We start from the raw sequence: 112,172 nt of genomic DNA, 5'->3' as shown, positions 1-112,172 counted from the left end.
TCCTCCGGGGCGTGGAACGTCACCAACTGGCCCAGCACGGCCCGCGTCAGGTCGAGCACCGGCTCCCGGTCGCCGCGCACCGCGATCCGGCCGAACGCCCGCAGCGACAGTGCGGTGGGCAGCTCCGGCACGCTGGAGTGGGCGCGGACGAACCGGCGCAGCGCGATCGCGCTCATCGGTTCCAGGTCCTCCACCGGCTTGGTCTCCGGCGGCACGATCTCCACCGCCAGCCGCTGCGGGCCGAGCGCGATGCGCACCTCGCCGAAGTCGTCCTCGGTGGGCCGCCGCTCCCACCGCCGGCGGGAGGCGGCGATCGACCAGAGCGCGTCCGGCTCCGGGTGCCGCCAGGTCATCGCGGCGCGCTGCTGCTCGGCCGCCCGCCGGGTGCGCTTGCGCATCTGGGCCAGGTAACGCATGTAGTCGCGGCGCTGGGCGTTCAGCTCGGCCCTGTCGTTGCCGCCGGTGCCGAGCGTGCCGAGCGCCATGCCCAACATGGACACGCCGAACAGGCCACCGGCCACGTACGTCATCATGCCGCCGCCACGGCCGGCGTAGAGGAAGGCCATCGCGCCGACGCCGCAGAGCATCGGCAGGATCATCAGCACCTGCCCCATGCCCTTGGCCTGCGGCTCCGGCAGCTCGGGCGGGGACTCCAGCAGCACCTCACCGCGCGGCATCGCCGGCCCCGGTTGACGCGGTGGCCGGCGGAACACCACCGTACCCACGGCTCTCCCCTCCCCCGCAGGTCCGCCACCGCCGCGAGCCTCGGGTGGGCGACCTGTGCGACCGCCATCGTAGGTAATCTCCCGGAGGCGTCGTGGACCCGTGGGGACGACGTCGACGGCCGGGGCGGATCGTAGGCGAGCACGAGGAGGCCACTGTGGCGACGAAGGCGGCGACCGGCGGGCTGAGCCGGATCACCATCGTGGCGCCGCGGACCCGGATGGACCTGGCCCTGCCCTCCGACGTTCCCCTGGCCGACCTGCTGCCGACGCTGCTGCGCTACGCCGGCGAGGAGCTCGCCGACGAGGGCGTGGGGCACGGCGGGTGGAGCCTGTCCCGACTCGGCGGGCCGCCGCTCGACGGCGGGCGTACCGCCGCGCAGCTCGACGTCCGCGACGGCGAGGTGCTCTACTTCAACCCGCGCGCCGCGACCGCGCCCGAGATCGTCTTCGACGACGTGGTGGACGCCGTCGCCACCTCCACCACCCAACGGGCCGGCGCCTGGCAGGTGGGCACCACCCGGGCGTACGCGGTGCTGCTCGCCTCCTCGGCGCTGGCCGCCGGCGCGGTCGCGACGCTGCTCGCCGGGCCGCCGCAGCTACCCGGCGCGGTGGCCACCCTGGTGGTCGCGGTGGCCCTGCTGGTCGGTGCCGCGGTGCTGTCCCGGGCGGCCGGCGACAGCCGCACCGGCGCGGTGCTGGCCCTGGTCGGGGTCGGCCACGCGGGCGTCGGCGGCCTGCTGGTGCTCGCCGGGGACCGCCCGCTGGCCGAACTGGCCAGCCCGCACGTGCTGCTCGCCGGCACCGCCGTGGTGCTCTTCGGCGCGCTCGCCGCGCTCGCCGTCGGGGACCGGACGCCGTGGTTCCTCGGCACGGTGGGCGTGGGCGCGGCGGTCGGCTTCGGCGCGGTGCTCAGCCTGGCCTTCGGCATCGACGCCGCCGCCTCGGCGGCGGTGGTGTCGGCCGTGGCGTTCGGCGCGCTGCCGGCGCTGCCGATGCTCGCCTACCGGCTCGCCCGGCTGCCGGTGCCGTCCATCCCGACCGGTCCGGAGGACCTGAAGACCGACACCGAGTCGGTGGACGGGCCGTCCGTGCTGCGCGACAGCGAACGGGCCGACGGGTTCCTCACCGGTCTGCTGTGGACCGTCGCGCTGCTGGTGCTCGGCGGTGAGCTGGTGCTGGCCGTCGACGGTCGACTCCCGGCGGTCCTGCTCTGCCTGGTGCTCGCGCTGCTGTCGCTGCTGCGGGCCCGCCCGTTCCTCGGCCGCGACCAACGCACCCCGGTGCTGCTCGCCGGCACGCTCGGCCTCGGGCTGGTCGCCGCGGCGGTCTTCGACGCGGGCTCGCTGCCGGTGCGGCTCGGCCTGATCCTCGGCGGGCTGACCGTGGTGGCCGTGATCAGCCTGGTCTACGGGCTCACCGTGGCCGGCAAGCGGATCTCCCCGGTCTGGGGCCGGGTCCTGGACATCGTCGAGATCCTGCTGATCGTCGCGCTGGTGCCGCTGGCCGTCTGGGTCTGCGGCGCGTACGGCTGGATCGTCAACCTTCGACCGTGACGGTGCCCATCGCGGTGCCCACCGGCGCGGTGGCGTAGACGCCCGGCCCGTGCTGGCCGTCCAGCGGGCGGGCCGGCACCCCGGCCCGTCGGGCCATCTCCCGGACGGCCTTCACCAGCGCCTCGGCGTGCCCGTCCATGGCCGCCACCCGCAGCAGCGGGGGGAGCCGCCGGCCACCGGGGAGCACCACCGCCGCGACCGTGTGCGAGGGCGCGGAGGTGGCGGTGACCGCGTCCACCAGCGCGCCCAGCGAGCCGTGGGGACGGACCCGCAGCGCCAGGCAGCGTTGCGTCCAGCCGCCCCCGCGCAGGCCGGTCCAGGTCTCGGCCGGGGAGTCCGGCGCCAGGTCCAGCCCGGCCCCGGAGACCACCGCCGCGTGCAGCTCGTCGCGACCCAGCACGCGGTGCCCGAGCCCGGCGGCGTGCAACGCCTTGCCGAGCCGACCCACGCCGGCCGCCACCGTCCGGTGCACGCCGCGCAGGCCGCCGCCGCGGCTCACCGTCTCGGCCCGGGCGTCACCCACGGCCAGCCGCAGCGCCACCCACACGGTGCGGTGCGCGGCGGGGGCCGCCCCCGGCGCGGGGTACCAGACCAGGGTGTGCGAGACCACCTGGGTCTGGGTGACCGGGCCGGCGAAGTCGGCGAGCACCGCGAGGGCACGGTCCACGGTCGCCGCCTCGATCGACCCGGCGGGCGCACCGGGCCGACCGGTCAGCGCCACCGCCGCGAACCAGCCCCGGTCGTCCTGACCGATGCCGAGCCGGGTGCCGCGCTCGGTCAGCTCCACCACGGTCAGCTCGGGCGCGAGCGCGGCCAACCGGGGGTCACCGGCCGGCAGCGCGCCCCGGGCCCGGTCCCGACGACGGCGCAGCCGACGGCGGAGCATCAGGTCCTCGTACCACCATCGGCCGCCCCGCCGGGCGAACGCGGCCACCACGGACAGCAGCGCGAGCAGCGCCACGGTGGCGAGCAGCCAGGCCGGGCCGGCGGTGGCGAACCAGACGGCGAGCGCGGCGCACTCGGCCACCACGAGCTGACCGACGACGACCGGGCCCAGGCGGCCCCGGCGTCGCCTGTCCGCCGGCGTGACCGGCCGGTCCGCCGGGGCGGGGGCGGTCGCCGTACGACCGGGTGGCGCCTGGAGCTGCGTCATCGGTGAGCGTCCCTTCTGGACCTGTGGGCACCTGCCGGCCGAGGCGTGCACCGGGCGGCGGACGGGGTCCGGCGCACCCCCGACGGCCCCTTATCGTAGGGAAGCCCGCGGCGCCGTTCGGCCCTGATCGTCGCGGGCCCACCCGGCCCGGAGGTTAGTCATGCGGACCCGCCGCGATCAGGTGCAGGCGTACCGCTTCGTCACCCGCCGCATCGTCTCGGCGCTGCTCTCCGGTGACCCGGAGACCAACGACCTGCCGATGCGCCGGCTCGGCCTGGCGGTGTTCGGCAGCGTCATCGCCGCGGCGGTGGTCCTCGGCGGCGTGGGCGCGTACGGGCAACTGACCAGCAACTCCGCCCCGCTCGAACCGAACACCGTGGTGATCGAACGGGAGACCGGCGCCACCTACTGGTTCGGTGACGACCGGGTGCTGCACCCGACGCTCAACTACGCCTCGGCCCGGCTCGTCGTCGACGACCCGTCGGCGACGGTGCGCACCGTGTCGCAGGCGTCGATCCGGGACCGGCCCCGCGGCCGGATGGTGGGCATCGTCGGTGCGCCGGACGACCTGCCCGACCGGGGGTCGCTGGTCGGGCTCCCCTGGTCGGTCTGCGACGTGCCGGACCCGAACGATCCGCGCCGTTCGACCACCCGGCTGCTGATCGACCGGCCGTTGTCCGGCGGCACCCCGCTCACCGACCGGGCCGTCCTGGTCCGCACCGGCGACGCCCGCTGGCTGCTGACCGGCGGCGCCCGGCTGCGCGTGGTCGGCGACGAGCAGGCGCTGGTGGCGTTGCGGATGGCCGGCGCGGCCAACCTCACCGTCGGCCCGCAACTGCTCAACGCGGTGCCGGTGGGCCCGGCGCTGCGCCGGCCCACGATCGGCGGGGACGGCGGCCCGAGCGGGCTGACGGTGGCCGACCGGCCGGCCCGGGTCGGTCAGGTCTACCAGGCCGCCGGCCAGTTCTACGTCCTCACCCGGCAGGGCCTGGCGGCGGTCGGCGAGGTCACCGCCCGGCTGCTGCTCGGTGGCGGCGGCGGGATCACCGAGATCACCCCGGACGAGGCCGGCCGGCTCTACACCGACCAGCGGCTGGAGGCGGACGGGCTGCCGGCCCGGATGCCCACGCTGCACGAGGTGCGCCCCGGCCGTACCGTGCTCTGCGCCACCTACCGGTCCGGTCCGGCCGGCCAGCCGCCGGCCACCACGCTGGAGGTCTTCGACGCCCCGCCGGCGGAGCTGACCGCGGCGACCGCGCTGCCGGCGCGGCAGGGCGCCCGGGACGCGGTCCGCACCGCCGAGAGCGTGCTGCTGCCCGGCGGCAAGGGCGCGTTGGTGCAGGCCACCGCCGGGGAGAGCGGCAAGCCGGCGGCCGGCGCCACGGTCTACCTGATCACCGCGCAGGGGATCCGTTACCCGCTCGGCACCGCCGCCGGGGACGCGCGGAGCGCCCTCGGCTACGGCGACGTGAGCCCGGTGGCGGTGCCCGCCTCGCTGTTGGCGCTGGTGCCGACCGGGCCGACCCTGGCCCGTGCGGACGCCATGGCGTACTTCGACGCGACGGCGCTGCCGGAGCGCGCCGCGACGCCCGTGCCGGCCCCGCCGGACGGTGCGACGGCCCAGGTCGGAGGCGGCTGACCGACCGATGAGGAGCATCACGTCCAGGGGTCACCCGGTGGGCGCGATTCGACTAATCTGAGCACGGCCACCGGCTCTCGACGAGGACAACGGGGATTCCGCCATGACCGGGCGCACCACAGTCGACGTTCTCTCTCTGGAGGATTTCCACAAGCGGCTCGAACGGCGTCTGCACGAGGCCGAGTCGGTGTTGCGCACGCTCAACACCGAGATGCAGTGCCGGCCCCCCGCACTGGGCACGTTCACCGACGCGACCGACAACTCACGCCGGTACGCCGAGACGCACCAGAGCTACGTCGACCACGTCGACCGGCTGCGCCGGGCGATCCTGGCCGCCCGCGAGGCCACCGCGACGATCATGAAGAACTACCGGACCGCCGAGGCCCGCAACGCCGCCGCCGCGGCCGACATCGCGGCTGCCCTCGCCGGGCTGAACGAGGCGATGACGCAGCCGAGGGAGGATCCCCGTGTCTGAATACACCCGGCGCTACGAGCACGTCAGCCACGAGGAGCTCTACCAGGGCGTCAACGCCGGCGACCCGGCGCAGATCGACGGGCTGAGCGCGCGCTGGACCTCCCTCAAGGGCACGCTCGACGACCTGTCCCGCGACCTCACCGCCGACCTGGACGCGTTGGCCAAATCCTGGACCGGGGACGCGAGCCGCGAGTTCCAGCGCCGGCTCACCATGGTCGCCGGCTACTCCGGCGACCTGGCCGAGGGCATGACCGGCATCCGGCAGGCGCTGGACATGATGGCCGGCGACCTGCGCGCCGCCCAGGCCGAGGCGGAGAGCCCGGAGAAGACCGACGACCACGACAAGCTGCTCTCCGGCGCCGGCAAGGGCTTCCTGCTCGGCGGCGGTCCGGGCGCGGTGATCGGTGGCATCATCGGTCACCAGCAGGACGAGGCCGAGCAGGAGAAGGCGCACCAGCGGATGGTGCGGGTGGTGGCGAAGCTGGCCGAGGGTTACGACTTCTCGGCGTACGGCCGGGTCGTCGCGCCGGAGCCGCCCGGGAGCGAACTGCCCGGCCACCACGCTCCACGGGATCCGACGCTGCACGACGGCCCGTCGGTGAAGACGCCGTCGTCCGGCCCGAGCCTGGGCAGCTTCGGCCCGGGGGCGCACGGGACCGCGACCACCTCGGGCGTGCACCATCCGGCCCCGACCAGCGGCACGCCGGGCGACGGCACACCCGACGGCCACCCGGGCGGCCACCCCGGCGCGGGCGCCCCGGGCTCGGTCCCGGCCGGCGGCACGCTCGACCCGAGCGGCACGTCGCTGGCCGGCGCCGGCCCGCTGACCACCGTTCCCGGCGGCCCGGCGATCGGCGGCGGCCCGGGTTTCGGCCCCGGCGGCCAGCCGACCGGGCCGGCCGGCGGGGGCGGGCTCTTCGGCGGTCCCGGCGTGCTGAGCACCGGCTCGCTCGCCGGCAGCGCCAACGCCGCCGCCACGGGCCGGTTCGGCGGCGTGCCCGGCGCGGAGAGCCGCTCGGCGGCCGGCACCGGCCGGCTCACCTCCGGCCGGAGCCTCGCCGTCGACACGGAGGGCAGGTCGACCGGCCGCAACGGGCGGCCCGCGACGGCCGGCCGCAACGGGGTGCTGGGCGCACGCGGCCACTCCGACGACGAGTCCGACGGCCGGCTGACCTGGCTCACCGAGGACGACATGGTCTGGGGGGACGGCCGGGCCGCCCCGCCGCCGGTCATCGACGGTCACTGACGTCGCCCGGCTGACGGCGCGGCACCCACCGTGGGTGCCGCGCCGTTCGGCGTCGGGGCGGCGTGCCTCCCCGGAGTGGGCCGGGCCGTCAGCAGAACGCGCCGGCGGGGGCGCCGCCGTCCTGCCGGGTGGTGCGGAAGTCGCAGCGGTCGTAGCCGTTGTCGGTGAGCACGGCCTGCACGTCGGCGAGCTGCGCCGCGTCCAGCGCGGGCTGGCGGGACAGCACGAAACCGCTGCTGCGGTCCGGGTCGCCGACGACCGCCCAGCGGTACTCCGGGTCCAGCCCGATCACGACGTAGTTGGGGCCGCCCAGGTAGATCCACCGGTCGCCGAGCCGGAGGAAGGAGACGGTGAGCGCCGAGTCGGCGGGCGGGTTCTCGCTCCGGGCCCGGCCGGTGACCGTGCTCGTGGTGCCGAGGATCGTCCGGCAGGTGTTGCGGACGCCGACGGTCCCGTCGGGCTGAACGTCGTACCGGGCCTTGACGTTCTTGAAGCACTGGATCTCGAACCACTGCGGGATGGCGGCGACCTGGTACCAGTCGCCCGCGTACCGGTTGACGTCGACCGCGGCCACCGGTCGCAGCGGCCCGGTGTCGACCGAGGTGGTCGCGGCGTGAGCCGGGGTGGCGGCCAGGACGGTGACGGCGGTCAGCGCGGCGACCAGCGCGGTGGTGGTGCGGCGTACGCCCATGGTTTCTCCTCGCGGTGGGGGGTCGTCCGCGCCAGTGTGCCCCGCCCGACCGGCCGAAAACTGTCGACAATCTCATCGTCGTCGATGCATCCGTCGACCTGGTCCGAAGCGAATAACAGGGTCCGTCCACACCGATCCGTGGGCCGGCTCACGTAACCGGGAAGATCGTCGAGCTGCGTGGGCCGGCATCAACCGATAGGTTGAGGGGGTGCTGCCCGTAGCGTTCGCCTCGTCCGCCTGGACGGCGATGCTGCGCCGGATCGCCCGCACGGCCGTGACCACCCTGGCGCTGGTCGCCGGCCTCCAGGGCATCACCGCCGCCTCCGCCGACGCCGCCTCGGTGACGCGTCCCGCCGTCGTCACGGTGACCGACACCCGTGTGTCGTCGACCGTCGACGCCGGCCGCGAGGCCGCGTCGACCACGTCGGTCGCCGGGCCGGGCACCGCCGCTGCCGCGGCGTGGGCGGTCACCCACTCGGCCACCGGCCCGTCCGTCGCCGACCGGTTCGACGACGCGTCCGTCGCGCCGGTCCCGGCCGTCGACGTCACGGTCACCGACGACCCGGGCCGGGCGACCATCGCCCGCCGCGGGCCGCCGCGCGCCTGACGGGCCACCTCTCCCGGTACGCCCCGGCGCGGCCCACCGCGGCCCGCCCCGCCCGCGTACCCCGTCGCGCGCCGACGCGCACTCCGCCCGATGCCCGGGCCCACCCGTTGATCGTGAACAGTTCCACCGCGAGGTGCTGGTATGCAGACCGTCTTCTCCACCGTCCTGCCGGACGTCCCCGCCGCCGCCGTGATCTGGCTGGCCCTGCTCGCCCTGGCGGCGGTCGTGGTCGCCGCGCTTGTCGTCCGCCCCACCCGGTTCCGTGCGGTGTTCGGCGAGCGGATCAGCGACGCCGCCCGGCCGAGCAGCATCGACCGGGCCGAACAGGACCGTGAGCGGACCCGCGAACGGGCCCGGTACGCGGACGAGGTGTCGGTGGCCGCGTCCCGCGCGACGGTGACCGCCGAGCGGCGTCGGGCCGAGTGGCTGGCCGCCCAGGACGAGGCCGAAGCGGCGTGGCTCGCCTGCCAGGCGGCGGAGGAGGACGTCCGCCGGCTGGCCGCCGCCGCGGCCCTGCCGCTGCCCCGGACCGCCCGCACCCCGGCCGAGTACGCGGACCGGGAGCGCTGGCTGCACCGGGCGGCGCTGGACGCCCAGTGGCGCAAGGAGATCAGCGTGCAGCAGCTCAGCGACATCCTCGGCGGGCGCGGCTGGGACCCGAGCCGGCACCCGGTGGAGCAGGAACTGCTGCTGCGCCGGCTGGTACGGGACAATCTGCTCGCCCGGCAGCGTGCCGCGTCGGAGCGGGAACAGGCCGCCTGGCGGGCCGCCGAGACGGCCGCCGCGGCGGCGCGGAGCCTGCGCGAGGAGGCGTTCACGGCGCTGCACCCGGTCGTCGAGCCGCAGGCGGCACTCTCCATCGTGGGCTTCGCCGGCCCGGAGAGCACGCGCGAGTTGCCGACCGCGACGCCGGTCGCGGAGACCACCCGGGAGCTGACGCCGGTGGCCCGGGGCCGGGCGGCCGTGCCGGCGTACTGAGCGTCCGGGCGGTGGCGGCCCGGCTCCGCTAGCGTGGTGTCGTGTCCCGTGAAACGTGGGTGCTCGTTGTCGTCGCCGCCGTCGTCGCTGCCGCGACGCTGGTCGGCGCGGTGCTGCTCGCGATCCGGGTGGTCCGCACCCGTCGCATGCTGGGCGCGCTCGGCGCCGGCGGCAAGGTCGCCTTCTACGGCGCGCTGATCTACACGATCCTGCCGGTGGACCTGCTCCCCGACCCGATCTACCTGGACGACATGGGCGTGCTGGCCGGCGCGCTGTTCTATCTGGGCCGGCTGGCGGCCAAGCACCGGGCCGCGCAACGCGCGACGCGTGACGCCCCGGCCACGTCATTGCCCGCCGCCCCGCCACGCCGCCCCTGACCGGCGCCGCCCCGCACAGGGCGGAGGGGCGCCGGTCCGGGCCTCGTCCGGTCGGTCCTACTCGCCGTCCATCCGCATGCTCGGCCACCAGCCGTAGACGCCCGAGCCGACCCGCCAGGACCCGAACGGCACGTTGAACCCGCCGGTCGGCGTCGAGGTGAACGTGTGCAGGCCCAGCCCGTTGTCCGGGTACTTGTAGAGCACGGCCAGGTCGTCCCGCCGGTCGCCGTTGTAGTCGCCGCCGACCAGCTTGATGCTGGTGAACTGCCCGAAGATCGACGACGACCACGACTCGACCGGGTCGGTGAAGTTGCCGTCGGGCCTGCCGGTCCAGGTCAGCAGGCGCAGCTTGTTGTCCTTGGTCTGGAGGGCGGCCACGTCGGCCCGCCCGTCACCGGTGAAGTCGCCGTCGACGATCTTCAGGGTGGAGAGGGCGCCGGGCGCCTTGTCCGCCGCGACGGACCACGAGGTGTAGCCGGCGCCGAACTTCCCGTCCGCCTGCCCCGGCCAGGTGATGGCCGCCATCGAGCCGTTGGCGTACGCGTAGAAGAGGCTGGCGTCGGCCCGCCCGTCGCCCGTCACGTCACCGGCGAAGACGGTGGTGCTGGCCCAGTTACCGAAGTTCGACGCCCGCCACGCCTCGATCGGCGCATCGAACCCGCCGTCGGGCCGGGCGAGCCAGTTGATCCACGCCTCGTCGCCGCTGGCGTACCCGTAGAAGGCGGTGAGGTCGGCCCGGCCGTCGCCGTTGATGTCGCCCGACGCCATCTTCATGCTGGTCAGGTGCCCGAAGTTGGGCGAGGTCCAGGAGCGGACCGGTGCGCCGTGGGTGCCGTCCGGGCGGGTCACGAACGTGTCCAGCGCGAACGCGTTCGCAGTGGTGGTGGACATGACCGCGAGGTCGTCGACGCCGTCGCCGTCGAAGTCGTCGTTGAACACCTTGACCCGGTCCGTGGCGTACGCGCCGGCGCCGCCCCGCCAGACGCCGAGCGGGCTGCCGAACCCGCCGGTCGACGTGGCCGGGAACGTCTGCGGCGCGATGTCGCCGTTGGCGTAGACGTAGAGGAAGTTGATGTCGCCGTACGGGTCGGTGGCCGGCCCCTGCGGCATGGTGGCGGTGAGCCACGGGCCGAGGTCGTCGACCCGGGTGTCCACCGCGTCCCGGCGGGTCTCCGTCTCGGCGAGGCAGCCGCCCTGCCAGGAGGAGTGGTGCAGGCCGACCAGCCGGGGCGTGCCGCCGGTCGTGCGGACGGTCGGGCCGCCCAGGTCACCCCGGCAGATGCCGGCCGTGCCGGTGCCGAGAATGCCGGTCGTGCCGGCGCTGACGCTCTGCACCTCGAACGGCCCGGTGTGCAGTTGGTCCGGCACCCAGGTGGTGGCCGTGCGGCCGAAGCCGGCGGCGGTGAGCTGCTCGCCCGCGACCGGCGCGGTGCCGAGCGCCACCGGCGTGACGTCCACGCGGCGGGTCAGCCGCACCAGCGCGACGTCGCGGTCGGGGTGCGGCACGACCCGGAAGGCCGACGACGTGGCACCCGTCGAGGTGGTCAGGTCGGAGCGCCCGACGGTGACCGTGGTGGGCCGCGCCGGCTTGCCGTCGACGACGGGCTGACCGTCGAAGCTGAAGCAGCTCTTGGCGGTGAGCACCCACCACGGGTCGACGAGCGCGCCGCTGCACGAGCGGTCGGCCGGACCGATCGAGATCTTGGCGGCGAAGGCGTAGGAGCCGTCGGTCACGGCGGCACCGCCGGTGACGGCTTGCACGGGTGTGGCGGCGGCCCCGGCCAGCAGGACCATGGCTAGTAGGCCGGCGCCGCGAACGGCGACACGGCGGTACGACAGTGACACGACGATTCCCCCGATTCGAACGGCGCCCACCGCTACGGTGGGCACACGGGGTCACCTTATGAAGCGTTCGGTACACCCACTGTCCACCTAGGCGTGAAGAAGAGCACACCTGGAAGCCTTGCTGTGGACATCGGGCATGGCGTATGTCTCGTCGTCCGGCGCGCCGCCGCTTCGGCGTGTGATGATCGGGCTCAGTGACGAGTGAGGAGACGGCATGGCCGGGCGGCACGGGTTGGATCCGCACGACGGGCGGGTCGCGCGCTTCTTCGCCGACCGGCACCTCGCCACGTTGACCACGTTGCGCGCCGACGGCACGCCGCACGTCGTACCGGTCGGGGTGACCTTCGACCCGGACGCCGGCCTGGCCCGCGTGATCACCTCGGGTGGTTCGGCGAAGGCGCGGCACGTGGCGGGCGCGGGCCCGGCGGGCACGCCGGTCGCGGTGTGCCAGGTCGACGGCCGCTGGTGGTTGACCGTGGAGGGCCGGGCCGTGGTGCGTCGTGACCCGGAGTCGGTGGCCGAGGCCGAGCGCCGGTATGCCGAGCGCTACCGCACCCCGCGCCCGAACCCCGACCGGGTGGTGCTGGAGATCGCGGTGACCCGCCTGCTGGGCAGCTTGCCCGACTGAGCGGCCCGCCCGGCTCCCGCCGCCGACGGGTCCCGCTGTCCGGAACACGCCCCGGACACACCGGATCCCGGGCACCCGCTTCGGGGTGGCCCGGGATCCGTCGCCCGGATGCTCAGCGGCCGGTGTCGCCCTCGCCGGTGCGCTGCTGCGCCATGTCGACGCCCTTGTCGATCTGCTGGTCGTACTTGCCGCCGGTGCGCTTGTCGGCCATGTCGCCGGCCTTCTCGATGCCCTGGTCGACCTGCTTGTCGTGCTTGTCGGCGAAGTCCTGGGCCTTGTCCATGAAGTCACTCATGTCGCATCTCCCTTCGGTACCTTGAAAGCCTTCCCCGGGGCCGGGGTGGCAAACACCGGACGGGCGATGACGGGCCGGGTGTCGGATTCCGTCGGGTCGGGTACCAACGGCCACGATCGAGGAGGCGACGTGGACGACGACGCTGGTACGCCCGACCCGGCACGCCCCGCCGGGGCCCGGTTCGACCCGACCCGTTCCGAGCCGGCCCGTGCCGCGCCGGAGCATGCCGAGCCGGCGCGGGTCGGGCCCCGGCAGACGTGGGCGGGGCTGCCCTGGCCGGTGCGCACGGCGGTCACCTGGAGCCTCTGCCTCCTGGTGGTGGCCGCCGGGCTGTGGCTGCTCGGGCAGATCGCGGTGCTGCTGGCGCCGCTTGCCGTGGCGTTGGCCGGCACGCTGTTCCTCACCGCGCTGCTCGACCCGGTGCTGGTGCGGCTGCGCCGGCTCCGGGTGCCGGCCGCGCCGGCCGCGCTGCTCACCGTCCTGCTGCTGCTCGGGGTGCTGGCCGGCGCCGGCGTCCTGGTCTGGAACCTCACCGCCAGCCAGTTCGGGGAGCTGAGCCAGCAACTCGACGAGGGCCTGCAACGCAGCCGCGACTTCGTCACGTCCACGCTGCCGGTCAGCGACCAGCAGCTCGACAAGCTCGTCGAGCAGATCCGGCAGGGCGTCAGCGCCGGCGCCCCCGACCCGGTCGCGGGCGCGCAGAAGGTCGCCGAGGTGGCCGGCGCGCTGCTGCTCGGCCTGGTCCTCCTCTTCTTCCTGCTCAAGGACGGCCGGTCGATGTGGCACTGGGTGCTGCGCCGGCTGACCGGGCCGCGTCGGGACGTGACCGCCGAGGCCGGCCGGGCCGGCTGGCGGACGCTCGGCGCGTACAGCCGGGGCACGATGATCATCGCGGCGATCGACGCCATCGGCATCGGGCTGGCGCTTGTCGTGCTGCGCGTCCCGCTCGCGCTGCCGCTCGCCCTGATCACGTTCCTCGGCGGGTTCGTGCCGATCATCGGCGCCACCGTGGCCGGCGCGGTGGCCGTGCTCGTCGCGCTGGCCGCGAACGGCCCGACCACCGCCCTGCTCACGCTGGCGGCGGTGATCGCGGTGCAGCAGATCGAGGGCAACCTGCTGGAGCCGCTCGTGATGCGTCGGCAGGTGCAACTGCATCCGGCGGTCATCCTGGTGGTGGTCACCGCCGGCACGCTCGTCGCCGGCGTCGCCGGCGCGTTCGTCTCGGTGCCGATCGCCGCGGTGCTCTGGCGGGTGCTGGACACCGTGCAGCGGCACCGGTCCGGCGGGACCGCGCGAGCCGCCGACGCCACCGGCTGACCCGCCGACGACCGGCAGGCCGGGCGTCGCTCGGCTCAGGCCGGATGCGGGTGGCGCAGGTGGGCGACGAACCAGGCGCCGGCCTGGTCGGCCACCTGTTCCAGCGTGCCGGGCTCCTCGAAGAGGTGGGTGGCGCCCGGCACGATCCGCAGTTCCGCCACCTCGCCCAGCGCGTCCCGCGCCTGCTCGTTGAGCGTGATCACTTGCTCGTCCAGCCCGCCGACGAGCAGCAGCGTGGGTGCGCGTACCGCGGTCAGTGAGCTGCCGGCCAGGTCCGGCCGGCCGCCCCGGGAGACCACCGCGCCCACCCGGTCCGGCCGGGCTGCGGCGGCGACCAGGGCGGCGGCTGCGCCGGTGCTGGCGCCGAACAGCCCGAACGGCAGGCGTCCCAGCTCCGGGTCGGCGCTCATCCAGTCGACGATGCCGGCCAGCCGCTCGGCGAGCATCCCGATGTCGAAACGCAGCTCGGCGGTGACCTCGTCCCGGGCCTCCTCGTCGACGGTCAACAGGTCGACGAGCACGGTGGCCAGTCCGCGCGTGTGGAGCGCCCGACCCACCGCCACGTTGCGCGGGCTGTGCCGGGAACTGCCGCTCCCGTGGGCGAACAGCACCGCCCCGCCGGCCCCGGACGGAACGGAGACGTCCCCGGTGAGCCCACCCTCCACCACCGGCACCGAAACCTCACGCACACCCCTCACCTCCGTCCCCGGCATACCCCGCCCCCCGCCGATCATGATGTTGACGACGGGGAGAGCGCTCCCCCAACCCGCCAACTTCATGATCACCGAGAAGATCCGGAGGAGCGGGGAGGGACGGGAGCGCGTGGGTTGCCTTGACGTCGGCGGCAAGGTTTAGCGTCGGCGGGGCGAGGGACGGACGGCGGGCGGGGGCACGGATGCGGATCGGGGAGCTGGCGGAACGGGCCGGTACGAGCGCCCGCACGCTGCGCTACTACGAGAGCCAGGGGCTGGTCCGGCCACGCCGGTCCGCCAACGGCTACCGGATGTACGACGAGGCGGAGCTGCGTGTCGTGCACGAGATCCGGTCCCTGCTGGCGATCGGCTTCGGGCTGGACGACATCCGCCCGTTCGTCGCCTGCCTGCGCGCCGGGCACGACTCCGGCGACGTCTGCCCCGACTCGGTGGCGGTGCTGCGACGCAAGCTCGCCGAGGTGGACGACTACCTCGACCGGCTCGGCGCGGTCCGCCGCCGCCTGCACGACCAACTCGCCCACGCGATCGCCCAACGGGAGGAAACATGCCTCAGGACACGCAGACCGGCCGACTGACCGCGGTCACCGACGCCACGTTCGCGGCGACCGTGCTGGCCGCCGACCGACCGGTGGTGGTCGACTTCTGGGCCGAGTGGTGCCCGCCCTGCCGGGTGGTCTCGACGCACCTGGCCGAGTTGGCCGAGGAGTTCGGCGACGCGCTGCGCTTCGTCACCCTGAACATCGACGAGAACCCGGCCGCCGCGCGGGCCCACCGGGTGATGTCCGCGCCGACCATGCTGGTCTTCCGCGACGGCGAGGTGGTCGGCTCGATCGTCGGTTCCCGGCCGAAGAACCACCTGCGCCAGAGCTTCGCCAGTCACCTGGACGGTTGAGCCCGGCCCGGGCGGGAACGCGTGGCGTGACCACGGACCCCGACCGATCGCGAGGATCTCCGATGGCGAAACAGGACCGGGAGCGAGACCAGGAACTCGCCGACCAGAAGCGGCGCGAACAGGAGCTGGAGGGCTCGCCGGAGTGGGCCGACCGGGCCGCGTCGGCGCGTACCCCCGAGGACCCGCGGGCGGTGGCGCCGCGCGACGCCGGCGGGCGTCCGTCGAACGGCCGCCAGTTCTGAGGTACGCGGACCGCGCGGTCCCGCCCTCCGGGGCGGGACCGCGCGGCCTCAGCCGGCGTGTTCCGGCAGGTGCATCAGCGGCGCCCGACCCGGCGGCTGCTCCGGCTGCGACCCGGACGGGTGCGCCGGCGGCACCGGAACGGTGACCGGCCGGGCGGAGGTGACCCGCAACGGCTCGCCGTGGTGCAGCAGGTCCAGCACCGTGTCCGGCCCACCGTTGCGCAGCGAGTACGTGGTCTGGTGCGGTCGGACGTCGACCCGCAGCCGCATCGACCGCCACTGCAACGAGAACTCCAGGCGGCTCAGCCGACTGGAGAGCCGGGGCGTGAAGGACAGCGTCCCGTCGTGGTCGCGCAGCCCGCCGAAGCCGGAGACCAACGCGATCCAGGCGCCGGCCAGGGACGCCATGTGCACGCCGTCGCGGGTGTTCTCGTTCAGGTCGTGCAGGTCCATCAGCGCGGCCTCGCGCAGGTAGCGGTGAGCCAGCTCGGGGAAGCCCACCTCGGCCGCCAGCACCGCCTGCGTGCAGGCGCTCAGCGACGAGTCCCGGACGGTGCGGCGCTCGTAGTAGGTGAAGTTGCGCAGCTTCTCGGCGGCGCTGAACGCGTCGCCCCGCCAGTGCATGGCCAGCACCAGGTCGGCCTGCTTCACCACCTGCTTGCGGTACAGGTCGAAGTACGGATAGTGCAGCAGCAGCGGGTACTTCTCCGGCGGCGTGTGCTCGAAGTCCCACTCCTGCAACCGGGTGAAACCCTCCACCTGCTCGTGCACGTCGATGTCCGAGTCGTACGGGACGTGCATGTCGTTCGCGGCGTCCCGCCAGGCGGCTGCCTCCTCCTCGGTGACGCCGAGGTCCATGGCCTGGTCGCGGTAGCGCATCGCGCAGTCGGCGGCGGTGAGCAGGTTCCGCTGCGCCATCAGGTTGGTGTAGACGTTGTCGTTCTTCACCGCGGTGTACTCGTCCGGGCCGGTCACCCCGTCGATGTGGAACCGGCCGGCCCGGTCGTGGTGGCCGAGCGAGCGCCACAGCCGCGCGGTCTCGACGAGCAGTTCCAGCCCGATCTCCCGCTCCAGCGCGTCGTCGCCGGTGACCAGCACGTAGCGGCGCAGCGCGTCGGCGACGTCGGCGGCGATGTGGAACGCGGCGGTCCCGGCCGGCCAGTACGCCGACGACTCCGGCCCCTCGATGGTGCGCCACGGGAACGCCGCGCCTTCGAGGTTCAACGTGCGGGCCCGCTCCTGCGCCTGGGCCAGCGTGTCGTAGCGCCACTGCAACGCGTGCTTCACCGCGCCCGGCTGGGTGTAGGTGAGCACCGGCAGCACGAACATCTCGGTGTCCCAGAACGCGTGACCGTCGTACCCGGGACCGGTGAGGCCCTTGGCCGAGATGGGCCGCCGTTCCGCGCGGGCGCCGGCCTGGAGCACGTGGAAGAGGCCGAAGCGGACCGCCTGCTGCACCTCCGGGTCGCCCTCGACCCGGACGTCGGCGGCGTCCCAGAACTGGTCCAGGTATTCCCGCTGCGCCCGGCGCAGCCCGTCCCAGCCGTCGAGGCGGGCCGCGGCCAACGCGGCGCCGACCTGGTCGCGCAGCGCCGGCAGGGACCGTCGGCTGGACCAGCCGTACGTGAGGTACTTGATCACCCGCAGCTTCTCGCCGGGCTTGAGCACGCAGCCGACGGTGGTGCGGACCCAGTCCTCGTACCCCTCGGACTCGACGGTGGTGCGTTCCGGGCCGTGCACGTCGTGGCCCATGGCGGCGGCGACCCGCAGGCCGCTGACCTTGGTGCGGTGGATGAGCAGGCCGCCGTCGTCGGTGGTCAGCTCCTCCTCCGCCTGCAACGGCGACTCCAGCACGGCGGCCACCCGGGGGTCCCGGCTCTGCGGCGGCAGCGACTCGTTGGCCACCAGCTCGGACTGGAGGATCAGCCGCAGCGGCCCGTCGACCGCCTCCACCTCGTAGCTGATCGCGGCCACCGAACGCTGGGTGAACGACACCAGCCGGGTGCTGCGGACCTTGACCTCGCGGCCGGCCGGGGACCGCCAGTGCACCTCCCGCTGGAGCGTGCCGGCGCGCAGGTCGAGGACCCGCTCGTGGTCGATCAGCTCGCCGTAGCGGACGTCGAGCGGTTCGTCGTCGACGAGCAGCCGGATCAGCTTGCCGTTGGTGACGTTGACGATGGTCTGCCCGGACTCGGGGAAGCCGAAGCCGGCCTCCGCGTACGGCAGCGGACGCAGCTCGTAGAACGAGTTCAGGTACGTGCCGGGCAGGCCGTGCGGTTCGCCCTCGTCGAGGTTGCCGCGCAGCCCGATGTGGCCGTTGGAGAGCGCGAGGACGGACTCGGACTGGGCCAGCACGTCCATGTCGAGGCGGACCTCGCGGACGTGCCAGGGCTCGACCGGGTACGCCCGCTCCCGGATCACGGGGCCGACTCCGTGGTCAGCAGCTCGGCGAGGTCGGTGACCACCACGTCGGCGCCGTGCGCGCGCAACTCGTCGGCCTGGCCGACCCGGTCCACGCCGATCACGTACCCGAAGCCGCCGGCCCGTCCGGCGGCCACCCCGGCGAGCGCGTCCTCGAAGACGGCGGCCTGCGCCGGCTCGACGCCGAGCATCCGCGCGCCCTCCAGGAACGTGTCCGGGTGCGGTTTGCCCTGGAGACCGCGTTGCCGGGCGACCACGCCGTCGACCCGTGCCTCCAGCCACCGGTCCAGCCCGGTGGCGTGCACCACGGCCTCGCAGTTGGCGCTGGCCGAGACGACCGCCCGGCGCAGCCCGGCGGTGGTGGCGGCCTCCAGGTAGCGCACCGAGCCGTCGTAGACGTCGACGCCGTCGTGCGCGATGCGCTGGAGCAGGACGACGTTCTTGCGGTTGCCGACACCGTTGACGGTGTCCGCGTCCGGCGGGTCGTCGGGGGTGCCCTCGGGCAGCGTGATGCCACGGGAGGCCAGGAACGATCGCACTCCGTCGGCACGCGGTTTTCCGTCCACGTACCGGTTGTAGTCCGGCCCGGGGTCGAATGGGCGGAACGGCTCGCCGGTCTCGGCGGACCGGCGTCGCAGGAGCGCGTCGAACGTCTCGGCCCAGGCGGCGTTGTGCACCTTGGCGGTCTGCGTCAGCACCCCGTCGAGATCGAAGAGACACGCGGTCACGTGCGCGGGTAGGCCCAGCATTGCCTGAATCTATCCAGGCGGCTCACCGGGCAAACCCGCTTCGCGGGTCAGCGGTTCGGGCGCAGCGTCCAGGTCACGGTGAGCGCCGAGGTGACGGTGCCGTCCTCGGTGCCGATCTCGACCTCGACCGGGAACTCGGGCCGCTGCCCGGCGTCCAGCTCGGCCAGCACGTCGGCCGGCGGACGGCCGAGCCGCGCCGTCGCCAGCACCGCGCCCATCGCCACCTTGCGGTAGCCGATGGTGGCGGTCACGGCGAGCGGTACGGCCCGGTCGAGCACCTGCCCGAACGCGGCGAGCACCACCGCGCCGGAGGCGGTCTCGCCGAGCGTGAACATGGCGCCGGCGTGCGGGCCGCCCACGTGGTTGTGGTGCGCCGGGTCGTCGGGGAGCCGGACCACGGCGCGGACCCCGCCGTCGGCCTCGGGCGCCACCTCGACGATCTCGATGCCGAGCGTACGGGCGAACGGCACGGCTTCGAGGAGACCGGCCGCCACCTGGCGAGAGTCGATGGTCATACCCGAACGCTACTCGTCGGTAACTTTCCGGGCAAGCGGCAACCCGGCCCGGTTCAGCCCGCGCTGAGGTCGGTTCGGCGCACGATCCACCAGACGGTCAGCAGCGCCGCCACGGCCAGGCCCAGGTAGCCGCTGGCGACGATCAGGTGGAACACGGGGATCCGGCTGCCCGGCTGGTAGAGCAGGTGCTGCTCCAGACCGTGCTCGGTGAAGCAGGCGAGCGTCCGGCCGCTGCCGTTGTCCGGCGGGCAGAGGCGTTGCAGCTCGACGCCGGTCAGCTCGCGTCCGGAGGCGTCGTACGCGCCGGACGGACCGTCGATCCCGTAGTCGATCATGCCGCCGTCGACGACCAGGGCGTTGTCGCGCAGCACGTCGAGGTTCGGCCCGCCGATGGGACGGTGGGCGGACAACGGCGTCATCAGCGTGGGATAGCGCCACTGGACGAGGTAGTTCAGTCCGACGAAGCCCACGATCACGCCGAACACGGCGGGGAGCGTGCGCCTGAGCACCGCGCCGAGGGCGACCCCGATCGCGAACCAGCAGAGGCTGATCACGACCGGCACCATCGCGGTGTTCAGGAACGGCCCGTACTCGAACAGGCTCACCGGCGCGACCCGCGCCTGGAGTCGTTCAAGATGGTCACTGACGCCGCCGACGGCCGAGGTCACGGCGGCCACGAACAGGCCGAGCACCGCCAGTTTGCTCCACAGCCACCGCTGCGGGGAGACGTCCTGGCTCCAGGCCAGCAGCAGGGTGCGCTGCTCGTGCTCCCGGGTCAGCACCGGAACGCCGACGAACACGCCGATCAGCAGCGGCATCCACTGCACCACCTGGGACAGGGCCGCCATGGTCAGGACCAGGGGCGAGGACCCGCCGAGCCGTCGGCCCGGCGGGGAGTCCTCCGGGCAGAACGTCTCGTGGCACTGGTGCCACAGGCTCGTCAGCTCCACGGACAGGTAGGTCATCCCACCCACCAGGGCCGCGGCCAGGACCAGCGTGCCGATCAGGGTCCACCGGTGCTGACGCCAGGTCAGCCAGAGCAGACCGGGTACGCCCCCGGCGTACCCGAGGTCGTCCCGGCGGTTGGGGTGGGCGGACACGTCGGTGACCAGGCTCATGCGGCTGCCTTCCGCTCGTGCGACGCCCTGGACGACGCCTTGAGATGGGTCAGGATCAACTCGTCGAGGGTGATGGGCTGGGCGGTCCAGCCGGGGGCCACGACGGCGTGCGCCGTCGGTGGCGCCGCCTGCCGGACGACGAAGGTGGACTGGCGTTCGGTGTGCTGGGCCTGGACGATCGCGCCCGGGCCGGGTGGTTGGTCCGCCCGGGGCCCGGTCAGCCGGACGTGGCTGTCGAGCAACTCCTCGACGTCGCCGGCGAGGACGGCCCGACCCGCGTCGAGCAGCAGCAGGTGGTCACCGACGCCACTCAGTTCGGCGATGATGTGGGTCGACAGCACCACCGTCATGTCGGCGTCGGCGGCCTCCGCCATGAGTTCGCCGGTCACCTCCGTACGGGCCACCGGGTCCAGGTTGGCGAGCGGTTCGTCCAGCAGCAGCACGGCCGGGCGGGAGCCCAGCGCGACCGCCAGCGCGACCTGGGCCCGCTGCCCGCCGGATAGCCGGCCGCAGCGACGGTCCAGCGGGATGTCGAAGCGCCGCAGCCACGACAGCGCGCGCTGCTGGTCCCACACGCGGTTCGTCGACCGGCCGAAGCGGAGCATCTCCGACACGGTGAAGTCGCGGTAGAGCGGCTTGTCCTGGGCCAGGATCGCGACCCTGCTCCCGCCGTCGGTGGCACCGCCCCGGGTCACCGGCCGGCCGTGCACCAGCAGCGTGCCGCTGGTGGCCGCCAGCGTGCCGGCGATGATGCTCAGCAGCGTCGACTTGCCCGCGCCGTTCGCGCCGACCAACGCGACGATGCGGTTCGCCGGCAACTGGAAGGCGCACTCCCGCAGCGCCCACACGCTGCCGTAGCGCCGGCTCAGGTCGCGTGCCTCGACGGCGACGGGTTGCCCGCTCACGCGGCACCCTCCCGCTTCTGGCGCGTGGAGTTCTCCACGATGACGGAGGCGAGCAGCGCCTGGACGTCCTCGTCCTCCAGGCCGGCCTCCCGGGCCTGGCCGAGCCACCGGGCGAGGCTGCTCCGCAGGCGGGCCATCACGTGGGGGTCGGCGGAGCCGAGCGTCCCGCTGACGAAGGTGCCCGCTCCCTGCCGCGCCTCCACCAGACCGGACAGCTCCAGCTCACGGTAGGCCTTGAGCACGGTGGTCGGGTTGACCGTGCACGCGGTCACCACGCTGCGCACGGTGGGGAGTTGGTCCCCCGGTTGCAGCGTCCCGAGCCGCAGCCCTTCGCGGACCTGCCGCACCAGTTGGGCGTAGGCGGGGACGCTGCTGGACCGGTCGACATGAAAGTTGATCACCTGGTGAGCCCCTCTACGATTGTTATGGTTAAGTAGAACACCAGTCAATCGGCATGGCAAGAAGCCTCCGGCGTTTCACCGGCCACCGGCTCCGGGTAGCCAGTGGCGCATGAACCGCGATCTCGCCAGAGGACTGACGGTGGCCTGGGGGCTGCCGGAGTTCCGCGACGGGCTGCGCCACCTCGTCGACCTCGACGAGGTGACAGTGCTGCTGGCCGCGCTGTCCGGCCCGGACCGGGACGGCGAGGTCGAGCGGAGCCTGCTGGGTCTGCTGCGGTCCGGCCTGGCGACGACCGAGGTCCGGGAGGCGGTGTTGCTGCTGCTGGAGCGCGACACGGTCCGCCGGCCGCTGGTCGCCGCGGCGGTGGAGCCGCTCGCGGACCGACCGGCCCGGGCCACCGCCATCACCTCGGCGACCGAGGACCCCGCGGTACGCCGCGAGGTGCGCACGATGCTGGACAGCGCGGACGTGCGCGAGCTGATCTGGCAGGCGGTCGACCGCCAGGTGAGCGACGACCGGTTCGGCCTGATCCGCCGGGCGGCGGTGCTGTTCGTCCGACACCCGAGCGCCCGGCGCCTCGCGTGGGCGCTCCGCCGGCACGGCGTGCTCCGCGAACTACGCCGCCAGGCGTGACCATTGGGCGTGGCGATGACGAGGCGACTGACGCTGTTCCTGACCGTGGGGCTCCCCTGCACCGGCAAGACCACCGCCGCTCGGCGCATCGAACGGGAGCGGCAGGCGCTTCGTCTCACCAAGGACGAGTGGGTGAAGGCACTCTACGGGCCCGAGAACCCGTCATCGGCTCAGGACGTGATCGAGGGACGCCTCATCCAGATCGGCCTGCGCGCGCTCGAACTCGGCACCAACGTCGTGCTCGACTTCGGGCTCTGGAGTCGGGACGAACGCTCCGCGCTACGACAGGCCGCAGCGGACCTCGGCGCGACGGTGGAGCTGCACTACTTCGCACTCACCGCCGTCGAGCAGCGCCGGCGACGCGATCAGCGGCAGGCCGAAGCGCCGCACACGACGTGGCCCATGACCGACGAGGAACTCGCCGGGTGGGCCGCCACCATCGAGATCCCCACGCCTGGCGAACTCGACGGCAGCGAGCCGGTCGACGCCCCACCGGCCGGGTTCGCGAGCTGGGACGAGTGGCGTAACCACCGCTGGCCGCAGTCGATCTCTTGACGCGCCGCGACGGCTCATTGTCTCTTAATAAGAGACAATGAGCTCCCCTGGAGGTAGCCTTGTCTCTTATTAAGAGACAATAGGACATGAGATGATCTACACTACGCCGGAACTCGACGACTACGACCGGGTCGTCCTGGCCGAGATCCACGACATGCGACACACGCTCGCGGACGTCCTGCGCACCCCTCGCCGCTGGACCGGTGGGCTGCGGCGAACCATGCTGGCCCGGGCGATTCTGGGCTCCAACAGCATCGAGGGCTACGTCGTCGCCGAGGACGACGCCGCTGCCGCACTCGACGGCGAGGAGCCACTGAGCGCCGACGATCGCACCTTCGCAGAGATCCGAGGGTATCGGCAGGCCCTGGGCTACGTGCTACAAACCGCCGGGGATCCGTACTTCCGCTTCGAGACGTCGACGATCCGCAGCATGCATTACATGATGCTCTCGCACGACCTGGCGAAGAGCCCCGGGCAGTACCGGAAAGGGCCGATCTACGTCCACGACGAGCGAACCGACCGGCGGGTGTACGAAGGCGCGGACTTCGACGACGTACCGCACCTCATGGAGGAACTGGCCGAGGACCTGCGGTCGGATGCCACCACCTCTCCGCTCGTCAAGGCGGCGATGGCACACCTGAACCTCGTGATGATCCATCCTTTCCGCGATGGCAACGGGCGGATGGCGCGCGCGCTCCAGACACTGGTGCTGTCGCGGCGGGCCATCGTGGAGCCTGCGTTCTCCAGCATTGAGGAGTGGTTGGGGAGCAACACCGAGGACTACTACCGGGTGCTGGCCGCCACCGGCCGGGGGCACTGGAATCCCGAGGGGTCGGCACACCTCTGGGTGGCGTTCAACCTGCGCGCTCATCACATGCAGGCACAAACCGTGGCTCGCCGGTTTCGGGAGGCCTCCGGGATCTGGTCGGAGTTGGATTCGATCGTGGCCGAGCGACGGCTCCCCGAACGAGTCACCGACCTGCTCTACGAGGCGGTTCTGGGATACCGCGTCCGCCGTTCCGGATACGTCAAGCTCGCCGACGTCGAGGAGCGGACGGCGACACGCGACCTGACCAGCCTTGCCGAGCAAGGGCTGTTGGAAGCGCGCGGCGAACGGCGAGGAAGGCACTACGTCGCTGGCCCTCCGCTGGCGGAGGTGCGAGAGCGGGCCCGCATCGGGCGCGCACCGATCAGGGATCCTTACCCAGATATGCCGGTCGTGCTCGCGACCGAGACCGCCACACCGGCCGAGCCCACGTAGCGCGAGCGGCCTGACCGATGCCGGCGCCGGCAACGGTCAGGCACTCCGCTCCGTCCACCACCGGCGAGCGCCTGCGGCGGGCTGGTCAGGCGCGCTTGGTGTGGGCGACGAACGCCGCCCAGCTCACCGGCGTGAACGTCAGCGCCGGCCCCTGCCGGTCCTTGCTGTCGCGGACCCCGACCACGCCGGGCAGATTGTCCGCCACCTCGACGCAGTTGCCGGAATTGCCGCTGCTGCGGGTGCTCGTGCGCCAGGTCGCGCCGGTCAGCTCCATCGGTTCGCCGCCTCCGAGATAGCCGCCAGGGTCGCCCCGTGCGGCATCGCCTCCGCGCGGACGGACTCCCAGGTCTGGCGCAGGGAGTTCACGTCCGCCGTCCGTTCCACGATTGTGCCGTGCAACTGGTTGTCGAGATAGCCCACGTCGTCGCCGTCGGCCGGGGTGGCGAGCACGAACGCGCCGTTGAGCCCCGGATGGGCGCCGACCGTCTCCGGCACCACGTGCAGGTGCACCCGGGCCCGGCGGCCCATCTCGACCAGGTGCGCCAACTGCTCCCGCATCACCTTCGGACCGCCGACCGGGCGGGTCAGCACCGAGTGGTCGAACACGGCCACGAACTGCGGCGGCGCGGGCTGATCCAGCACCACCTGCCGGGCCAGCCGCGCGGCCACCTGCTGCTCCAGCGCCTCACCGACAAGCGGGCTCGCGCCCTCGTGCAGCGCGCGGGCGTACTCCTCGGTCTGCAACAGGCCCGGGATGACCAGCGGTTCGTAATTGCGCAGCGCGGTCGCCTCCTGCTCGATGCCCACCCACTCGCGGAACCACGGCAACAGCGACTCCTGCACCAGCGCGGCCCGGATGCGGACCAGCAGGCCACCGGCGTCGAGCACCTCGTCGCAGCGCTCGGTGAACTCGGCACGCGGCGCGCGGCGGCACTGCTCGACGGCGGCCACCAGCGACGCCGAATAGCTCACCCGCTCGCCCAACGCCTCCTGGGTCAGCCCGGCCTCGGAACGGAGCCGGCGCAGCTCACCGGCGAACAACTCCCATAACGCCATACGGATCATCTGCACACCTCTGCACACGGCTGCACACGGAAGACGGCCGGTCGGACGGCCCGGACGGTGGGGGTGGAACGCCTTCCGACCCTAGCGACGCGGTGACGACACTGTCACGCAGCGGAGCCGAACTCGTCCGTTACCCGCTACCGACAGGAGCGCCCGTGACCAACCAACGCCCGTACCCCCGGCATGCCGCGCCGCACACACCACTGCGTCCGATGTGGTGCTGCCGGGCGTGCGGCCAGCAGTGGCCCTGCCCGACCGCCCGCCTGCTGCTCAAGAACGAGTACGCGGACAACAACGTCAGCCTGTCGCTCTACCTGTGCGGGCTGTTCTACGAGGCGACCCGCGACCTCTACCGGCTGAACCCGGCCGGCGCACCGGACCCCGTCGAGATGTTCGCCCGCTTCGTCGCCTGGGGGCGTCAGGCGTGACCCCTTGAGCTGAAGCCGGGTTGACGTTCTACGTTCGGCCCATGACGACGCCGCAGTCGACCGACGCCGAACTGGCGGGCCAGCCCGCCGCCTACTGGACCGGCGTGGCCTACGAGTCACTCATCGCCTTCACCCGCGCCCGGCACGCCGAACTCGGCTTTACGCAGCCGCAGTTCTGGCTGCTGCGCAACCTCTCCCCGAACGACCTGCTGCCGCCGGGCGGCGGACTGACCGTCGCCGAGCTACGGCAGGCGATGCGCTCCTACCTGCGGGCCGAGGACGACCTGGACGCCGAGTCGCGGGTGCTGCTGGAGCGCGGTTGGCTGGCCCGCGACGAGGACGGACGGCTGTCGATCACCGAGGCCGGCGAGGCCGCCCGCCTCGACCTCAGGCGGCACGCGCCGGCGATCCGGGCCCGCATCCACGAGGGCATCGACGACGCGGACTACGTCACCGCCCTGAAGGTGCTCCACCGAATGATCAGGAACACCGGCGGCTCGATCCCGCTCTGAGGCGCGCGCCGAGCAGTGGCGCGTTGAGCGGGGCCCCCTGCTGTGCAGAATGCGTTAACCGGGGGCCCCTCCTTTCAGCGCCAGCCGACGTCGATGCGGTCGCCGCGCTCGTCGAAGAAGTGCAGCGCGTCCATCCGCACCTGCACCGCCAGCGAATGTCCCGCCGACACCTGCGGGTACGGGGCCAGCCGTACCGCCAGTTCCGCCGGGCGGCGGTGGTGCCGGCCCGGGTCGGGCAGCACGCTGGTGCGGTTGCCGCCGCCGTTCGGGGCCGACGTCGGCGGGGCGGCCTCCGCGGACCGGCCGGTGAGCCGCTGCACCACCTGGCCGAACCGGCGCAGGCCGCGCTGGCCGGGAGCGGTCCGCTCGACCGGGGTGCCCATCTCGTCGACCACGATCGCGGTCGCGCCGATGTCGAGGAAGGCCAGCGACTCGTGGCCGTGGTGCTCCAGGTAGCGGATCCGGCCGTGCAGCACGTCGCCGGGGGTGTCCGGGGCGACCGGGGTGAGCGCCTCGGCGCGCAACCCGACCACGATCCGCTCGCCGTGGTAGTGCGCCACCGCGCGACTGCGGATGTCGTCCCAGGGCAGGTAGAGCGCCTGGTCGCCGAAGCTCAGCGTGACGTACCGGTCGAGGTGGACGTAGACGGACGCCTCCAGCAGGTTCATCCGCGGGCTGCCCAGGAACGCGGCGACGTAGAGCGTGGCCGGTCGCCCGTACACCTGGGTGGGGGTGCCGACGTCCTGGAGCACGCCCTTGCGCATGATGGCCACCCGGTCGGCCATGGTGAGCGCCTCGGCCTGGTCGTGGGTGACGTAGATGGTGGTGACGCCCAGCTCCCTGGTCAGCGCGGAGATCTCGGCCCGCAGCTCGGCGCGCAGTCCGCTGTCCAGGTTCGACAGCGGCTCGTCCATCAGGAACAGGCCGGGCCGCCGGACGATCGCCCGGCCCATCGCCACCCGCTGCCGCTGGCCGCCGGAGAGCTGGCTGGGCTTGCGCGCGAGCACGTCGCCGATGCCGAGCGCGCCCGCCACGTCCTGGATCCGCTCGCCGCGTGTCCCGGGCTCGATGCCGGAGAGCCGCAGCGGGAAGCCGATGTTGTCACCGACGGTCATGTGCGGATAGAGCGCGAAGTCCTGGAAGACCATGGCGATCTTCCGGTCCCGGGGCGGCAGGTCGTTGGCCAGCTCGCCGCCGAGCATGACCGCGCCCGAGGTCGGATCCTCCAGGCCGGCCACCATCCGCAGCACGGTCGACTTGCCGCAGCCCGACGGGCCCAGCAGCACCATGAACTCGCCGTCGTTGACGTCCAGATTGATGTTGTCGACCGCGATCGTTCCGTCCTGGAACACCTTGGTGACATCCTTGAGCGCGACGGTGGTCACCGTCACCTCCCCAGTCGCTCGCCCGGAACCCGGGAATGACTGTGACCAGGATCATCCGGTTCGCACATCGGGTAAACGTGCCATGTTCGGCTCGTGACAGTCCTATTACGTGGATGTGCCGAGGAACACGCGCCGGACCACCCGATCCGCGGCGTGCCCGTCCTCCAGCGGGCAGAACCGGGCCCGGAACGCCGCCCGCGCCCGCTCGGCCGCCCCACCGTTCACCGCGCCGGACCGGAAGGCGTCCAGCAGCCCGGGGAAGTCCGTCGCGACCGCGCCCGGCGGCTCGGCCAGCAGGTCGAAGTAGACGCCCCGAGCCACCCGGTACGCGTCCCAGTCCGGCGCGTAGACCACGATCGGCCGGTCCAGCACGGCGTAGTCGAACATCGCCGACGAATAGTCGGTGACCAGCACGTCGGCGGCCAGGTAGAGATCCTCCACCCGCTCGTGGGCGCTGACGTCCAGCACCCCGCCGGCGGCCGGCCCACGCGGCCGTCGCTCCCGGTCGTGGAAGTAGTGGCTACGCATCAGCAGCCGCCCGGCCGGGCCGAGCACCTCACGCATCCGGTCCGGGTCGAACGGCGGACGCCAGCCGGGCAGGTGCTCGCGGTGCGTCGGCGCGTAGAGCACCACGTACTCGTCCGCGCCGATGCCCAGCGCGGCGCGGACCTGGCGGCACTCGTCGGCGGTCGCCCGCGCCAGCCGGTCGTTGCGCGGGTAGCCGACCTCCAGCGTGGTGTAGTCGGCCGGGTACGCCCGCTCCCACATCTGGGTGGAGAAGGCGTTCGCGGAGACGCTGTAGTCCCAGCGGTCCACCCGGCGCAGCAGGCCGGCGAAGTTCATGCCCATCGCGCCCACCGGGTAGCGCTGCTGGTCCAGGCCCATCACCTTGACCGGCGTGCCGTGATGGGTCTGCACGTGCACCGAGCCGGGACGCTTGCGGACGAAGTCCGGGAAGTTGACGTTGTTGACCAGCCAGTGGGCGCGGGCCAGCACCCGGTGGTACTCCGGGGTGCCGGCGACCACGTACTCCACGCCCGGCGGCAGCGTGGCGACCCGGTCCCGCCGGACGATCCAGACGCCGCGCACCTGCGGGGCGAGCCGACGGGCGGCCTCGTAGACGGCGGCCGGGTTGCACGCGTACCCCCGGTACCAGTAGGCCGCGTAGACGGCCAGCGTCGGGTCGATCGGACGGCGCAGCTCGGCCCGGTAGTACTCGTGCAGCGCGGTGTCGCGGGCCCGCCGGGCGGTCCGCCGCACCACCGGCGTCACCCGCCGCCGGGTCCGGTCGGCCGTCCGCCGGGCGGCCTCCCCGACCTGGTGGGCCCCGCGCAGCGCGCTGAACGTCCGCCACCGGCCGGCCGCCACCAGCCGGTGCTTCAGCCCCTCCACGCCGGGCGGCACCGGGTAGCCCTCCGGCGGCCGGAAGCGCCTGTAGTCCTCGTGCATCTGGGCGAAGAACGGCGCCCGCAGCTCCGGCGCGATCCGCTGCCCGTTGCCGAGCACGGTCAGGTAGTGCCAGATCATCCGCTCGAAGACCGCCGGCCTGAGCCCGTCCACCGCCGGCGCCCACCGGTCCATCAGCCGGAACACGCGGTGCCACTGGGCGAACACCTCGAAGTGCCGGTCGCCCCGGGTCCGGGTGATCGCGCCGGTGCGGCGTTGCCGGTAGTTGAGGCAGACCCGGTCCAGCACGCCGATCCGGCCGGCGGCCATCAGCGCGGGATAGCTGAACGAGACGTCCTCGTACCAGCCGGGCGCGAAGCGCAGCCCACGCTCGACCAGGAACTCGCGGCGGACCAGCCGGTTCCAGGCGGTGTGCAGCAGCCGCAGCGTCTCCGGCCGCTCCCCCAGCGTGAACGTGGCCGGGCCCGGCGACTCGGGGAAGACGTCCCGCATGGCGCTGCGCGTGCCGACGAAGTTCCAGTGCGCCCGGACGTGGTCCACGACCAGCACGTCCGGGCGGGTGTCGCGGAGCCGGTCGGCGACGTGCGGCAGGCAGCCGGGCACCAGCCAGTCGTCCCCGTCGACGAACCACACGTACTCGCCGGTGGCCCGGTCCAGCCCGGCGTTGCGGGCCGGACCGAGCCCGACGTTGTCGACGAGGCGCACCGGGTGGACCCGGGGGTCGCGGGCCGCGTACTCGGCCAGGATCTCGCCGCCGGCGTCCGGGGAGGCGTCGTCCACCCCGATCACCTCAAGGTCACCGAACGGCTGGTCGAGGATCGAGTCGAGACACTCCCGCAGGTAGCCCTGCACCCGGTAGGCCGGCACGACGAAACTGATCAGGGTCATGCCGGCCCGCCCTCCGTCAGCCCGGCGAGCGCACACCCCCACGGGCGCGGGCCGGCAGGACCACCCAGGCGAGGACCACGCTCACGACGAAAACCACGAAAAGGTACGCACCCAGTGTAGCCAGAGCGATACTCGCCATTCCGGCGATCAGCGCGATTGCCAGCACCGCCGAGCGCCCCTCCCAGCCCAGCGTGGCGACGTGCAGCGGCGGGGCCGACTGCCGCTTCTCCAGCCGGGCGGTCAGGTCGTAGTGGTGCAGTGTGAGCACCAGGACGTACCCGAAGATCAACCAGGCGGGTGCGCGCCCGGCCACGCCGACCGCGATGGCGAACAGGTACTCGGCGGCCCGCAACGCGGCCGGCACCAGCCAGTCCAGCGCCCCGGCGTGCGGCGTCCGCGCGCCCTGCGCCGCGCCCAGCAGCAGCACCAGCGCGAGGACCGGCGCCCAGATCGGCAGGTCTCCCCCGCCGTGCACGGTGCGCAGCGCCCACACCAGCATCCCGGCCGCGCCGAGCGCGCCGAGCACCGCCAGCAGCAGCGGCCCCCGCGCCGGGGGCAGCGTCCGCACCAGCGGGCCGTCGTCGCGGTGCAGGCCGGTGTCGACGGTGGTCAGCACCGGCACCCGCATCCACCGCGCCCGCAGCGTCCGCAACGCCCCGGTGTACGCGAACGCCAACGTGCCCCAGACCAGCACCGCGCAGAGCGCCACCAGCGGCCCGAACAGCGCGGCGGCCAGCGCGATCAGCGCCCACCGCTCCCCGATCGGAAACACCACGGTCCGCTTCAGCCAGTACGACACCGAGCCGGTGTCCGCCTGCACCCGCGTCGACGCGGCGTTCAGCTTCCCGCCGATGCCGCCCGCGTCCCCGGACACCACCTTCGGCCGCCGGGCCGCCTCGTCGTGCAGCACGCCGTACCAGGTGTCGGTCATGTGTCGCACGGTCTGCAACGTCATCGCGGCCAGCGCCAGCGCCCAGCCGTAGCGGAACCCGGCGTGCGTGGCGCCGAAACCGAGACCGGCGTAGACGACATATTCCTTGAACCGGTCGGCCATCGTGTCCAGCCAGCCGCCCCAGGCGCTGAAGTGCCGGGTGTAGCGGGCCAACTGCCCGTCCACGCAGTCCAGCACGAACCCCAGGTAGAGCAGGACCGCGCCGGCCACCAGCGCGGGCCGGCCACCGACGCCGAACAGCACCGCCGCGGCCACCGCGAACGCCACCGAGACCATGGTGACGCCGGTCGGGCCGATCCCGATCCGGGCCGCCGCCTTCGTCACGTACGGCGACCAGGTGCTGACAAAGAACGTGGTGAAGAAGTCGTCCCGCTCCTTCACCGACAGCTTCAGCTCGGCCCGGTCCTCGTCGACGGCCGCCACCTGCGCCTCGGCCGCCGCCCGCTGCGTCGCGTCGCCGACCCGGTGCGCTACGAGCAGGCGTACCCGATGGGCGAAGATCAGGGTGTCCCGGGCGGCGAGCCCGGCCACCAGCCGGTCCACCGCGCCGAGCGGCCCGGCCGGCTCGGTCGCCGGCCCGGCCGGCTCGACGCCGGACACCGCCGGCCCGGCCGGCTCGACGCCGGACACCGCCGGCCCGGCCGGCTCGACGCCGGACACCGCCGGCCCGGCCGGCTCGATGCCGGACACCGCCGGCCCGGCCGGCTCGACGCCGGACGCCGCGGGCGCGGCGGGGGCGGTCGCGGAGGCCGCGCGGGCCGCGTCGACGAGCGCCGGCAGGTCGGCCGCGCCGACCCGCAGCGCGCCGCCGAACACGCCCGTCGTGTCCGCCGCGTCGCCGACCGCGACCACCTGGCCGCGCTCCTCGCGCACCACCGCCTGCCCGGCGGCCGGCGGGTCGGTGAGCACCAACGCCACCGTCGGCCCGACCGGGCTGGTCGCGAGATGCCGGAGTACGGCCGTGTGCGCCACCAGATCGACGCCGCTGACCAGCACCGGGCCGGTCGCGCCGGCCACCAGGTCGGCCAGCTCGCCCAGGTCGGCGGCCACCCGCACCTGCTCCGCCCCGGCCCGCCGCCACTGCGCGGCCAGCCGGTCGGCCGGCGGCTCCGCGCCCTCGGTGGCTCCGCCCGCCGCCGGCCCGGCGGCGAGCACGATCGCGAGCGTCACCGCTGCGCCGCGTCGGCGTAGGCCGCCAGCGCCTCGTCGATCGTCCCGTCGACGACCAGCCGTCCGACGTCGAGGTAGAGCCCCCGACGGCAGAACCGGGTGAGGTCCTTGTCGTTGTGTGACACCAGCACCAACGTGCGTCCTTCCGCGAGAAGTCGCTCGATGGTCGCATAGCACTTCGCGCGGAACTCCGCGTCCCCGACCGCGGTCACCTCGTCCACCAACAACACCGGGTGCGGCAGGTGCGCGATCACCGCGAAGCCCAGTCGCACCTTCATCCCCGACGAGTAGTGCCGCACCGACGTGTCGATGGCGCGTTCCACCTGTTCACCGGCGAACGAGACGATCTCGTCGAAGTGCCGCCGCAGGTACGCCGGGGAGAGCCCGTGCAGCCCGCCCACCAGGTACAGGTTCTCCCGGCCGGTCAGGTCGCCGGAGAACCCGGCGGACAACTCCAGCAGCGGCGCCACCCGGCCGTGCACCGTTATCGTGCCCTCGTCCGGGATGAGCACCCCGGCGATCAACCGCAGCAGCGTGCTCTTGCCGGTGCCGTTGCGCCCCACCACCCCGACCGTCTCACCCGGCTCGATCCGGAACGACAGGTCCCGCAGCGGCCAGAACCGGCCGGCGTCCGGGTCCCGCGCGCCCCGGTGCACGATCAGCTCCCGCAGGCGCAACTGCCGACGCCGGTTACGCACGAACCGGATGCCCAGCCCGTCCGCCTCGATGATCGGCGGCACTCAGAGTTCCTTCAGCACGGCCGGTTCCAGGCGGCGGAACGCCCACCAGCCGAACACCAGCACCAGCACGCTGCCCGCCACCGTCACGGTGAGCAGCCGGGCGTCCGGGAACTCGTCCGGGTACCAGACCGCGTGGTGCAACTGGAAGATCCCGACCAGCGGGTTCAGCTCGTACGCGAGCTTCAGCCAGCCCGGCATGCCGGAGTCCCGGACCAGGTTGAACGGATAGATGATCGGGGTGGCGTAGAACAGCAGCCGGATGACCAGCCGCATGGTCCGCTCGATGTCGCGCATCAGCACGTTGCCCGCCGACAGCAGCAGCGCCAGACCTGCCAGCAGCACGAACTGCACGGCCACCGCCAGCGGCAGGGCGAGCAGGCTCCACCCGGGGTGGATCTTCCCGTGGACGGCGTAGAGCGCCGCGATGGCGACCAGGATCGGCAGGCCGGCGAGGTACTCGGCGAAGCGGCCGGCGACCCGGCCGAGCGGGAAGATCGGCCGGGGCAGGTTCATCGTGGTGATCAACCGGGCCTGCCCGGTCAGCGCGCCGGCCGCCTCGGTCAGCGCCGAACTGGCCCACATCCAGGCGAAGATCCCGGTGATCAGGAACAGCGGGTACGAGCCGGCCGCCTCGCCCAGGTGCCGCCGGGTCGCGCCGGAGTAGAGCACGCCGAAGACGAACCAGTAGATCAGCCCCATGCCGAGCGGCTCGATGAGCGACCAGAGGTAGCCGAGCACCGACTGCTGGTACTTCACCGCGAGATCCCGCCGGACCAGGATGCGCAGCGAGGTGCGGGCGGACCAGAGCGCCGCGACGCCGGACGTCACCGCACCATCGTCGCGCTGTTTCTCGCGGCCTTTCCCGGCTCGGGCGCCAGGTCACCCCAACGGGGTCAGCACTCGATCACGTTGACCGCGAGCCCGCCCCGCGCCGTCTCCTTGTACTTGACCTTCATGTCCGCGCCGGTCTCCCGCATGGTCTTGATGACCTTGTCCAGTGACACGTGGTGCACGCCGTCGCCGCGCAGCGCCAGCCGGGCCGCGGTGATCGCCTTGATGCTGGCCACCGCGTTGCGCTCGATGCATGGGATCTGCACCAGCCCGCCCACCGGGTCGCAGGTCAACCCCAGGTTGTGCTCCATGCCGATCTCGGCGGCGTTCTCCACCTGCTCCGGCGTGCCGCCCAGCGCCTCGGCCAGCCCGGCCGCCGCCATCGAGCACGCCGACCCGACCTCGCCCTGGCAGCCCACCTCCGCGCCGGAGATCGAGGCGTTCTCCTTGAACAGCACGCCGATCGCGCCGGCCGCCAGCAGGAACCGGACCACGCCCTCGTCGGAGGCGCCGGGCACGAAGCGGGTGTAGTAGTGCAGCACGGCCGGGATGATCCCGGCGGCGCCGTTCGTCGGCGCGGTCACCACCCGCCCGCCGGCCGCGTTCTCCTCGTTGACCGCCAGCGCGAACAGGGTCACCCAGTCCATCGCGCGCAGCGGGTCGTCCGCGCCGGTCTCCGCCTCCAGGCCGCGCCGCAGCTCGGCGGCGCGGCGACGGACCTTCAACCCACCCGGGAGTACGCCGTCGCGAGTGCAGCCGCTCTCCACGCACTCCCGCATCACCCGCCAGATGTCCAGCAGCCCGGCGCGGACGTCCGCCTCGCTGCGCCAGGACACCTCGTTGGCGAGCATCACCTCGCTGATCGACAGGCCGGTCCGGGTGGTGACGTCGAGCAGTTCCGCCCCGGTGAGAAACGGGTGACGCACCCGGGTGGTGTCCGGCTTGATCCGGTCCGCCCCGGCCGCCGCCTCGTCCACCACGAACCCGCCGCCCACCGAGTAGTAGGTGCGCGCCCGCACCTCGCGCCCGGCCGCGTCGTACGCCGCGAACGTCATCCCGTTCGGGTGGTACGGCAGTGAGCGCCGGCGGTGCAGCACCAGGTCCCGGTCCGGGTCGAAGTCGATCTCCTGGCTGCCCAGCAGGCGCAGCCGCCGCGCGTCCCGGATCCGCGTGATCCGCTCGCCCACGGTGTCGGTGTCGACCGTCTCCGGGGCCTCGCCCTCCAGCCCGAGCAGCACCGCCCGGTCGCTGCCGTGGCCGTGGCCGGTCGCGCCGAGCGAGCCGAACAGGTCCGCCTGCACCCGGGTCACGTCGGCGAGCAGCCCGTCGGCCTTCAGGCCACCCACGAACGTCCGGGCGGCCCGCATCGGCCCGACGGTGTGCGAGCTGGACGGCCCGATACCGACGCTGAAGAGGTCGAAAACACTGATCATGGCTGCGCTTTCCTCGCCGTCGTCCCCGTTGTGCGGTTCCGAACCGGTGCGATGCCGCGCCCCCGCTGTCCGGGGGTGAGCGACCGGCGCCAGGGGTGGAGGCGCCCGACCGACGACCCTACCCGCCCCAGCTCAATACCCGTCCCCACCCCGCCACACTCCCCACCCCGCCACCCTTCCCACCCCGCCACCCCCACCCCCGGCATGCGCAGATTCACGGAAAGAGTGGCCATCCGAGCGTCGATGGCCACTCTTTCCGTGAATCTGCAACTGCGCGGGGGCGCGGCGGGGTGCGGCGGGCGCGGGCGGGGTGCGGCGGCCGCGGGCGGGGCGCGGCGGCCGCGGGCGGGGCGCGGCGGCCGCGGGCGGGGCGCGGCGGGCGCGGCGGGGCGCGGCGCGGCGGGGCGCGGCGGGCGCGGCGGGGTGCGTCGGGCGCGGGCGGGGTGCGTCGGGAGGGGGGCGCGGGGGTATGTACCTACGGGTGCCCGGGTCGCCGATCCTCCTCGGGGCCGAGGGCGCGACGCGCACCCCGATTTAGCGTGGAATCAGCGCGGCGGATCGCCGCAGAAGTGGGAGACGACGATGAGTCGCAAACTGGTCCGGCCCCGCGAGGGGCGCATGATCGCCGGTGTCTGCGCCGGCCTGGGACGGCGGTTCGGCATGTCGGCCGGCATGGTCCGGCTGCTGTTCCTGCTGTCGCTGCTGCTGCCCGGCACCCAGGTGATCGTCTACCTGATCCTGTGGGTGCTGATGCCGAACGAGGACCGCTACCTCGCCACCCGCTGACCCGCACACGACGACGCGCCCGCCTCGGGAGGGCGGGCGCGTCGCGCGAGGTCAGGGGGCCGTGTAGGTGACTGTCACCTTCTCGTAGCCGAGGGAGCGCAGCAGCCCCTCCAGCATCTTGCGGGTGTTCTCCTGCGCCCGGGCGGCGAGCCCGCTGTCCCGGGCCGCCGCGGTGATCCGGTCCTCGGCCAGCTTGTAGACCTGCTGCTGCCGGTTGGGGTCCCCGGCCACCAGGTCGTTGAGCCGGTTGATCAGGCCGCGCTCCTCGGCGAAGACGTAGCTCTTGTCCATGTCCAGGTCGGTCTCGCCGAGCTGCGGCGCGGGCAGTTTGATCTCGACGGACTTGCCGTCGTCCGAGGCCACCACCGCCCCGTCGGCGATCTTGGCGAAGTCGACGTACGCCTCGACCCGGCCCGCCCCGACGAAGAGCGTGCGCTCGTTGAGCAGGAAGTCCGGCACGTTGCGCCGGTCCTTCTGCACGTCGACCACCACCTGGAAGTTGCCCTCCGCCGCGACGTAACGGCTCAGGTCACGGATCGACTTGAGCAGCGGCGGCTGACTGCGGTCGGTCTGCTCCTTGGCGAACGGGTTGCGGAAGTCCGGCAGCAGGCCGGACGCCTGCACGCCGAGCAGCACCACCACCGCCAGCGCCGCCGCACCGAGCACCCAGAGCAGGCCGCGGGCGGCCCCGCCGACCGAGGGCCGGGCGCCCGGTCCGGGCTCGGGCGGGCCGTCCGGCCGGTCGGGCCGGGACTCACTGGTCGGGTATTCCGGGAACTCCCTGGTGGGCTGCTGGGTGTCACCGTCGCGGGCCATCGCCCTCACCGTCCTCGTCCGACACATCGACTGACAATGACGGTACGGGGACCGTGCGACACTCGCTCGTCGAGTGCCCCGATCGGGTGAAACCGCAGGTCAGGCGAAGGCGGAGAGCCCGGTCAGCCGCTGGCCGATGACGAGCTGGTGGATCTCCGAGGTGCCCTCGTAGGTGAGCACGCTCTCCAGGTTGGCGGCGTGCCGCATGATCGGGTACTCCCCGGAGACGCCGTTCGCGCCGAGGATGGTGCGGCACTGCCGGGCGATGGCCAACGCCTCCCGGACGTTGTTCAGCTTGCCCACGCTCACCTGCTCGGGCCGCAGCTTCCCGGCGTCGGCGAGCCGGCCCAGGTGCAGCGCCAGCAGCAGCCCCTTGTTCCACTCCACCGCCATGTCGGCGAGCTTGGCCTGGGTGAGCTGGAAACCGGCCAGCGGCCGGCCGAACTGGGTGCGGATGGTCGCGTACGCCAGGGTGGTCTCCAGGCAGTCGCGGGCCGCGCCGAGCGCGCCCCAGACGATGCCGTGCCGGGCCTCGGTCAGGCAGCTCAGCGGCGCCTTCAGCCCGGTCGCCCCGGGCAGCCGCGCATCCGCCGGCAGCCGCACGTCGTCGAGCGTGATCTCGCCGGTCAGCGAGGCACGAAGAGACATCTTCCGGCGGATCTCCCGCGCGCCCACCCCGGCGGTGTCCATGGGCACGAGGAAACCCCGCACACCCTCGTCGGTGCGGGCCCAGATCACCGCGACGTCGGCGATCGGCGCGTTGGTGATCCACATCTTGCCGCCGGTGAGGATCCAGTCGTCGCCGTCCCGACGGGCTCGGGTGGCCATCGAGGCCGGGTCGGAGCCGTGGTCCGGCTCGGTCAGCCCGAAGCAGCCGATCGCGTCGCCGGTCGCCATCGCCGGCAGCCAGCGTTGCTTCTGCTCCTCGCTGCCGAAGCGCCAGATCGCGTACATGGCCAGCGAGCCCTGCACCGAGACCAGCGAGCGGACGCCCGAGTCGCCGGCCTCCAGCTCCAGGCAGGCCAGCCCGTACGCGACCGCCGACGCGCCGGCGCAGCCGTACCCGGTCAGGTGCATGCCGAGCAGGCCCAGCTTGCCGAACTCGCGGGCCAGCTCACGGGCCGGCACGTCGCCCTCCTCGTACCAGCCGGCGACGTGCGGGCGGACCCGGTCGGTCACGAGCTGGCGGACGACGGCCCGGATCTGCCGCTCCTCCTCGCTCAGCGAGGCGTCGACGTCGAGCAGGTCGAGCGTGGTCACGTCGTCACTCCCCTTGGTCGCCGAGGACCAGCACCCGCGCATGGATCTGGTTGCGCTGCTGCAACGCCGCGCGCAACGCCCGGTGCAGGCCGTCCTCCAGGTAGAGGCCGCCGTTCCACTGCACCACGTGCGGGAAGAGGTCGCCGTAGAAGGTGGAGTCCTCGGCGAGCAGCTTGTCCAGCGCCAACTCCCGCTTGGTGGTGATGAGCTGATCCAGCCGCAGTGGACGCGGTGGGATCTCGGCCCACTGCTTCAGCGTGAAGTTGTGCTCCGGGTAGGGACGCCCGTCCCGGACCGCCCTGAAGATCACCGCGTGCTCTCCTCCCCCAGGCCGGGCTGACGATGTGGCTGCCAGCCTAACCGCTCAGCTCCACCGCCCCCGCCGGACCACATCATCCACCGGACGCCGCCCCCGGCGCAGTGACGGTGACCGATGGTCGACGGCTCGGTAGCCAACAGTGACAGCGCCGATCGGATGCAGCTCCGGGGGCACCCCGAACGCCTCCCGGTACGCCCCGACGCGCTGCGGCGGGATGCCGAAGAAGCAGGCGCCCAGCCCCTCGTCCACGGCGGTGAGCAGCATCAACAACGCCGCGAAGCCGGCGTCCACGTACCAGTAGGGCACCGGCCAGCGGTCCTCGGCGCGGTCCGTCCAGCCCTTGTCCGGCTCGGCGTACCGGTCCAGGTAGGCGTCCCGGTTGGCGTGCGGCACCACGATCAGCGGGGCCCGGCGCATCCCGGCCAGCCAGCGCTCCCGACCGCCGCCGTCCGGCGTGGTGGCCGCCCAGAACCGGGCCCGGTCCGCCGGCTCCTCCAGCACCAGGAAGCCCCAGCCCTGCGCGAACCCGGCCGACGGGGCCCGGACCGCGTGCGCGAGCAGCCGGTCCACCACCTCGGGCGGGACCGGCCGGTCGGGGTCGTAGTTGCGGACCATCCGGCGACGCCGGACGACCTCGGCGAACTCCACGCTCAGCGCCCCGGCCGGACGCCCCAGGCGCCGCGCCACGTCTGCCCGGCGTCCAGCGTGATCACGTCCCGGCCGGACCGGAACGCGTCCGGCGGGCACGTCATCGGCTCCACCGCCACCGAGCGGCGGTGCCGCTCACCGCCGAGCGTGTCCCCGGTGAACACCTGCCACCAGCCGAACTCGCGGTCCGCCCAGACCGCCAGCCCGGACGAGCCGTCCGGTGCGCCGAGCGTCACCGCCGAGCCGCCGTCGGCGTCCCGCTCCACGTCCCCGAAGGCCAGGTCGAGCACCAGGTCGCCGATCGGCCGGGGCGCGGTGAAGTCGTACTCGGTGCCGGCCACCGGGCTGGCGCCCACCGGCAGCAGCCGGCCGTCCACCAGCACCCGGTTCCGCCCCGGCACCCGCAGCACCAGCTCGTCCACGCCCACCTTGGGGAGCTGGAAGTAGGGGTGCACGGAGAAGCCGAACGGCGCCGGCTCGGCGGAGAGGTTCGTCGCCTCGTGCTCGGCGCGCAGGCCGTCCGGGCCGACGCTCCACCGGCTGCGCAGCCGCAGCGCCCACGGGTAACCCGGGGTGGGCGGCAGGTCGTAGCCGAGCGTCACGCTCGCCGCCGACTGCTCGACCAGCTCCCACCGGACCCAGTTGACCAGGCCGTGCAGCGCGTTGTGCCGCTCCGGCTCGGTCAGGTCGAGCTGGAGCGAGCGGTCCCCGAACGTGTACGCGCCGTCCCGGATCCGGTTCGGCCAGGGCGCCAGCACGTGCCCGGCCGAGCCGGGGCTGAGCTCGTCCTCGGCGTACCCGTCGAGGTAGTCCACCCCGTCGTGCCGATAGGCCCGCAGCCCGCCCCCGACCTCCACCACGACGGCCTCATGGCCGTCGGCGGAGATGGTCCACTGTGTTCCGGACGGTGCCCGCTCGTCGATCCCCATTCGGCGACCCTACCGTCACCGACGGTCCTCGGTGGGAGCGGTGGCGCGATAGCGCAGCAACGCGGGGAACGCCGTCACCAGCAGCACCGCCAGCACGGCGGCGGCGATACCGCCACCGACCATCGCGACGCCGGTGCCGAACCCGGCGGCGGTCACGCCGGCCCGCAGGTCGCCCAGGCGGGGGCCACCGGCCACCACCACCGTGTTCACGCCCTGGAGCCGGCCGCGCATCCGGTCCGGCGCGTACACCAGCAGCATCGACTGCCGCAGGGTGGCGCTGACCAGGTCGGCGGCGCCGGCCACGCCGAGCAGCAGCACCGCCAGCCAGAGCCGGCCGGCCAGCCCGGCCAGCGCGATGGCCACGCCCCAGCCGACCACCGCCACGGTGAGCGCCAGCCCCTGCCGGCGCACCCGGCCGATCCAGCCGGAGGTGAGGCCGCCGAGCATCGCGCCGATGGCGATGGCGCTGTAGAGCCAGCCGACCGCCGCGCCACCGCCGAAGCGGTCCTGCGCCAGCTCCGGGAAGAGCGCCCGTGGCATGGCCAGGATCATCGCGATCAGGTCGATGGCGAAGGAGAGCAGCAGCACCGGCGTGGTGGCCAGGTAGCGGAAGCCGTCGACGACGCTGCGCAGCCCGGCCCGGCGGACGCCGCCGCCCGGCTCCGGCTCCGGCGGCATCGCCGGCAGCCGCAGGGTGGCCCAGAGCGACACGGTGAACAGCAGCGCGTCCAACCCGTACGCGATCGGCAGCGCCGCGTCGACCCGCCAGGTGGCGAAGATCAGCCCGGCGGCCAGCGGCCCGGCGACCGCGGCGGCGGTGAACGTGGTGTAGTTCAGCGTGGTCGCGGCCGGGACCAGTTCGGCCGGCACCAGCCGGGGCAGGATCGCGCTGCGGGCCGGTGAGGTGATCGCGAACGCCACCGACTGCACGCCCACCAGCAGCAGGAGCAGCACCGGGCTGCGCGCGCCGACAAGCGACTGCACCAGCAGTCCGAGCGTCGCCGCCCAGAGCAGCGCGCCGCCCGCGAGCAGCACCCGCCGCCGGTCCCGGGCGTCGGCGACCGCGCCGCCCCAGAGCCCGAAGACCAGCAGCGGCACGAACCCGGCGACGCCGAGCAGGCCGACCCAGAACGAGCCGCCGGTCAGGTCGAACATCTCCACCGGCACCGCCACGGCGGTGAACTGGAAGCCGAACATCGCCACCGCGTTGCCGAGCCACACCCGCCGGTAGGCGGGCACGCGCAGCGGGCGCAGGTCGATCGCCCAGCGGCGGGGTCCGCGCGACCGGGCCTTGGTGACCTCCGTCACGGTGCGAGCCGCTCGACGACCCACACCCCGTCAGCGGTACGCCGGAACCGCAGCCGATCGTGCAGCCGGCTGGCCCGGCCCTGCCAGAACTCCACCGTCTCCGGGCGGACCCGGAACCCGCCCCAGTGCGGCGGGGCGGGGATCGACCCGACGCCGGCGAACCGCTCCGACGCCGCCCGGAACGCCGCGTCCAGCGCGGCCCGGTCCGGGACCACCGCCGACTGGGTGCTGGCCCACGCGCCGAGCTGCGAGCCGCGCGGCCGGCTGGCGAAGTACGCCTCGGTCTCCGCCCGGTCGACGTGCGTCACCCGGCCGGTGACGGTCACCTGCCGCTGCATCGGGAACCACGGGAAGACCAGGCTGGCCCACGGGTTGGCGGTCACCTCGGCGCCCTTGCGCGAGCGGTGGTTGGTGTAGAAGACGAAGCCCTCCGCGTCGTAGCCCTTGAGCAGCACCGTGCGTCCACTGGGCCGGCCCTGGTCGTCGGCGGTGCCGACCACCATCGCGTTCGGCTCCGGCAGCGGATGCGCCACCGCGTCGGCGAACCAGCGGGCGAACTGGGTGTGCCAGTCCGGCGCCAGGTCCGGTTCGGTCAGGCCCAGGTCGGCGGCGTACTCGTTACGCATGCCGGCCGGAGCGGGTGTGTCGCCTGTCACTTTGGCCGTCCTTCTCCCGGGCGTACCGGCGTCCCCCGACGCTGGCCAGGCCCCGACGCCTAGTCTTCTCCTGTCCGCATGCGCGTCCACCGGCGGGGATGTCGCGTGGCGCACAGTCGCTGCGGGTCGCGCAGCCGGTTACCCACCGGGCAAGATGTTTCGAACCACATCCCTGAGGGGTCGCCTGAGTTACGGGGCTGGATCAGCCCGCCCGGGCGCACCGAGCCGGAAGCCAGGAGACGACATGTCCGATTTCAAGCCGGGTCTGGAGGGCGTCGTAGCCTTCGAGACCCAGATCGCCGAACCCGACCGCGCGGGTGGATCGCTGCGCTACCGGGGCGTGGACATCGAGGATCTGATCGGCCAGGTCTCCTTCGGCAACGTCTGGGCGCTGCTGGTGGACGGCCGGTTCGGCCCCGGCCTGCCGCCGGCCGAGCCGTTCCCGGTGCCGGTGCACTCCGGTGACATCCGCGTCGACGTGCAGTCCGCGGTCGCCATGCTGGCCCCGTACTGGGGGCTCAGTCAGCTTCTCGACATCTCCGACGCCCAGGCCCGCGAGGACCTGGCCCGGGTGTCGGTCACCGCGCTGTCCTTCGTCGCCCAGTCGGCGCGCGGGCTGGGGCTGCCGGCGGTGCCGCAGAAGGAGATCGACAAGGCGGAGACGATCGTCGAGCGCTTCATGAAGCGGTGGCGCGGCGAACCCGACCCCCGCCACGTCAAGGCCGTCGACGCGTACTTCATCTCGGCCGCCGAGCACGGCCTGAACGCCTCCACCTTCACCGCCCGGATCGTGGCCTCCACCGGCGCGGACGCCGCGGCCTGCATCTCCTCCGGCATCGGCGCCCTCTCCGGCCCGCTGCACGGCGGCGCCCCGTCCCGGGTGCTCAGCATGCTGGAGTCGGTCGAGCGCAGCGGCGACGCCGAGGGGTACGTCAAGGGCGTGCTCGACCGCGGCGAGCGGCTGATGGGCTTCGGGCACCGGGTCTACCGGGCCGAGGACCCGCGCGCCCGCGTGCTGCGGCGGACCGCCAAGGAGCTGGGCGCGCCCCGCTTCGAGGTCGCCGAGGCGCTGGAGAAGGCCGCCCTGGCCGAGTTGCAGGCCCGCCGCCCGGACCGCGTCCTCGCCACCAACGTCGAGTTCTGGTCGGCCGTGGTGCTGGACTTCGCCGAGGTGCCGGCGCACATGTTCACCTCGATGTTCACCTGCGCCCGGATGGGCGGTTGGTCCGCGCACATCCTGGAGCAGAAGAAGCTGAACCGGCTGGTCCGCCCGTCCGCCACCTACGTCGGCCCGGGCACCCGCAAGCCGCAGCAGGTCGAGGGCTGGGACGCCATCCCGCACGGCGTCTGAGATGCAAGGAGGGGGCCCCGCTTGACGTTTTCGGCATCGGCGGGGCCCCTTACCAACGCCCGACCTGTGGCGTACGCCTCAGCACTCGCGGTGGGACCAGCGGGTGGTGCCGGCGGAGCGGGTGCGAGGATGAAGGCCGGCAGCGCTGCCGGCCGGGTTCGGATCCCGGCCGCCCCGTGCGTCCGGCGCACGAGCCGGTCGCCGGTCCGCGCCCGCAGGAAGGGCCCGCCCTCGCCCATGCGGAAGGATCGAGAAAACCGTGGCTGACGCACCGACCATCCGGATTCCCGACGACCTCAAACCCGCCGACGGCCGTTTCGGCTGCGGCCCGTCCAAGGTTCGTCCGGCGGCGGTCTCCGCGCTCGCCGACGTCGCCACCAGCTACCTGGGCACGTCGCACCGGCAGAAGACGGTCCGCGACGAGGTCGCCCGGTTGCGCCGGGGAATCGCCGAGTTCTTCTCCCTCCCCGAGGGCTACGAGGTGATCATCGGCAACGGCGGCACCACCGCGTTCTGGGAGGTCGCCACGTTCGGCCTGGTCCGCGACCGGGCCCAGTTCGCCAGCTTCGGCGAGTTCGGCGCCAAGTTCGCCAAGTCGGTCGCCGACGCCCCGTTCCTGGGCGAGCCGACCGTGCGCAAGTCCGCGGCGGGCAGCGCCCCGACGCTGGTCGCCGAGGCGGGCGTGGACGTCTACGCCACCCCGCACAACGAGACCTCCACCGGCGTGGCGGTGCCGATCAGCCGGGTGCCGGGCGCCGACGAGGGCTCCCTGCTGCTCGTCGACGCCACGTCCGGCGCGGGCGGGCTGGACGTCGACGTCGCCGAGACCGACGTCTACTACTTCGCCCCGCAGAAGTGCTTCGGCTCCGACGGTGGCCTTTGGCTGGCGCTGATGTCGCCGGCCGCGCTCGCCCGGGCCACCGAGATCAAGTCCTCGGGCCGCTACATCCCGGCCTTCCTGGACCTGGTCACCGCGATCGACAACTCGCGGCTGGAGCAGACGTACAACACCCCCGCGCTGGCCACCATCTTCCTGGCCGCGGAGCAGACCGACTGGATGAACTCCCAGGGCGGGCTGGCCTGGGCGGCCAAGCGCACCGCCGAGAGCGCCGGCATCGTGTACGGCTGGGCCGAGCGCTCGTCGTTCGCCACCCCGTTCGTGGCGGACCCGGCGCTGCGCTCCAACGTGGTCGCCACCGTCGACTTCGCCGACGGGGTGGACGCCACCGCGATCGCCAAGGCGCTGCGCGCCAACGGCATCGTGGACACCGAGCCCTACCGGAAGCTCGGCCGCAACCAGCTCCGGGTCGCGCTCTTCCCGGCCGTCGAGCCGGCCGACGTCGAGGCGCTCACCGCGTCCATCGACTACGTGGTCGAGCGACTCTGATCACGCCGTGACGCTGGGTGGTCGTCGAGGCTCCGGCGGCCACCCACCGTGATCATCGCCCCAGCTCAGTCGCGACATGCCGGGGTGTCGCAATCCCCATCGTCGGGTAGATGAGCGTACGGTGGTGGGGACGCCCCGGGTGGCCGGCTCGTGGCGTGACGGCCAGCGAAGCGGGACGGAGGCAAGCCCATGCGCCCAGTACGCTTCGTCGCCCTTTCCGAGGACGGCCAGGCCCTGGTGCTCACCGACGAGGTGGGCCGCCTGCTCGCGCTCCCCATCGACGAGCGCGTGGCCTCGGTGCTGCACGCCGAGCCGGGTGCGACCCCGCTCGCGGTGGTGCCGGCCTCCACCGATCCCACGCCGTCGCTGTCCCCGCGCGACATCCAGGCCCGGATCCGTTCCGGCGAGTCCGCTGAGGACGTCGCCCGCATCGCCGGCGTGCCGGTCGACCGCGTGCTGCGCTACGCCGGGCCGGTGCTCCAGGAGCGGGCCATGCTCGCCCAGCACGCCCGCCGCACCCGGCTCAAGGGCGCCGAGAAGCCGACCCCGCTGGCCGAGGTGGTCAACGGCCGGCTGGCCCAGCACGGCATCGACACCGAGAAGATCTCCTGGGACGCCTACCGCCGCGACGACGGCACCTGGCGGATCATCGCCACCTGGCCGTCCGGCAAGGCCACCGCCCAGGCGGTGTGGGATCTCGACAAGTCCCGGCAGAACGTCATCGCGCACGACGACATGGCGCAGTACCTCTGCGCCGAGCGGCCCACGCCGATCCTCGGCCAGGAGCCGGCGCCCGAGCGGGGCGGCCACGCGCTGCCCGGCCCGTCGCGCGGCGAGCCGAGCCGGGGCGGGCACGGCCTGCCGTCCGGGGTCGAGCAGGCCCGTCCGGGGCGCGACCCGATCCGTGCCGGCCGGGACGCGCTGCTCGCCTCGCTGGACCGGCCGCTCGGCGGCACGTCCGGGCGCGGTCTCGACACCCGTTCCCCGGCCGCGCTGGCCGGTTCGGAGGCGCCCCGCCAGCGGGCCGTCGCCGGGGGTGCCGCCGCGCTGCTCGGCGGCGGGCAGGGTTCGGCGTTCGACGACGACTCGGACGCCCCGAAGGAGATCCCCGCCGTGCCGTCGTTGGCCGTGCTGCGGCCTCGGCGCACCGGCAACCCGCCGCAGTCCGGCGGCTCCGGCACCGAGTCCGGCGAGGCCGGCGGCAAGCCACGCAAGCGGCTGCCGAGCTGGGACGACGTCCTCTTCGGCAGCGGTCCGGCGGCCCGCGAGTCCTCCTGATCGACCGTTGGCGTGCCGGGCACTCGACGTGCCCGGCGGCCACCGGCCCGCAGGTCCTCCTGATCGACCGGTGACGTGTCGGACATCCCACGTGCCCGGCGGTCACAGGGGCCAGGCGGCGAGGCGGGTGTGGTGGGTGCGGGTGCCCGGGTGGCTGCGGACCAGGACCAACTCCTCGGCGGGCCACTCGGGGCCGGCGTACCCGTGCAGCGTCTCCCGGTCGGCGCGCACGTCGACGCGGTCGCCGGGGCGGGCGATGGTCAGGTGGGGCCGGAACGGCTTGTCGTCGTGCGGCAGTCCGGCCCGTCGCAACGCGTGGCGGACCAGGCGGGCCAGCGCGTCCAGCGCGTCGGTCTCGCCGCGCACGTCCACCCAGAGCACGGTGGAGCGGCCCTGGCCGAAACTGCCCCCACCGCCGAGGCGCAGCCGCGGTGCGCTGCCCCGACCGTCCCGGAAGGACTCCGCGGCCATACCGAGCGCGCTCGTCACCTCGACCAGCCGGTCGTCCGGCACCTCACCGAGGAAGGCGAGCGTGAGGTGAAGGTGCGCGGGGTCGGCGAGCCGGACGTTCACGCCGGCGGCGGATGCGACGCCGACGCGCAGCCCGACGACCCGGGTGCTGAGGTCGGCGATTGCCGCCGCAGACGGGTAGACCGCCGCGAAGAGCCGCACCCGGTCAGCGGTGCCGTTGGTGGTGCGCCGCCCGGGCGGCCGGCAGCGTCAGCCCGGCGGCGTGCAGCAGCCCCTCCACCCGGACCCGTTCGATCTCCCGGTCGACGCCGGCCAGCTCGGCCAGGTGCTCGGCGATGCCGAGGGCGTGGCAGGCGGCGCGCAGCCGTTCGTCGTAGGCCTCGATGACCGCGCCGTGCCACACCACCGAGCGGTCGGCGGCGGCGAGCCGGTGGCCGCCGAGCCGGCGCAGGTCGGTGGCGAGCTGCTCCAACGGGCGGCGGCCCGCCCGTTCGAACTCGGTCAGGTCGATGTCGCGGGTCAGCGCCTCGGCCTCGATGGCGCGATCGAGCCGGGCGATGGTGCGGCGCTCCCGGCGCTGCTCGCGCCACTCGGCCCACCCGCAGGCGAACCGGTCGATGATCTCGTCGGCGCAGAAGACCAGCGCGAACACGGCGGGGAGGCAGCAGACAGCGAGGATCGCCAGCGCCAGCAGCAGCCCCTGCCCCAATCCCACACATCGACGCTAAGCCCTGTCGGACGCACCCGCCACCCGATTGCCGAAACCGGGCGGTACGCATTCGTGCGGTGTTGAGCGGGGCCCCCTCCTCTGCAGAATGCGTCAAGAGGGGGCCCTCCTTTCACTCGGCCCGGGGGGACACCACGTAGAAGCGCGGCATCGGCAGCACCCGCAGGCGCAGGCGGGCGCCGGAGCGGCGCAGTTGCCAGGTGAGCGCCAGCAGCGCGGCGGCCAGCGAGATGAGGCCGCCGATCCAGATGCTCGCGCCGGCGCCGAACGTCTCGGCCGTCCACCCGATGATCGGCGCGCCGACCGGGTTGGTGCCCAGGAACACCAGCACCCACAGCGCCATCACCCGGCCCCGGAAGGAGGCGTCGACGCCGAGTTGCACCCGCTGGTTGGCGGCCTGGGCGAAGAAGATCATGAAGAACCCGGTGGGCGGCAGCAGCGCCACCACCATCCAGTACGCGGGGGCGAGCCCGACCAGCGTGCCGAAGCTGGCGCAGCCGATGGCGGCGCCCAGCACCAGCCAGACCGAGGGGCGGCTGCGCCGGCCGGTGCCGGCGAGCGCGCCGACCAGCGCGCCGACCGCCAGCACGGTGCTGAACAGCCCGAACGACGCGGCGCCGGTGTTGAAGACGGTCTTGGCGAGCGCGGCGAGGGTGAGCTGGAAGTTGAACAGGCTCATCCCGATCACCGACATGACGACCATCGGCAGCAGCAGGTCGGGGCGGCGCGCCACGTACCGCAGGCCGTCCACCACCCGGGCCTGGTCCCGTTCGCCGGCCGGCGGCAGGTCCTTGCGGTGCAGTTCGGCGGGGCGCATCTTGACCACGTTGACCAGCGGCGCGACGGAGCTGAGCGCGGTGACCAGGAAGACCGGGCCGACGTCGAACGCGGCGATGGCCAGGCCGGCGACGGCGGGGCCGATGATCCGGGCGGAGTTGAACACGGCCGCGTTGAGCGAGAGCGCGTTCGGCAGCAGCGTCACGCCGACCAGCTCGGAGACGAACGCCTGCCGTACCGGGGTCTCGACCGCGTTGGCGACACCGAGCAGCGCGGCGAACGCGAACACGTGCCAGAGCCGCACCACGCCGGTGACGACCAGCATGCTCATCCCCAGCGCCAGCACGGTCCAGAACGCGTTGGCGACGAAGAGCAGCATCCGCTTGTCGTACCGGTCGGCGAGGCGGCCGGAGAGCAGCGTGAGCAGGAGTACGGGGGTGAACTGCAACGCGGTGACCACGCCGAGCGCGGTGGCGGAGTTGTCGCTCAGCTCGAGGACGAGCCAGTCCTGGGCGATGAACATCATCCAGACGCCGATCAGTTTGATCAGCTGCCCGGTGGCGAAGAGTCGGTAGTTGCGGACTCGTAGGGACTGGAACATCGTGCTCAGCTTGGCCTGCACTCTAGGTGCGCCTCCTCGCGTCAGGTACGCCTCATCGACAACTGACGAAGCGGACCGCGCGACGCGGGGTCAGCCGCGGGCGATGCCCTGGAGGATCTCGGCGGCCCGCCGCAGCGTGTCGCGTTCCTCCTCGGTGAGCGCGGCCAGTCGGCCGGCCAACCACTCGTTGCGGGCGCGCTCGAACTGGTCGAGCACGGCCCGTCCCCCCTCGGTCGCCGCCAGGATGACCTGTCGTCCGTCGGTCGGATGGGGGGTGCGCTGCACGAGGCCGCGCTCCTCCAACTTCGCGACGATCTTCGTCATCGTCGGTGGCTGCACCCGTTCGACGTCGGCCAGTTCCCGTGGCGTGAGGGCGCCCGCCAGCTTGAGGCTGGTGAGCGCCGACAACTGGGTGACCGTGAGGTCGCCGACCGGTCGGGCCTGTCGGACCCGCCGGTTGAGCCGGGTGATCGCATCACGCAGCTGGGGGGCCAGCTGCGCCGGTGGCACGCGTTTCGCCGTCACCGTCCGCTCCGTCACACTCGTTAGCTTAACTAATGAGCCTGGCTAACGACGTTCGTTATGACCAGGCTCACCAGCGTCAGAGCAGCACGGACTCGATCGGCCCGCGCAGGAAGTACAGGATGAAGAGCGCGGCCACGCCGTACAGCAGGGGGTGGACCTCCCGGGCCTTGCCCTTCGCCAGCTTCACCAGGACATAGCTGATCACGCCGGCCCCGATGCCGTTCGAGATGGAGTAGGTGAACGGCATCAGCACGATGGTGAGGAACGCCGGGATCGCGATCTCGTAGTCGGTCCAGTCGATGGTCCGGACCGCCGTCATCATCAGGAAGCCGACCACCACCAGCGCAGTCGACGCGGCCTCGAACGGCACGATCGCCGACAGCGGCGCGAGGAACATGGCCAGCAGGAACAGGCCGCCGGTGACCAGGTTGGCCACGCCGGTCCGGGCGCCCTCACCGACACCGGCGGCACTCTCGATGTACGACGTGTTGCTCGACACCGACGCCGCGCCACCCGCGGCGGCGGCGATCGAGTCGACCAGCAGGATCTCCTTGGCGCGCGGCGGGGTGCCCTGCTCGTCGAGCATGTCCCCCTCCTGGCCGATCGCGACCATCGTGCCCATGGTGTCGAAGAAGTCCGTGATCAGCAGCGTGAAGACGAACATCAGCGGGACCAGCCAGCCGACCCGGGTCCACGAGTCCAGCACGTTGAAGTTGCCCAGCAGCGACAGGTCCGGCAGGTCCACCACCTGCTTCGGCAGCTCGGGCACGTTCAGCGCCCAGCCCTTCGGGTTCGGCTTGCCGTCGACGAAGGAGGGGCCGATGTTGCCGACCGCCTCGACCACGACGGCCAGCACGGTGGAGGCCAGGATGCCGATCAGGATCGCGCCGCGCACCCGGCGTACCACCAGCACCACCGTGACCAGCAGGCCCACCACGAACACCAGCATCGGCCAACTGACGATCTTGCCGTTGATGCCCAGTCCGACCGGCACCGTGCTGTTCGCGGCGTCCGGGACCCGCCGCACGAACCCGGCGTCGACCAGACCGATGATGGTCAGGAACAGGCCGATGCCGACCCCGATGGCGGTCTTGAGCTGCGTCGGGACCGAGCGGAACACCGCGGTACGCAGCCCGGTGAGCACCAGGATGCCGATCAGCACACCCTCGATGACCACCAGACCCATCGCGTCCGCCCAGGTCATCTGCGGCGCGATCTCGAAGGCCACCAGCGCGTTCACGCCCAGCCCGGCGGCCAGCGCGATCGGGAATCGGGCCACCACCCCCATCAGGATGGTCATCAGGCCCGCGACCAGCGCGGTCGCCGCGGCCAGCGCCGGGATGGCGAGGGTACGCCCGTCGGCGTCCTCCGCCCCGCCGAGGATCAGCGGGTTCAACACCACGATGTACGCCATCGTGAAGAACGTGGCGAAGCCACCTCGGATCTCCCGACCCGTGGTGGACCGGCGGGCGGAGATCTCGAAGAAGCGGTCGAACGCGTTGCGCGGGTGCGCGGGATCGGGCGGTGTGCCGTGGTCCGCCGGCGGGGCAATGGACATCGGGTCCTCATCTTGTCGATCAACCGGTTTTGTCGCGCGCATCGTGCCAGATCACCCGGCGGACAGGGAAGGACGATCACGTACGCTGGGCCGGTGCCCCAGGAGCAACAGCCGCGGCCGGAGCCGCTCGACCCGCCGATGGTGCCGTTCGCCGTCGCCGGGCTGATCGCCTGGGCGGTGGCCGGCCTGGTGCTGCTGATCTTCTGCCGGGGCTGGCTCACCGCGCACGGCCACCAGAACTGGCTCTGGACCTGTCTTGCCGGTTTTCTGTGGGGCTTTCCCGGTTTGGCCACCATGATGCGGCACGACGCCAACCGGCGTCGCCGTCGGGCCGCCGCCGCGCGTCAGCGCTGACCGGTCAGGAGTGCGCGTACGGCTCCGCCGGCTCGGCCGCCTCGGCGGGAGCGGGGGCCCCGCCGACCGGCACCGCCTCGACCGCGCTGTCGTCGTAGATGGTGGGCAGCTCGGCGACCGGCGTCTCGGTGGTGTCGACCAGCGTCTCCGAGTGCGCGCCGCAGCCGTGGTCGGCGCTCACCACCCGACCGTCGTCCGGGGCGAAGAAGTTGCCGCACGCCCCGAAGGACTGCCGCAGCGAGCCGGCCAGCGGCAGGTAGAAGCCGCAGGTCCCGCAGCGGGCGGCGGCCGGCGCGGCGGTCGAGATGGCGGCGTCCGGGCCGTGGTCGCCGTCGTACCACCGCTGGGCGGTGTCCGCGCGCCCCTCCCGGGACAGCACCCGGGCCCGGCCGAGGCCCAGTTCCCAGGCGGTCTCCTCCACGGCCGGGTCGTCGGAGAGCAGGTATCCGGGGGCGAGCCGCTCGTCGTCGGCCGGGGTGGGCAGCAGGTCGCCCGGGCCCAGGTCGCCCGGCTGGAGCCGCTCCTGCCAGGGCAGCCAGCCGGGGGCGAGCATCGCGTCCGAGCCGGGCAACAGCACGGTCTCGCAGATGGTGACGTGTCTGCTGCGCGGCACCCGGGTCACCGTGACGGCCCAGCGCCAGCCGCGATAACCGGCCATCCGGCAGTCGAAGTAGTGGGTGACGACCCGGTCGCCCTCGGCGACGGCCTGGAGGTGGTCACCGACGTCGGTCGGCTCCACCTCGGTGATGGCGTCGCGGGCCACCTCGACGGCGGCGGCGCAGACCTGGTCGAGCCGGGGGGCGCGGGCGGAGGCGGGCCTGGTCACTCCACCATTGTTCCCCATGCCCGTCGGCGGGTTCTCTCCGGGTGATGCGGCACGCACGGAGTAGATGGGTCAGGATGGGACACATGGCGCTGTCCTCCCGCTCCGGCCGCTCCTTCCTCGGGCGGACCGTGGGCACCGGCATCCGCGCCACCCGGCTGTTGCTGCGGGGCTCGCTGCACGGCGGGCGCTGGATGACCCGCCGGGCCGGCACCGCCCGGGCCCGCAGCGCCGGCAACGAGGTGGGCATGGTCCGCCTGTTCGACCTGCACGCGCTCTCCTGCGCCGGCGACACGCTGATCGCCATCGGCCTGGCCGGGACGATCTTCTTCGACGTGCCGCTGGGCGAGGCGCGCAACAAGGTCGCGCTCTACCTGCTGGTGACCATGGTCCCGTTCGCCATGCTCGCACCGGTGGTCGGCCCGTTGCTCGACCACTTCCGCCACGGCCGGCGGTACGCGCTGGCCACCACCATGCTCGGCCGGGCGTTCCTGGCCTGGCTGATCTCCGACTACATGGGCGGGCTCGGGCTCTACCCGGCGGCCTTCGGGGTGCTCGCCCTCTCCCGGGCCTACGGGGTGGCCCGTTCCGCCGCGGTGCCCCGGCTGCTCCCCGACGGGTTGGGGTTGTCCCAGGTCGGCGCGCGAGCCAGCGTCTACGGCACGGTGGCCGGCGCGCTGGTCGCCCCGATCGGCTTGGCCGCGTTCTGGTTCGGGCCGCAGTGGCCGCTCCGGGTCGCCACGGTGATCTTCCTGATCGGCATGGTCGTCTCGCTCCGGCTGCCGCCCAAGGCCGACTCGGAGCCGCCGGAGCGGATGCCGCACCCGCTGCGGGCGATGCGCCGCCGCGACGGCGAGCGCCCGCTGGGTCGGGGTCGCCCCGCCGGCCGCCTGGTGATCGCCACGTTGATCGGGGCCGCGGCGCTACGCGGGATCTACGGCTTCCTGCTGCTCTTCCTCGCCTTCACCATCAAGGCCGGCGACCTGACCACCGACTTCTTCGGCCGTGAACTCGGCGCCCAGGCCGCATTGGGCCTGGTCGGCGGCGCGCTGGCGGTGGGCACGTTCCTGGCCACCGCCCTCGGCACCCGGCTGCGCATCCACCGGCCGACCGCGATCCAGTCCAGCGGCTCGATCATCGTGGCCGGCGTGGCGCTGCTCGCCGCGATCAAGTTCTCGCTGCCCATGGTGGCGCTGCTCTGCCTGGTGGCGGCGCTGATGAGCGGGATCGCCAAGCTGGCGGTGGACGCCTCGATCCAGGAGCGCATCCCGGAGCGGCTGCGGGCCAGTTCCTTCGCGCACTCGGAGACCGCGCTGATGCTCGCGTTCGTGGCCGGCGGCGGGCTGGGGCTGGTGCCGTTCACCGGCCTGATCGGGGTTGCGGTAGCCGCCGGCGTGGCCGCGCTCGTGGCGGTACGCGGTGTCCTGATCGCCGGCCGACTGCGCGGCGAACACCTGGTCGGTCGCCCGCTCGGCGACGACGAGGTGGTCAGCGGTCGCCCGCTCGGCGACGACGAGGTGGTCAGCGGTCGCCCGCTCGGCGACGACGGGCGGGCGACGCCGCCGGTCACCTCGTTCGACGACCCAGTACCCACCTCGCCCGCGCCGCAGCGGGTCGACATCCCCCCGCCGGACGACGACGCGCTCGCTCCGCCCGGCTTTCACATCTACCGCCCCTCCTCGTCGGTCGGCGGGGTCGGGGCGGCGGAGGACGAGAACCGACGCGATCCCCGGGGGCCGGTGGCGTGACCGTTCTGCTGGTGGTCACGGCGGTGCCCGCCGAGGCCGAGGCGGTCCGCGCCGGCCTCACCGAACCGACCGTGACGGTACGGCCGGTCGGCGTCGGCCCGGCCGTCGCCGGCGCCGCCACCGCGCGACTGCTGGCGCTGGCCGAGGCGGCCGGCCGGCCGTACCGGGCGGTGGTCAGCGCCGGCATCGCCGGCGGCTTCGTCGGCCGGGTCGCGGTCGGCGGCACCGTGCTGGCCGACCGCAGCGTCGCCGCCGACCTCGGCGCCGAGTCGCCGACCGGGTTCATCCCGGTCGAGGAGCTGGGCATGGCACCTGAGCTGCTGGGCGGCGGCCGGACCGTGCCCGCCGACCCGGCCCTGCTGGGCGCGCTGCGCGCCGCGCTGCCCACGGCCACCGTCGGCACCGTGCTCACGGTCAGCACCGTCACCGGCACCGCCGCCAGCACCGCCACGCTCGCCGACCGGCACCCGGACGCCGTGGCCGAGGCCATGGAGGGGTACGGCGTCGCCGTGGCCGCCGCCCACGCCGGGGTCCCCTTCGCCGAGCTGCGGACCATCTCGAACCCGATCGGCCCCCGCGACCGTGGCGCGTGGCGCATGCGCGAGGCGTTCGCCGCGCTCACCACCGCAGCCGCGGCTCTCCACTGACCGGCAGCTCGAACCGCATCACCGCGGCCCCTCTCGACTCGATCCGGAAGCCGCATCTGCGCAGCAGGCCCACTCCCGCCTCGTCGGCGACGGCGTGTGCCGACGGCATGTCGCAACGGGCCATTTCGGCGGTCAGCGCAGCCACCAGCCGCCGACCGATTCCGAGAAGCCGGTACGCCGGCGCCACGAGTACCCCGTCCAGCACGAGGTGACACCGGCCCGGCAACGGGAAGCCGAGGAGCAGTTCGTCGCTGCGCTCGTGTGCGCGCAGCTCGCCGATCAACTCGCCGTCCGGCAGTTCGGCGACGAATCGCCAGGACGTCGCCGGCAGCGCCGGGTCGAGGTGTCGCCGGACCTGACACTCCCGGCGTACCCGGGCCCGGGCCCGGTCGCGGTCCCGGTGTCCGCGGTCGAGTCGGTAGGTCACGGCCGGCAGGGCCGACGCGTAACCGGAGAGGGCCGGGAAGTGCGCCCACCAGGCCCCCGGCCAGTCCTTCGGCTCGCGGACCTCGCGGGCGTCCAGGTGCGCCGGGCAGTGCCGCCCCGCCGCATCCCGCAACTGTTCCGACACCGACGGCAGCGACTGATGCGTCCCGCCCGGGGGCGCGATGGTGACCCGTCCGCCCGCTGCCACGACCAGCCGCTCGACGGTGCGGAAGCTCGACCCCACCGACCGCCCGGACTCGATGCGGGCGACCGTCGTCTGCGGGACTCCCGATCTCTCGGCGAGCTCACGCTGACTCAGGTCGGCCGCCCGGCGTAACGCCCGCAGCGTCGCTCCCAGATCCGTCGCTCCCAGATCCGTCGCTCCCAGATCCGTCGCTCCCGGGTCTGGCGCTCCCGGCTCTGGCACTCCCGGATCTGGCGCCCGCGGATCCGGGTTCGGTTCGGCGTCGGTCACCGTGCCATGGTCGACCGTCACCGCGCCGTCCTCCACCCTGCGGCATTTTCCTGTGGATAACCATGGCCTGTGGATAACCATGTGGAAAAGCCATTCCGCTGGGGACGAGGGGATCGCGCGAGGTCCCTGCAAACTTGATGGCAACGGTGAGTCAGGTCTTCTGCCGGGCGGTGCACGGCCCGGCGTGCTCGGCCCGACGTGCTCAGCCCGGCATGCTCAGCCCGGCATGCTCAGCCCGGCATGCTCAGCCCGGCGTGCTCAGCCCGGCGGGAAACCTGGCCGGTGGAAACGTGCTCGGCGGAGACCGGCCAGGCGGTGACTGCATGCGTGGACGTGGGTGAACGACCGGACCGATGGCCGACCCGTTCACGCCATCAAGTTCGCAGGGGCCGGCGAACGACCTCTCCGCCACCCGGGAGCGAGCGAGCCGCGTCGGTCACACCGGTCGGGCCGGGGTGGCGGCCGGCGCCGGCGACGGAGTTACGGTGAACGGGTGGCGCTCTCCCTGGCGATCTCCCCCTGCCCGAACGACACGTTCGTCTTCGACGCGCTGGTGCACGGCCGGGTGGCCGGGGTGCCGCCGGTCGAGGTGACCTACGCGGACGTGGACGTCACCAACACGGCCGCCGAGCGGGGGGCGTTCGACCTGGTGAAGGTGAGCTACGCGGCGCTGCCGTGGCTGCTCGACGACTACCACCTGCTGCCCTGCGGCGGCGCGCTGGGCCGGGGCTGCGGCCCGCTGGTGCTCACCCGGGGGGACCGGACCGACCTGTCCGGCGCGACGGTGGCGGTGCCCGGCGAGCGGACCACGGCTTACCTGCTGTTCCGGCTCTGGGCCGCCGGGCAGACGCCCAAGCGGATCGAGGTGGTGCCGTTCCACGAGATCATGCCGGGCGTGGCGGCCGGCCGGTACGACGCCGGCCTGGTGATTCACGAGGCCCGCTTCACCTACCCGCGCCACGGGCTGACCGCCCTGGTCGACCTGGGCGAATGGTGGGAGGGCGACACCGGGCTGCCGATCCCGCTCGGCGCGATCCTGGCCCGCCGTGGCGCGGTCGACCCGGTCGAGGCCGCCGCCTGGATCCGGGAGTCGGTGCGGCAGGCGTGGGCGGACCCGGAGGCCAGCCGCGGGTACGTCCTCGCGCACGCGCAGGAGATGGAGCCCGACGTGGTGGACCGGCACATCGGCCTCTACGTCAACGAGTTCACCGCCGACCTGGGTGAGGCCGGCTTCGCCGCCGTGGAGGCGCTGCTGGGCCGGGCCGCCGACGCCGGGCTCGTCCCTCAGACCTCCAGCTCGCGCGCCACCGCGTGGACCAGCTGAGCGATCTTCTGCGCGGCCTTGCGATCCGGGAAGCGCCCCCGGCGCAGGTCCGGCTGGACCTTCGCCTCCAACACCTTGATCATGTCTTCGACCAGGCCGTGCAGTTCCTCGGCCGGCCGACGCCGCAGCTCCGCCACGGACGGCGGCGCCTCCAGCAACTTCACGCCCATGGCCTGGGCGCCCCGCCGGCTGTCCACCACGCTGAAATCGACCCGCTGGCCACCCTTCAGGTCGGCGACACCCGCCGGTAGCGCGCCCTTGGGCAGGAACACGTCGCCACCCTCGTCACTGGTGACGAACCCGTATCCCTTGGCCGCGTCGTACCACTTCACTCGACCCGTCGGCACCTGTCGAACCCCGCTCCACTCGAACCGTCTACCCCTCCAAGGCTAGCCCGATGATCCGGTCCACCGCCGCCGGGAATTCGCCGAGATCATCAAGCACCACTTCGGCCCCGGCCGCGCTCAACTCGGCCACCGAGCAGGGGCCCGTTGCCACTCCCACGCCTGGGATTCCCGCTGCTTGTGCGGCCGCCATGTCGGCCACGTGGTCGCCCACGTAGAGCGTCGCCCCGTGCTCCCGCAGCGCGGTCGCCTTCTGCTCCGCGAACAGGTCGCCGGCCAACTCGTCGACCGCCAGGTCGAGGTGGTCCAGGTGCAGTTTCGCCAGCCGGCCGATCTTCGAGGTCACCACCATCACCCGCCCACCGCGCTCGTGCACCGCGCGCACCGCGGCCTCCGCGCCCGGCATCGGCACCGTCGGCGTGATCGCGTACGCGGGATACAGCTCGCGGTAGAGCGTCACCGCCTCCTCGATCCGCTCCGGCGGAAACCAGTGCGCCAGCTCGGTACGCAGCGGCGGACCCAGCCGGGACACCGCCAGTTCCGCGTCCACCGGCACGCCGGTGCGCTCGGTCAGGGCCCGGTAGGCGGCGGCGATCCCGGGACGGGAGTCGACCAGGGTCATGTCGAGGTCGAAGCCGACCATCAGCGGAGGCATGCCGAGAACGTACCCAGCGGGCTAGCGTGGTACGACGATGACCACCTCACTCGCCGACCATCTGCGGGCCCTCCCCGACGAGTCGCTGGCCGCCCTGCTCCAACTGCGGCCGGACCTCGTCGTGCCGGTGCCGGCGGACGTGTCCGCTCTCGCCCTGCGCGCCCAGTCCCGGGTCTCCGTGGCCCGGGCGCTCGACGGGCTGGACCAGTTCACCCTCCAGATCCTCGACGCCGCCCGGCTCACCCGGGGCCCCGACGGAGCCACCTCCACCGACCAGATCCTCGCCACGGCCACCGCCGGGCCGCACCCGCCCGCCCCGACCGCGGTCCGGGCCGCCGTCGACCGGCTCCGGGCGCGGTTCCTGCTGTACGGCCCCGAGCACGAGCTGACCGTGGTGGGCGGCGTCGACGAGGTGTCCCCGTACCCGGCGGGGCTGGGTCGCCCGGCGGCGGAGCTGGACGCGCGCGCGGCGGCCCTCTGCGCGGACCCGGCGAAGCTGCGGCGGGCGCTGCTCGCCGCGCCGCCGTCGGCCCGGGCGGTCCTGGACCGGCTCGCCGCGGGGCCGCCGGTCGGCACCGTGGCGCCGGGCGCGCTGGAGGCCCCCGCCACCGGCGGCGAGGACGTGCTCCCGCCCGACCTGGTCAACGGCGGCGCGCCCACCGGCTCCCCGATCCGCTGGCTGGTCGAGCACCACCTGCTGGTGCGGATGTCCGGCGGCCCCCACGGCACGGTCGAGCTGCCCCGGGAGGTGGGGCTGGTGCTGCGCCGCGACACCGGCCCGCTCGGCCCGCTGCGCACCAGCCCGCCCGAGGTGTCCGCCCCGCCCCGGGAGACCAAGGCCGTCGACTCGGCCGGGGCCGGGCAGACCATGGAGGTGGTCCGGCACACCGAGGCGCTGCTGGAGGCGCTTGTCGTCGAGCCGGCCCCGGTGCTGCGGTCCGGCGGCGTCGGGGTACGCGACCTGCGCCGGCTCTCCCGGGTGCTCGGGCTTGACGAGCCGACCACCGCGCTGATCTTCGAGGTGGCGTACGCGGCGGGGCTGACCGGTGAGCTGGAGCTGACCGGCGCGGCCACCACCCGGTACGGCGGTGACCAGCAGATCGCGCCCACCGGCGGGTACGAGGTGTGGCGCGCGGCGTCGCTCGCCCAGCGCTGGGAGCAGCTCGCCCGGGCGTGGCTGGCGATGACCCGGCAGGTGGGTCTGGTCGGCCAGCGGGACGACCGGGACCGACCGATCTCGGTGCTCTCACCGGAGGCGGAACGCGCCGGTGCGCCGGCCGCCCGCCGCGCGGTGCTCGCCGTGCTGGCCGACCTGCCGGCGGCCACCGCACCGACCCCGGACGAGGTGCTGGCGCTGCTGGAGTGGCGGGCGCCCCGGCGGGCCCGGGGACGGGAGACGGCGCACCGCGACGTGCTGGCCGAGGCGGCCCGGCTCGGGGTGACCGGGCTGGGCGCGCTCACCTCGTACGGGCGGCTGCTGCTGGCCGAGCTGGCCGACGCCGACGAGCGCGGCGACGACCCGCTGGGGCTGCGCTCCGACGCCGAGTCGGGCGACCCGTCGACGGCGGTACGCGCGCTGGACGGGCTGCTGCCCGCCCCGGTCGACCACGTCCTCGTGCAGGCCGACCTGAGCGTGGTGGTGCCCGGCCCGCCCGACCCGGCGCTCGCCGCCGAGCTGGACGTGGTGGCCGAGCACGAGTCGGCGGGCGGGGCGAGCGTGCACCGGGTGACCACGGCCAGCATCCGGCGGGCCCTCGACGCCGGGTACACCGCCGACGACTTGCACGCGCTGTTCCGCCGCCGGTCGCGGACCCCGGTGCCGCAGGGGCTGACCTATCTGGTGGACGACGTGGCCCGCAAGCACGGCGGGCTGCGGGTGGGTGCGGCCGGGGGCTACGTGCGCAGCGACGACGAGGCGCTGCTCACCGAGGTGCAGGCGGACCGGCGGCTGGAGTCGCTGGCGTTCCGCCGGCTGGCCCCGACCGTGCTGGTCACCCCGTACCAGGTCAACCGGATGCTGCTCGCGTTGCGCGACGCGGGATACGCGCCGGTGCCCGAGGACGCCAGCGGTGCGACGGTGCTGTCCCGGCCGAAGAACCGGCGGGCCCCGGCCCGGACGCCGCTCACCGGCCGGACGGTGGACCCGCTGGCCACGCCGAGGCTGCCGATGCCCCGCCTGCTGGGCGTGGTGGAGCAGATCCGCCGGGGCGAGGCGGCGGCCCGGGCGGCGCGGCGGGCCCCGGCGGTGCTCCGCGGCGGACCGGCGGTCACCGGCCCGACGGCGGTGCCCGGGCACGGCGACGCGTTGGCGGTGCTCCAGCAGGCGGTACGGGACAAGGCGCGGGTCTGGGTGGGTTACGTCGACGCGCATGGGGCGACCGCGTCCCGGCTGGTCCGGCCGGTCTCCATCGGCGCCGGCTACCTGCGCGCCGAGGACGACCGCACCGAGATGCTGCACACGTTCGCGCTGCACCGGATCACGGCCGCCGTGCTGGAGGAGTGAGTCACCGTGCTGGAGGAGTGAGTCACTCCCCGTTGCGGCGCAACGTGCCGATCACCGAGATCGCCAGCAGCAGCGCGAACGCCGCGCCGGCGGACTCGCCGACCGAGTCGACGAAGCCCTGCCGCTGCACCAGCAGCCCGAAGAGGAACCAACCGAACACGCCCGCGGCGGCGGTCGCGTAACCGACAAGCACCGCGGTGGAGACCTGCGGCGGCGTCCGCTCGCCCTCGGGAAGCACGTCCTGATCGACGGTCATGCCAGCCCCTCCCCGCCCGGTGGTGGACCCGCTCCCAGCGTACCGGCAGCTCAGGTGCCGGGACGGCGGCCGATCACCACCACGCGGGTGCCGACCGAGCCCAACTCCCAGAGGCGGACCGCGTCGCGGTGCAGCAGGTTGACGCAGCCGTGCGAGCCGATCGCGCCGTTGTGCAGGTAGGTGGTGGTCTCGTGGAAGCCGATGCCGCCGTTGAACTGCTGCCAGTACGGCAGCCACACCTCGTACGGGTTGGACCACTCGCGCAAATTCTTCCAGCCGACCGAGTACGTGCCGGCGGGCGTGGCGTAGCCGGACATGCCGGTGCGGGTGACGGTCGGGCCCAGCACCACCGCGCCGCCACGCATCGCCCACACGGTCTGCCGGGTCAGGTCCACGCAGAACGTGAGCCGGGCGCCGGCCCGGCAGCGGGACACGTCGGTGTCGGCCAGCCGCTTCGCCACGTCGTACGTGGTGGGGCCGGCGCGACCGGAGGCCGGGCTGATGCCGTACCGGGTCTGGAACTTCTTGATCGCGACGCAGTCGGCGGCGGACTGCGCACCGTCCACGGTCAGCGTCCCGAACCCGCCCAGCCGGCTCAGGTAGCGCTCCACGGCCCGTTGGTGCTCGCCCTGCGGGCACCCGGCGGAGCGGCTCGGCTTCGGCTTGGGCTTCGGGGAGGCGGTCGCCGACGGCGACCGGGAGGGTTTCGGCGTGGCCGTCCGGCTCGGCTGCGCCGACGGGGACGTGGCCGACCGCTCGGGCGTGGGCGGCGCGCTCGCCCCCGATGCTCCCTCCGTCAGCCCGACCGGCGCGGGGGTGGTGACCCCGGCGCCCTCCGTCTGCGGATCGAGCGCACACGCGCCGACGCCGACCAGCACGACCACCGCCAGGCCGGCGACCCGGGCGAGAAACCGGACACGCTTCATGGGCCCTCCCTGGCAGTTGTCCCGCTTGCTAGACGTGTGAGAGGAGTATGACGTTGCCTGTCCAGCGAGACTTTTTTCTGACACTCCTCGGCGTGCAACACTGGATGGTCCGCCTTCGGCAGGTCAGCCGCCGTGCGGGCAGGGTTTCCGGGCCAGGCGAGGAGGACGCGGCGTGAGCGGTGGACCACTGATCGTGCAGTCGGACAAGACGCTGCTGCTGGAGATCGACCACCCGGACGCGCAGGCCTGCCGGATGGCCATCGCGCCGTTCGCCGAGTTGGAGCGCTCCCCCGAGCACGTGCACACGTACCGGCTCACCCCGCTGGGGTTGTGGAACGCGCGGGCGGCCGGTCACGACGCGGAGGGCGTGGTCGACTCCCTGATCACGTATTCGCGCTACCCGGTGCCGCACGGGCTGCTCGTCGACGTGGCCGAGACGATGGACCGGTACGGCCGGCTCCAGCTCGCCAACGACCCGGTGCACGGACTGGTGCTGCGCGCCCTGGACCGGGTGGTGCTGATCGAGGTGGCGAAGAGCAAGAAGCTCGCCGGCATGCTCGGCGCGAAGCTCGACGACGACACCATCGCGGTGCACCCGTCCGAACGGGGCCGGCTCAAGCAGGCGCTGCTCAAGCTCGGCTGGCCGGCGGAGGACCTGGCCGGGTACGTGGACGGCGAGGCGCACCCGATCGAGCTGGCCGAGTCCGGCAAGGACGGCGGCAGGCCGTGGACGCTGCGGTCGTACCAGCGGGAGGCGGTGGAGGCGTTCTGGGCCGGCGGGTCGGGCGTGGTGGTGCTGCCCTGCGGCGCCGGCAAGACGCTGGTCGGGGCGGCGGCCATGGCGGAGGCGAAGGCGACCACGCTGATCCTGGTCACGAACACGGTGGCGGGCCGGCAGTGGAAGCGGGAGCTGATCGCCCGCACGTCGCTGACCGAGGAGGAGATCGGCGAGTACTCGGGCGAGCGCAAGGAGATCCGTCCGGTCACCATCGCCACGTACCAGGTGCTCACCTCGCGGCGCGGCGGCGCGTTCACCCACCTGGACCTGTTCGGCGCCCGCGACTGGGGGCTGGTCGTCTACGACGAGGTGCACCTGCTGCCCGCGCCGATCTTCCGCTTCACGGCGGACCTCCAGGCCCGCCGCCGGCTGGGCCTCACCGCGACGCTGGTCCGCGAGGACGGCCGGGAGGGCGACGTGTTCAGCCTGATCGGCCCGAAGCGGTACGACGCGCCGTGGAAGGACATCGAGCAGCAGGGCTGGATCGCCCCGGCGGAGTGCACCGAGGTACGGGTGACGCTCACCGACGCGGAGCGGATGGCGTACGCGACGGCGGAGGCGGAGGAGCGCTACCGGATGGCGGCGACCGCCCGCACCAAGCTGCCGGTGGTCCGCGCGCTGGTGGAGCGGCACCCGCAGGAGCAGGTGCTGGTGATCGGTGGTTTCCTCGACCAGTTGCACCAGTTGGGGGAATATCTGGACGCGCCGATCGTGCAGGGGTCCACCACGAACAAGGAGCGCGAGCGGCTGTTCGACGCGTTCCGCTCCGGTGAGATCCGCACCCTGGTGATCTCGAAGGTGGGCAACTTCTCGATCGACCTGCCGGAGGCGGCGGTGGCGATCCAGGTGTCCGGCACGTTCGGGTCACGGCAGGAGGAGGCGCAACGGCTGGGCCGGGTGCTCCGCCCGAAGGCCGACGGCCGGCAGGCGCACTTCTACACCGTGGTCTCGCGGGACACCATCGACACCGAGTACGCCGCGCACCGGCAGCGCTTCCTGGCCGAGCAGGGGTACGCGTACACGATCGTGGACGCCGACGACGTGCTCGGCCCGAAACTGCCGACGGTCGAGTAGCGAACCGGGTCCGGCCGGTTGTCGGTCCACAGTGGCACAATCGTGGCCGTCACTGGAACACCGGAAGGGACCCGAGTGAAACGCCGTATTCTCTCCGCACTGACGGTCGCCACCGTCGGCCTCGCCGGCGCGGCCGTGGCGGCCTCGCCGGCCTCGGCAAGCGACGCGCCCGGCTTCGTCTGCAACCTCACCCAGAACACCTGGCTGCGAGCCGCACCGCACGGCATGGTGCTGCGCACCCTGACCGCCGGGCGTGGGTTCCGCGCGCACGGGGGCTGGGCCGAGGACGATGACGCCTGGGTGTACGGCCACGGCGCCGAGGACCCGACGCTGGACGGCTGGGTGCCGCTGGGCAACACGACCTGCTGATGCGGGGCTGCTGAGCGCGCAGCGGAGGGGACGGCCGAGGTGCGAGATGGCCGTCCCCTCCGACGCGTCAGCCCTGGCCGCCGGCGCGGAACGCGACCCAGGCGTCGCTCATCCGGTCGGCCTGGCCCGGGGTGAACATGTCCATGCAGGAGTCCTGCGTGTAGTCCATGAAGTTGTGGATCGGGTCGAGGCCGGGCGCGGTGCAGGTGTCCGCGCCGACCGGGCAGTTGAACTGCGGCGCCGCCTCACGCGGCGTGTCGGCGACGAAGTCGCCGGAGGCGGAGCAGCCGTGCGCGAACGTGTGCTCCAGCATCAGCCAGTGCCCCACCTCGTGGGTGAGCGTGTCGCCGAGCGCGTACTTGCCGGCCGTGCCGCCCGGCATCGACTCGTCGAGCATGACCACGCCGTCGATGTAGTCGCGGCCGTTGTTGTAGCCCTTCGGGAAGTACGCCCAACCGAGCAGCCCGCCGCCGATGTTCGCCGCGTAGACGTTGAGCGTGCGGGAGTCGCCGGTGTAGAGCGCCTTCTTCATGTCCCGCTCGTTCTTGCCCGGCTCGACCGTGTACCAGGCGCTGTTCACGGTCCAGGTGGTGTCGACGAGCGAGAAGCGGAACGGCGTGTCCGAGGCGTCGGCGGCGGTGCGGCCGGCGTACGAATCGTTGAGCACGGTCATCTGCGCCGCGATCAGCGTGTTCCACCGGGCCTTCTCGGCCGCGCCCAGCTCGTGGTCGGAGATCATGTGGAAGATCGTCGGCACGGTGACGCTGCCGTTGGCCAGACGCGGCACGTCCTTGATCACGCCGTACGCGTTGGCCTCGTTCTTCGAGTAGAGCTCCGGCTCCTGGGCGGTGGCGCCCTCGCTCACCCGGGCGACGCTGTGCTGGTCGGCGCCCGGCTGGCAGGCGGCGACCTGGGCGGAGGCGGTCACGGGTGCGGCCGTGGCGTGCGCTCCGCCGGTCAGGAACGTGGCGGCGGCCGTGGCCAGTACCGCCAGGTGGATTGTCGGTCTCCTGTGCATCGCTGCACCTTTCGAGAGGCATGAAAGGAACACGGAACCGACGCGGGGTTGTCAAAGCTGCGGGTCGATGACGTCGTCGTTCCGACATAAGACCACGTCAGCGGCCTCCGCAACAGCCCCCGCCCGCCCGAGACGGCACTACCTCCCGGCCCTTTCGAGCTGGGCGCAAGAACGACTCAGCGGGTGCCGATCAGGCAGACCGCTCGCCCACTTCCCGTTCGTTGACGTCGTCGACACTGACACCGCCTGCGCCGGGTCGTCCGTCAGCGACGCAGGTAGCGCGCCCGACGGCCGACCTCGCGGAAGCCGAGCCGGCGGTACAGCCCGGCCGCCGGGTTGTCGTCGTTGACGCAGAGCCACGCGGCGTCCGCGCCCACCTCGGCGAGCCCGCGCAGCACCCGAACCACCAGGTACGCGCCGACCCGCCGGCCGCGCCAGCCGGGCACCACGCCGACCTGGTCGATCCAGGTGTCGAGCACGGTGACGAAGCCGGCCGCGCCGCCGTCCGGCCCCCGCGCGACCATCGACAGCTCCGGTCGGTAGCCCTCGTCGTCGCGCAGGTCACCCAGCCACTCCTCGGCCGCCGGCTCGACGAAGCCGGGCCGGTCGGCGAACGACGCCCGGTAGGTGCAGAACAGCTCCGGGCCGAGGGTGGCCGGCTCCAGCGTGACGCCGTCCGGCGCGGCCACGTCGGGCGGCGCGTGGAGGTCGTGCCGCAGCACCCGCTCCAGGAACGTCCGCCGTAGTCCGCGTGCGACGAACAACGCCTCCGCGTCGACGGTCCACGTCTCGGTGGTGAACAGCAGACCCGCGTCGCCGGCCTGCTCACCGGCCCAGTCCAGCAGCCGGGTGCCGATCCCCCGCCCCCGCCACGCGGGATGCACCAGCCCGCATGCGCCGACCGGCGTGCGGTCCGCGTCGACGCTCACGGCCGCGACCAGGTCACCGCCGCGCCAGGCGCCGAGGGTACGCGTCTGGAGCAGCCGCGCCCGCACCAGTGGAGCACGCGAGAACAGCGGCAGTCCGCCGTCGACAGCGAGGCACGCCTCGACCAGCCCGGTCAACGCGGCAAGCTCACCCTCCCCATAAGCCCGCCACACCAGCCCGCCCCCCAGCCCCACGACGCACCCTCCCAACAGCGTTGATCTTGCAGTTTACGCCCCGGCAGAAGCCACGAAAACGGCATTTCCCGGACCACAACTGCAAGATCGACGGGGAGGGGCGGGAGGGATGAGAGGGAGGAGGGATGGGAGGGAGGGAGGGAGGAGGGTTAGAGGCGGCGGGTGTGGGGTGGGGCGGGGTGGGTGGGGTTGGCGTGGATCACGAGGGTGGCGCGGGCGGCGAGCGGGGCGAGCAGCCACTTCAAGGGCTGCTCGTGTTCGGTCGGGTCGACCAGGAGACGGTCGCCGGGGCGCAGGTCGAGCTGCGCGGCGATCTCCGCGGCCAGCCGCCGCCACGCGCCGAAGCTGGTGCCGTCCGGGGTGGCCGGGTCGGCCGGGTCCACGGCCGTGTAATCCGGCGGGTCGGCGGGGTGCCGCAGCACCTCGACCGACCAGTCCAGCCAGCCCGGCGGCGCCTCGTCGACCGGGCCGGGACGGACGCCGACCAGGTAGCGGTGGGTCCCCTCGGGTACGTCCTCCAGCCAGTCGTCGAGGCGCTCCGGGGTCACGAACACCGCGTCGAAGGGCCGGTCCGCGCCCGGCTCCAGCGCCGGCAACCCGGCCAGCGCCCGGGGCCGGAAGGACACCGTCAGCCCGACCGACCACGCGCCGAGCAGCACCGCCGCGGTACGCCAGTGCGGCGGCAGCAGCACCGCCACCCGGTCACCGGGGCGCAGCCCACAGCCGTGCCGCAGCAGCCCGGCGCTGCGGGCGACCCACGCGCCGAACTGCGACGCGGTCAGGTCGGTGCGTTCACCGGTGGCGTCGTCGAGGTAGCTGAGCAGCGGCTCGTCGGTGGCGACGGAAGCGGGTGCGGGTGCGTGGGTGGCCATCGGATGTGCTCCTCCCGGGCGGCCGGCTCAGCCTAGCGGGGCGAACCGGTCCACCAGGAGCGCCAGCCGACGCTCGTGTTCGGCCCGTCGCAGCCGACCGTCGCGCATCAACGTGACCAGGCCGTGCAGCCCGCTCCAGAATGCCTCGGTAAATGTCTCCAGGTCGTCCGCGCCGGCGAACGGACGCAGGGTTTCGGCCAGCTCGGCGAAGGCTCGGGCCAGCTCGACCGGAGCGTCCTGACTGGCGAAGGAGAGGGCGACGGGGAGCCGGAAGATCGCGTCGTAGAGCGCGGGCCGACGTTCGGCGAATGCGGCGTACGCCGTCGCGATGCCGGCCACCGCCTGCCGGGAGTCGGCCGCGGCGGCGCGGGCGGCGGCGAGTTCGGCGGCCAGCTCGCCGCAACCCTCCACGGCGACCGCCGCCATGATGGCGTCCTTGCCCGTGAAGTGGCTGTAGAGGACGGGCTGGCTGTACTCGATCTCGGCGGCGAGCCGGCGGGTGGTGACCGCGTCCCAGCCCTCCGACTCGGCCAGCTCCCGGGCGGCGGCGACGATGGCCCGCTCGCGCTCCGCCCGCTCCCGCTCTCGGCGTGCCTGGATGGACATGACCACGACTCTAGCACCGCTAGGCAATCTGTCGACGCTCTGCTAGCGTCGCTCTCGCCCCTAGCAGCGCTAGATTCGGAGTCGACAATGCTCACTGTCCTGGCCTACGGGCTCGCCGTCGTCCTCAGCCTGTTCATCGTCTTCATCGGCGCCCGCTTCCTGACCACGCCCGGGAACGCCGCCGCCGGCTACGGCGTTCCGGCGTCGGCAGGCGGGGCCGAATCCGCCTACCTCACCGTCAAGGGCGTCCGCGACCTCACCTACGGCCTGGTCGGACTCGCCCTGATCGCTTTCACCACCGCCGACGCCGTCGCCTGGTTCATGCTGGTCGTCGCGCTCGCCCCCCCTGGGCGACACCGTCATCGTGCTGCGGCACGGCGGCACCCGGGCGGTCGCCTTCGGCGTCCACCTCGCCACCGCGCTGGTCATCCTCCTCGACGCCGCCCTGCTGTTCGCGCTCTAGCCGAGCCGCCGCCCCTCGGGTGCGTGACCGTCGACTTTGGTCACGGGCCCCTCGGCCGATGGCCGTATCGACGGGCCGGCCGGCTGCGGCACGGTGCGGGCATGACGACCGAACCCCTGCGCCGGCGACTCGCGCCGGCCGTCGCGTTGCTGCTGCTCGCACCCTGGACCGCCGAGTGCTCCTGGGGCGGATTCACGCTCGCCGGCATGCCGTTCGTGGTGCTGGTGCTCGCCCCGATGTACGGCGGGGCCGCGCTGCTGATCCGGGAGACCGCCCGGCGGCTCGGACTGGGCTGGCCGGGGATCGTGCTGCTCGCCGCCGCCTTCGGCGTGGTCCAGGCCGGCCTGGTCGACCAGTCGCTGTTCAACCCGGATTACCTCGACGACACCCAGTTCGCCGACGCCCGCACCGTCGCCGAGGCGACGCTGGTGCCCGGCCTCGGGTTCAGCGCCCGGCAGGCGGTCGACTACGTGGGCAACCACGTGGCGTTGACCATCTGCGCATCGATCGCGCTCGTCGAGTCGTACCTCGGGGTGGGTCGCCGGTCGCGGCCCTGGCTGGGTCGTCCGGGCCTGGTCGTGGCCGCGCTGCTCTGGCTCGGCGGCAGCCTGCTGGTCTTCGCCGACGACGGCGGGCGCAAGGGCTTCCTGGCCTCGCCGGTCCAGCTCACGTTCGCCGCCGGCATGGCGCTGGCCCTGGTCGCCACCGCGCTGCTGCGCGTCGGACGCGCCGCCGAAACGCGCGTCGACCCGGCCGCCGAAACGCGCGTCGACCCGGCCGCCGACACGCCCGTCGACCGGACCGCCGGGACCGCGCCGCGGCCCGTCTGGGCGGGGCTGGTGGTGCTTGTCGCCTACGCCGGGGCCGGGGCCGTGCCGGGGTGGACCGGGATCGGCGTCGCGCTCGCGCTCGCCGTGGTCCCCGCGGTGCTGCTGACACGCTGGTCCCGGCGGGCCGGCTGGGGGCAGCGCCACGTGCTCGCCGCCGGTTCGGCCAGCGTGATCGTCGCCGCCGCGTACGCGTACGACGTGCCGACCTACACCCCGGCGGGCCCGGCGGCCGACCTGGTGGGCGACGTGGCGATCAGCGTGCTCGTGCTGCTGCTGGTCGGCGGCGCGTGGTGGCGGGTCAGCGGGCGGGCAGCTCGGGACCGCCGTCGAGCAGCGGGGCCAGCAGATCGCCCTGCTTCGCCACCCGCCTGAGCACCTCGGTGGCCGTGTAGGGCCGCGTGGCGGGCCGTTTACCGGCCGCGCCGGCCGCCACCTCGTCCCAGGTCAGCGGCGTGGAGGCGGCCGGCACGGGCTGGGCGCGCAGCGAGTACGGCGCCACTGTCGTCTTCGCCGCGTTGTTCTGGCTCCAGTCGATGAAGACCTTGCCGCCGCGCAGGTTCTTCGCCATCTTCGACACGATCAGCTTCGGGTGCGCCTGCTCCAGCTCCTGCGCGATCCGCTTGGCGTAGCCGGAGACGACGTCGGCGTCCTGGGTGCCGGCGATCGGGCAGCAGAGCTGCATGCCCTTCTTCCCGGACGTCTTCGGGTACGCGTCGATCCCGTCGTCAGCCAGCCGGTCGCGCATCAGCAGCGCCACCTGGCAGCACTGCCGTAGCGCCGCCGGGGCGCCCGGGTCCAGGTCGACCACCATCATGTCCGGGTGTTCGCCGACCTTCCACTGCGGCGTGTGCAGCTCCAGCGCGGCCAGGTTCGCCAGCCAGACCAGCGTGGGCAACTCGTCGCAGACCACGAAGTCGATGGTCTCCCGCCCCTTGGTCGACCCGGGGACGGGCAGGTTCTCGGTGCGTACCCAACCGGGGGTCGCGGCCGGTGCGTTCTTCTCGAAGAACGAGCCGCCGTCGACGCCGTTGGGGAAACGGATCCGGGTGAGCGCGCGGTCGCGCAGGTGCGGCAGCAGCACCGGGGCGATCCGGGTGTAGTAGTCGATCACCTCGCCCTTGGTGAAGCCGGCCTGCGGGAAGAGCACCTTGTCCAGGTTGGACAGCTCCAGGGAGCGCCCCTCGACCTCGACCTTGAACCGGTCAGCCGGCATCCTCGACCTCCTCGGGCGGCTTGTCCGGGCGCAGGCGCAGGACCCGGGGGAAGCGCAGCCGCCCGTCCGGGGTGCGTTGGCCGTACTTGACCTCCACCACCACCCGGGGTGATACCCAGATCGCACCGCGCGCATCCTCGCGCGGCACGTCCCCGGCGAACGGCGACGCGCCGGCGCGCAGTGGCTCCAGTTCGCGCAGCAGTTCCCGTTCGACGGCCGCGCCGATGCCGCCGCCGACCCGCCCCCGGTAGACCAGCCGCCCGTCCGGGCCGGGCACGCCGACCAGCAGCCCGCCGACCCGGCGCGCGCCCGGCCGCCAGCCGCCGACCACGAAGTCGCCGGTGACCTCCAGCTTGACCTTCACCCAGTCCGGCGAGCGCACCCCGGGCCGGTAGACCGAGTCGGCCCGCTTGGCCAGCACGCCCTCCAGCCCGTGCTCACCGGCCGCCGCGTAGGTGGCCGGCCCGTCGGTGAAGACCGGCGGCACCGCCCACCGGGCGGCGCCGAGCCCGAGCGCCTCCAGCGCCGCCCGCCGCTCGTGCCAGGGCCGGGCGGTCAGATCCACGCCGTCGAGCCGCAGCAGGTCGAAGATCATGTACGTGACCGGGGCGTTCGCCGCCAGCCGGGCCGCCTTGGCCGGGTTTCGCACGTGCATCCGCTCGGCCAGCGCGGTGAACGACGGCTGCCCGTCCGTGAAGATCACCACCTCGCCGTCGAGCAGCGCGTCGTCGACCTGCTCGGCCAGGTTGAGCAGTTCCGGGTACGCGGTGGTGATCTCGACCCCGGAGCGGGCGTAGAAGTGCCGGTCGCCGTGGGAGATGTCGGCGAGCGCGCGGATACCGTCCCACTTGAACTCGTACGCCCATGCGGCACCGGCCGGGAGCTGCCGGGTCATCGCGAGCATCGGCTTCAACGGCGCGCCGGACACCTCCTGACTGTAGTAGGGCACGGAAGGGCGTGCGTGCCGTTCGATCGTTTGGGATTCTGGTCTACAACCGGGGAGAGGAGCGCGGGAATGCGGGCCATCTGGAAAGGAGCGGTGTCGTTCGGCCTGGTGTCGATCGGGGTGAAGGTCTACTCGGCAACCGAGGAGAAGGACATCCGGTTCCATCAGGTGCACCGCGAGGACGGCGGCCGTATCCGTTACAAGCGCACCTGCTCGGTCTGCGGCGAGGAGGTCACCTACGACGACATCGCCAAGGGCTACGACCTCGGCGGCGGCGAGATGGTCATCCTGACCGACGAGGACTTCGCCGACCTGCCGCTGAGCACCTCGCACGCGATCGACGTGCTGGAGTTCGTGCCGGCCGAGCAGGTCGACCCGATCCTCTACAACAAGGCGTACTTCCTGGAGCCGGAGGGCACCGCCACCAAGCCGTACGTGCTGCTGCGGGACGCGCTGACCGACTCGGAGCGGGTGGCGATCGTCAAGGTGGCGCTGCGCCAGCGGGAGCAGTTGGCGACGCTGCGGGTCCGTGAGGGCGTGCTGCTGCTCAACACGATGCTCTGGCCGGACGAGATCCGGCAGCCCGACTTCGGCTTCCTGGACGAGGACCTGAAGGTCCGCCCGCCGGAGCTGGCGATGGCCAGCTCGTTGATCGACTCGATGGCCGGCGAGTTCGAGCCGGACGCCTTCACCGACGACTACCGGGCCGCGTTGCAGGAGGTCATCGACGCGAAGGTGGAGGGCCGCGAGGTGGTGCAGCCGGAGGAGGAAGAGGCCGCGCCGGCCGCCGCGGTGGACCTGATGGCCGCGTTGAAGGCGTCCGTCGAGCGGGCCCGGGCGGCCCGGGGCGAGACGCCGTCCGGCGGCGGGGCCGAGCCGACCCCGATCTCGTCGGCCCGCTCCGCGAAGAAGACCGCCGCGAAGAAGACCCCGGCCAAGAAGGCCGAACCGGCGAAGAAGGCCACCCCGGCGAAGAAGACCGCCGCGAAGAAGACGGCGGCGAAGAAGGCCGAGCCGGCGAAGAAGACCGCCGCCAAGAAGACCGCCGCCAGGAAGAAGACCGCCTGAGGGGTACGGAAGGGGCCCCGCTTAACGTATTCGGTAAAGGCGGGGCCCCCGCTTATCACCCGCGGCCGAGCTTCTCCGTCGGGGTGATGCGGACGATGACGCGCTCCTCGCCCGCGCGCCGCCACGGGTAGGTGTCCTGGCCGAGATACTTCTTCGCCATCCGGTCGATGTGCTCGTCGGCGCCCTCGGTGACGAACTCGACAGTGCCCTTCACCCAGAGCGTGCGGTAGTCGTCCGCCTTGTCCACCACCGACACCGCGACGACCGGGTTACGGGACATGTTGAGGTACTTCTGCCGGCCCTTGGCGGTGTTGAACACGATGTGCTCCCCGTCGGTGTCCACCCAGACCGGGGTGACGTGCGGGGTGCCGTCGGACTCGATGGTGGCCACGTGCGCGAGCTGCGGCTCGCCGAGCAGGGCCAGGTCTTCTTCGGTGAGGATCGCCATGTCCGAGAACGTACCCGCTCGGTGTCCGGTCCGGCCCGGGGTGCGAAGAAGGGGCCCCGCCCATACCGAATGCGTTAAGAAGGGCCCCCGCCTTTCGTCGCTGTGGGGGTGCGGGCGGGTACCGTGTGCGCTGGCCTCGGCGGCGGCCCGCCGGGGGCGTACCCACCCCCCACCTGCAGGGAGTCGACGTGAGCGAGCGTGTGGAGAACCGGTCGGAGGACCAGGCCGCCCCGGCCACCAAGGCCGGGCGGCGGCTGGCCGCCCAGCTGGCCGAGAAGAAGGCCGCCGAGGCGCGCCGACGCCGGCAGTCGATGCTGGGCGCCGCCGCCGGTGTGCTCGCCGTGGTGGCCCTGGTCGGTGGTCTCGTCTGGCTGAACAGCGGGGACGACGACAAGCCGGCCAACACGTCCTCCTCGGCCAGCCCCAGCGCCCCCGCCGACCAGCCGGAGCCCACCGCGCCGCCCGCGCCGGAGCTGCCCGCCAACGTCGACCCGGCGCTGAAGACCAAGCCGGCGGTGAAGGCCGGCTCCGGTGAGCTGAAGAAGCTGACCGTCACCACACTGGTCAAGGGCAAGGGGCCGGCGGTGAAGGCCGGCCAGACGATCACCACGAACTACGTGGGCGTCTTCTACAAGGACGGCAAGCAGTTCGACGCGTCCTGGGACAACGGCCAGCCGGCCACCTTCCAGATCGGTGTGGGCCAGGTCATCAAGGGCTGGGACCAGGGCCTGGTCGGCGTGCCGGTGGGCAGCCGCGTGCAGCTCGACCTCCCGGCCGACCTGGCGTACGGCGACAAGGCCGAGGGCGGCCGTCCGGCCGGGCCGCTGCGCTTCGTCGTCGACGTGCTGGCTGCGCAGTAGATCACTCCAGGCTTCCGTCCGGTCACCCAACGGCAGTAGGTTCATGGTCACCGCGGGCGGTCCATCCGTCCGCGGTGACCTGACCACCGACGCGGAGGTGCACGTGGCGGCGCTTGACGACCCCGGGGTGGCCCGGCAGATGTGGACGCTGTTCGAGCCGGTCCACGCGGTGACCTACTTCCACCCGCGCGCCCGCTCCGCGTTCGAGGCGGTCGGGCTGCGCGGCTACTGGCGCGGCTACTTCGCCGGCCGGGCCGCGCCGCTCGGGCCGGTCGACGCTCCGACGGTGACGGCCGCGTTCTTCAGCTTCGCGCCGCCGATGGTGGCCCGCGCGGTGCCGTCGGTGTGGCGGCTGGCCACCCCGGAGGAGGCGCTGCGCGCCCGGCTCACCGGCGCGGTGCAGGCGCTCGCCGAGTTCACCTACGAGCTGCCCGAGTCGCACCTGGTCGAGGCCGCCGAACTGCTGGAGGCGGCGGCCGACCGGGTGGACACCGCCGGGCGGGTGCTCGGCGCGGTCAACGCCGCCCTGCCGCGCGGCGAGTACCCGCTGGCCCGGCTCTGGCAGGCCGCCGCCACGCTGCGCGAGCACCGGGGCGACGGGCACGTGGCCGCGCTGGTCGGCACCGGGCTGGAGCCGGTCGAGGTGGTGGCCTGGCGGTGCCGGGTCGACCAGTCGCGCGAGTTCCACCAGCCGGCCCGGGGCTGGACCGACGAGGAGTGGTCCGCCGCCGAGGAGCGGCTGGTCGACAAGGGCTGGCTGACCGCCGACCGGGGGCCGACCCCGCAGGCCAGCGCCACGTTCCGGGCCGTCGAGGAGGCCACCGACCGGGCCGCGGCGGGCCCGTGGCGGGCGCTGGGGGCGGAGCGTACGGAGCGGCTGCGGGAGCTGCTCGAACCGGTCGCGACGCGCTGCCGCACGATCATCCCGGCGCAGGCCCCGATCGGGTTGCCGGCGCAGCGTTCGGTCGGAGCGACGCGGCCGGGGTGAGCCGAGCCGCGGGCTGGGGCAGGATGGCGGCATGGTGGACGCGGTGCTCTTCGACCTGGACGGCGTGATCGTGGACTCGGAGCCGGTCTGGGAGGAGGTCCGCCGGGCGTACGTGGCCGAGCACGGAGGCGTCTGGCAGCCGGACACCCAGCGCCGGCTGATGGGCATGAGCACCGGCGAGTGGGCCGCCTACCTGAGCGGTGAGCTGGGCGTCGACCGGTCGGCCGAGCAGGTCGCCGCCGAGGTGGTGGCGGAGATGACCCGGCGGTACGCGCAGCGCGTACCGCTGATCGACGACGCCGACGCGGTGGTGCGCCGGACGGCCGCGCGGTGGCCGCTGGGGTTGGCCAGTTCCTCGCCGACCCGGTTGATCGCGGCGGCGCTGGAGGCGACGGGCCTGGTCGACGCGTTCGGCGCGACGCTGTCGACGGAGGAGACCGCCCGGGGCAAGCCGGCGCCGGACGTCTGGCTGGCGGTGGCGGCCCGGTTGGGCGTCGACCCGGCCCGGTGCGTGGCGGTGGAAGACTCGTCAAACGGCGTCCGGTCGGCGGCGGCGGCCGGGTGCCGGGTGGTGGCGGTGCCGCACCTGTCGTACCCGCTGGATCCGGACGCGGCGGCGCTCGCCGCCGTGCGGCTTCCCTCGATCGACGCGCTCACCCCGGAGCTGCTGGCCGGGCTGGGCTGAGACGGGGCTCGGCATGTTCGGCCGGGGTTCGGGTAGCGCATCCGACGACGACTGCGGAGGGACGGCGATGAGGGCGATCGTGTACGAGCGCAGCGGGGACGCCTCGGTGCTCCAGGTGGCGGAGCGGCCGGTGCCGGAGCCGGGTCCGGGCGAGGTGCTGGTGCGGATGGCCGTCTCGGGGGTGAACCCGACGGACTGGAAGGCGCGCGAGGCGTGGCCGCTGCCGGCCGGCTGGCAGATCCCGCACCAGGACGGCGCCGGGGTGGTGGAGGCGGTCGGCGAGGGCGTCGACCGGATCCTGATCGGCGAGCGGGTCTGGCTGTGGGAGGCGGCGTGGCAGCGCCCCTGGGGCACCGCGGCCGAGTACACGGTGGTCCCGGTCCGGCACGCGGTGCCGCTCGGGTCGGCCTCGTTCGACCTGGGCGCGGCGCTGGGCATCCCGTTCATGACCGCGCACCGCTGCCTGACCGTCGGCGAGTTCATGCCGGACACGCTGCACGCCGGCGCGTTGAGCGACCACGTGGTGCTGGTACAGGGCGGGGCGGGCGCGGTGGGCAACGCGGCGATCCAGCTCGCCCGTTGGGCCGACGCCTGCGTGATCACCACGGTGAGCACCCCGGAGAAGGCGCAGCTCGCCGCCGCGGCCGGGGCCGACTTCGTGATCAACTATCGGGAGCAGGACGTGGTGGCGGAGGTCCGCAAGGTCGCGCCCGACGGGGTGCACACGATCGTCGAGGTCTCCGCCGCCCGTAACGCCGCCGCCGACGTGCGGATGCTGCGTACCGGCGGCGCGGTGTGCGTCTACGCCGACGACGGCGGCGACGAGGTGACGTTGCCGATCCGGCCGTTGATGGGGCCGAACGCGCGCTGGCAGTTCGTGCTGGTTTACACCGCGCCGAAGGTGGCCAAGGCGCAGGCGGTGACCGACATCGCGGCGGCGGTGGCGCAGGGCGCGATCCGGGTCGGCGCGGAGGCCGGGCTGCCGCTGCACCGGTATCCCCTCGCGGAGACCGCGTCGGCGCAGCAGGCGGTGCGTGACGGCGCGGTGGGCAAGGTGCTGGTCAGCACCGCCGAGGAATAGCGGATTTCCCCGACACCGGGACAGAGGCGAACAAGTTTCGCAACAATGGCGGTGCGGGTCACCCCGTAACGGACGGGCGGCCCCGGCGCGGTGCGAACGCCGGGGCCGCCCTCTGGGAGGAATGTCCGTGGGAAAACGTGTTCCTACCTGTGTAGGCGACGGTACGCCGCGAAGCGTTACGGCGCGGACAGTTCCCGCACCTCAAGCCCGCCGTCGGCGTACCGCGAGCGCACCACCTTCTTGTCGAACTTGCCGACGCTGGTCTTCGGCACCGCGTCGATGAACGCCCAGCGCTCGGGCAACTGCCAGCGGGCCACCGAGCCGGCCAGGAAGTCCCGCAGCTCCTCCGCGGTGACCGAGGCGCCCTCGCGGACCACCACGGTGGCCAGCGGGCGCTCGTCCCAGCGCTCGTCCGGCACACCCACCACGCACGCCTCCAGCACCGCCGGATGCGCCATCAGCGCGTTCTCCAGCTCGACCGAGGAGATCCACTCCCCGCCGGACTTGATCACGTCCTTGGCCCGGTCGGTGAGCGTGATGAACCCGTCCGGCGAGAGCGTGCCGACGTCCCCGGTCCGCAGCCAGCCGTCCCGGAACTTCTCGGCGTCCGGCTCGTCGTCGCCGACGTACCGGGCGGTCACCCACGGCCCACGCACCTCCAGCTCGCCCACGGACGTCCCGTCCGCGGGCAGCGGCTCGCCCAGCGGCCCGACGATCCGCGCGGCCACCCCGGCCGGAACGCGGCCCTGGGTGTAGCGGTAGCGCCAGGCGTCCTCGCCGGTCGCACCGGCCGGGGCGCGGGACACCGAACCCAGCGGTGACATCTCGGTCATCCCCCAGGCGTGGATGACCTCGATGCCGTGCCGGTCGCGGAACGCGTGCATCAGCGCCGGCGGGCACGCCGAGCCGCCGACGATCACCTCGGTCAGCGAGGAGGTGTCCACGTCGTGGGTGTCCAGGTAGGCCAGCAGGTCGGTCCAGATGGTCGGCACCGCGCCGGCCAGCGTGGGCCGCTCGGCGGCGATCATCGCGGCGATCGGCTCGGCCTGGAGGAAGCGGTCCGGCATGATCAGCGAGGCGCCGGAGAGGAACGCCGCGTACGGCAGGCCCCACGACATGGCGTGGAACATCGGCACGATGGCCAGCTCGCGGTCGCCCGGCCCGAGACCGAAGCCCTCCGGCATGCAGACCTGGAGCGAGTGCAGGTAGATCGAACGGTGCGAGTAGGCCACGCCCTTGGGGTGGCCGGTGGTCCCGGACGTGTAGCAGAGCGCCGCCGCGTCCCGCTCGTCCACCTCGGGCCAGTCGAACGTGTCCGGCCGGTCGGCCAGCAGCGCGTCCCAGTGGTGCACGGTGATCCGGTCGCCGGCGGCGGCCACCAGCGGGGCCGGGTCGCCGCCGCCGACCACCACCACGTGCCGCACCGTGGCCAGCTCGCCGAGCACGCGGGCCAGCAGCGGGATGAGCGTGCTGTCGACGAGCACCACCCGGTCCTGCGCGTGGTTGGCGATGTAGGCGACCTGGTCCGGGAAGAGCCGCAGGTTGAGCGTGTGCAGCACCGCGCCCATGCTCGGCACCGCGAAGTAGGCCACCAGGTGCTCGTTGTTGTTCCACATGAAGGTGGCGACCCGCTCGTCGCCGGTCACCCCGCACTCGTCGCGCAGCGCGTGGGCCAGCCGGGCGGCGGCGCGTCCCACCTCCGCGTACGTCATCCGGCGGGGTTCGGCGCCGGTCCAGGTGACCACCTCGGCCGTGCCGTGCACGGTGGCGCCGTGTTCGAGGATGCGGGCTACCTGGAGCGGGGCGTCCATCATCGTGCTACGCATGGGTAACAACGTAGTGTCGCCGTTCACACAAGCGGAACCCCCGGAACGGCCGAGCCGGCCGGCAATGCTGCGTAGATTGTCCGGGTGAGCATCTCCTGGGCCGACTCGTACGTCGGGCAGCTCCGCGCGCTGGCCGGTGACCGCACGCTGATGTTCGTCGGCGCCCGCGCCGTGGTGCGCGACAACGCCGCCCGGGTGCTGTTGATCCAGCGCTCCGACAACGGCCAGTGGGCACTGCCGGCCGGCGCGATGGAGCTGGGCGAGTCGATCGCCGACTGCGCGGTCCGCGAGGTCCGCGAGGAGACCGGCCTCCGCGCGCTGCGGGTCAGCGCGTTCGCGCTCTACACCGGCCCGGACCGCACCCACACCAACATGTACGGGCACACCTACCAGGTCTTCACCGCCGCGTTCCGGGTCGACGAGTGGGACGGCGAGCTTTCCCGGTTCACCGACGAGACCACCGACGCCGGCTTCTTCCACCGCACGGAGTTCCCCGCCCCGCTCTCGTCGAGCGTCGCCGAGACGCTTGCCGACCTGGACGTCTTCGAGCAGACCAACCGTCTGATCCTGAAATAGGCGGCTCAGAGCATCGTCTGCGACTTCGCCTCCATCTCGGCGGCGGCCTCGTCCTTCGACTCCTTCGGCAGCGACTTGCCACCCGGCGCGGCGGCCTTCCCGCCCAGCGGGTCCGCGCCGCCGGTGGCGCCCTGCGGGCCGGCGCCGCGGAGTTGGTGGTTCGGCATGGCCAGGGTGACCAGCACCGCCAGCACCGCGATCAGCCCGGTGGTCAGGAAGACCAGGTGCAGCGCGTCGACGAACGAGGACTGGATCGCGGCGCGTACCGGGCCGGGCAACGCCAGGATGGTGGCCGGATCGTTGATCGAGATGTTCTCCGCGCCGCCGGCCGCCACCGCCGCCCGCTGCTGCGGCGGGAGCTGGGCGAGCGCGCCCGGGAGCCGGTCGGCCAACGCGCCGGTGAGCCGCGTGGAGAGCACCGCGCCCAGGATGGCCACCCCGAACGACCCGCCCAGCGAGCGGAAGAACGTGGCCGAGGAGGTGCCCGCGCCCAGGTCGCGGACGTCCACCGCGTTCTGCACGGCCAGGATCAGCGACTGCATGCACAGACCCAGCCCGACACCGATCACCACCATGTAGCCGAACGCGGCCCACAGCGACGTGCCCACCTGGAGCTGGCGGAACAGCAGCATGCCGACCACCAGCACGGCGGCCCCCGTCACCGGGAACCACTTGTACCGGCCGATCCGGCTCATCGCCCGGCCGGTCAGGATCGACGTGACGATGATGCCGGCCATCATCGGCAGCATCAGCAGACCGCTCCGGGTCGGCGAGGCCCCCTTGACGATCTGGAGGTAGAGCGGAATGAAGATGATCGACCCGAACATCACCAGGCCGAGGACGAAGCCGGCGGTGTTGGCCAGCGCGAACGTGCGGCTGCGGAACAGCCGCAGCGGCAGGATCGGCTCCCGGGTGCGGGCCTCCTGGAGCAGGAACGCCACACCCAGCACCGCGCCGGCCACGAACAGCCCGACGATCACGGCGGAGCCCCACGCGTACGAGGTGCCGCCCCAGCTCAGCGCCAGCAGCAGGCAGCTCACGCCGGCGACCAGCAGCGCCGCGCCGAGCCAGTCGACGGTGTGCTCGCGACGCTGGAACGGCACCAGCCGCATCACGTGCCAGCAGACCACGATGGCGAGAATCGCCAGCGGCACGTTGAGGTAGAAGATCCACCGCCAGTTGGTCTCCGCGAAGTAGCCGCCGACAAGCGGGCCGGCCACCGACGACACGCCGAACACGGCGCCGAACAGGCCCTGGTAGCGGCCCCGTTCCCGAGGCGGCACCACGTCCGAGATGATGACGAACGCCAGCGTCATCAGGCCGCCCGCGCCGAGCCCCTGCACACCCCGGGTGACGATCAACTGGGTCATGTCCCGCGACAGCCCGGCCAGCAGCGAGCCGACCAGGAACGCGCCGATGGAGAACAGGAAGACCGGCCGTCGGCCGTACAGGTCGGCCATCTTGCCGTAGAGCGGCGTCGAGGCGGTCGACGCGAGCAGGTACGCGGTGACCACCCACGAGTAGTGGTCGATGCCGCCCAACTCGCCGACGATGGTGGGCAGCGCGGTGCCGACGATGGTCTGGTCGAGCGCGGCCAGCAGCATGCCGGTCATCAGACCGAACATCAGCAGCCGGATCTGGCGGGCGGGCAACGCGGGTGCAGCGGCCTGGGCGGTCATCCCGCTTCCTATCCCACCGGGGGCGGATCATGCCCCCGGTGGGCGGATGAGTTTTCTAGCCGGCGGTGTGCCGGCCCTCGGCGAACTCCTCGACGATCTTGGCGCAGAACGCCGGCAGGTCGTCCGGCTTACGGCTGCTGACCAGCCCGTTGTCGGTGACGACCTCCTCGTCGACCCAGGTGGCCCCGGCGTTCGTGAGGTCGGTGCGCAGGCTCGGCCAGGAGGTGATCCGGCGACCGCGCACCACGTCCGCCTCGACAAGCGTCCACGGGCCGTGGCAGATCACCCCGACCGGCTTGCCGGCGTCGAAGAACGACTTCACGAACCGGACCGCGTCCGGGTCGGTCCGCAGGAAGTCCGGGTTCGCCACGCCGCCGGGCAGCACCAACCCGTCGTACGCGCCGGCGTCCGCCTCCTTGGTGGTGACGTCGACCTGATACTGCTTGCCGTGGTCCAAGTGGTTGAACGCCTGGATCGAGCCGGACTCGATGGAGACCAGCTCCACCCGGGCGCCGGCGTTCTCCACCGCCTCACGCGGCTTGGTGTACTCGACCTCCTCGACGCCGTCGGCGGCCAGGAACGCGATCCGCTTGCCCTGAAGTGTCGCTGCCATGCTGCTTCTCCTCTCCGGGGTGTGTCTGGACGATTCCCCCGGCCGATGCCCGGAAACCGGACGCACCGGGTGGCCCGCGTCGCAGCCGGGCCGCGGCCGGGCTGGTTTGGCCGGCCCACGCCGGGGGACCCGGCAGGGCATGGCAGGAGCAGCAGCGGAAGAGCGCCGGCTGGCCACCGTGGTGGCGAGCTGGCAGGGGCGTCCCGTGCTGGTCGTCGGCGACGCCATGCTGGACGAGTGGCGGTTCGCCGAGTCGGAGCGGCTCTGCCGGGAGGCCCCCGCGCCGGTCCTCACGCTGCGCCGCCGGATCTCCGCCGCCGGCGGCGCCGCGAACACCGCGGTCAACGTCGCCGCGCTCGGCGGCCGGGCCGCGCTCGTCGCCCCGGTCGGCGCCGACGTCGCCGGCGACGAGCTGCACGACTGCCTGGACCGGGCGACGGTCTGGGACCGGACGGTCAGCCAGCCCGGCCGCCCCACCCCGGTCAAGCGCCGGATGCTCGCCGGCAACCAGATCCTGCTCCGGGAGGACTCCGGCGGTCCGGAGGACACGCTCGACGACGACGGGGTGGCCCGCCTGCTGACCGCGCTGCACTGCGCCACCGAGGAGCTGCGCGCGGTGGCCGCCGGGCAGCCGCTCACGCTTGTGGTCTGCGACTACGGCCTGGGTGCGCTGCCGTCGGCGGTACGCGCCTGGCTGGTCGCCAACCGCGACCGGTACGGCACGGTGGCGCTCGACGCGCACGACCTGGCCGACTGGCGCGGGCTCAACCCGACGGTGGTGACGCCGAGCTTCGCCGAGGCGACCCGGCTGCTGGCCCGCGCCGCCGCCGGGTTCGCCCACGCCGAGCGCGGCGTCGTCCGCACCGGTGACCTGCACCTGGACCATCCGGCGGCAGCCGACGGCCCGTCCGAGCTGGTGGTCGGCGCCGCGCCCGGCGGCGCCGGCGAACGGGCGGTGGCCGCGACCCGCGGCGAGGCCGGTGAACGGGCCTCGGACGCCGTGTCCGGCGACCGTGCGCCGGGTAGTCCGCACCCCGCCTCCGGCGCGCCGGTGCACGGGTCCACCGAAGGCTCGTCCGGGCCGACCGGCGAGCCGACTCCGGGCGAGGAACGGGTGGCGCTGACCGGCAACGGGCTCAGCGTCACCGGCACCGGGGTGACCGTGAACGCGGCCGTCGGGGAGGGCGTGGACCGGGCCGAGCTGGCCGAGTCGCGCCTGTCCGAGCTGCGCGCGCACACCGGCGCGGACGTGGTCGCGGTGACCCTGGACACCGACGGCGCGGTGGTCGGCGGCGCCGACGGCTCACCCCGGCGCAGCCACAGCACGCCGGTCCCGGCCAGCCACGCGGTCGGCGCCGGGGACGCGTACCTGGCGGCCATGACACTGGCGCTGGCCGCCGAGGCGGGCCTGCCGACCGCCGCGCAGCTCGCCCAGCTCGCCGCCACCATCACGGTCGCCGACACCGGCACCTGCGTGTGCCGCCGGGAGGACCTGCTCACCGCGCTGGGCACCGGCGGCGAGGAGGCCGGGCACCCGGCCCTGGTCGGCGCCGACGAGTTGGCCGCGCTCGTCGACGAGCACCGGCGGTCGGGACGGTCGGTGGTGTTCACCAACGGCTGCTTCGACGTGCTGCACCCGGGGCACGTCCGCTACCTGACCCAGGCCCGCGCGCTCGGCGACCTGCTGATCGTGGCGGTCAACTCGGACGGCAGCGTACGCCGACTCAAGGGCCCGGACCGACCGGTCAACCCGGTCGAGGACCGCATCGCGCTGCTGGCGGCGCTGGGCTGCGTGGACCACGTGGTGGTCTTCGAGGAGGACTCACCGGCCCGACTGATCGAGGCGGTCCGCCCGGACGTCTACGTCAAGGGCGGCGACTACCCGCCGGAGATGGTGCCGGAGGCGCCGCTGGTCCGCCGGCTCGGCGGCCAGGTCCGCACGCTCGGCTACGTGCCGGACCGCTCCACCTCGGCCATCATCGACCGCATCCGGGCCCAGACGGTCGTGCCGGACCGGCACAGCATGAGCGAACGCACCGAGCGAAGCGAGGGCCGTGCGGCCATGCCCGGCCGGCCCAGCCCCACCGTCGGCGAGAGCAGGCCGGCGTGACCCGACCGCTCGACCCGGGCGCCCCGGAGCAGTTCCGGCACCCCCGACGGCTCGACGTGCTGATCCCCACCCGCAACCGGCCGGCCGAGCTGGCGGTCACGCTGTCCGGGCTGGCCGCCCAGGAGGGCGTGCCCGGCTTCGGGGTGGTGGTCAGCGACCAGTCCGACGGCGAACCCGCGTACGCGCACCCGGCGGCGGCCACCATGGTCCGGGCGTTGCGCCACCGGGGGCACCCGGTGCTGCTGACCCGGCGGCTGCCCCGGCGCGGGCTGGCCGAGCACCGCTCCTACCTGCTGTCCCGGTCGGCGGCCGACGCCGTGCTCTGCCTCGACGACGACGTCTGGCTGGAGCCGGGCACGCTGTCCCGGCTGGTCACCGCGCTGCACGAGCTGGGCTGCGGGTTCGTCGGCAACGCGGTGCACGGCCTCTCCTACGCCGAGGACGTCCGCCCGGACACGCACCGGCACTACGAGGAGTGGCCGGGCCGGCCGGAACCGGAGCGGATCCGGCCGGGCACGCCGGAGTGGCACCGGGCGTCGATCCATCCGGCGGCGAACCTGCTGCACGTCACCGCGAAGCTCGACCTGCCGGTGGGCGCGTGGCGGGCGTACAAGGTCTCCTGGATCGGCGGCTGCGTGCTCTACGACCGGGCGAAGCTGGTCGACGCCGGCGGCTTCGACTTCTGGGAACGGCTGCCCGAGCGGCACCAGGGCGAGGACGTGGCCGCACAGCTCGCGGTGCTGGAGCGGCACGGCGGCGCCGGCGTGCTGCCCAGCGGGGCCTACCACCTGGAGTCGCCGACCACGGTCACCGAGCGGGACGTGGAGGCGTGGGAGGTCGTGCTCAACGAGTCGGGCGCGGAGGTGTGAGCAGCTCACGGGCTGCCTCCACCACCTCGACGGCCGGCACGTCGGCCACGAACGACACCCGGTGCGGGCAGTCGCCGTCCCCGGGGCGGTGCGGATAGATCCCGGGCGTGCAGTCGACGCCGCAGACCGGGCAGCGGGTCGTCCAGGCGGCGATCGGGCGGTGCCGGCCGCGCAGCGGGGACGCGCCGTTGATCAGGTTGCCGACCCAGAAGATGCCGACCGTGGGCGCGCCCACGGCGGCGGCCAGGTGCAGCGGCCCGGTGTCGTTGGAGACCACAAGCGCGCAGTCCGCGTACGCGGCGGCGAGCGCGCCGAGGCTCAGCGTGCCGACCTGCGGACGCACCGGCACGCCGGCCGCCGCGACCACCGCGTCGACCGTCTCCCGCTCGGCGGACGTGCCGGTGACGAGCACCTCGTAGCCGTCCCCGACCAGCACGCGGGCGACCTCGGCGAAGCGCTCCGCCGGCCAGCGCCGCCGGGTGTCGGTGGCACCGGGGTGCAGCGCCACCCGGGGTCGGCCGGGCGGGCCGAGCACCGCCGCCGCCTCGGTCCGGTCCGCGTCGGTCACCGCCAGCGCCGGGGTGACCGTGGTGGCCGGCGCTCCGACCAGCGCGGCCACCTCCAGGTAGCGGATCACCTCGTGCTGGTAGTAGACGTACCGCAGCCAGCGGTCCAGCGGCGGCGCGTCGTCGGCGCGCAGCCCGGCGGTGACCCGGGCGCCGAGCGCGGTGACGAACGGGTTGGAGTTGGCGCCGCCGCCGTGCACCTGCAACGCCAGGTCGAACCGTTCGGCGCGCGCCGTGGCCAGGAAGTCCGCCGGGCCGGTCGGCGACTCGTCCGGGCCGGCGTCGCGGATGCCCGGCCCGGGCGGCACCACCAGCACCCGGTCCACCGGGCCGGGCCGGTCGCGCCAGAGCTTCGCGTGCCACGGCGCGCCGAGCAGCACGATCTCCGCCGACGGGTACGCGGCCCGCAGCGCTTCCAGCGCGGGGAGCACGAAGATGAAGTCGCCGAGCGCGTTGGCCCGGAGCACGGCGATCCGCTCGACGTCCGGCACCCGCGCGCCCACCGGACCAAGTACGGGCGACGGCTCCGGGTCGCGGCCCGGCGACGGACGCGCCGAGCCGAAGTGGCCGGGGAGGCTGGTCACGCCGCCCTACGGCCGGTCGGTCTCGTCGAGCGTGGTGTCCGGATGGTGCAGTTCCCGGTCCGCGGCCGGGTCGACCGGGGCCGGCGTACGGCCGACGGTGTCGCGCGGGCCGGTGCGGCCGACGGTGATGGTGCGCGGCGCGGGCCGGGCCGCCCGGGGCAGCCGCACCCGGAGCAGGCCGTGGTCCATCACCGCGTCGATCCGCTCGGGGTCGACGCGCGAGGGCAGGTCGACGCGGTACTCGAAGCCCCGGGTGGTGAACCCGCCCGGGATGCCCTGGTCGGCGTTGACCTCGGCCTCCGACCGGGCCCGTACGCACAGCTCCCGCTCGTCCAGCTCGACGGCCACCTCCTCGGGCGCCACGCCGGGCAGCCGGACCGTCACCTCCCAGCCGTCCGCCACCTCGGTGACGTCCACGTCCGGGGTGCCGGAACGGCCGCCGACCAGGCGGCTCAACTCGGCGCGCAGCGCCTGCAACTCGCCCATCGGGTCCCAGCCCTGCTGGCGCCCCCGCCAGCCGCGACCGCCGTCCGACTCGGTCATCGCATGTCTCCGATCCGCCGGGTCGTCGAGGTGGGCCGCAGCGAGCTGGACGCGTTGAGGTCGTGGTCCGGGTCGACGCCGACGCCGAGCCGGTCCACCAGCTCGCCGCCCAGCCAGGCGCTGATCCCCAGGATCGCCACGGCCACCACCTCGATCGCGATCAGCGCGCCGCCGGCGTTCCGCGACTCGGCGTTGAGCCGGACCACCCAGACGGCGGCGAAGAGCAGGATCACCGCGATGTTGGCCGCGGCGTGGAGGAGCCCGACCCGCTTGGCGCGGGTGCCGGTCGGCAGGGCGAGCAGGTCGAACGCGCCGGCCACGGCGGCGAGCAGGCCACCGATCAGGCCGACGGTGATGTTCCAGTACGCGACCTCGCCGAGGAGGTCCGGCCCGCCCACCGTGTCGACCAGGTCGAAGATCACGGCGGTGACCAGGAGCGCCACCGGGAACATCACCAGCATCGGGTGCACGGGATGGCCGAGCACTTTCAGTCGGCTCTCCATCGCGGCCTCCATCCATCGCGTTCCGGACACGCGCTGCGTTCCGGTCCCTACCCGCCGCTTCCGGGGGCAAACCCGGCGTCCGACGCGCCCCTAGACTGACGATGACGGATTGCGACCCGTCGCGGGCCGGAACCGTCGTCAAGGTCAACGGACGGGGGAGGAAGACGTGACGACGCGGGAGATCACCGACGAGGCGGAGCTGCGCGAGCTGATCGGGGCACCGACGCCGCGGGCGGTTGCCAAGGAGCGCCGTACTCTGCACCGACGCGACCGGGAGTGGCTGGCCGCCTCGCCGTTCTGCCTGATCGCCACCGCCGGCGCGGACGGCAGTTGCGACGTCTCACCCAAGGGTGACCCGCCCGGGTTCACGCTGGTGCGCGACGACACCACCATCGCGATCCCGGAACGGCCGGGCAACCGGCGTGCCGACGGCTACCACAACATCCTGGCCAACCCGCACGTCGGGCTGATCTTCCTGATCCCGGGGCGCACCGACACACTGCGGATCAACGGGCGGGCCCGACTGGTCCGGGACGCGCCGTGGTTCGCCGACCTGGAGGTCAAGGGCCACCGGCCGCTGCTCGCCGTCGAGGTGGCGATCGAGCAGATCTTCTACCACTGCGCGAAGGCGTTCCTCCGCTCCGAGCTGTGGCAGCCGGAGACCTGGCAGCCGGACGCGCTACCGTCGCGGCCCCGACTGGTCAAGGAGGTCGAGGCCCCGGCGGAGAGCCTGGCCGACCTGGAACGGCACTACGGCCCCGACTACGCCAAGAAGCTCTACGTCTGAGCGGTCACTTCTGCGGCGCGTACACCGCCGGCACGCCCACGTCGGACAGCGCGCGGGCGAGGTGCGGGGCGGTGGTCTTCACGTAGGCGGCGCCGATGTGCGATCCGCCTCGGTAGATCAGCACGTTGCCGAACACCACCGGGCACCGCTCGGTCGGGCAGATGGCGTCGAACAGGTCGATCATCCTGACCTCGGGCACCCCGGTCACCGCCCGCCGCTGCATCCGGTACGCCTGGTCCTGGTCGTGCAGCACGCGGTCGAACGCGCAGGTGGAGAGGCGCTTGCGGTTCTCGTCGGCGCACGCCACCGGCGCGCCGGGCGGCAGCGGGTTGTTCGCCATCACGACGATCTGCGAGCCCACCGAGTCGAGCTTCTTCCAGGAGGCCCGCACGCCCGCGACCATCGCGTCGACCGAGACCCCCGTGCCGGTGGCGTTCAGGGCGGTCGGCGCCGACTGCGAGGTGACCACGTAGTCGGGGCGCTCCCGCAGCAGCCGGCTCAGCAGCGCCCGGTTCCACTCGATGCAGTCGGTGTAGGGCTTGCCGGACTTGTCGCCCTTGAGCACCTTGGCGCTGGTGAACGCGCACCCGGCCTTGGCGGCGATCACCAGCTTCCAGTCGTTCTGCTCGGCGAGCACCTGGAACGCCGGTAGCCACTGGTCCATCTTCGAGTCGCCCACCAGGGCGACGGTGGTGGCGCCCTGAGGATTGCCGTACGTGCACCACAACACCTCGGCGCCCTCGACCTGCTGGAAGCAGTTGTCCCGTTTCGTGACGGGCACGTCCAGGAACCCCTGCCGGATCTGGAGCGGATCCGGCGTGATCACGTCGAACCGCTCCGGCACCGGGCCGATCGGGGCGGTGCCGGGCGTGGTGGACAGCAGCGCCGCGCCCGGCGCGTACCGGCTCTTGGTGGGGACCGCGGCGGCGGCCCAGGCGCCGAGCAGGACCAGCGCCAGACCGGCGCAGATCCCGGCCATGGTGAAGTTGCCGCCGAGACTCAACGCGAGCCGCGGCGACGTGGCGATCTTCCGGGAGTACCGCAGCGGGTTCTCCACCAGCCGGAACGTGAGCCAGGCGGGCACCACCGAGGCGAGCGCCACCGCCAGCCCCTCGACCGTCGACAGCTCACCGAAGCGGGCGGCGGCCACGATGAGCATCGGCCAGTGCCACAGGTACAGCGAGTACGACAGGTCACCGACCCAGCGGAACGGGCCGGTGCCGAGCAGCACCACCGGCCCCCGCGAGCCCGCCGCCGGGCCGGCCGCGACGACCGCGGCGGCACCGAGCGTGGGCAGCGCGGCAGCGTACCCGGGCCAGGCCGTCTTGCCGTTCACCAGCGCCGCCGCCGCCACGATCGCGGCCAGCCCGAGCCACCCGAGGACGACCGCCGCCGCCCGTGGCATCCGCGCGGCCCGCGTCGCGATCAGCGCGACGCCGGCCCCGACGGCGAGTTCCCACAACCGCGTCGTGGAGACGAAGAACGCACGCGCCGGCGAGTTCGCCGTCTCGACGATCGACCAGACGAACGACGGCACCGCCAGGACCGCGAGGCCGACCCACAGGACCGGCCGCACGTTCGCCCGCCGCAGCGCCCGCGCGGCGAGCAGCGCCAGCACGATCAGCAACGGCCAGACCAGGTAGAACTGCTCCTCGACAGCGAGCGACCAGTAGTGCTGCACCGGTGAGACCACCGCGTTGTCGGCGGCGAGGTAGTCGACCGCCCGGTCGGCGAACCGCCAGTTCACCACGTAGACCGCCGCGGCGGCGATGTCGCCGCCGATGGCCTGCCAGTCGCCGCGGGGCACGAAGAGCCGGACCGCCACCGCGGTCGCCGCGAGCACCACCGTCGCGGCGGGCAGGATCCGCTTGGCCCGGCGCGCGTAGAACCCGACGAGGGAGAGCCGACCGGTGCGCTCGATCTCGGCGACGATCTGCCCGGTGATCAGGAAGCCGGAGATCACGAAGAAGACGTCGACGCCGACGAAACCACCGGGCAGGAACGACAGCCCGGCGTGGTAGAGCAGCACCACCGCGACGGCCACGGCGCGGAGGCCGGCGACGTCGCCCCGGAACCGGCTCGGGACGCGACCGGTCGCCTTCTCATCGGTGCGGGGATCGTGCCGGGCAACCTCGTTCGTCAACTCCGGGGAAGTCACCGCGATCCTCGAACTCCGGGGGCGTCTGGCCAGGGAACGATAGCGGCTCTCACGGATGCGGGGCAATGTCGTACGGCCCGGTTAGGCCGCGACCGCCGGGGTACCGGTTCCGCTGCGGACGACTGACGACGGACGACAAGGAGTGGTCATGCGTCAACTCGACGACCGGCCGGTGGAGTCGGGCGGCTGGCGGGACACCATCGCGCCGGGCGGCATCCCCGACCCCTCCGCCGAGGTCGACCTGTCGGCACCGACGGGTCGGCACCGCGCGGACGCCGACGAGGAACCGCCGCCGCCGGAGACCGAACCCGAGTACGCGCCGGGACGACGGGCCGACGCCCTCCCGTCCGACCCGGCCCGGTAGACCTTCTTCCTCCCTGCCGGAGTGGGCCCGGTGGGCCGGCCGATGCGGCCGTGTCCGCCGGGCCCACTTCGTTCCGCGTCGGTCCGGCACACGTCGGGTACGCCGGGCGGCGCGGTGCCGACCTGTCGGCCGGACCGACGCGCGAAGCTTCCCTGCACTCGGTACCGACCGCCGGCACGTGGGGCCGGTCTTCCAGCGCCCCTACTGTTGGGAGCAGGAGCGCAACTGGGAGCCCCTCCGGTCCGATGTTCGGGTGGCGGCCCAAGAAGTCGAGGCGGAGATCAGTGGGGCCGCGATGGCCTTCACCAAGTCGCCCGCATACATTTTCTTGGGGACGATCGCGCTGGAGTGGCCCCTCCGACCCCGACGGTCATCGGCTATATGCCGTCGACGGCGGCAAAAGAGCAGGGCGCCGACAACGGGTAGTTCCACTGAACCTGTTCCTCCACAACACCGCGCAAATCGTCCGTACAGACCATCCCTCCGAGCGGTACAAGGTCTTGCCGTCCCTGCCGCACCGCGATGAACGCGAACGGGCGACGTCACCCTGATCGCGAGATGGACGCCAATGCTCAGCCGCCGCAGCCCTTCTACCTGTTGACCGAGAGTGCCATAATCCTCACTGTGAGGATTCTCGTCGGCGTGGCACCCACCGATCCGCCGGTCGATCCGAGCGGATGGGGGGACGCCCCAGATTGGGCCGCCGTCGTTGTCGGCGTGATCGCCGTAGCGATAGCAGCGCTGGCGCTGCGGCACTCACACACATCTGCACGTGCAGCTCGGAGGTCAGCGGAGGCGGCAGTACGACAGGCCGCCGCCGCTGAACGACAGGTCGAGTTGGCTGAAGCAGCATTCTGGGCAGCACAGGTCACCCCTCAACCGTCGCCACGAATCGAAACACCCGCCGCCGTAGTGGCACTCCAAGGGCCGACCCCGCCCTACGTAGCATGGTGGGCAACGTGGGAAAGGGCACCTGCCGGAAACATTGCCACGAAATCATTCAAGGCATTGGGAATAGTTTTTGCGGGTGCCGATCTGATTCCTTTGGTTTTTGAGCATTGGAGGCTTTGCCTGCGCAATATCGGCACGGATATCGCTCGTGAGGTGGTGATTGATGCCGACCTGCCCAATCATGGCAAGCTGTCCACACGTCTTCGCGGAACCCCTACGCAGGTCAACCCAGGCGAGACCTTGCGCCGGCACATTGTGCTGACCAAGGGCCAAACTCCTCCAGCCGAGATTCGGGTGCACTGGCAAGGCCGACGAGACTGGGAGATCGTGCCGATATCGTAGGAAATGTGATTTGTCTGGGCGGCCGGAACTGCGTACCGCCGCCGAGGCCGCCAACCAGTTCGCGAGGAGACCGAGTCCTGCACCTCGCTGGCACCGCGCGGTGGCCGGTGGTCGGTGGTCGGTGGTCGGTTCATCGTCGCCACGCGGTCGCTGCGCGGGGCGGGCCATCTCCGGAGCGGCACGACCAACGACGGTGTCACCGGACCTAGGAAAAGCCGAAGCCCAGGTCGATGACCTGGGCTTCGGTGCCGAGCCGCCTGACGGAATCGAACCGTCGACCTACGCATTACGAGTGCGTCGCTCTAGCCGACTGAGCTAAGGCGGCAACGGTGGTCAAGTGTACGGCACGCGTCGCCGGGAGCCGAACCCGATCCCCCTCGTCCGGAACCGGACAACCGGCCCCCTCGGCGCCGGCACGGGAGAGACTTCCCGCCCGGTCCGGACTACCCTGCGGCGGGTGAGCGACGACCACGTACCGCCGCGACAGCCGGATCCGGAGGCGCGCCCGGGCGAGCGGGCCAGCCGTCGGCCGCACAGCCTGGACCCTCGGGAACTGGGATTCACCCCACGCCGGCCGGTGCCCTGGCTCGCGCCGCTGCTGCTGATCAGCACCGGCCTGCGGACGCTGCTGGCCATGCTGTTCGGGGCGTACCTGGACAAGCGGGAGTTGCAGAACGCGTTCGGCGACGACACGTTCCGGCAGGTCGGGCCGGACGGCGGGCTCTGGCTCGACTACGTGGCCGACCTGGGCGACGGCTTCGACGCCACGTACTCGATCGCCTACCTGCTGGCCCAGCCGGAGCTGACCGTGGACGGGCACCGGCTGCCCCGGGCGCAGACGCTGGTGATGGGCGGCGACCAGGTCTATCCGTCGGCCGGCTACGAGGCGTACGAGGACCGGTGCAAGGGCCCGTACCAGGCGGCGCTGCCGGTCGCCCCGCCGGAGCGGCCGACGCTCTTCGCGGTCCCCGGCAACCACGACTGGTACGACGGCCTGACCGCGTTCCTGCGGCTGTTCGTGCGCTCCCGGGACCGCCACTTCGCCGGCTGGGGCACCGGCCAGTCCCGCTCCTACTTCGCGGTGGAGCTGCCGGCCGGGTGGTGGCTGCTGGGCCTCGACGACCAGTCCGGCTCGTACCTGGACGACCCGCAGCTCACCTACTTCGACGCGGTGGCCCGCAAGCTCACCCCGCGGTCACGGGTGATCGTGGCGGTGCCGGCGCCGACGTGGGTCAAGGCCGCCGACCACCCCAACGCGTACGACTCGGTCGACTACTTCATCCGCACCATCGTGGCGCCCACCGGGGCCCAGGTCCGGGTGCTGGTCTCCGGCGACCTGCACCACTACGCCCGGTACGCCGGCCCGGAGCGGCAGCTCATCACCTGCGGTGGCGGTGGCGCGTACCTCTATCCGACGCACCGGCTTCCGGAGCGGCTGGAGGTGCCGCCGCGGGACACGCTGACCCGACGGGCCAGCCGCACCCGCGAGTACGAGCTGGCCGCCCGCTATCCGGAGAAGGCCCGCTCCCGCCGGTACGGCTGGGGGATCTTCCGCCGGCTGCCGTTGCGCAACCCGGGCTTCACCACGCTGCTCGGCACGCTGCACACGCTGCTGATGCTGGCCATGGCCGGCGTGACGGCGCAGCGCGCCGACTCCACCGCGCAGCGGCTGTTCAGCGTCCCGCTGGTGGCGATGCTCGCGGTGACGTTGCTGGGCGCGGCGTTCTTCGCGAAGCCGCCCAGCGCGGGCGGCAAGCGGCACGCCCGGCACTGGATCCTCGGGGTGGCGCACGGGGTGGCACAGGTGGCGTTGGCGGCCGGCGGCACCTGGCTCTGGCTGCACCTGCCGTTCTACGACTGGCCGTGGCCGCTGCCGGCGGTCGCGGCGGCGGTGCTCTACGGCCCGGTCAGCGGGCTGGTCGCCAGTCAACTGGTGGCGCTCTATCTGCTGGTGGCGGGCGCGTTCGGAGTTAACCTGAACGAGTTGTTCGCCGGTCAGGGCATCGAGGACTCGAAGGCGTTCCTCCGGTTCCGATTCGACCCCGACGGCACGGTGACGATCTATCCCGTCGCGCTGGACCGGGTGTCCCACGCCTGGCAGCTCAACCCGGACCAGTCCGCCACCGCCCCGTGGCTGACCCCGAAGACCCCGCTGACCCCACGCCTCGTCGAACCCCCCATCACGCTCCGCTGACCGCCCCCGCCGGGCGGTCAGGGGGTGGGGTTGTAGTGCTGGTCGTGGGACTGGCGGGGGGCGCAGACGGAGGCCCGGCTGCACTGGCAGCGGGAGCCGTCGGCGTCCAGGCGGACCGTGACGGCGTCGCGCGGAACGCTGTGGCCGACCACCTTGCCCTCGCCCTGCGGGGTCTCCACCCGGGTGCCGACCGCCGGTGCGGACTCCTGGAACCGCTGGTACAGGGGATGTTCGTACTTCAGGCAACACATCAGCCGGCCGCACGCGCCGGAGATGCGCAGCGGGTTGAGCGGAAGGTCCTGGTCCTTCGCCATCCGGATCGTCACCGGCTCGAAGTCGGTGAGGAACGTGGCACAGCACAGGTCACGACCGCACGAGCCGATGCCGCCCTGCACGCGCGCCGAGTCGCGGGCGGAGAGCTGTCGCAGCTCGACCCGGCAGTGCAGCGTCGCACCCAGGTCACGGACCAGGGAACGGAAGTCCACCCGGTGCGGCGCGGTGAAGTAGATGGTCGTCCGGTCGCTGCCGGACTCCGGCGTGGCCAGGACGTGGTCGACGGCCACCACCTTCATCGGCAGGCCGTGCTCGCGGATCAGCCGCTTGGCGGCCACCTTCGCGTCGGCCTTGCGCCGGCGCAGCAGTTCGTCGCGGTGCAGGTCGTCCTCGCCGGCCAGCCCGGCCAGCTTCGGGAAACCGTCGGTGTCCTCGCTGACCCACTGCGCGGCCCAGACGCACTCGGCCACCTCGGGGCCCTCGTCGGTGGGCACCAGCACCCGGTCTCCCACCCGGGGGCGGAACTCACCGGGATCGAGGTAGTAGAGGCGCCCGTACCGGTTGAAGCTGACCGCGCAGAGCATGCCCATGCGCCTACCCTACGCGGACCGGAGCGGTCGGACGGTCCACCGGTCGCCGTCCGGTCACACCGTGCAGCGATCCATCCCGGTCGACCGGACCGAACCGGCCCCCGCGCCTCGCCCGGACGGTTGAAACCTGAGCCGCCCCCGGGACAAACGCCCATCCACCGCGTTGAGTGAAGGCATACCTGCGGGGGGTGCAGGGGAAGACCACGGCGTCGCACGCCGGTGCCCGGCCACGGTCGGAGCGGCGTGCGACGCCGTGGGCCGTCAGTAGCCGATCCGGGTGGTGCCGCCGTAGCGCGGCGCGGAGACGGCGCGGTCCCGCCAGGTCGTCTCCGTCAGGCTCGGCCCCCACTGGCGCAGCAGCGTCTCGGCCCCGTCGTAGGCCACCCCGAGGACCCCCAGCACCCGGGTGGCGATCTCGGCCGCCGCCGACGCGCCGACCGGGCCGGCCTCGACGCCCGGCCGGCTCGCGGCGTGCACGGCGACCGCCTCGGCCGAGCCGACCACCTCGGCGAGCGCCCGCGCCAGGGCGGCCCGGCTGCTCTCCACCCAGCCGGCCAGCGCGTCCGCGTAGCCCGCGGTCGACTCCAGCCGCCCGACCAGGCTCTCCGGCCCCTCGTCGAGATGCCGGAGCAGGGCGGTGCGCGCCTCGTCGTAGGCCGACGCGGCGGACCCGGACCAGGCGACCGGGTCGGTGAGCACGGCGCAGGTGTCGTCGTACCCCCGGACGAGCCGGCGCACGGCGTGGCCGGCGCCGGTCAGCGGCGCCGGGTGCAGTTCGAGGAACTCCCGCACGGCCACGCCGGGGAGCACCTGCATCCGGCGCAGCAGCGGCCAGAGCCGGTGGCCCTCGGGCGCGCCGGCGGCGAGCAGCGCGTCGACGCGGGTGAGCAGGTCGAGGCCCGGCTCGGCGAGACGGTCCAGCGCGTCCATCAGGCCTCCCGGGCCAGCCGGCGGACGACGGCGTCGTCGGTGGCCGCGTAGCGCTCGGCGGCGCTGCGCAGCGCCGCCGCGGCGGCGGCCAGCCGGTTCGCGGCCGCCTGTGCCTCGCGGGCCCGGTCGGCGGTGGCGGCGGTCCACTGCCGGTGCAGCGCGCGCCCGACCTCGCCGGGCCGGCCGGCCGCGTGGGCGCCGAACGCGGGGTGCGGCGGGTCGGTGGCGGGCACGGTGCGGGCCAACGTGGTGAGACCGGCGGCGGCCTCGTCGAGGCGGGCGGCCAGCGCACGGAGCGATTCCATGTCAGGCTCCCGCGAGCGGCCGGTAGGCCGCGAACGTCTCGTTGTGCAGTTTCTCCCGGGCCCACTGGGCCGCGTCCGCGGCGGCGCTCACCGCGGCCCGCACCGAACCGGCCACGTCACGCGGGTTGCGCTGGTGCAGCGGGCCGAGGAAGCGCACGTCGGTGATCCGCCCACCGGCCGTGACCACCACCTCGACGAGCCCGTCGGGTGAACGGACCGTGACCTCCACCGTGGCGACCGCCTGGTCGAACTCGGCCTGGAGCGTCTCGATGCGGCGGTAACGCCGCACCGCCTCCTCGATCCAGGCCTCGTCGATCTCCCCCCGCGCCATCGGCGGACTCCTCCCCGGTCGGCGCCGCCGCCCCACCCCGACGCCACCCTCACTGAGTGTGCCGCCTCGGTGACCACGGCATTCCCCGGACCGTACCGCACGTCAATCGCGCGTGTCGATGCCCTGTGGACAGCGTGGGGTGGGGTGGGTCAGCCCCGCCAGAGCGACAACATCATCGCCTCGACCGCGATCCGCGGCTTGACGTTCGTCTCGATCGCCGCCCGGCACTCCAGCACCGCCTCCAGGCGGCGCAGCGAGCCCTCGGCGTCCCACTTCTGGGCGCCGGCGGCGGCCAGCGTCGCGGTGTCGGTGTGCACCGGGGCGACCGGCGCCCGCAGCGCCATGGTGAGCGCGTCCCGGTAGAAGCCGGCCAGGTCGACGAGCGCCCGGTCCAGCGCGTCCCGCTGGGCCCGGGTGGCCCGCGACTTCTGCCGCTTCTCCAGGTCCTTGAGCTGGCCGGCGGCACCCCGCATGGCCCCGGCCGCACCCCGGCCGGTGCCGCCGGCGCCCAGCGCGGTCTGCAACGCCGCCCGCTCCGCCTCGTCGGCCTCGGCGACCGAGGCGGCGGCCTCCGCCTCGGCGGCCTCGATCAGCGCCGAGGCGGCGTCGAACGCGGCGCCCACGCCGGTGAGCCGGCGCGGCACGGCCAGCACGGCGTCCCGCCGCTGCCGGGCCTCCGGGTCGCGGGCCAGCCGCCGGGCCCGACCCACGTGCCCCTGCGCGGCTGCGGCGGCCCACTCGGCCACGTCCGGGGCGATGCCGTCCCGACGGACCAGCACCTCGGCCACCGCGCCGGCCGGTGGCTGGCGCAGCGGCACGACCCGGCACCGCGACCGGATGGTCACCGAGACGTCGTCCGGGTGCGTGGACGGGGCGCAGAGCAGGAAAACCGTACGCGGAGGCGGCTCCTCGACCGCCTTGAGCAACGCGTTGCCGGCGGCCTCGGTGAGCCGGTCGGCGTCCTCGATGATCACGATCTGCCAGCGACCGCCGGAGGGCGTGCTCGCCGCCCGCAGCACCAGCGCGCGCATCTCGCCGACACCGATGGAGAGCCCCTCGGGCACCACGAGCCGCACGTCGGCGTGGGTGCCGGCCAGCGTGGTGTGACAGCCGGGGCAGCGACCGCAGCCGGTGCCGTGCACGCACTGGAGCGCGGCGGCGAACGCCCGGGCGGCCACCGACCGGCCGGAACCGGGTGGCCCGGTGAAGATCCACGCGTGCGTCATCCCGGCGCCGGGGTCGGCGGAGACGGGGTCGGCGGTGGGGGCCGTCGCGCCCGGGTCGCCGGTCACACCGGGCCCGTCCGGGTCGCCCGGCCCGTCGAACTGCTCGGCGAGCGCGTCGAGGTCGTCGTACCCGTCGGGGTCTCCGCCGCCGGTCGGGGCGCCCGCGCCGGCCGCCCCGAGGGTGGCGGCGCGCAGCAGCGCGGCGGCCGAGGCGGCGGCGTGCCGCAGCGTGGCCACCGCCTCGTCCTGCCCGACCAGATCGCCGAAGACGTCGGTCATTGTCGGCGTTGCTCCATCGTCACCAGCTCCGATTCGGATAACTCGGGCTGGACCGAGGTGTCCGGGCCCTGGGCCGGACGCGGGTGCACGATGCCGGCCGGGTCGACGAGGAACTCGTCCACCCGGCGGGCGACCGCGTCGGCGATCTCCTCGGCCGGGCGGGACGCGTCGAGGACCAGGTAACGCTTCGGGTCGCCGGCGGCCAGGTCGAGAAACGCGTACCGGACCCGCTCGTGGAACGCCAGCGACTCGGCCTCCAGCCGGTCGGCGCCCTCCCGGCGGGCCGCCACCCGGCCGAGCCCGGTGTGCGGCTCGACGTCGAGCAGGACCACCAGGTCGGGCTTGAGCCCTCCGGTGGCCCAGGAGGAGAGCCACGAGACCTCGTCCACCGGCAGCGTCCGGCCGGCGCCCTGGTACGCCAGCGACGAGTCGACGTACCGGTCACTGATCACCACCGCGCCCCGCACCAGCGCCGGGCGGACCACGGTGGCCACGTGGTGGGCCCGGTCGGCGGCGTAGAGCAGCGCCTCGGCACGCGGCGACGGCGCGTCGTCGGAGGTGGTGCCCAGCACCAGCGAGCGGATCCGCTCACCGACCCCGGTGGCGCCCGGCTCGCGGGTGACCACCACGTCCCGCCCGTCGCCGCGCAGCCGCTCGGCGAGCGCGGCGAGCTGGGTGGACTTGCCGGCGCCCTCGCCGCCCTCGAAGACCACGAAGAGGCCGGAGGAGACGAACGACTCGGCCGGCATCAGCGGGCGGCCCCGGATCGAGCCCCAGAGGTCGGCCAGGACCGGCACGCCCTTCTTGTCGTCCATCTGGCCGAACGCGCTGATCCCGGCGAAGATGCCGGCCGCGCCGGCGGCGAGCAGCAGCAGGCGGGTCGAGGAGATGGAGATGCCCAGGTCGGCGATGGTGAGCTGGCGGGAGCCGCCGACACCGACCAGGAGGCTGCTCAGCGCGATGGCCAGGATCAGCACCAGCCGGGTGCCGATCTGCACCACCGCGAAGACCCGGCCGCGCACCTCGTCGGCGACCTCGCCGCCGAGCAGCGTGGTGCCGGCCAGGAACGCCATGCCGGCGCCGGCGCCGACCAGGATCGCGCCGAGGATGGCCATGGACAGGTGGATGGCGAACGCCAGCACCAGCACGGAGGCGCTGGCCAGCACGATGCTCATGCCGAACCAGCGGCGGCGGGACATGTCCCGTACGACCATCGGCCCCAGCCCGATGCCGAGCGCCAGGCCGACGAAGATCGCGCCGAAGAGCAGCGAGAACGCGGCGTCGCCGGCGCCGAGCGAGTTGGCGAAGAACTTGCCGGTGCCGACCACGATGCCGCCGCCGGCGAACGCGCCGAAGATGCCCAGCACCAGGCCACGGACCAGCGGCGTCTGGCCGATGAACTTCCAGCCGTCGGCGAACTGGCGGAACATGCTCTGCTCGGTGCGTTGGGCCTCGCCGCGTTGGGCCTCGCTGATCTCCTTGATCCCGAACGCCACCACCAGCGCGGTGGCCAGCCGGGAGAAGGCGTTGAACCAGAGCGCGAGCTGGGCCGGCTGGGCCCAGTCGGGCAGGTTGCCGCCGAGCGCGCCGGGCAGGCCGCGGGTCAGCACCGCCAGCGCGACGGCGGCGGCCACCGGGGTCAGGCCGTACGTGGTGATCAGCGTGAGCTGGTTGGCGGCCTCCAGCCGGGTACGCGGGATCAGGTTGGGGACCGCCGCCTCCTTGGCCGGGATCCACAGCAACGTGATCGACTCGATCAGGAACGTGGCGATCAGCGCCCAGCCGACCACCAGGCCGCCCGCCGCGCCGGTGAGCGCGTAGAGCGGGATCGAGGCGAACAGCACGAAGCGCAGCAGGTCGCAGATGACCATCGTCCACCGGCGGTCGAACCGGTCGGCGAAGACGCCCGCCACCGGGCCGAGCACCAGCGCCGGCAGCAGCCGGATCGCGGTGACGCCGCCGAACGCCGCGCCCTGGGCGGTGCTGCCGGAGACCTGCGAGGCGGCGAACAGGGCGGTGGCGAGCAGGCCGAGCCAGTCGCCGAAGGAGGCGGCGCTGAGCACGATCCACAGCCTGCGGAACGGCCGGATGCGCAGCACCGAGCGGATGGCGGCGAACCCGGACCGGTCGGCGGCTGTCCCGGACGACGACACGCCGGACGACTCGCCGTTCTTCTGGCTTTCGATGGCCGTACCTCCACGTGCCGGCCCAGGTCTGGGCATCCCCGGTGGAACACTCTAGCCGCGCGGGGGGTCTCGCCCCCCGTGACATCGCCTGTTCGCCGAGCCTAGGCCGCCGGGGCCACCACCCGCAGCCCGGACAGACGCGAGGGTATTTCGCATTGCCGTCCGGACAGTTAGCGTGCAGACGTGGCCATCGACCGTGCCGAACTTCGCGATCGTCTCGACCGGGCGACCGCCCACCTCGACCCGCCGTACGCGGTGGTCGACCTCTCCTCCTTCGATGACAACGCCGACGCGCTGTCCGGCCGGGCCGGGGGCAAGCCGCTGCGCGTGGCGAGCAAGTCGGTGCGGGTCCGCGAGCTGCTCACCCGCGCGCTCAAGCGCCCCGGCTGGCGCGGTGTGATGGCCTTCACGCTGCCCGAGGCGCTCTGGCTCGCCCGCACCGGCGTCGCCGACGACGTGCTGGTCGCGTACCCGACCGCCCACCGGGGGGCGCTCGCCGAACTGGCCGCCGACCGGGCGCTCGCCGACGCGGTCACGCTCATGGTCGACGACGCCGGGCAGCTCGACCTGATCGACCGGGTGTGCCCGCCGGGCAGTCGGCCCGCGCTGCGCGTCTGCCTCGACCTGGACGCCTCCTGGCGACCGTTGCGGGGCCGGGTGCACGTCGGCGTGCGCCGCTCCCCGGTACACAGCGCCCGGGCGGCCGGCGCGCTCGCCGCCGCCGTCGCCGGCCGGCCGGGCTTCCGGCTGGTCGGCCTGATGTCGTACGAGGCACAGATCGCCGGTCTCGGGGACGCCCCGCCCGGGCAGGCGGCGCTCGGCTCGGCGATCCGGGTCGCGCAGCGCGGGTCGTACCGGGAACTGCTGGCCCGCCGCTCGGCCGCGGTCGCCGCGGTACGCGAGCACGCCGACCTGGAGTTCGTCAACGGCGGCGGCACCGGCAGCGTGGCCGCCACCAGCGCCGACCCGGCGGTCACCGAGGTCACCGCCGGCTCCGGCCTGTACGGCCCGACGCTGTTCGACGCGTACCGCGCCTGGCGGCCCACCCCGGCGGCGTTCTTCGCCTGCGCGGTGGTCCGCCGGCCGGCGCCCGGGTTGGCCACCGTGCTCGGCGGCGGCTGGATCGCCTCCGGCCCGGCGGCGGAGAGCCGGCTGCCCCGGCCGTGGCTGCCGGAAGGGCTGAAGCTGCTCGGCGCGGAGGGCGCGGGCGAGGTGCAGACCCCGCTCGCCGGCGACGCCGCGGACGACCTGCGGGTCGGCGACCGGGTGTGGTTCCGCCACGCCAAGGCGGGCGAGGTGTGCGAGCACGTCAACGAGGTGCACCTGGTCGACGGCGACGCCGTGGTGGCGACCGTGCCCACCTACCGGGGCGAGGGCCACGCGTTCCTCTGACCGGGCAGGAGCACAGGTCGGGACATGACGACGGCGGGCCCCGGCGCACTCTCGGAACCCGCCGCTCGGTGTGCCGCTCAGCCCTGTGGGACGGCCTCGGTCGGGGCGTCGACCTGACGGTGCAGGTACTCCCGGATGAGCGCCTTCGCCTCGACCAGCACCCGCTCGTCGCCGTCGGCACGGCGACGGAACGCCAGCTTGATCAGGGCGTCGGCGGCCTCCACCGCGACCTCCAGGTGGAACCGCAGGTCGGGCACGCCGGCCAGACCGAACCGCTCGGTGAGCACGCGGGCGAGTTGCTCCGCGATGACCCCGTTGTTGTCACGCTGGTCGTCCAGCAGGTGCAGGTCGACCACGTCGCCGAAGTGCAGGGTACGGAAACCGGGCACCGTGCGGTGCATCGAGATGTACTCGTCGATCGCCGCGTCGACCCCGTCCCACCAGTGGGTCAGGTCGTCCGAGGCGAAGCGCTCGTCGAGCCGCTGGAGGTAGGACTCCATGGTCCGCAACGTCAGCGCCTGCACGATCGCCCGCTTGTCCGGAAAGAACTGGTAGACCGACCCGATCGCCACCTCGGCACGCTCGGCGAGCAGGGTCGTGGTCAACCCCTCGTACCCCACCTCGTCGACGAGCTCGGCGCAGGCGTCCAGCATCCGCTGGACCCGCGCGACACTTCGACCCTGCACCGGTACCCGACGCAGCGGCCCGGTCGTGGCAGCTGGTGTGGACACTCGGCGCCACCCCCCTTCGACGGTTGAACATATCCGCACGTCACGAGTCTGTGACTACCGGTACAACGAGCCGACCTCGATTGCGGTATTTACCAGGCACAACGTTCCTGATATGAATTCAGTTCATATTCATGTCGAGGAGTGTTCGCCATGGCCGGTAGCCCCGCCGACTGGTCCAACTGGGCCGGCAACCAACGCAGCACGGCACTGGTCACCGCGCGACCCCGGAGCGTGGCGGACGTCGCCGAGGCGGTCCGCCGCGCCGCCGCCGCCGGCGCCACCATCAGGGCGGTCGGCAGCGGTCACTCCTTCACCGCCACCGCCGTCGCCGACGGGCACCGGCTCGACCTCGCCGACCTGGCGACCGACGTCACCGTCGACGTGGCGCGCCGCCTGGTCACCGTACCGGCCGGAATGACGCTGCACGCGCTCAACGACCTGCTCGCCGGGCACGGGCTGGCGGTGCCCAACCTCGGCGACATCGACGCGCAGACCGTCGCCGGCGCGATCTCCACCGGCACCCACGGCACCGGCGCGACACTCGGCTGCCTCTCCACGTTCGTGGCCGGCCTGACGCTGGTCACCGGCACCGGCGAGGTGCTGCGCTGCTCCGCCGACGAGCACCCCGACGTGTTCGCCGCCGCGCGGGTCGGGCTCGGCGCGGTCGGCATCCTGGTCGAGGTCACGCTGCGCTGCGTGGACGCCTTCGTGCTGCGCGCACACGAACGGCCGGCCGCGCTCGCCGAGGTGCTGGCCGACCTGCCCGGCCTCTACCAGGCGCACGACCACGCCGAGTTCTACTGGTTCCCGTACACGGACCGGGTGCAGGTCAAGACCAACGACCGGGCGCCCGCCGACGACCGGCCGCTGCCCCGCTGGCGCGGCTGGCTGGACGACGAGTTCCTCGCCAACACCGTCTTCGCCGGGGCCTGCCGCCTCGGCCGCGCGGTGCCGGCGCTCGCGCCCGGCATCAGCGCCGTCTCCGCCCGGGCGCTCACCGAACGCACCTACACCGGCCGCTCCGACCGGGTCTTCTGCACCCCGCGCCGGGTCCGGTTCGTGGAGATGGAGTACGGCCTGCCGCGCGACGCGCTGCCCACCGCGCTGGCCGAACTGCGCCGGATCGTGGACCGGCTGCCGTTCAAGGTGCTGTTCCCGGTCGAGGTGCGGTTCACCGCCGCCGACGACATCTGGCTCTCCCACTCGTACGGGCGGGACTCCGCGTACGTGGCGGTCCACCAGTACGTGGGGATGCCGTACGAGCCGTACTTCCGCGCGTTCGAGCAGGTGGCCACCGAGCTGGGCGGTCGCCCGCACTGGGGCAAGCTGCACTGGCGCGACGCCGCCTCGCTGGCCTCCGCCTACCCGAAGTTCGCCGCGTTCCAGTCCCTCCGCGCCCGCCTGGACCCGCAGAACCTCTTCACGAACCCCTACCTGAAGCAGGTCCTCGGCTCCTGACGAGATCTTGGTACGCGCCCGCCCCAGCAGGGACGGAGGCGTACCAAGATTTACTCCTTCGGGGTTGAGGTCGCCTTCTTCGGGGCGGCCTTCTTCGCCGGGGCCTTCTTCGCGGCCGTGGTCTTCGTGGCGGCCGTCGTCTTCTTCGCCGCGGCCGTGGTCTTCTTCGCGGTGGCGGTGGTCTTCTTCGCGGCCGTGGTCTTCTTGGCCGGAGCGGCCTTCTTGGTGGCCTTCTTCTTCGGCGCCGGGCCCTTCGCCCGCTTCTCGGCGAGCATCTCCGACGCCTCCTCCAGCGTCAGCGCCTCCGGCGTCTGCGCGCGCCGCAGCGACGCGTTGGTCTCCCCGTCCGTGACGTACGGCCCGAAGCGCCCATCCTTGATCACCAGCGGCTTCTCGGTGAGCGGGTCGACGCCCATCTCCCGCAGCGGCGGCGCGGCGGCCCGGCGCTGGCGGGTCTTCGGGGCGGCCAGCAGCGCCAGCGCCTCGTCCAGCGTGACGGTGAACATCTTGTCTTCCGAGTCCAGCGAACGGAACTCGTCGCCCCGCTTGACGTACGGGCCGTAGCGGCCGTTGTTGGCGAGGACCTCCCCGCCGTCCGGGGCCACGCCCACCAGCCGGGGCAGGCTGAGCAGCCGCAGCGCCTGCTCCAGCGTGAGGTCGTCCGGCGACTGCGAACGCAGCAGCGACGACTTGCGCTCCCCGCTGGCCACGTACGGGCCGAACCGGCCGGACTTCAGCAGGATCGGCTCGCCGGTCGACGGGTCGTCGCCGAGCTTGCGCTCGCCCCCGCCGCCGAGGAACAGCTCGTGCACCTTCTCCGGGGTCAGCTCGTCGGGCGCCAGGCCCTCCGGGATCGGCGCCCGGTCGCCCTGGGAGCCGCCCTCCTCGCCCTCGGCCGGGGCGGCCGGCGCCGGCTGCTCGCCGGGCAGCGCGCGCTGGAGGTACGGGCCGTACCGGCCGACCCGGACGACGACCTCGCGCCCCTCGTCGTCGGTGAACAGCGGGATCGAGTTGACGCTGCGCGCGTCGATCTCGCTGAGGTTCTCGGTGACCAGCTTCTTCAGCCCACCGGCGTGCGCGATGGCCTGGTCGCCGGCGCCGTTGGCGCTGCCGAAGTAGAACGAGGTGAGGAAGTCGACGGCGGCGTGGTCGCCGCCGGCGATCTCGTCCAGCTCGTTCTCCATGCTGGCGGTGAAGTCGTAGTCGATCAGGCGCGGGTAGTGCCGCTCCATCAGCCCGATCACCGCGAACGCCAGGAACGTCGGGATCATCGCCTGGCCGCGCTTGGTGACGTACCCGCGGTCCTGGATGGTCTGCATGATCGAGGCGTACGTGGAGGGGCGGCCGATGCCCAGCTCCTCCAGCGCCTTGACCAGCGACGCCTCCGTGTAGCGCGACGGCGGCTGGGTGTGGTGGCCCTGCGCGGCCAGTTCGTCGGCGGTCAGCGGCTGGTCCTTGACCAGGGTGGGCAGCCGCCGCTCGGCGTCCTCCGCCTCGGCGTTCTCGTCGTCGCTCGACTCGACGTACGCGCGCAGGAAGCCCGGGTCGGTGATGGTCTTGCCGGTGGCGCCGAAGTCGGCCTCCTCCTGCGCGGAGGAGACGGCCCGGATGCGCACCGACACGCTGGACCCGACCGCGTCGGTCATCTGCGAGGCGATGGTGCGCCGCCAGATCAGCTCGTAGAGCTTGAACTCCTCGCCGGACAGCTCCTTGGCCACGTCGCCCGGGGTGCGGAAGTTGTCGCCCGCCGGGCGGATCGCCTCGTGCGCCTCCTGCGCGTTCTTCACCTTGCCGGTGTAGCGGCGGGGCTCCGGCGGCACGCTGCGCTCGCCGTACAGCTCGACGATCTGCCGGCGGGCCGCCGCGATGGCGGTCTCCGACAGGTTCACCGAGTCGGTACGCATGTAGGTGATGTAGCCGTTCTCGTAGAGCCGCTGCGCGGTGCGCATCGTCTGCTGGGACGAGAACCGCAGCTTGCGGGCCGCCTCCTGCTGGAGCGTGGAGGTGATGAACGGCGCGTACGGGCGTCGGCGGTAGGGCTTCTCCTCGACCCGGGTGACCGTGAACGGCCGGTCCGCCAGCCGGGCGGCAAGCCCTCTGGCCCCGCCCTCGTCGAGGTGGACCACCCCGGCGCCGGGCCGGACGCGACCCGTGGTCGGCTCGAAGTCCTTGCCGGTGGCGATCCGGTCGCCGTTCAGCGCGACGAGCGTGGCGTTGAACGTACGCGGACCCTCGCCCGGCTTCGCCACCGCCAGGGTGGCCAGGATGTCCCAGTACTCGGCGGTGCGGAACGCCATCCGCTGGCGCTCCCGCTCGACCACGATCCGGGTCGCCACGGACTGCACCCGGCCCGCCGAGAGCTTCGGCATGACCTTCTTCCACAGCACCGGGGAGACCTCGTAGCCGTAGAGCCGGTCCAGGATGCGCCGGGCCTCCTGGGCGTCGACCAGGTCGCGGTCGATCTCCCGGGGGTTGGCCACCGCAGCCTGGATGGCCGGCTTGGTGATCTCGTGGAAGACCATCCGCTTGACCGGCACCTTGGGCTTGAGCGTCTCCACCAGGTGCCAGGCGATCGCCTCGCCCTCGCGGTCCTCATCCGTGGCCAGGAAGATCTCGTCGACCTCCTTGGCCAGCTTCACCAGCTTGTTGATCTGCTGGCGGCGGTCGGCCGAGACCACGTAGAGCGCGTGGAAGCCGTTGTCGACGTCGACGCCGAGCCGCGCCCACGGCTCGCCCTTGTACTTCGCCGGCACGTCGGCGGCGTTGCGGGGCAGGTCCCGGACGTGGCCGAAGCTGGCCTCCACGACGTACCCCGGGCCGAGGTAGCCCGAGATCGTCTTGGCCTTCGCCGGTGACTCGACGATGACCAGACGGGTGGTTCCAGCGTTGCTCGGCACGTCTCTCCCCGACCTCACTCCTACGCCACGCCCGCTCCGGGCCGTGTTGCACCGCCCGGACCACGGTCGGCCCGGACGTCCAACGTAACGCGCCGTCCGCGCCCCGGGTTTCGTGGGCGGCGAACGGGCCACCTCCCCGGCGGTCGCCGGCCGCACCCTGCCGGACGGCGCCACCGTACACCGTGGGTAGGGCGCCGGGCGGGTCACTGTGACGATCACACACCCCCCGGCGGAGGCGGCTCCAGTCGAATTCCTGCGCAAACCGCCGCCGGGACGGTCGGCGATCGGACAGCCGGCGGGGTTGCGCCGACGGGTCAGCCGTGCGGGCCCGGCCAGTCGGCGGCCGGCGCGGCCGGCGGCCGTTCCCCCACCAGCTCCGCCAGCCGGGTCACCCGCCGCCCACCGATCCGGTACGCCGGCCCGCCCTCGCCCGGCTCCACGAACGCGGCCGGCAGCCCCACCACGGCCAGCGCGGCGCGCACCGCCGGCCAGCACTGCTCGTCGGCCGGGCCGAGCCCGAGCCGGAACCCGGCCGGTTCGGCGGCCCCGGCCGCGGCGGCCCAGAGCCGCAACCGCCGCCCGTCGAGGTGGAACCGGGCCGGCGGTCGCTTCACCGCGCCGAGCAGCCAGCCCCGGGCGAGCGGCGTCAACGTGCTCGCGTACGCGGTACGCACCCGGTACCGGCCGTCCCCGGTCGGCTCCCAGCCCGCCGGCACACCCCGGGCACCCAGCTCGGCCACCAGCACGTGCACCCGCCAGGCCGCGTCCACCACCACGGAGAGCCGGGCCGTGCCGCCCATCCGCACCACCTCACCCGGCCCGGCGAGCAGGCCGGCGAGGTCCGCCAGCGCGGGATCGGCCGCCTCGGTGGAGAACAGCGAGGGCTGGCGGGCCGGGTTCGGATTCGGGGAGGGTGGCGTCAGCGACACTCCGGGACCTCGTCGAAGGCCTCTTTGAGCTCGGGTGAGTTGAGTTTGCTGGTGTCCAGCGCGCTCGCGTCGTACTCCTGGTTCAGGGTGTCCACGGCGGCGCGCACGCCGTCGTAGAACGGGCCGGCCTGGGCGGTGTCGAGCCGGTCGATGGTGGTCCGGGCCCGCCCGTACGCGTCCCGCATCTTGCTCAGCGAGCCACGGAACCCGGCGGAGACCTCGGGGCCGTGGTCGACCTCCGGCACGCCCGCCTCCTCGACCTTGCGTCGGGCCGTCTCGCTGGCCTGCTCCGCCCCGGCGAACAACCGCACCAGGTTCTCCTTGGCCTGCGGCGGGGTGGTCTGCGCGGTCATCTGCTGCCGGGTGCTGCTGGTCAGCTTGGAGATCTCCGCGCGCCACGGGGTGAGCGCCTGGCACACCGACGCGGCCCAGGCCCGAGGACTGGGCCCGCCGCAGCCGGCGGCGACGAGGACCAGCGTGGCCAGGACCACCGTGAGCTTTCCGGCGGTTGCCGCCCGGCGCGTACGCATGCGAAGCAGCGTACGACCTCCGGGGGGAACCGCCACCGGTCAGGTTTCGTGCACGGGACGGTTCCCGGCCGACCGGGGCCGGCCGGGAACCGTCCCGTCGGTCAGGCGCCCACCGTCTCCGGGTGCTGGTCCGAGGTGCCCGCACCGTGGTCCGAGCTGTCCATGGCCACGCCCTTGCGCTTGCTGAACACCACCGCCGCCGCGATGATCAACGCGGCCACCACGGCGATCGTGATCCGCAGCGCCGGGTTCTTGTCGTCGCCCACGCTCCAGGCCACCACGGCCGGGGCGATCAGCAGCGAGACCAGGTTCATCACCTTGATCAGCGGGTTGATCGCCGGGCCGGCGGTGTCCTTGAACGGGTCACCGACGGTGTCGCCGATGACGGTGGCGGCGTGCGCCTCGGAGCCCTTGCCGCCGTACGCGCCGTCCTCGACCAGCTTCTTGCCGTTGTCCCAGGCGCCGCCGGAGTTGGCCAGGAAGACCGCCATCAGCGTGCCCGCGCCGATCGCGCCGGCCAGGTAGGAGGCGAGCGCGCCCGGGCCGAGGCCGAAGCCGACCGCGATCGGGGCCAAAATGGCCAGCAGGCCGGGGGTCATCAGCTCGCGCTGCGCGTCCCGGGTGCAGATGTCCACGACCTTGCCGTACTCCGGTCGCTGGGTGCGGTCCATGATGCCGGGCAGCTCGCGGAACTGCCGGCGGACCTCCATCACCACGGCGCCAGCCGAGCGGGAGACCGCGTTGATGGCCAGGCCGGAGAAGAGGAAGACCACCGCCGCGCCGATGATGAGGCCGACCAGGTTGCGCGGGTTGGCCACGTTCAGCGCGTTGAGGATCTCGGTGCCGACGTCGCCCACACCCGCGTCGGAGTACGAGGTCCGCAGCGTGTCGGTGTACGAGCCGAACAGCGCGGTCGCGGCCAGCACCGCGGTGGCGATCGCGATGCCCTTGGTGATCGCCTTGGTGGTGTTGCCGACCGCGTCCAGCTCGGTGAGCGTGCGCGCGCCGTGCTCGTCGATGTCGCCGGACATCTCGGCCACGCCCTGCGCGTTGTCCGAGATCGGGCCGAACGTGTCCATCGCGACGATGACGCCGACGGTGGTGAGCAGGCCGGTGCCGGCCAGCGCGACCGCGAACAGCGACAGCGTGATCGAGCTGCCGCCGAGCAGGAACGCGCCGAAGACGCCGGCGCCGATCAGCAGCGCCGAGTAGACCGCCGACTCCAGGCCGACGCTGATGCCGGCCAGGATGACGGTGGCGGCGCCGGTCTGCGAACTCTTGCCGATGTCCTGCACCGGGCGGCGGTTGGTCTCGGTGAAGTAGCCGGTCAGCGCCTGGATCGCGGCGGCCAGCACGATGCCGATCACGACCGCGCCGATGGCCACCAGCCGCGGGTTGCGGTCGACGTCGGTCAGCCCGCCCTCCAGCTCGCCGAACGTGGCCGGCAGGTACGCGAACGCGGCGATCGCCACCAGCACCGCGGAGATCACCGCGGAGAGGTAGAAGGCCCGGTTGATCGCGGTCAGGCCGTTGCGGTCGCTGGCGCGCAGCCGGGTGATGAACACGCCGACGATGGCGACCAGCACGCCGATGGTGGAGATGATCAGCGGGAAGACCAGGCCGTCCTCGCCGAACGCGGCCCGGCCCAGGATCAGCGCGGCGACAAGCGTGACCGCGTACGACTCGAACAGGTCGGCGGCCATGCCGGCGCAGTCACCCACGTTGTCGCCCACGTTGTCGGCGATGGTGGCGGCGTTGCGCGGGTCGTCCTCCGGGATGCCCTGCTCGACCTTGCCGACCAGGTCGGCGCCGACGTCCGCGGCCTTGGTGAAGATGCCGCCGCCGACCCGCATGAACATGGCCAGCAGCGCGGCGCCGAAGCCGAAGCCCTCCAGCACGGTCGGCGCGTCGCCCCGGAACAGGATGACGACGAGCGCCGCGCCGAACAGGCCGAGGCCGACGGTGAGGAAGCCGACCACGCCGCCGGTGCGGAAGGCGATCTTCATGGCGCCCTCGCGGCCACCTTCGCGCTCCCGCGCGGCGGCGGCGACCCGCAGGTTGGCGCGGGTGGCCAGCCACATGCCGGCGCCGCCGATGAACGCGCTGAACAGCGCACCCACCACGAAGAACGCCGACCGGCCGATCTTCACCAGCGTCTGGTTCCCGTCGGTGTCGTGCACCGGCAGCAGGAACAGCAGCACGACGGCGATCACCACGAAGATCGCCAGGGTGCGGAACTGTCGCAGCAGGTACGCGGACGCGCCCTCCTGCACCGCCCCGGAGATCTCCTGCATGTTGGTGGTTCCCGTACCGGCTGCCAGTACCGCCTTGGTCAAGGCGGCGGCGAAGACGAGCGCCACCAGCGCGATGACCGCGGCGATGACGACGTACGTCACATTGGCTCCGGTAAGGGACAGTGCGCCGCCGTCGGCGGCCAAGGTCCCGGACATCTGTGTCCTCCTGTACCGAACACTCGCGTCGGCTCGTGGAGACGCACGGGCCGACGCCTGGATGCGAACTCGCCAGCGCGCGCCATCCACCCGTTCCCGCTGGCTGCGGGGAGCGATCACTTGCTGACAACCCGGGTACTGTAGCCCTCCGGCGTGGTGAGGGTCACATCGAGGGGGCACCGTGTCTCGATGATCTTCGTAACTGTGTTATGCGAGGAAATCTGATATATAGGCCGGTCAACACGACGAGGCCGCGCTCCCCGTGCGGGGAACGCGGCCTGCGGAACGATCTGATCAGCCGCGGCCGGTCGGCCAGGCCATCCGGACCTCGGTGCCGACACCCTCGTCGACCGGGCGGACCTGGAGGTCCTCCACGAAACCGGCGAGCAGGGCGAACCCCACGCCGGTGGTGAGCGCGTCCTCGCTGAGCGACTCCTTCGCCAGTTCGTCCGGGCCGAGCGCGGCCAACCCGAGACCCGCCTCGATCGGGGCCCGGTCCACCACCCGCACCGTGTACGGCCCGCCGTCGGACATCTCCACGTAGACCAGCTCCGCCAGCCCGTACTGCCGGTGCAGCGCAACCGCCCGGGTGCACGCCTCACCGATGGCCAGCCGCACCTCGTCGAGCAGGTCCTCGCGGACCCCGGCCCGCCGGGCCACCGCGACCCCGACCAGGCGGGCGGTGCGCACGTGCACCGGCGCCGGTGAGAAGGAGAGCTTGACGGTGGCCATCACGCGCCGGTGGTGTCGGCGGCGATGGCCGCGTCGACCGTCGGGTGCAGCGGGAAGACCTGATCCAGGGCGGTGATGCGGAAGATCTTGAGCAACGGCTCCTTGTCGCAGACCAGCGCGAACGAGCCGCCGGCCGCCCGGAGCCGCTTGAGCGCGCCGACCAACACGCCGAGCCCGGTCGAGTCGAGGAAGTCCACCCGGCCCAGGTCCACCACCACGTGGCGGGCCCCAGCGTCGATCAGCTCGATGAGCCGTTCCCGCAGGCGGGGTGCGGTGTAGACATCCACCTCACCGCCGACCTCGAGCACCGTGTGCTCCCCCACGGCGCGGGTCGCCAGCGACAGCTCCATCGGCCCCTCCTCGGTAAACTCTCCTGGGCATCTAACCATCCCCCCGTGCGACCGCTTCGGGTCACCGGCCCGGCTCTCCTCCCCATACCCCCACCCGGCGGTTCCCAATTCCGAACACCAGTGCGAGAGTGCAGGACGTGACCGACGACAGCCCCGGCCCGAGGCGTACGCCGGACGAGCTGCTGCGCCGGTTGCGGCTGCGCCACGCCACCGACCCGGTCACCCACGTCGAGCGGGTGCCGGCCCGCGTCGGCGAGCCGGCGCCGTGGCCCGACTGGGCGCCCGCGGAGCTGCGGGCGGCGTTCGCGCGACGCGGCGTGGTCGCGCCGTGGCGGCACCAGGCCGAGGCCGCCGAGCTGGCGTACGCGGGGCAGCACGTCGTCGTCGCCACCGGCACGGCGTCCGGCAAGTCGCTGGCGTACCAGCTTCCCGCGCTGGGCACGCTGCTCGCCGACCCGCGCGCCACGGTGCTCTACCTGGCTCCGACCAAGGCGCTCGCCGCCGACCAGCTCCGCGCCGTCGCCGGACTGGACCTCGACGGGGTACGCCCGGCCACCTACGACGGCGACACCCCGCGCACCGAACGGGAGTGGATCCGTCGGCACGCCCGGTTCGTGCTGACCAACCCGGACATGCTGCACCACGGCATCCTGCCCGGGCACGCCCACTGGTCCGGCTTCCTGCGCCGGCTCGCGTACGTCGTCGTCGACGAGTGCCACACCTACCGGGGCGTCTTCGGCTCACACGTCGCGCACGTGCTGCGGCGGTTGCGTCGACAGTGCGCCCGCTTCGGGCGTACGCCGGTGTTCCTGCTGGCCTCGGCCACGTCGGGCGACCCGGCGACGGCGGCCGGGCGACTCACCGGCCTGCCCGTCACCGCCGTCACCGAGGACTCGTCGCCGCGCGGCGGCGTGACGTTCGCGCTCTGGGAGCCGCCGCTGCTGCCGCCCACCGATTCGTCCGTTGACGCTGATCTCGTCCAGGTCCGGCGCTCCGCGCTGCGGGAGACCGCCGACCTGCTCGCCGACAGCGTAGTCGAGGGGGTCCGCACGCTCGCGTTCGTCAGGTCCCGCAAGGGCGCCGAGGTGGTCGCCGCGAACGCGCGACGGTCGCTCGACGAGGCGGTACCCGGGCTGGGCGGCCGGGTCGCCGCCTACCGGGCCGGCTACCTGCGCGAGGAGCGTCGCGAGCTGGAACGGGCACTGCTGCACGGCGACCTGCTCGGGCTCGCCTCCACCAACGCGCTCGAACTCGGCGTCGACCTGGTCGGGCTGGACGCCGTGCTGATCTGCGGCTGGCCCGGCACCCGCGCCTCGCTCTGGCAGCAGGCCGGCCGGGCCGGGCGCTCCGGCGACGAGGCGCTCGCGGTGCTGGTGGCCCGCGACGACCCGCTCGACACCTACCTCGTGCACCACCCTGAGGCGCTGTTCGGGCGTCCCGTCGAGGCCACCGTGCTCGACCCGGCCAACCCGTACGTGCTCGCGCCGCAACTCGCCTGCGCCGCGCACGAGACCCCGCTCACCGCCGCCGACCTGGACCTGTTCGGCGACGGTGCGAAGGAGGCGGTGGACTCGCTGGTCGAGGCGGGCGCGCTGCGGCAGCGGCCCACCGGCTGGTACTGGCGGCACCGGGAACGCCCCGAGGTGGACCTGCGCGGCGAGGGCGGCGCCCCGGTCTGCGTGGTCGAGGAGTCCACCGGGCGGCTGCTCGGCACCGTCGACGGCGGCTCCGCGCACTTCCTGCTCCACACCGGCGCGGTCTACCTGCACCAGGGCGTCTCGTACGTGGTCGACACCCTCGACCTGGCCGACGGATGCGCGCTGGTGCACGCCGAGGAGCCGGACTGGTCCACCCACGCCCGCGACGTCACCTCGCTGTCCGTGGTGTCCGTCCGCTCGTACGTCGACGCCGGCCCGGTCGGGCTGTTCCTCGGCGAGGTGGACGTGACCAGCCAGGTGGTGTCGTACCAGCGCCGGCGCATCGCCACCGGCGAGGTGATCGACACCCGCCCGCTGGACCTGCCCGCCCGCGAGCTGCGTACGGTCGCGGTCTGGTTCACGCTCTCGCCGGAGTCGCTGGCTCGTGCCGGCGTCGAGGCCGCCGACGTGCCGGGCGCGCTGCACGCCGCCGAACACGCCGCGATCGGACTGCTGCCGCTGATGGCGACGTGCGACCGCTGGGACATCGGCGGGTTGTCGACCGCCCTGCACCCGGACACCGAGGCCCCGACCGTGTTCGTCTACGACGGTCACCCCGGCGGGGCGGGTTTCGCCGAGCGGGCGTACCGGACGGCCGCCGCCTGGCTGCGCGCCACCCGCGACGCGATCGTCGAGTGCGGGTGCGAGACCGGGTGCCCGTCCTGCGTCCAGTCCCCGAAGTGCGGAAACGGCAACAACCCGCTGGCCAAGCCGGAAGCCGTCCAGGTCCTCGACGTGGTGCTCACCAACCTCGCCGCCACGTCGAGCAGCACGTCCACCAGCGACGCGACAGCCGGCAGCACGAGGGACAGCGACGCGGCGGGCGTCCGTGCGGCGGATCACGGCTTGGGTCCAGGGATGGAGCGCGACGGGTTGCTGCCACGGCAGGACGACCGGGCAGTCCGGCGATCGGCGACCGACCGCATCACGACGGACTGACCTCACCGCATCACGACGGACTGACCTCGCCGCATCACTCGTCACCACCTCGGCCCACCGACGCGGTGACCCGGCGAGCGACGACTGTTCCCCTCACCGACGGGCTGCCCGATGCTCGACCCCGCAGTCCCCACCCGCCCCGTCGACGCTTCTATAGGTGAGCCGGTTCTGGGAGGGATTGGTATCGGTAGGGTTCGACGTCGGTGATCGACGAGTGACTCATGCAAGATCTGGCCGC

At 73.4% G+C, this 112,172-nt stretch carries 108 protein-coding genes, 1 tRNA gene and 4 pseudogenes (1 of these 113 running past the window's edge); 46 read left to right on the top strand and 67 right to left on the bottom strand.

Annotated features, from left to right (window positions below):
- Window positions 1–725, bottom strand: the beginning of a protein-coding gene (gene eccCa, locus ACIA6B_RS11710; protein ID WP_396772669.1) for a type VII secretion protein EccCa. 3,241 nt of this gene lie to the left of the window's left edge; the window shows 725 of its 3,966 coding nt (coding positions 1–725); the start codon lies at window positions 723–725; the stop codon falls past the left edge of the window.
- Between the two features lie 155 nt (window positions 726–880).
- Here eccCa and eccD point away from each other — a divergent pair, with 155 nt between their 5' ends.
- Complete coding sequence (gene eccD / locus ACIA6B_RS11705; RefSeq protein ID WP_396772668.1) at window positions 881–2,278, top strand: type VII secretion integral membrane protein EccD; 1,398 nt, start codon at window positions 881–883, stop codon at window positions 2,276–2,278.
- On the opposite strand, the gene ACIA6B_RS11700 is transcribed toward eccD, so the two are convergent.
- Window positions 2,262–3,431: a type VII secretion protein EccE gene (locus ACIA6B_RS11700; RefSeq protein WP_396772667.1), complete on the bottom strand. Its 1,170-nt coding sequence runs from the start codon at window positions 3,429–3,431 to the stop codon at window positions 2,262–2,264. The two genes, eccD and ACIA6B_RS11700, sit on opposite strands and share 17 nt — an antisense overlap.
- A gap of 160 nt (window positions 3,432–3,591) precedes the next feature.
- Between ACIA6B_RS11700 and eccB the strand changes: the two genes are divergently transcribed.
- The 3 genes from eccB (at window position 3,592) to ACIA6B_RS11685 (ending at window position 6,791) form a co-directional block, all read left to right on the top strand.
- Complete coding sequence (eccB, locus tag ACIA6B_RS11695; protein ID WP_396772666.1) at window positions 3,592–5,070, top strand: type VII secretion protein EccB; 1,479 nt, start codon at window positions 3,592–3,594, stop codon at window positions 5,068–5,070.
- A 103-nt stretch (window positions 5,071–5,173) separates the two neighbouring features.
- Complete coding sequence (locus tag ACIA6B_RS11690) at window positions 5,174–5,545, top strand: hypothetical protein (RefSeq protein ID WP_396772665.1); 372 nt, start codon at window positions 5,174–5,176, stop codon at window positions 5,543–5,545.
- Entirely contained in the window at window positions 5,538–6,791 is a 1,254-nt protein-coding gene (locus ACIA6B_RS11685; RefSeq protein WP_396772664.1) for a WXG100 family type VII secretion target, read from the top strand. The genes ACIA6B_RS11690 and ACIA6B_RS11685 overlap by 8 nt, the downstream gene beginning before the upstream one ends.
- A gap of 88 nt (window positions 6,792–6,879) precedes the next feature.
- On the opposite strand, the gene ACIA6B_RS11680 is transcribed toward ACIA6B_RS11685, so the two are convergent.
- Window positions 6,880–7,482 carry a lipocalin family protein gene (locus ACIA6B_RS11680; RefSeq protein ID WP_396772663.1) on the bottom strand — a complete coding sequence of 201 codons (603 nt, stop codon included), beginning with the start codon at window positions 7,480–7,482 and terminating at the stop codon, window positions 6,880–6,882.
- Between the two features lie 208 nt (window positions 7,483–7,690).
- Here ACIA6B_RS11680 and ACIA6B_RS11675 point away from each other — a divergent pair, with 208 nt between their 5' ends.
- From ACIA6B_RS11675 to ACIA6B_RS11665, 3 genes are all read left to right on the top strand, one after another.
- Window positions 7,691–8,089, top strand: coding sequence for a hypothetical protein (locus tag ACIA6B_RS11675; protein WP_396772662.1), 399 nt, complete (start codon window positions 7,691–7,693; stop codon window positions 8,087–8,089).
- Between the two features lie 141 nt (window positions 8,090–8,230).
- Window positions 8,231–9,067 carry a hypothetical protein gene (locus ACIA6B_RS11670; RefSeq protein ID WP_396772661.1) on the top strand — a complete coding sequence of 279 codons (837 nt, stop codon included), beginning with the start codon at window positions 8,231–8,233 and terminating at the stop codon, window positions 9,065–9,067.
- A gap of 41 nt (window positions 9,068–9,108) precedes the next feature.
- Window positions 9,109–9,444 carry a hypothetical protein gene (locus ACIA6B_RS11665; RefSeq protein ID WP_396772660.1) on the top strand — a complete coding sequence of 112 codons (336 nt, stop codon included), beginning with the start codon at window positions 9,109–9,111 and terminating at the stop codon, window positions 9,442–9,444.
- Between the two features lie 57 nt (window positions 9,445–9,501).
- Here the strand turns inward: ACIA6B_RS11665 and ACIA6B_RS11660 are convergent, their stop codons facing one another.
- Window positions 9,502–11,289 carry a trypsin-like serine protease gene (locus tag ACIA6B_RS11660; RefSeq protein WP_396772659.1) on the bottom strand — a complete coding sequence of 596 codons (1,788 nt, stop codon included), beginning with the start codon at window positions 11,287–11,289 and terminating at the stop codon, window positions 9,502–9,504.
- A gap of 214 nt (window positions 11,290–11,503) precedes the next feature.
- On the opposite strand from ACIA6B_RS11660, the gene ACIA6B_RS11655 reads away from it, so the two are divergent.
- Window positions 11,504–11,917 (top strand): pyridoxamine 5'-phosphate oxidase family protein, encoded by a 414-nt coding sequence (locus ACIA6B_RS11655; RefSeq protein WP_396772658.1) that lies wholly within the window; start codon window positions 11,504–11,506, stop codon window positions 11,915–11,917.
- A 112-nt stretch (window positions 11,918–12,029) separates the two neighbouring features.
- Here ACIA6B_RS11655 and ACIA6B_RS11650 read toward each other — a convergent pair whose 3' ends face one another.
- Entirely contained in the window at window positions 12,030–12,212 is a 183-nt protein-coding gene (locus ACIA6B_RS11650) for an antitoxin (protein ID WP_396772657.1), read from the bottom strand.
- A gap of 129 nt (window positions 12,213–12,341) precedes the next feature.
- On the opposite strand from ACIA6B_RS11650, the gene ACIA6B_RS11645 reads away from it, so the two are divergent.
- Window positions 12,342–13,529 (top strand): AI-2E family transporter, encoded by a 1,188-nt coding sequence (locus ACIA6B_RS11645; RefSeq protein ID WP_396772656.1) that lies wholly within the window; start codon window positions 12,342–12,344, stop codon window positions 13,527–13,529.
- Window positions 13,530–13,564: 35 nt separating this feature from the next.
- On the opposite strand, the gene ACIA6B_RS11640 is transcribed toward ACIA6B_RS11645, so the two are convergent.
- Window positions 13,565–14,263, bottom strand: a complete 699-nt coding sequence (locus ACIA6B_RS11640) for a dienelactone hydrolase family protein (protein ID WP_396773137.1) — start codon at window positions 14,261–14,263, stop codon at window positions 13,565–13,567.
- Window positions 14,264–14,424: 161 nt separating this feature from the next.
- Between ACIA6B_RS11640 and ACIA6B_RS11635 the strand changes: the two genes are divergently transcribed.
- From ACIA6B_RS11635 to ACIA6B_RS11625, 3 genes are all read left to right on the top strand, one after another.
- Window positions 14,425–14,817: a MerR family transcriptional regulator gene (locus ACIA6B_RS11635; RefSeq protein ID WP_396772655.1), complete on the top strand. Its 393-nt coding sequence runs from the start codon at window positions 14,425–14,427 to the stop codon at window positions 14,815–14,817.
- Entirely contained in the window at window positions 14,787–15,134 is a 348-nt protein-coding gene (gene trxA / locus ACIA6B_RS11630) for a thioredoxin (protein WP_396772654.1), read from the top strand. Before ACIA6B_RS11635 ends, trxA begins: the two co-directional genes overlap by 31 nt.
- 62 nt (window positions 15,135–15,196) lie before the next feature.
- Entirely contained in the window at window positions 15,197–15,376 is a 180-nt protein-coding gene (locus ACIA6B_RS11625) for a hypothetical protein (RefSeq protein ID WP_396772653.1), read from the top strand.
- A gap of 48 nt (window positions 15,377–15,424) precedes the next feature.
- Here ACIA6B_RS11625 and ACIA6B_RS11620 read toward each other — a convergent pair whose 3' ends face one another.
- From ACIA6B_RS11620 to ACIA6B_RS11595, 6 genes are read right to left on the bottom strand one after another with little or no spacing between them, the layout of a single operon-like run.
- Window positions 15,425–17,797, bottom strand: coding sequence for a glycoside hydrolase family 65 protein (locus ACIA6B_RS11620; RefSeq protein ID WP_396772652.1), 2,373 nt, complete (start codon window positions 17,795–17,797; stop codon window positions 15,425–15,427).
- Entirely contained in the window at window positions 17,794–18,546 is a 753-nt protein-coding gene (locus ACIA6B_RS11615; RefSeq protein WP_396772651.1) for an HAD family hydrolase, read from the bottom strand. Before ACIA6B_RS11615 ends, ACIA6B_RS11620 begins: the two co-directional genes overlap by 4 nt.
- A 47-nt stretch (window positions 18,547–18,593) precedes the next feature.
- Window positions 18,594–19,061, bottom strand: a complete 468-nt coding sequence (locus ACIA6B_RS11610; protein ID WP_396772650.1) for a DUF4442 domain-containing protein — start codon at window positions 19,059–19,061, stop codon at window positions 18,594–18,596.
- A gap of 53 nt (window positions 19,062–19,114) precedes the next feature.
- Complete coding sequence (locus ACIA6B_RS11605; protein ID WP_396772649.1) at window positions 19,115–20,179, bottom strand: ABC transporter permease; 1,065 nt, start codon at window positions 20,177–20,179, stop codon at window positions 19,115–19,117.
- Window positions 20,176–21,084: an ABC transporter ATP-binding protein gene (locus ACIA6B_RS11600; protein WP_396772648.1), complete on the bottom strand. Its 909-nt coding sequence runs from the start codon at window positions 21,082–21,084 to the stop codon at window positions 20,176–20,178. Before ACIA6B_RS11600 ends, ACIA6B_RS11605 begins: the two co-directional genes overlap by 4 nt.
- Complete coding sequence (locus ACIA6B_RS11595; protein WP_396772647.1) at window positions 21,081–21,485, bottom strand: GntR family transcriptional regulator; 405 nt, start codon at window positions 21,483–21,485, stop codon at window positions 21,081–21,083. Before ACIA6B_RS11595 ends, ACIA6B_RS11600 begins: the two co-directional genes overlap by 4 nt.
- A gap of 109 nt (window positions 21,486–21,594) precedes the next feature.
- Here ACIA6B_RS11595 and ACIA6B_RS11590 point away from each other — a divergent pair, with 109 nt between their 5' ends.
- From ACIA6B_RS11590 to ACIA6B_RS11580, 3 genes are all read left to right on the top strand, one after another.
- Window positions 21,595–22,119, top strand: coding sequence for a hypothetical protein (locus ACIA6B_RS11590; RefSeq protein WP_396772646.1), 525 nt, complete (start codon window positions 21,595–21,597; stop codon window positions 22,117–22,119).
- A 15-nt stretch (window positions 22,120–22,134) separates the two neighbouring features.
- Entirely contained in the window at window positions 22,135–22,674 is a 540-nt protein-coding gene (locus ACIA6B_RS11585; RefSeq protein WP_396772645.1) for an AAA family ATPase, read from the top strand.
- A gap of 91 nt (window positions 22,675–22,765) precedes the next feature.
- The gene (locus ACIA6B_RS11580) at window positions 22,766–23,935 is read left to right on the top strand and encodes a Fic family protein (RefSeq protein ID WP_396772644.1); all 1,170 of its coding nucleotides are present in this window, start codon (window positions 22,766–22,768) and stop codon (window positions 23,933–23,935) included.
- An 85-nt stretch (window positions 23,936–24,020) separates the two neighbouring features.
- On the opposite strand, the gene ACIA6B_RS11575 is transcribed toward ACIA6B_RS11580, so the two are convergent.
- A complete protein-coding gene (locus ACIA6B_RS11575; RefSeq protein ID WP_396772643.1) occupies window positions 24,021–24,209 on the bottom strand; it encodes a DUF397 domain-containing protein in 189 nt (62 codons plus the stop codon).
- Window positions 24,200–25,000: a Scr1 family TA system antitoxin-like transcriptional regulator gene (locus ACIA6B_RS11570; protein ID WP_396772642.1), complete on the bottom strand. Its 801-nt coding sequence runs from the start codon at window positions 24,998–25,000 to the stop codon at window positions 24,200–24,202. Before ACIA6B_RS11570 ends, ACIA6B_RS11575 begins: the two co-directional genes overlap by 10 nt.
- A gap of 212 nt (window positions 25,001–25,212) precedes the next feature.
- Here ACIA6B_RS11570 and ACIA6B_RS11565 point away from each other — a divergent pair, with 212 nt between their 5' ends.
- Complete coding sequence (locus tag ACIA6B_RS11565; RefSeq protein WP_396773136.1) at window positions 25,213–25,428, top strand: hypothetical protein; 216 nt, start codon at window positions 25,213–25,215, stop codon at window positions 25,426–25,428.
- A 41-nt stretch (window positions 25,429–25,469) separates the two neighbouring features.
- Window positions 25,470–25,940: a MarR family winged helix-turn-helix transcriptional regulator gene (locus tag ACIA6B_RS11560; RefSeq protein ID WP_396772641.1), complete on the top strand. Its 471-nt coding sequence runs from the start codon at window positions 25,470–25,472 to the stop codon at window positions 25,938–25,940.
- Between the two features lie 74 nt (window positions 25,941–26,014).
- On the opposite strand, the gene ACIA6B_RS11555 is transcribed toward ACIA6B_RS11560, so the two are convergent.
- The 6 genes from ACIA6B_RS11555 to ACIA6B_RS11530 form a co-directional block, all read right to left on the bottom strand.
- Window positions 26,015–27,325, bottom strand: coding sequence for an ABC transporter ATP-binding protein (locus tag ACIA6B_RS11555; RefSeq protein WP_396772640.1), 1,311 nt, complete (start codon window positions 27,323–27,325; stop codon window positions 26,015–26,017).
- Window positions 27,326–27,430: 105 nt separating this feature from the next.
- Window positions 27,431–29,620: a CDP-glycerol glycerophosphotransferase family protein gene (locus tag ACIA6B_RS11550; protein ID WP_396772639.1), complete on the bottom strand. Its 2,190-nt coding sequence runs from the start codon at window positions 29,618–29,620 to the stop codon at window positions 27,431–27,433.
- Between the two features lie 16 nt (window positions 29,621–29,636).
- A complete protein-coding gene (locus tag ACIA6B_RS11545; RefSeq protein WP_396772638.1) occupies window positions 29,637–31,742 on the bottom strand; it encodes a DUF5941 domain-containing protein in 2,106 nt (701 codons plus the stop codon).
- Entirely contained in the window at window positions 31,739–32,482 is a 744-nt protein-coding gene (locus ACIA6B_RS11540) for an ABC transporter ATP-binding protein (RefSeq protein ID WP_396772637.1), read from the bottom strand. Before ACIA6B_RS11540 ends, ACIA6B_RS11545 begins: the two co-directional genes overlap by 4 nt.
- Window positions 32,483–33,310, bottom strand: a complete 828-nt coding sequence (locus ACIA6B_RS11535) for an ABC transporter permease (RefSeq protein ID WP_396772636.1) — start codon at window positions 33,308–33,310, stop codon at window positions 32,483–32,485.
- Window positions 33,311–33,375: 65 nt separating this feature from the next.
- Complete coding sequence (locus ACIA6B_RS11530; RefSeq protein ID WP_396772635.1) at window positions 33,376–34,746, bottom strand: L-serine ammonia-lyase; 1,371 nt, start codon at window positions 34,744–34,746, stop codon at window positions 33,376–33,378.
- 582 nt (window positions 34,747–35,328) lie between these two features.
- Here ACIA6B_RS11530 and ACIA6B_RS11525 point away from each other — a divergent pair.
- Window positions 35,329–35,532 carry a PspC domain-containing protein gene (locus ACIA6B_RS11525; RefSeq protein ID WP_281943400.1) on the top strand — a complete coding sequence of 68 codons (204 nt, stop codon included), beginning with the start codon at window positions 35,329–35,331 and terminating at the stop codon, window positions 35,530–35,532.
- A 51-nt stretch (window positions 35,533–35,583) separates the two neighbouring features.
- Here the strand turns inward: ACIA6B_RS11525 and ACIA6B_RS11520 are convergent, their stop codons facing one another.
- From ACIA6B_RS11520 to pdxH, 7 genes are all read right to left on the bottom strand, one after another.
- Window positions 35,584–36,348: a DUF4230 domain-containing protein gene (locus tag ACIA6B_RS11520; RefSeq protein ID WP_396772634.1), complete on the bottom strand. Its 765-nt coding sequence runs from the start codon at window positions 36,346–36,348 to the stop codon at window positions 35,584–35,586.
- A gap of 99 nt (window positions 36,349–36,447) precedes the next feature.
- Complete coding sequence (locus ACIA6B_RS11515; protein ID WP_396772633.1) at window positions 36,448–37,608, bottom strand: acyl-CoA dehydrogenase family protein; 1,161 nt, start codon at window positions 37,606–37,608, stop codon at window positions 36,448–36,450.
- Between the two features lie 4 nt (window positions 37,609–37,612).
- Complete coding sequence (locus tag ACIA6B_RS11510; protein ID WP_089154454.1) at window positions 37,613–37,918, bottom strand: type II toxin-antitoxin system VapB family antitoxin; 306 nt, start codon at window positions 37,916–37,918, stop codon at window positions 37,613–37,615.
- Between the two features lie 54 nt (window positions 37,919–37,972).
- Window positions 37,973–38,575: a nitroreductase family protein gene (locus tag ACIA6B_RS11505; protein ID WP_281943405.1), complete on the bottom strand. Its 603-nt coding sequence runs from the start codon at window positions 38,573–38,575 to the stop codon at window positions 37,973–37,975.
- 2 nt (window positions 38,576–38,577) lie between these two features.
- On the bottom strand, window positions 38,578–39,504 hold the full coding sequence (locus ACIA6B_RS11500; protein WP_396772632.1) for an aldose 1-epimerase family protein: 927 nt from the start codon (window positions 39,502–39,504) through the stop codon (window positions 38,578–38,580).
- Between the two features lie 15 nt (window positions 39,505–39,519).
- Window positions 39,520–40,812, bottom strand: coding sequence for an MFS transporter (locus tag ACIA6B_RS11495; RefSeq protein ID WP_396772631.1), 1,293 nt, complete (start codon window positions 40,810–40,812; stop codon window positions 39,520–39,522).
- Window positions 40,809–41,438 (bottom strand): pyridoxamine 5'-phosphate oxidase, encoded by a 630-nt coding sequence (gene pdxH / locus ACIA6B_RS11490; RefSeq protein ID WP_396773134.1) that lies wholly within the window; start codon window positions 41,436–41,438, stop codon window positions 40,809–40,811. The genes ACIA6B_RS11495 and pdxH overlap by 4 nt, the downstream gene beginning before the upstream one ends.
- Window positions 41,439–41,712: 274 nt before the next feature.
- On the opposite strand from pdxH, the gene ACIA6B_RS11485 reads away from it, so the two are divergent.
- The 3 genes from ACIA6B_RS11485 to sepH all read left to right on the top strand — a co-directional run bounded on the left by ACIA6B_RS11485 (window position 41,713) and on the right by sepH (window position 45,484).
- Window positions 41,713–42,819, top strand: coding sequence for a citrate synthase 2 (locus tag ACIA6B_RS11485; RefSeq protein WP_281943411.1), 1,107 nt, complete (start codon window positions 41,713–41,715; stop codon window positions 42,817–42,819).
- 259 nt (window positions 42,820–43,078) lie between these two features.
- Window positions 43,079–44,206, top strand: coding sequence for a phosphoserine transaminase (gene serC, locus ACIA6B_RS11480; RefSeq protein ID WP_357294687.1), 1,128 nt, complete (start codon window positions 43,079–43,081; stop codon window positions 44,204–44,206).
- Window positions 44,207–44,395: 189 nt separating this feature from the next.
- Window positions 44,396–45,484: a septation protein SepH gene (sepH, locus tag ACIA6B_RS11475; protein ID WP_396772630.1), complete on the top strand. Its 1,089-nt coding sequence runs from the start codon at window positions 44,396–44,398 to the stop codon at window positions 45,482–45,484.
- A 102-nt stretch (window positions 45,485–45,586) separates the two neighbouring features.
- Here sepH and thpR read toward each other — a convergent pair whose 3' ends face one another.
- The 5 genes from thpR to ACIA6B_RS11450 all read right to left on the bottom strand — a co-directional run bounded on the left by thpR (window position 45,587) and on the right by ACIA6B_RS11450 (window position 50,143).
- Window positions 45,587–46,156 carry an RNA 2',3'-cyclic phosphodiesterase gene (thpR, locus tag ACIA6B_RS11470; protein WP_396772629.1) on the bottom strand — a complete coding sequence of 190 codons (570 nt, stop codon included), beginning with the start codon at window positions 46,154–46,156 and terminating at the stop codon, window positions 45,587–45,589.
- Between the two features lie 4 nt (window positions 46,157–46,160).
- Complete coding sequence (locus ACIA6B_RS11465; protein ID WP_396772628.1) at window positions 46,161–46,670, bottom strand: hypothetical protein; 510 nt, start codon at window positions 46,668–46,670, stop codon at window positions 46,161–46,163.
- A 124-nt stretch (window positions 46,671–46,794) separates the two neighbouring features.
- On the bottom strand, window positions 46,795–48,081 hold the full coding sequence (locus ACIA6B_RS11460) for an MFS transporter (RefSeq protein ID WP_396772627.1): 1,287 nt from the start codon (window positions 48,079–48,081) through the stop codon (window positions 46,795–46,797).
- 69 nt (window positions 48,082–48,150) lie between these two features.
- Complete coding sequence (locus ACIA6B_RS11455) at window positions 48,151–48,600, bottom strand: MarR family winged helix-turn-helix transcriptional regulator (protein WP_396772626.1); 450 nt, start codon at window positions 48,598–48,600, stop codon at window positions 48,151–48,153.
- A 61-nt stretch (window positions 48,601–48,661) separates the two neighbouring features.
- Window positions 48,662–50,143, bottom strand: coding sequence for an NCS2 family permease (locus ACIA6B_RS11450; RefSeq protein WP_396772625.1), 1,482 nt, complete (start codon window positions 50,141–50,143; stop codon window positions 48,662–48,664).
- A 138-nt stretch (window positions 50,144–50,281) separates the two neighbouring features.
- On the opposite strand from ACIA6B_RS11450, the gene ACIA6B_RS11445 reads away from it, so the two are divergent.
- Window positions 50,282–50,497, top strand: a complete 216-nt coding sequence (locus ACIA6B_RS11445; RefSeq protein ID WP_374709276.1) for a DUF2530 domain-containing protein — start codon at window positions 50,282–50,284, stop codon at window positions 50,495–50,497.
- A 4-nt stretch (window positions 50,498–50,501) separates the two neighbouring features.
- Here ACIA6B_RS11445 and ACIA6B_RS11440 read toward each other — a convergent pair whose 3' ends face one another.
- Window positions 50,502–51,341 carry a DUF3027 domain-containing protein gene (locus tag ACIA6B_RS11440; RefSeq protein WP_396772624.1) on the bottom strand — a complete coding sequence of 280 codons (840 nt, stop codon included), beginning with the start codon at window positions 51,339–51,341 and terminating at the stop codon, window positions 50,502–50,504.
- A gap of 65 nt (window positions 51,342–51,406) precedes the next feature.
- Between ACIA6B_RS11440 and ACIA6B_RS11435 the strand changes: the two are divergent.
- The 3 genes and pseudogenes from ACIA6B_RS11435 to ACIA6B_RS11425 all read left to right on the top strand — a co-directional run.
- Window positions 51,407–52,808 (top strand): annotated as a pseudogene (locus ACIA6B_RS11435) (MFS transporter); the annotation flags it as partial.
- 92 nt (window positions 52,809–52,900) lie between these two features.
- Window positions 52,901–53,068: pseudogene (locus ACIA6B_RS11430) on the top strand (MFS transporter); the annotation flags it as partial.
- A complete protein-coding gene (locus tag ACIA6B_RS11425; protein WP_396772623.1) occupies window positions 53,065–53,715 on the top strand; it encodes a futalosine hydrolase in 651 nt (216 codons plus the stop codon). The pseudogene ACIA6B_RS11430 and the gene ACIA6B_RS11425, both read left to right, overlap by 4 nt.
- Here ACIA6B_RS11425 and ACIA6B_RS11420 read toward each other — a convergent pair.
- A complete protein-coding gene (locus ACIA6B_RS11420; protein WP_396773131.1) occupies window positions 53,687–54,349 on the bottom strand; it encodes a GNAT family N-acetyltransferase in 663 nt (220 codons plus the stop codon). The two genes, ACIA6B_RS11425 and ACIA6B_RS11420, sit on opposite strands and share 29 nt — an antisense overlap.
- Window positions 54,350–54,697 (bottom strand): annotated as a pseudogene (locus ACIA6B_RS11415) (helix-turn-helix domain-containing protein); the annotation flags it as partial.
- 412 nt (window positions 54,698–55,109) lie between these two features.
- Here ACIA6B_RS11415 and ACIA6B_RS11410 point away from each other — a divergent pair.
- Entirely contained in the window at window positions 55,110–55,940 is an 831-nt protein-coding gene (locus ACIA6B_RS11410; RefSeq protein WP_396772622.1) for a 1,4-dihydroxy-6-naphthoate synthase, read from the top strand.
- On the opposite strand, the gene ACIA6B_RS11405 is transcribed toward ACIA6B_RS11410, so the two are convergent.
- Window positions 55,901–56,287, bottom strand: a complete 387-nt coding sequence (locus ACIA6B_RS11405) for a cold-shock protein (protein WP_073826071.1) — start codon at window positions 56,285–56,287, stop codon at window positions 55,901–55,903. The two genes, ACIA6B_RS11410 and ACIA6B_RS11405, sit on opposite strands and share 40 nt — an antisense overlap.
- Window positions 56,288–56,315: 28 nt before the next feature.
- The gene (locus ACIA6B_RS11400) at window positions 56,316–56,939 is read right to left on the bottom strand and encodes an HAD family hydrolase (protein ID WP_396772621.1); all 624 of its coding nucleotides are present in this window, start codon (window positions 56,937–56,939) and stop codon (window positions 56,316–56,318) included.
- 37 nt (window positions 56,940–56,976) lie between these two features.
- Here ACIA6B_RS11400 and ACIA6B_RS11395 point away from each other — a divergent pair, with 37 nt between their 5' ends.
- Window positions 56,977–59,442: a helicase-associated domain-containing protein gene (locus ACIA6B_RS11395; RefSeq protein ID WP_396772620.1), complete on the top strand. Its 2,466-nt coding sequence runs from the start codon at window positions 56,977–56,979 to the stop codon at window positions 59,440–59,442.
- A 22-nt stretch (window positions 59,443–59,464) separates the two neighbouring features.
- On the opposite strand, the gene ACIA6B_RS11390 is transcribed toward ACIA6B_RS11395, so the two are convergent.
- Window positions 59,465–59,698 (bottom strand): hypothetical protein, encoded by a 234-nt coding sequence (locus tag ACIA6B_RS11390; RefSeq protein WP_396772619.1) that lies wholly within the window; start codon window positions 59,696–59,698, stop codon window positions 59,465–59,467.
- Window positions 59,699–59,748: 50 nt separating this feature from the next.
- Entirely contained in the window at window positions 59,749–60,624 is an 876-nt protein-coding gene (locus ACIA6B_RS11385) for a L,D-transpeptidase family protein (protein ID WP_396772618.1), read from the bottom strand.
- A 172-nt stretch (window positions 60,625–60,796) separates the two neighbouring features.
- Between ACIA6B_RS11385 and ACIA6B_RS11380 the strand changes: the two genes are divergently transcribed.
- Entirely contained in the window at window positions 60,797–62,476 is a 1,680-nt protein-coding gene (locus ACIA6B_RS11380) for a DNA repair helicase XPB (RefSeq protein WP_396772617.1), read from the top strand.
- A gap of 75 nt (window positions 62,477–62,551) precedes the next feature.
- Complete coding sequence (locus ACIA6B_RS11375) at window positions 62,552–62,845, top strand: hypothetical protein (RefSeq protein ID WP_396772616.1); 294 nt, start codon at window positions 62,552–62,554, stop codon at window positions 62,843–62,845.
- Window positions 62,846–62,912: 67 nt separating this feature from the next.
- On the opposite strand, the gene ACIA6B_RS11370 is transcribed toward ACIA6B_RS11375, so the two are convergent.
- The 4 genes from ACIA6B_RS11370 to ACIA6B_RS11355 form a co-directional block, all read right to left on the bottom strand.
- Window positions 62,913–63,863: a zinc metalloprotease gene (locus tag ACIA6B_RS11370; protein ID WP_396772615.1), complete on the bottom strand. Its 951-nt coding sequence runs from the start codon at window positions 63,861–63,863 to the stop codon at window positions 62,913–62,915.
- 263 nt (window positions 63,864–64,126) lie between these two features.
- A complete protein-coding gene (locus ACIA6B_RS11365) occupies window positions 64,127–64,984 on the bottom strand; it encodes a GNAT family N-acetyltransferase (RefSeq protein WP_396772614.1) in 858 nt (285 codons plus the stop codon).
- 149 nt (window positions 64,985–65,133) lie between these two features.
- A complete protein-coding gene (locus ACIA6B_RS11360) occupies window positions 65,134–65,856 on the bottom strand; it encodes a TIGR03089 family protein (protein ID WP_396772613.1) in 723 nt (240 codons plus the stop codon).
- Window positions 65,857–65,883: 27 nt separating this feature from the next.
- Window positions 65,884–66,462, bottom strand: coding sequence for a TetR/AcrR family transcriptional regulator (locus ACIA6B_RS11355; RefSeq protein ID WP_396772612.1), 579 nt, complete (start codon window positions 66,460–66,462; stop codon window positions 65,884–65,886).
- Window positions 66,463–66,549: 87 nt separating this feature from the next.
- Here ACIA6B_RS11355 and ACIA6B_RS11350 point away from each other — a divergent pair.
- Window positions 66,550–66,747: pseudogene (locus ACIA6B_RS11350) on the top strand (DUF4267 domain-containing protein); the annotation flags it as partial.
- A 279-nt stretch (window positions 66,748–67,026) separates the two neighbouring features.
- Window positions 67,027–68,127, top strand: coding sequence for a hypothetical protein (locus tag ACIA6B_RS11345; RefSeq protein WP_396773129.1), 1,101 nt, complete (start codon window positions 67,027–67,029; stop codon window positions 68,125–68,127).
- Here ACIA6B_RS11345 and ligD (ACIA6B_RS11340) read toward each other — a convergent pair.
- Complete coding sequence (gene ligD, locus ACIA6B_RS11340; RefSeq protein ID WP_396772611.1) at window positions 68,054–68,968, bottom strand: non-homologous end-joining DNA ligase; 915 nt, start codon at window positions 68,966–68,968, stop codon at window positions 68,054–68,056. The genes ACIA6B_RS11345 and ligD (ACIA6B_RS11340) overlap by 74 nt on opposite strands.
- Window positions 68,958–69,896, bottom strand: coding sequence for a non-homologous end-joining DNA ligase (gene ligD / locus ACIA6B_RS11335; RefSeq protein WP_396772610.1), 939 nt, complete (start codon window positions 69,894–69,896; stop codon window positions 68,958–68,960). The genes ligD (ACIA6B_RS11340) and ligD (ACIA6B_RS11335) overlap by 11 nt, the downstream gene beginning before the upstream one ends.
- 87 nt (window positions 69,897–69,983) lie before the next feature.
- Here ligD (ACIA6B_RS11335) and ACIA6B_RS11330 point away from each other — a divergent pair, with 87 nt between their 5' ends.
- Window positions 69,984–70,982: a Ku protein gene (locus tag ACIA6B_RS11330; protein WP_396772609.1), complete on the top strand. Its 999-nt coding sequence runs from the start codon at window positions 69,984–69,986 to the stop codon at window positions 70,980–70,982.
- A 55-nt stretch (window positions 70,983–71,037) separates the two neighbouring features.
- Here ACIA6B_RS11330 and ACIA6B_RS11325 read toward each other — a convergent pair whose 3' ends face one another.
- Entirely contained in the window at window positions 71,038–71,430 is a 393-nt protein-coding gene (locus tag ACIA6B_RS11325) for a PPOX class F420-dependent oxidoreductase (RefSeq protein ID WP_281943457.1), read from the bottom strand.
- A 188-nt stretch (window positions 71,431–71,618) separates the two neighbouring features.
- Between ACIA6B_RS11325 and ACIA6B_RS11320 the strand changes: the two genes are divergently transcribed.
- From ACIA6B_RS11320 to ACIA6B_RS11305, 4 genes are all read left to right on the top strand, one after another.
- Entirely contained in the window at window positions 71,619–72,290 is a 672-nt protein-coding gene (locus ACIA6B_RS11320; RefSeq protein WP_396772608.1) for an FKBP-type peptidyl-prolyl cis-trans isomerase, read from the top strand.
- A gap of 139 nt (window positions 72,291–72,429) precedes the next feature.
- On the top strand, window positions 72,430–73,278 hold the full coding sequence (locus ACIA6B_RS11315; RefSeq protein WP_396773128.1) for a hypothetical protein: 849 nt from the start codon (window positions 72,430–72,432) through the stop codon (window positions 73,276–73,278).
- Window positions 73,279–73,309: 31 nt separating this feature from the next.
- Window positions 73,310–73,963 (top strand): HAD family hydrolase, encoded by a 654-nt coding sequence (locus ACIA6B_RS11310; protein WP_396772607.1) that lies wholly within the window; start codon window positions 73,310–73,312, stop codon window positions 73,961–73,963.
- A 67-nt stretch (window positions 73,964–74,030) separates the two neighbouring features.
- Window positions 74,031–75,044 carry an NADPH:quinone reductase gene (locus ACIA6B_RS11305; protein ID WP_396772606.1) on the top strand — a complete coding sequence of 338 codons (1,014 nt, stop codon included), beginning with the start codon at window positions 74,031–74,033 and terminating at the stop codon, window positions 75,042–75,044.
- Between the two features lie 176 nt (window positions 75,045–75,220).
- Here ACIA6B_RS11305 and ACIA6B_RS11300 read toward each other — a convergent pair whose 3' ends face one another.
- Window positions 75,221–76,870: a fatty acid--CoA ligase gene (locus ACIA6B_RS11300; protein WP_396772605.1), complete on the bottom strand. Its 1,650-nt coding sequence runs from the start codon at window positions 76,868–76,870 to the stop codon at window positions 75,221–75,223.
- An 84-nt stretch (window positions 76,871–76,954) separates the two neighbouring features.
- On the opposite strand from ACIA6B_RS11300, the gene ACIA6B_RS11295 reads away from it, so the two are divergent.
- Entirely contained in the window at window positions 76,955–77,446 is a 492-nt protein-coding gene (locus ACIA6B_RS11295) for an NUDIX domain-containing protein (protein WP_396772604.1), read from the top strand.
- Between the two features lie 5 nt (window positions 77,447–77,451).
- Here ACIA6B_RS11295 and ACIA6B_RS11290 read toward each other — a convergent pair whose 3' ends face one another.
- Together ACIA6B_RS11290 and ACIA6B_RS11285 are read right to left on the bottom strand one after the other, a co-directional pair.
- Complete coding sequence (locus ACIA6B_RS11290; RefSeq protein ID WP_396772603.1) at window positions 77,452–79,125, bottom strand: MDR family MFS transporter; 1,674 nt, start codon at window positions 79,123–79,125, stop codon at window positions 77,452–77,454.
- A gap of 55 nt (window positions 79,126–79,180) precedes the next feature.
- Window positions 79,181–79,738, bottom strand: coding sequence for a type 1 glutamine amidotransferase domain-containing protein (locus ACIA6B_RS11285; protein WP_396772602.1), 558 nt, complete (start codon window positions 79,736–79,738; stop codon window positions 79,181–79,183).
- A 139-nt stretch (window positions 79,739–79,877) separates the two neighbouring features.
- Between ACIA6B_RS11285 and rfaE2 the strand changes: the two genes are divergently transcribed.
- Together rfaE2 and ACIA6B_RS11275 are read left to right on the top strand one after the other, a co-directional pair.
- Window positions 79,878–81,848 (top strand): D-glycero-beta-D-manno-heptose 1-phosphate adenylyltransferase, encoded by a 1,971-nt coding sequence (rfaE2, locus tag ACIA6B_RS11280; RefSeq protein ID WP_396772601.1) that lies wholly within the window; start codon window positions 79,878–79,880, stop codon window positions 81,846–81,848.
- Window positions 81,845–82,717 (top strand): glycosyltransferase, encoded by an 873-nt coding sequence (locus ACIA6B_RS11275; RefSeq protein ID WP_396772600.1) that lies wholly within the window; start codon window positions 81,845–81,847, stop codon window positions 82,715–82,717. The genes rfaE2 and ACIA6B_RS11275 overlap by 4 nt, the downstream gene beginning before the upstream one ends.
- Here the strand turns inward: ACIA6B_RS11275 and ACIA6B_RS11270 are convergent.
- The 3 genes from ACIA6B_RS11270 to ACIA6B_RS11260 all read right to left on the bottom strand — a co-directional run bounded on the left by ACIA6B_RS11270 (window position 82,692) and on the right by ACIA6B_RS11260 (window position 84,913).
- On the bottom strand, window positions 82,692–83,786 hold the full coding sequence (locus ACIA6B_RS11270; protein ID WP_396773126.1) for a glycosyltransferase family 9 protein: 1,095 nt from the start codon (window positions 83,784–83,786) through the stop codon (window positions 82,692–82,694). The genes ACIA6B_RS11275 and ACIA6B_RS11270 overlap by 26 nt on opposite strands.
- An 87-nt stretch (window positions 83,787–83,873) precedes the next feature.
- Window positions 83,874–84,410, bottom strand: coding sequence for an Hsp20/alpha crystallin family protein (locus tag ACIA6B_RS11265; protein WP_396772599.1), 537 nt, complete (start codon window positions 84,408–84,410; stop codon window positions 83,874–83,876).
- Window positions 84,407–84,913, bottom strand: a complete 507-nt coding sequence (locus tag ACIA6B_RS11260; RefSeq protein WP_396772598.1) for a DUF2231 domain-containing protein — start codon at window positions 84,911–84,913, stop codon at window positions 84,407–84,409. The genes ACIA6B_RS11265 and ACIA6B_RS11260 overlap by 4 nt, the downstream gene beginning before the upstream one ends.
- A 166-nt stretch (window positions 84,914–85,079) precedes the next feature.
- Between ACIA6B_RS11260 and ACIA6B_RS11255 the strand changes: the two genes are divergently transcribed.
- Entirely contained in the window at window positions 85,080–85,700 is a 621-nt protein-coding gene (locus ACIA6B_RS11255) for a pyridoxamine 5'-phosphate oxidase family protein (RefSeq protein ID WP_396772597.1), read from the top strand.
- Window positions 85,701–85,704: 4 nt separating this feature from the next.
- On the opposite strand, the gene ACIA6B_RS11250 is transcribed toward ACIA6B_RS11255, so the two are convergent.
- Window positions 85,705–87,858 (bottom strand): acyltransferase family protein, encoded by a 2,154-nt coding sequence (locus ACIA6B_RS11250; protein ID WP_396772596.1) that lies wholly within the window; start codon window positions 87,856–87,858, stop codon window positions 85,705–85,707.
- A gap of 148 nt (window positions 87,859–88,006) precedes the next feature.
- Here ACIA6B_RS11250 and ACIA6B_RS11245 point away from each other — a divergent pair, with 148 nt between their 5' ends.
- Window positions 88,007–88,222 (top strand): hypothetical protein, encoded by a 216-nt coding sequence (locus ACIA6B_RS11245; RefSeq protein ID WP_396772595.1) that lies wholly within the window; start codon window positions 88,007–88,009, stop codon window positions 88,220–88,222.
- 558 nt (window positions 88,223–88,780) lie between these two features.
- Window positions 88,781–89,515 carry a hypothetical protein gene (locus tag ACIA6B_RS11240; RefSeq protein ID WP_396772594.1) on the top strand — a complete coding sequence of 245 codons (735 nt, stop codon included), beginning with the start codon at window positions 88,781–88,783 and terminating at the stop codon, window positions 89,513–89,515.
- A gap of 251 nt (window positions 89,516–89,766) precedes the next feature.
- Here the strand turns inward: ACIA6B_RS11240 and ACIA6B_RS11235 are convergent.
- Window positions 89,767–89,840, bottom strand: a tRNA-Thr gene (locus ACIA6B_RS11235).
- Between the two features lie 12 nt (window positions 89,841–89,852).
- Here ACIA6B_RS11235 and ACIA6B_RS11230 point away from each other — a divergent pair.
- On the top strand, window positions 89,853–91,709 hold the full coding sequence (locus ACIA6B_RS11230; RefSeq protein ID WP_396772593.1) for a metallophosphoesterase family protein: 1,857 nt from the start codon (window positions 89,853–89,855) through the stop codon (window positions 91,707–91,709).
- A 17-nt stretch (window positions 91,710–91,726) separates the two neighbouring features.
- Here the strand turns inward: ACIA6B_RS11230 and ACIA6B_RS11225 are convergent, their stop codons facing one another.
- The 6 genes from ACIA6B_RS11225 to tmk all read right to left on the bottom strand — a co-directional run bounded on the left by ACIA6B_RS11225 (window position 91,727) and on the right by tmk (window position 97,706).
- The gene (locus ACIA6B_RS11225; protein ID WP_281943497.1) at window positions 91,727–92,572 is read right to left on the bottom strand and encodes a regulatory iron-sulfur-containing complex subunit RicT; all 846 of its coding nucleotides are present in this window, start codon (window positions 92,570–92,572) and stop codon (window positions 91,727–91,729) included.
- 261 nt (window positions 92,573–92,833) lie between these two features.
- On the bottom strand, window positions 92,834–93,502 hold the full coding sequence (locus ACIA6B_RS11220; protein WP_281943499.1) for a hypothetical protein: 669 nt from the start codon (window positions 93,500–93,502) through the stop codon (window positions 92,834–92,836).
- Window positions 93,502–93,807, bottom strand: coding sequence for a hypothetical protein (locus ACIA6B_RS11215; RefSeq protein ID WP_107154722.1), 306 nt, complete (start codon window positions 93,805–93,807; stop codon window positions 93,502–93,504). Before ACIA6B_RS11215 ends, ACIA6B_RS11220 begins: the two co-directional genes overlap by 1 nt.
- A 1-nt stretch (window position 93,808) precedes the next feature.
- Window positions 93,809–94,138, bottom strand: coding sequence for a YbaB/EbfC family nucleoid-associated protein (locus ACIA6B_RS11210; RefSeq protein WP_396772592.1), 330 nt, complete (start codon window positions 94,136–94,138; stop codon window positions 93,809–93,811).
- A gap of 149 nt (window positions 94,139–94,287) precedes the next feature.
- Entirely contained in the window at window positions 94,288–95,643 is a 1,356-nt protein-coding gene (locus ACIA6B_RS11205) for a DNA polymerase III subunit delta' (protein ID WP_396772591.1), read from the bottom strand.
- Window positions 95,640–97,706: a dTMP kinase gene (tmk, locus tag ACIA6B_RS11200; RefSeq protein WP_396773125.1), complete on the bottom strand. Its 2,067-nt coding sequence runs from the start codon at window positions 97,704–97,706 to the stop codon at window positions 95,640–95,642. The genes ACIA6B_RS11205 and tmk overlap by 4 nt, the downstream gene beginning before the upstream one ends.
- A gap of 306 nt (window positions 97,707–98,012) precedes the next feature.
- On the opposite strand from tmk, the gene ACIA6B_RS11195 reads away from it, so the two are divergent.
- Entirely contained in the window at window positions 98,013–99,221 is a 1,209-nt protein-coding gene (locus ACIA6B_RS11195; protein ID WP_396772590.1) for an amino acid deaminase/aldolase, read from the top strand.
- A gap of 77 nt (window positions 99,222–99,298) precedes the next feature.
- On the opposite strand, the gene ACIA6B_RS11190 is transcribed toward ACIA6B_RS11195, so the two are convergent.
- Window positions 99,299–99,874: a TetR/AcrR family transcriptional regulator gene (locus ACIA6B_RS11190; RefSeq protein ID WP_281943818.1), complete on the bottom strand. Its 576-nt coding sequence runs from the start codon at window positions 99,872–99,874 to the stop codon at window positions 99,299–99,301.
- 219 nt (window positions 99,875–100,093) lie between these two features.
- On the opposite strand from ACIA6B_RS11190, the gene ACIA6B_RS11185 reads away from it, so the two are divergent.
- Complete coding sequence (locus tag ACIA6B_RS11185) at window positions 100,094–101,410, top strand: D-arabinono-1,4-lactone oxidase (protein ID WP_396772589.1); 1,317 nt, start codon at window positions 100,094–100,096, stop codon at window positions 101,408–101,410.
- A 50-nt stretch (window positions 101,411–101,460) separates the two neighbouring features.
- Here ACIA6B_RS11185 and topA read toward each other — a convergent pair whose 3' ends face one another.
- From topA to ACIA6B_RS11155, 6 genes are all read right to left on the bottom strand, one after another.
- Window positions 101,461–104,307: a type I DNA topoisomerase gene (gene topA / locus ACIA6B_RS11180; RefSeq protein ID WP_396772588.1), complete on the bottom strand. Its 2,847-nt coding sequence runs from the start codon at window positions 104,305–104,307 to the stop codon at window positions 101,461–101,463.
- A 314-nt stretch (window positions 104,308–104,621) separates the two neighbouring features.
- The gene (locus tag ACIA6B_RS11175) at window positions 104,622–105,236 is read right to left on the bottom strand and encodes a hypothetical protein (RefSeq protein WP_107154715.1); all 615 of its coding nucleotides are present in this window, start codon (window positions 105,234–105,236) and stop codon (window positions 104,622–104,624) included.
- Window positions 105,227–105,766, bottom strand: a complete 540-nt coding sequence (locus ACIA6B_RS11170; RefSeq protein ID WP_107154714.1) for a hypothetical protein — start codon at window positions 105,764–105,766, stop codon at window positions 105,227–105,229. The genes ACIA6B_RS11175 and ACIA6B_RS11170 overlap by 10 nt, the downstream gene beginning before the upstream one ends.
- A 101-nt stretch (window positions 105,767–105,867) precedes the next feature.
- Window positions 105,868–108,216 (bottom strand): sodium-translocating pyrophosphatase, encoded by a 2,349-nt coding sequence (locus tag ACIA6B_RS11165; RefSeq protein ID WP_396772587.1) that lies wholly within the window; start codon window positions 108,214–108,216, stop codon window positions 105,868–105,870.
- A gap of 294 nt (window positions 108,217–108,510) precedes the next feature.
- On the bottom strand, window positions 108,511–108,948 hold the full coding sequence (locus ACIA6B_RS11160; RefSeq protein WP_107154712.1) for an ATP-binding protein: 438 nt from the start codon (window positions 108,946–108,948) through the stop codon (window positions 108,511–108,513).
- Window positions 108,948–109,298: an STAS domain-containing protein gene (locus ACIA6B_RS11155; RefSeq protein WP_396772586.1), complete on the bottom strand. Its 351-nt coding sequence runs from the start codon at window positions 109,296–109,298 to the stop codon at window positions 108,948–108,950. The genes ACIA6B_RS11160 and ACIA6B_RS11155 overlap by 1 nt, the downstream gene beginning before the upstream one ends.
- Before the next feature lie 128 nt (window positions 109,299–109,426).
- Between ACIA6B_RS11155 and ACIA6B_RS11150 the strand changes: the two genes are divergently transcribed.
- On the top strand, window positions 109,427–111,934 hold the full coding sequence (locus ACIA6B_RS11150; RefSeq protein WP_396772585.1) for a DEAD/DEAH box helicase: 2,508 nt from the start codon (window positions 109,427–109,429) through the stop codon (window positions 111,932–111,934).
- The last annotated feature ends 238 nt before the right edge of the window (window positions 111,935–112,172 follow it).

This window comes from Micromonospora sp. NPDC051141, assembly GCF_044455765.1.
Lineage (GTDB): Bacteria > Actinomycetota > Actinomycetes > Mycobacteriales > Micromonosporaceae > Micromonospora.
The sequence above is the reverse complement of the archived record's forward strand: the minus strand, read 5'-3'. Positions and strand labels throughout refer to the sequence as shown.

Coding starts and splice junctions, on each gene's coding strand:
- trxA (WP_396772654.1), top strand. CDS start 14,787: ATGCCTCAGGACACGCAGACCGGCCGACTGACCGCGGTCACCGACGCC.
- ACIA6B_RS11445 (WP_374709276.1), top strand. CDS start 50,282: ATGGTGCCGTTCGCCGTCGCCGGGCTGATCGCCTGGGCGGTGGCCGGC.
- ACIA6B_RS11565 (WP_396773136.1), top strand. CDS start 25,213: ATGTGGTGCTGCCGGGCGTGCGGCCAGCAGTGGCCCTGCCCGACCGCC.
- ACIA6B_RS11680 (WP_396772663.1), bottom strand. CDS start 7,482: ATGGGCGTACGCCGCACCACCACCGCGCTGGTCGCCGCGCTGACCGCC.
- ACIA6B_RS11560 (WP_396772641.1), top strand. CDS start 25,470: ATGACGACGCCGCAGTCGACCGACGCCGAACTGGCGGGCCAGCCCGCC.
- ACIA6B_RS11370 (WP_396772615.1), bottom strand. CDS start 63,863: ATGCACAGGAGACCGACAATCCACCTGGCGGTACTGGCCACGGCCGCC.
- ACIA6B_RS11550 (WP_396772639.1), bottom strand. CDS start 29,620: ATGACCCTGATCAGTTTCGTCGTGCCGGCCTACCGGGTGCAGGGCTAC.
- ACIA6B_RS11245 (WP_396772595.1), top strand. CDS start 88,007: ATGCGTCAACTCGACGACCGGCCGGTGGAGTCGGGCGGCTGGCGGGAC.
- ACIA6B_RS11650 (WP_396772657.1), bottom strand. CDS start 12,212: ATGAGTGACTTCATGGACAAGGCCCAGGACTTCGCCGACAAGCACGAC.
- ACIA6B_RS11500 (WP_396772632.1), bottom strand. CDS start 39,504: ATGGGGATCGACGAGCGGGCACCGTCCGGAACACAGTGGACCATCTCC.
- ACIA6B_RS11520 (WP_396772634.1), bottom strand. CDS start 36,348: ATGGCCCGCGACGGTGACACCCAGCAGCCCACCAGGGAGTTCCCGGAA.
- ACIA6B_RS11210 (WP_396772592.1), bottom strand. CDS start 94,138: ATGGCGCGGGGGGAGATCGACGAGGCCTGGATCGAGGAGGCGGTGCGG.
- ACIA6B_RS11640 (WP_396773137.1), bottom strand. CDS start 14,263: ATGATCGGCGGGGGGCGGGGTATGCCGGGGACGGAGGTGAGGGGTGTG.
- ligD (WP_396772611.1), bottom strand. CDS start 68,968: ATGCCGGCTGACCGGTTCAAGGTCGAGGTCGAGGGGCGCTCCCTGGAG.
- ACIA6B_RS11285 (WP_396772602.1), bottom strand. CDS start 79,738: ATGGCAGCGACACTTCAGGGCAAGCGGATCGCGTTCCTGGCCGCCGAC.
- ACIA6B_RS11690 (WP_396772665.1), top strand. CDS start 5,174: ATGACCGGGCGCACCACAGTCGACGTTCTCTCTCTGGAGGATTTCCAC.
- ACIA6B_RS11655 (WP_396772658.1), top strand. CDS start 11,504: ATGGCCGGGCGGCACGGGTTGGATCCGCACGACGGGCGGGTCGCGCGC.
- ACIA6B_RS11300 (WP_396772605.1), bottom strand. CDS start 76,870: ATGCGTAGCACGATGATGGACGCCCCGCTCCAGGTAGCCCGCATCCTC.
- pdxH (WP_396773134.1), bottom strand. CDS start 41,438: ATGCGTAACGAGTACGCCGCCGACCTGGGCCTGACCGAACCGGACCTG.
- rfaE2 (WP_396772601.1), top strand. CDS start 79,878: ATGGCAGGAGCAGCAGCGGAAGAGCGCCGGCTGGCCACCGTGGTGGCG.
- ACIA6B_RS11165 (WP_396772587.1), bottom strand. CDS start 108,216: ATGTCCGGGACCTTGGCCGCCGACGGCGGCGCACTGTCCCTTACCGGA.
- ACIA6B_RS11310 (WP_396772607.1), top strand. CDS start 73,310: ATGGTGGACGCGGTGCTCTTCGACCTGGACGGCGTGATCGTGGACTCG.
- ACIA6B_RS11605 (WP_396772649.1), bottom strand. CDS start 20,179: ATGAGCCTGGTCACCGACGTGTCCGCCCACCCCAACCGCCGGGACGAC.
- ACIA6B_RS11440 (WP_396772624.1), bottom strand. CDS start 51,341: ATGGGGAACAATGGTGGAGTGACCAGGCCCGCCTCCGCCCGCGCCCCC.
- ACIA6B_RS11580 (WP_396772644.1), top strand. CDS start 22,766: ATGATCTACACTACGCCGGAACTCGACGACTACGACCGGGTCGTCCTG.
- ACIA6B_RS11485 (WP_281943411.1), top strand. CDS start 41,713: ATGTCCGATTTCAAGCCGGGTCTGGAGGGCGTCGTAGCCTTCGAGACC.
- ACIA6B_RS11585 (WP_396772645.1), top strand. CDS start 22,135: ATGACGAGGCGACTGACGCTGTTCCTGACCGTGGGGCTCCCCTGCACC.
- ACIA6B_RS11450 (WP_396772625.1), bottom strand. CDS start 50,143: ATGTCCATTGCCCCGCCGGCGGACCACGGCACACCGCCCGATCCCGCG.
- ACIA6B_RS11525 (WP_281943400.1), top strand. CDS start 35,329: ATGAGTCGCAAACTGGTCCGGCCCCGCGAGGGGCGCATGATCGCCGGT.
- ACIA6B_RS11290 (WP_396772603.1), bottom strand. CDS start 79,125: ATGACCGCCCAGGCCGCTGCACCCGCGTTGCCCGCCCGCCAGATCCGG.
- ACIA6B_RS11205 (WP_396772591.1), bottom strand. CDS start 95,643: ATGACCGACGTCTTCGGCGATCTGGTCGGGCAGGACGAGGCGGTGGCC.
- ACIA6B_RS11355 (WP_396772612.1), bottom strand. CDS start 66,462: ATGTCCATCCAGGCACGCCGAGAGCGGGAGCGGGCGGAGCGCGAGCGG.
- ACIA6B_RS11330 (WP_396772609.1), top strand. CDS start 69,984: ATGCGGGCCATCTGGAAAGGAGCGGTGTCGTTCGGCCTGGTGTCGATC.
- ACIA6B_RS11530 (WP_396772635.1), bottom strand. CDS start 34,746: ATGATCAGTGTTTTCGACCTCTTCAGCGTCGGTATCGGGCCGTCCAGC.
- ACIA6B_RS11215 (WP_107154722.1), bottom strand. CDS start 93,807: ATGGAATCGCTCCGTGCGCTGGCCGCCCGCCTCGACGAGGCCGCCGCC.
- ACIA6B_RS11635 (WP_396772655.1), top strand. CDS start 14,425: ATGCGGATCGGGGAGCTGGCGGAACGGGCCGGTACGAGCGCCCGCACG.
- ACIA6B_RS11190 (WP_281943818.1), bottom strand. CDS start 99,874: ATGCTGGACGCCTGCGCCGAGCTCGTCGACGAGGTGGGGTACGAGGGG.
- ACIA6B_RS11590 (WP_396772646.1), top strand. CDS start 21,595: ATGAACCGCGATCTCGCCAGAGGACTGACGGTGGCCTGGGGGCTGCCG.
- ACIA6B_RS11615 (WP_396772651.1), bottom strand. CDS start 18,546: ATGCTGGGCCTACCCGCGCACGTGACCGCGTGTCTCTTCGATCTCGAC.
- sepH (WP_396772630.1), top strand. CDS start 44,396: ATGCGCCCAGTACGCTTCGTCGCCCTTTCCGAGGACGGCCAGGCCCTG.
- ACIA6B_RS11345 (WP_396773129.1), top strand. CDS start 67,027: ATGACGACCGAACCCCTGCGCCGGCGACTCGCGCCGGCCGTCGCGTTG.
- ACIA6B_RS11390 (WP_396772619.1), bottom strand. CDS start 59,698: ATGACCGTCGATCAGGACGTGCTTCCCGAGGGCGAGCGGACGCCGCCG.
- ACIA6B_RS11225 (WP_281943497.1), bottom strand. CDS start 92,572: ATGGGCATGCTCTGCGCGGTCAGCTTCAACCGGTACGGGCGCCTCTAC.
- ACIA6B_RS11610 (WP_396772650.1), bottom strand. CDS start 19,061: ATGACCATCGACTCTCGCCAGGTGGCGGCCGGTCTCCTCGAAGCCGTG.
- ACIA6B_RS11260 (WP_396772598.1), bottom strand. CDS start 84,913: ATGGAGAGCCGACTGAAAGTGCTCGGCCATCCCGTGCACCCGATGCTG.
- ACIA6B_RS11385 (WP_396772618.1), bottom strand. CDS start 60,624: ATGAAGCGTGTCCGGTTTCTCGCCCGGGTCGCCGGCCTGGCGGTGGTC.
- ACIA6B_RS11170 (WP_107154714.1), bottom strand. CDS start 105,766: ATGCGTACGCGCCGGGCGGCAACCGCCGGAAAGCTCACGGTGGTCCTG.
- ACIA6B_RS11400 (WP_396772621.1), bottom strand. CDS start 56,939: ATGCCTCCGCTGATGGTCGGCTTCGACCTCGACATGACCCTGGTCGAC.
- ACIA6B_RS11220 (WP_281943499.1), bottom strand. CDS start 93,502: ATGGACGCGCTGGACCGTCTCGCCGAGCCGGGCCTCGACCTGCTCACC.
- ACIA6B_RS11360 (WP_396772613.1), bottom strand. CDS start 65,856: ATGGCCACCCACGCACCCGCACCCGCTTCCGTCGCCACCGACGAGCCG.
- ACIA6B_RS11240 (WP_396772594.1), top strand. CDS start 88,781: ATGGACGCCAATGCTCAGCCGCCGCAGCCCTTCTACCTGTTGACCGAG.
- ACIA6B_RS11625 (WP_396772653.1), top strand. CDS start 15,197: ATGGCGAAACAGGACCGGGAGCGAGACCAGGAACTCGCCGACCAGAAG.
- ACIA6B_RS11155 (WP_396772586.1), bottom strand. CDS start 109,298: ATGGAGCTGTCGCTGGCGACCCGCGCCGTGGGGGAGCACACGGTGCTC.
- ACIA6B_RS11670 (WP_396772661.1), top strand. CDS start 8,231: ATGCAGACCGTCTTCTCCACCGTCCTGCCGGACGTCCCCGCCGCCGCC.
- ACIA6B_RS11325 (WP_281943457.1), bottom strand. CDS start 71,430: ATGGCGATCCTCACCGAAGAAGACCTGGCCCTGCTCGGCGAGCCGCAG.
- eccB (WP_396772666.1), top strand. CDS start 3,592: ATGCGGACCCGCCGCGATCAGGTGCAGGCGTACCGCTTCGTCACCCGC.
- ACIA6B_RS11700 (WP_396772667.1), bottom strand. CDS start 3,431: ATGACGCAGCTCCAGGCGCCACCCGGTCGTACGGCGACCGCCCCCGCC.
- ACIA6B_RS11575 (WP_396772643.1), bottom strand. CDS start 24,209: ATGGAGCTGACCGGCGCGACCTGGCGCACGAGCACCCGCAGCAGCGGC.
- ACIA6B_RS11305 (WP_396772606.1), top strand. CDS start 74,031: ATGAGGGCGATCGTGTACGAGCGCAGCGGGGACGCCTCGGTGCTCCAG.
- ACIA6B_RS11395 (WP_396772620.1), top strand. CDS start 56,977: ATGACCACCTCACTCGCCGACCATCTGCGGGCCCTCCCCGACGAGTCG.
- ACIA6B_RS11315 (WP_396773128.1), top strand. CDS start 72,430: ATGTGGACGCTGTTCGAGCCGGTCCACGCGGTGACCTACTTCCACCCG.
- ACIA6B_RS11570 (WP_396772642.1), bottom strand. CDS start 25,000: ATGATCCGTATGGCGTTATGGGAGTTGTTCGCCGGTGAGCTGCGCCGG.
- ACIA6B_RS11265 (WP_396772599.1), bottom strand. CDS start 84,410: ATGACCGAGTCGGACGGCGGTCGCGGCTGGCGGGGGCGCCAGCAGGGC.
- ACIA6B_RS11160 (WP_107154712.1), bottom strand. CDS start 108,948: ATGGCCACCGTCAAGCTCTCCTTCTCACCGGCGCCGGTGCACGTGCGC.